Annotated in this window: 78 protein-coding genes, 1 tRNA gene and 1 pseudogene; 47 read left to right on the top strand and 33 right to left on the bottom strand. The window is 52.7% G+C overall.

Annotated features, from left to right (window positions below):
- Positions 1-226: 226 nt before the first annotated feature.
- The 4 genes from PJE062_RS26655 to speB are packed head-to-tail and all read left to right on the top strand — an operon-like array spanning position 227 to position 3,848.
- Positions 227-565 (top strand): hypothetical protein, encoded by a 339-nt coding sequence (locus tag PJE062_RS26655; protein ID WP_247643100.1) that lies wholly within the window; start codon positions 227-229, stop codon positions 563-565.
- A gap of 21 nt (positions 566-586) precedes the next feature.
- Positions 587-1,798 (top strand): saccharopine dehydrogenase family protein, encoded by a 1,212-nt coding sequence (locus PJE062_RS02990; protein WP_008546354.1) that lies wholly within the window; start codon positions 587-589, stop codon positions 1,796-1,798.
- Positions 1,799-1,802: 4 nt separating this feature from the next.
- Complete coding sequence (gene nspC / locus PJE062_RS02985; RefSeq protein ID WP_008546857.1) at positions 1,803-2,978, top strand: carboxynorspermidine decarboxylase; 1,176 nt, start codon at positions 1,803-1,805, stop codon at positions 2,976-2,978.
- Positions 2,979-2,987: 9 nt separating this feature from the next.
- The gene (gene speB, locus PJE062_RS02980; RefSeq protein ID WP_008547257.1) at positions 2,988-3,848 is read left to right on the top strand and encodes an agmatinase; all 861 of its coding nucleotides are present in this window, start codon (positions 2,988-2,990) and stop codon (positions 3,846-3,848) included.
- 96 nt (positions 3,849-3,944) lie between these two features.
- Here speB and PJE062_RS02975 read toward each other — a convergent pair whose 3' ends face one another.
- A complete protein-coding gene (locus tag PJE062_RS02975; RefSeq protein ID WP_008547089.1) occupies positions 3,945-4,274 on the bottom strand; it encodes a hypothetical protein in 330 nt (109 codons plus the stop codon).
- 233 nt (positions 4,275-4,507) lie between these two features.
- A tRNA-Ser gene (locus PJE062_RS02970) sits at positions 4,508-4,597 on the bottom strand.
- A 308-nt stretch (positions 4,598-4,905) separates the two neighbouring features.
- Between PJE062_RS02970 and PJE062_RS02965 the strand changes: the two genes are divergently transcribed.
- The 26 genes from PJE062_RS02965 to wecB all read left to right on the top strand — a co-directional run bounded on the left by PJE062_RS02965 (position 4,906) and on the right by wecB (position 35,401).
- Positions 4,906-6,048 carry a septal ring lytic transglycosylase RlpA family protein gene (locus tag PJE062_RS02965; protein WP_008546671.1) on the top strand — a complete coding sequence of 381 codons (1,143 nt, stop codon included), beginning with the start codon at positions 4,906-4,908 and terminating at the stop codon, positions 6,046-6,048.
- 109 nt (positions 6,049-6,157) lie between these two features.
- Positions 6,158-7,375, top strand: a complete 1,218-nt coding sequence (locus PJE062_RS02960) for a D-alanyl-D-alanine carboxypeptidase family protein (protein WP_208982113.1) — start codon at positions 6,158-6,160, stop codon at positions 7,373-7,375.
- A 52-nt stretch (positions 7,376-7,427) separates the two neighbouring features.
- Positions 7,428-8,111 (top strand): dTMP kinase, encoded by a 684-nt coding sequence (gene tmk / locus PJE062_RS02955; RefSeq protein WP_008546395.1) that lies wholly within the window; start codon positions 7,428-7,430, stop codon positions 8,109-8,111.
- A 2-nt stretch (positions 8,112-8,113) separates the two neighbouring features.
- Positions 8,114-9,175, top strand: coding sequence for a DNA polymerase III subunit delta' (locus tag PJE062_RS02950; RefSeq protein WP_008546969.1), 1,062 nt, complete (start codon positions 8,114-8,116; stop codon positions 9,173-9,175).
- Positions 9,176-9,253: 78 nt separating this feature from the next.
- Complete coding sequence (gene metG / locus PJE062_RS02945) at positions 9,254-10,807, top strand: methionine--tRNA ligase (protein WP_008547155.1); 1,554 nt, start codon at positions 9,254-9,256, stop codon at positions 10,805-10,807.
- 146 nt (positions 10,808-10,953) lie between these two features.
- Complete coding sequence (locus tag PJE062_RS02940) at positions 10,954-11,736, top strand: TatD family hydrolase (RefSeq protein WP_037035845.1); 783 nt, start codon at positions 10,954-10,956, stop codon at positions 11,734-11,736.
- Positions 11,737-11,785: 49 nt separating this feature from the next.
- Positions 11,786-12,604 carry an MBL fold metallo-hydrolase gene (locus PJE062_RS02935; protein WP_008546662.1) on the top strand — a complete coding sequence of 273 codons (819 nt, stop codon included), beginning with the start codon at positions 11,786-11,788 and terminating at the stop codon, positions 12,602-12,604.
- A gap of 294 nt (positions 12,605-12,898) precedes the next feature.
- Positions 12,899-15,196 (top strand): bifunctional salicylyl-CoA 5-hydroxylase/oxidoreductase, encoded by a 2,298-nt coding sequence (locus tag PJE062_RS02930; protein WP_008546280.1) that lies wholly within the window; start codon positions 12,899-12,901, stop codon positions 15,194-15,196.
- An 11-nt stretch (positions 15,197-15,207) separates the two neighbouring features.
- Positions 15,208-15,960 (top strand): SDR family NAD(P)-dependent oxidoreductase, encoded by a 753-nt coding sequence (locus PJE062_RS02925; protein WP_008547000.1) that lies wholly within the window; start codon positions 15,208-15,210, stop codon positions 15,958-15,960.
- Positions 15,957-16,439, top strand: a complete 483-nt coding sequence (locus PJE062_RS02920) for a MarR family winged helix-turn-helix transcriptional regulator (RefSeq protein ID WP_008546910.1) — start codon at positions 15,957-15,959, stop codon at positions 16,437-16,439. The genes PJE062_RS02925 and PJE062_RS02920 overlap by 4 nt, the downstream gene beginning before the upstream one ends.
- The gene (locus PJE062_RS02915) at positions 16,439-17,260 is read left to right on the top strand and encodes an enoyl-CoA hydratase family protein (RefSeq protein ID WP_083793200.1); all 822 of its coding nucleotides are present in this window, start codon (positions 16,439-16,441) and stop codon (positions 17,258-17,260) included. The genes PJE062_RS02920 and PJE062_RS02915 overlap by 1 nt, the downstream gene beginning before the upstream one ends.
- Entirely contained in the window at positions 17,261-18,475 is a 1,215-nt protein-coding gene (locus tag PJE062_RS02910; RefSeq protein WP_008546503.1) for an acyl-CoA dehydrogenase family protein, read from the top strand.
- The gene (locus PJE062_RS02905) at positions 18,417-20,063 is read left to right on the top strand and encodes an AMP-binding protein (RefSeq protein ID WP_198136812.1); all 1,647 of its coding nucleotides are present in this window, start codon (positions 18,417-18,419) and stop codon (positions 20,061-20,063) included. The genes PJE062_RS02910 and PJE062_RS02905 overlap by 59 nt, the downstream gene beginning before the upstream one ends.
- On the top strand, positions 20,060-21,199 hold the full coding sequence (locus tag PJE062_RS02900; protein ID WP_008547046.1) for an ABC transporter substrate-binding protein: 1,140 nt from the start codon (positions 20,060-20,062) through the stop codon (positions 21,197-21,199). The genes PJE062_RS02905 and PJE062_RS02900 overlap by 4 nt, the downstream gene beginning before the upstream one ends.
- A gap of 108 nt (positions 21,200-21,307) precedes the next feature.
- Positions 21,308-22,228 (top strand): branched-chain amino acid ABC transporter permease, encoded by a 921-nt coding sequence (locus PJE062_RS02895; RefSeq protein ID WP_008547183.1) that lies wholly within the window; start codon positions 21,308-21,310, stop codon positions 22,226-22,228.
- On the top strand, positions 22,215-23,240 hold the full coding sequence (locus PJE062_RS02890) for a branched-chain amino acid ABC transporter permease (protein WP_008546733.1): 1,026 nt from the start codon (positions 22,215-22,217) through the stop codon (positions 23,238-23,240). The genes PJE062_RS02895 and PJE062_RS02890 overlap by 14 nt, the downstream gene beginning before the upstream one ends.
- Positions 23,233-23,982: an ABC transporter ATP-binding protein gene (locus PJE062_RS02885; protein WP_008546950.1), complete on the top strand. Its 750-nt coding sequence runs from the start codon at positions 23,233-23,235 to the stop codon at positions 23,980-23,982. The genes PJE062_RS02890 and PJE062_RS02885 overlap by 8 nt, the downstream gene beginning before the upstream one ends.
- Entirely contained in the window at positions 23,982-24,665 is a 684-nt protein-coding gene (locus PJE062_RS02880) for an ABC transporter ATP-binding protein (protein WP_008546744.1), read from the top strand. Before PJE062_RS02885 ends, PJE062_RS02880 begins: the two co-directional genes overlap by 1 nt.
- Positions 24,655-25,077, top strand: a complete 423-nt coding sequence (locus tag PJE062_RS02875; protein ID WP_008546346.1) for a thioesterase family protein — start codon at positions 24,655-24,657, stop codon at positions 25,075-25,077. Before PJE062_RS02880 ends, PJE062_RS02875 begins: the two co-directional genes overlap by 11 nt.
- Positions 25,074-25,493, top strand: coding sequence for a RidA family protein (locus PJE062_RS02870; RefSeq protein WP_008547140.1), 420 nt, complete (start codon positions 25,074-25,076; stop codon positions 25,491-25,493). Before PJE062_RS02875 ends, PJE062_RS02870 begins: the two co-directional genes overlap by 4 nt.
- Positions 25,494-25,497: 4 nt before the next feature.
- Positions 25,498-26,307: an alpha/beta hydrolase gene (locus PJE062_RS02865; protein WP_008546941.1), complete on the top strand. Its 810-nt coding sequence runs from the start codon at positions 25,498-25,500 to the stop codon at positions 26,305-26,307.
- Positions 26,308-26,713: 406 nt separating this feature from the next.
- Positions 26,714-27,853 carry a CaiB/BaiF CoA-transferase family protein gene (locus PJE062_RS02860; RefSeq protein ID WP_008546858.1) on the top strand — a complete coding sequence of 380 codons (1,140 nt, stop codon included), beginning with the start codon at positions 26,714-26,716 and terminating at the stop codon, positions 27,851-27,853.
- A 174-nt stretch (positions 27,854-28,027) separates the two neighbouring features.
- Complete coding sequence (locus tag PJE062_RS02855) at positions 28,028-29,494, top strand: glycosyltransferase (protein WP_037035842.1); 1,467 nt, start codon at positions 28,028-28,030, stop codon at positions 29,492-29,494.
- Positions 29,491-33,192: a tetratricopeptide repeat protein gene (locus PJE062_RS02850; protein ID WP_008546795.1), complete on the top strand. Its 3,702-nt coding sequence runs from the start codon at positions 29,491-29,493 to the stop codon at positions 33,190-33,192. The genes PJE062_RS02855 and PJE062_RS02850 overlap by 4 nt, the downstream gene beginning before the upstream one ends.
- Positions 33,143-34,237, top strand: a complete 1,095-nt coding sequence (locus PJE062_RS02845; RefSeq protein ID WP_371256216.1) for a DUF4434 domain-containing protein — start codon at positions 33,143-33,145, stop codon at positions 34,235-34,237. The genes PJE062_RS02850 and PJE062_RS02845 overlap by 50 nt, the downstream gene beginning before the upstream one ends.
- 18 nt (positions 34,238-34,255) lie before the next feature.
- On the top strand, positions 34,256-35,401 hold the full coding sequence (gene wecB / locus PJE062_RS02840; RefSeq protein ID WP_008546221.1) for a non-hydrolyzing UDP-N-acetylglucosamine 2-epimerase: 1,146 nt from the start codon (positions 34,256-34,258) through the stop codon (positions 35,399-35,401).
- 195 nt (positions 35,402-35,596) lie between these two features.
- Here wecB and adhP read toward each other — a convergent pair whose 3' ends face one another.
- Together adhP and PJE062_RS02830 are read right to left on the bottom strand one after the other, a co-directional pair.
- Complete coding sequence (gene adhP / locus PJE062_RS02835) at positions 35,597-36,613, bottom strand: alcohol dehydrogenase AdhP (RefSeq protein ID WP_008547091.1); 1,017 nt, start codon at positions 36,611-36,613, stop codon at positions 35,597-35,599.
- Between the two features lie 630 nt (positions 36,614-37,243).
- Positions 37,244-38,089, bottom strand: coding sequence for a CoA ester lyase (locus tag PJE062_RS02830; protein ID WP_208982112.1), 846 nt, complete (start codon positions 38,087-38,089; stop codon positions 37,244-37,246).
- 122 nt (positions 38,090-38,211) lie between these two features.
- Between PJE062_RS02830 and PJE062_RS02825 the strand changes: the two genes are divergently transcribed.
- Both PJE062_RS02825 and PJE062_RS02820 read left to right on the top strand, forming a co-directional pair.
- Entirely contained in the window at positions 38,212-39,564 is a 1,353-nt protein-coding gene (locus PJE062_RS02825) for an acetyl-CoA hydrolase/transferase family protein (RefSeq protein WP_008546411.1), read from the top strand.
- 17 nt (positions 39,565-39,581) lie between these two features.
- Entirely contained in the window at positions 39,582-40,625 is a 1,044-nt protein-coding gene (locus PJE062_RS02820; protein ID WP_008547092.1) for a MaoC family dehydratase, read from the top strand.
- An 89-nt stretch (positions 40,626-40,714) separates the two neighbouring features.
- Here the strand turns inward: PJE062_RS02820 and PJE062_RS02815 are convergent, their stop codons facing one another.
- Positions 40,715-44,593, bottom strand: coding sequence for a VCBS domain-containing protein (locus PJE062_RS02815; protein ID WP_008547216.1), 3,879 nt, complete (start codon positions 44,591-44,593; stop codon positions 40,715-40,717).
- A gap of 203 nt (positions 44,594-44,796) precedes the next feature.
- Between PJE062_RS02815 and PJE062_RS02810 the strand changes: the two genes are divergently transcribed.
- The 3 genes from PJE062_RS02810 to PJE062_RS02800 all read left to right on the top strand — a co-directional run bounded on the left by PJE062_RS02810 (position 44,797) and on the right by PJE062_RS02800 (position 47,101).
- On the top strand, positions 44,797-45,510 hold the full coding sequence (locus tag PJE062_RS02810) for a hypothetical protein (protein ID WP_157039026.1): 714 nt from the start codon (positions 44,797-44,799) through the stop codon (positions 45,508-45,510).
- 184 nt (positions 45,511-45,694) lie between these two features.
- Positions 45,695-46,318, top strand: coding sequence for a LysE family translocator (locus PJE062_RS02805; RefSeq protein WP_008546548.1), 624 nt, complete (start codon positions 45,695-45,697; stop codon positions 46,316-46,318).
- Positions 46,319-46,477: 159 nt separating this feature from the next.
- Positions 46,478-47,101 carry a LysE family translocator gene (locus tag PJE062_RS02800; protein ID WP_008547143.1) on the top strand — a complete coding sequence of 208 codons (624 nt, stop codon included), beginning with the start codon at positions 46,478-46,480 and terminating at the stop codon, positions 47,099-47,101.
- Positions 47,102-47,134: 33 nt separating this feature from the next.
- Here PJE062_RS02800 and PJE062_RS02795 read toward each other — a convergent pair whose 3' ends face one another.
- From PJE062_RS02795 to PJE062_RS02725, 15 genes are all read right to left on the bottom strand, one after another.
- On the bottom strand, positions 47,135-48,346 hold the full coding sequence (locus PJE062_RS02795; RefSeq protein WP_008546623.1) for an ArgE/DapE family deacylase: 1,212 nt from the start codon (positions 48,344-48,346) through the stop codon (positions 47,135-47,137).
- Between the two features lie 139 nt (positions 48,347-48,485).
- On the bottom strand, positions 48,486-49,022 hold the full coding sequence (gene uraD, locus PJE062_RS02790) for a 2-oxo-4-hydroxy-4-carboxy-5-ureidoimidazoline decarboxylase (protein ID WP_008547173.1): 537 nt from the start codon (positions 49,020-49,022) through the stop codon (positions 48,486-48,488).
- A 10-nt stretch (positions 49,023-49,032) separates the two neighbouring features.
- Positions 49,033-50,211 (bottom strand): urate hydroxylase PuuD, encoded by a 1,179-nt coding sequence (locus PJE062_RS02785; RefSeq protein WP_008546805.1) that lies wholly within the window; start codon positions 50,209-50,211, stop codon positions 49,033-49,035.
- Positions 50,212-50,332: 121 nt separating this feature from the next.
- Entirely contained in the window at positions 50,333-51,406 is a 1,074-nt protein-coding gene (locus PJE062_RS02780) for a BMP family ABC transporter substrate-binding protein (RefSeq protein WP_008547088.1), read from the bottom strand.
- 371 nt (positions 51,407-51,777) lie between these two features.
- A complete protein-coding gene (locus PJE062_RS02775) occupies positions 51,778-52,707 on the bottom strand; it encodes an ABC transporter permease (RefSeq protein WP_008546770.1) in 930 nt (309 codons plus the stop codon).
- The gene (locus tag PJE062_RS02770; RefSeq protein WP_008546556.1) at positions 52,700-53,788 is read right to left on the bottom strand and encodes an ABC transporter permease; all 1,089 of its coding nucleotides are present in this window, start codon (positions 53,786-53,788) and stop codon (positions 52,700-52,702) included. The genes PJE062_RS02775 and PJE062_RS02770 overlap by 8 nt, the downstream gene beginning before the upstream one ends.
- Positions 53,778-55,370 (bottom strand): ABC transporter ATP-binding protein, encoded by a 1,593-nt coding sequence (locus tag PJE062_RS02765; protein ID WP_208982111.1) that lies wholly within the window; start codon positions 55,368-55,370, stop codon positions 53,778-53,780. Before PJE062_RS02765 ends, PJE062_RS02770 begins: the two co-directional genes overlap by 11 nt.
- Before the next feature lie 53 nt (positions 55,371-55,423).
- Positions 55,424-56,407, bottom strand: a complete 984-nt coding sequence (gene xdhC / locus PJE062_RS02760; RefSeq protein WP_037035836.1) for a xanthine dehydrogenase accessory protein XdhC — start codon at positions 56,405-56,407, stop codon at positions 55,424-55,426.
- Positions 56,408-58,753 (bottom strand): xanthine dehydrogenase molybdopterin binding subunit, encoded by a 2,346-nt coding sequence (gene xdhB, locus PJE062_RS02755; protein WP_008547011.1) that lies wholly within the window; start codon positions 58,751-58,753, stop codon positions 56,408-56,410.
- Entirely contained in the window at positions 58,743-60,230 is a 1,488-nt protein-coding gene (gene xdhA / locus PJE062_RS02750) for a xanthine dehydrogenase small subunit (protein ID WP_008546184.1), read from the bottom strand. The genes xdhB and xdhA overlap by 11 nt, the downstream gene beginning before the upstream one ends.
- A 3-nt stretch (positions 60,231-60,233) precedes the next feature.
- Positions 60,234-60,587, bottom strand: coding sequence for a hydroxyisourate hydrolase (gene uraH, locus PJE062_RS02745; protein ID WP_008546607.1), 354 nt, complete (start codon positions 60,585-60,587; stop codon positions 60,234-60,236).
- Between the two features lie 116 nt (positions 60,588-60,703).
- On the bottom strand, positions 60,704-61,633 hold the full coding sequence (locus PJE062_RS02740; RefSeq protein ID WP_008546267.1) for a LysR family transcriptional regulator: 930 nt from the start codon (positions 61,631-61,633) through the stop codon (positions 60,704-60,706).
- Between the two features lie 22 nt (positions 61,634-61,655).
- Positions 61,656-62,633 (bottom strand): quinone oxidoreductase, encoded by a 978-nt coding sequence (locus tag PJE062_RS02735; protein ID WP_008547002.1) that lies wholly within the window; start codon positions 62,631-62,633, stop codon positions 61,656-61,658.
- A 162-nt stretch (positions 62,634-62,795) separates the two neighbouring features.
- Positions 62,796-63,491 carry a phosphatidylcholine/phosphatidylserine synthase gene (locus PJE062_RS02730; RefSeq protein ID WP_008547159.1) on the bottom strand — a complete coding sequence of 232 codons (696 nt, stop codon included), beginning with the start codon at positions 63,489-63,491 and terminating at the stop codon, positions 62,796-62,798.
- 38 nt (positions 63,492-63,529) lie between these two features.
- The gene (locus tag PJE062_RS02725) at positions 63,530-64,435 is read right to left on the bottom strand and encodes a DUF2182 domain-containing protein (RefSeq protein ID WP_050773820.1); all 906 of its coding nucleotides are present in this window, start codon (positions 64,433-64,435) and stop codon (positions 63,530-63,532) included.
- Positions 64,436-64,705: 270 nt separating this feature from the next.
- Here PJE062_RS02725 and PJE062_RS02720 point away from each other — a divergent pair, with 270 nt between their 5' ends.
- On the top strand, positions 64,706-65,968 hold the full coding sequence (locus PJE062_RS02720; RefSeq protein ID WP_008547029.1) for a UbiH/UbiF family hydroxylase: 1,263 nt from the start codon (positions 64,706-64,708) through the stop codon (positions 65,966-65,968).
- Here PJE062_RS02720 and PJE062_RS02715 read toward each other — a convergent pair.
- Positions 65,965-66,915 (bottom strand): AEC family transporter, encoded by a 951-nt coding sequence (locus tag PJE062_RS02715; protein WP_008546533.1) that lies wholly within the window; start codon positions 66,913-66,915, stop codon positions 65,965-65,967. The genes PJE062_RS02720 and PJE062_RS02715 overlap by 4 nt on opposite strands.
- A 201-nt stretch (positions 66,916-67,116) precedes the next feature.
- Between PJE062_RS02715 and PJE062_RS02710 the strand changes: the two genes are divergently transcribed.
- The 3 genes from PJE062_RS02710 to hspQ all read left to right on the top strand — a co-directional run bounded on the left by PJE062_RS02710 (position 67,117) and on the right by hspQ (position 69,769).
- The gene (locus tag PJE062_RS02710) at positions 67,117-68,010 is read left to right on the top strand and encodes a lysophospholipid acyltransferase family protein (RefSeq protein WP_008547291.1); all 894 of its coding nucleotides are present in this window, start codon (positions 67,117-67,119) and stop codon (positions 68,008-68,010) included.
- A gap of 176 nt (positions 68,011-68,186) precedes the next feature.
- A complete protein-coding gene (locus PJE062_RS02705) occupies positions 68,187-69,224 on the top strand; it encodes a CoA ester lyase (RefSeq protein WP_008546624.1) in 1,038 nt (345 codons plus the stop codon).
- 212 nt (positions 69,225-69,436) lie between these two features.
- A complete protein-coding gene (gene hspQ, locus PJE062_RS02700) occupies positions 69,437-69,769 on the top strand; it encodes a heat shock protein HspQ (protein ID WP_008546550.1) in 333 nt (110 codons plus the stop codon).
- Between the two features lie 116 nt (positions 69,770-69,885).
- On the opposite strand, the gene PJE062_RS02695 is transcribed toward hspQ, so the two are convergent.
- The gene (locus tag PJE062_RS02695) at positions 69,886-70,500 is read right to left on the bottom strand and encodes an invasion associated locus B family protein (protein ID WP_008546562.1); all 615 of its coding nucleotides are present in this window, start codon (positions 70,498-70,500) and stop codon (positions 69,886-69,888) included.
- Positions 70,501-70,801: 301 nt separating this feature from the next.
- On the opposite strand from PJE062_RS02695, the gene PJE062_RS02690 reads away from it, so the two are divergent.
- From PJE062_RS02690 to PJE062_RS02670, 5 genes are all read left to right on the top strand, one after another.
- Positions 70,802-72,664 (top strand): extracellular solute-binding protein, encoded by a 1,863-nt coding sequence (locus PJE062_RS02690; RefSeq protein ID WP_008546754.1) that lies wholly within the window; start codon positions 70,802-70,804, stop codon positions 72,662-72,664.
- A gap of 116 nt (positions 72,665-72,780) precedes the next feature.
- Positions 72,781-74,454, top strand: coding sequence for a class I adenylate-forming enzyme family protein (locus PJE062_RS02685; protein WP_008546524.1), 1,674 nt, complete (start codon positions 72,781-72,783; stop codon positions 74,452-74,454).
- Positions 74,455-74,462: 8 nt separating this feature from the next.
- Positions 74,463-75,704, top strand: coding sequence for a response regulator transcription factor (locus tag PJE062_RS02680; RefSeq protein WP_008546609.1), 1,242 nt, complete (start codon positions 74,463-74,465; stop codon positions 75,702-75,704).
- Between the two features lie 106 nt (positions 75,705-75,810).
- Positions 75,811-76,467, top strand: coding sequence for a DsbA family oxidoreductase (locus tag PJE062_RS02675; RefSeq protein ID WP_008546828.1), 657 nt, complete (start codon positions 75,811-75,813; stop codon positions 76,465-76,467).
- A 114-nt stretch (positions 76,468-76,581) separates the two neighbouring features.
- A complete protein-coding gene (locus PJE062_RS02670; protein WP_157039024.1) occupies positions 76,582-76,869 on the top strand; it encodes a hypothetical protein in 288 nt (95 codons plus the stop codon).
- Between the two features lie 77 nt (positions 76,870-76,946).
- Here the strand turns inward: PJE062_RS02670 and eno are convergent, their stop codons facing one another.
- The 7 genes from eno to cysQ all read right to left on the bottom strand — a co-directional run bounded on the left by eno (position 76,947) and on the right by cysQ (position 84,711).
- Positions 76,947-78,221 (bottom strand): phosphopyruvate hydratase, encoded by a 1,275-nt coding sequence (eno, locus tag PJE062_RS02665; protein WP_008547156.1) that lies wholly within the window; start codon positions 78,219-78,221, stop codon positions 76,947-76,949.
- Between the two features lie 190 nt (positions 78,222-78,411).
- Positions 78,412-79,260 (bottom strand): 3-deoxy-8-phosphooctulonate synthase, encoded by an 849-nt coding sequence (gene kdsA / locus PJE062_RS02660; protein ID WP_008547281.1) that lies wholly within the window; start codon positions 79,258-79,260, stop codon positions 78,412-78,414.
- Positions 79,261-79,431: 171 nt separating this feature from the next.
- Positions 79,432-80,082, bottom strand: a complete 651-nt coding sequence (locus PJE062_RS02655; RefSeq protein WP_157039023.1) for a hypothetical protein — start codon at positions 80,080-80,082, stop codon at positions 79,432-79,434.
- Positions 80,083-80,202: 120 nt separating this feature from the next.
- The gene (locus tag PJE062_RS02650) at positions 80,203-80,793 is read right to left on the bottom strand and encodes a hypothetical protein (protein WP_008547185.1); all 591 of its coding nucleotides are present in this window, start codon (positions 80,791-80,793) and stop codon (positions 80,203-80,205) included.
- A 203-nt stretch (positions 80,794-80,996) separates the two neighbouring features.
- Positions 80,997-82,922, bottom strand: coding sequence for a sulfate adenylyltransferase subunit CysN (gene cysN, locus PJE062_RS02645; RefSeq protein WP_008546487.1), 1,926 nt, complete (start codon positions 82,920-82,922; stop codon positions 80,997-80,999).
- The gene (gene cysD / locus PJE062_RS02640; protein ID WP_008546802.1) at positions 82,922-83,830 is read right to left on the bottom strand and encodes a sulfate adenylyltransferase subunit CysD; all 909 of its coding nucleotides are present in this window, start codon (positions 83,828-83,830) and stop codon (positions 82,922-82,924) included. Before cysD ends, cysN begins: the two co-directional genes overlap by 1 nt.
- Before the next feature lie 71 nt (positions 83,831-83,901).
- Entirely contained in the window at positions 83,902-84,711 is an 810-nt protein-coding gene (gene cysQ / locus PJE062_RS02635) for a 3'(2'),5'-bisphosphate nucleotidase CysQ (protein WP_008547241.1), read from the bottom strand.
- A gap of 261 nt (positions 84,712-84,972) precedes the next feature.
- Between cysQ and galU the strand changes: the two genes are divergently transcribed.
- Genes galU through PJE062_RS02620 form a run of 3 tightly spaced genes read left to right on the top strand, consistent with a single transcriptional unit; the run spans position 84,973 to position 88,193 of the window.
- Entirely contained in the window at positions 84,973-85,857 is an 885-nt protein-coding gene (gene galU, locus PJE062_RS02630; RefSeq protein WP_008547269.1) for a UTP--glucose-1-phosphate uridylyltransferase GalU, read from the top strand.
- A 17-nt stretch (positions 85,858-85,874) separates the two neighbouring features.
- The gene (locus tag PJE062_RS02625) at positions 85,875-86,885 is read left to right on the top strand and encodes an NAD-dependent epimerase (RefSeq protein ID WP_008546327.1); all 1,011 of its coding nucleotides are present in this window, start codon (positions 85,875-85,877) and stop codon (positions 86,883-86,885) included.
- 21 nt (positions 86,886-86,906) lie between these two features.
- Entirely contained in the window at positions 86,907-88,193 is a 1,287-nt protein-coding gene (locus PJE062_RS02620) for a nucleotide sugar dehydrogenase (RefSeq protein WP_008546719.1), read from the top strand.
- A 56-nt stretch (positions 88,194-88,249) separates the two neighbouring features.
- Here the strand turns inward: PJE062_RS02620 and tgt are convergent, their stop codons facing one another.
- From tgt to PJE062_RS02600, 4 genes and pseudogenes are all read right to left on the bottom strand, one after another.
- Positions 88,250-89,431 (bottom strand): tRNA guanosine(34) transglycosylase Tgt, encoded by a 1,182-nt coding sequence (tgt, locus tag PJE062_RS02615; protein WP_008546286.1) that lies wholly within the window; start codon positions 89,429-89,431, stop codon positions 88,250-88,252.
- Positions 89,428-90,513: a tRNA preQ1(34) S-adenosylmethionine ribosyltransferase-isomerase QueA gene (queA, locus tag PJE062_RS02610; protein WP_037035827.1), complete on the bottom strand. Its 1,086-nt coding sequence runs from the start codon at positions 90,511-90,513 to the stop codon at positions 89,428-89,430. The genes tgt and queA overlap by 4 nt, the downstream gene beginning before the upstream one ends.
- 271 nt (positions 90,514-90,784) lie before the next feature.
- Positions 90,785-91,246 carry a peptidylprolyl isomerase gene (locus PJE062_RS02605; RefSeq protein WP_086003620.1) on the bottom strand — a complete coding sequence of 154 codons (462 nt, stop codon included), beginning with the start codon at positions 91,244-91,246 and terminating at the stop codon, positions 90,785-90,787.
- Positions 91,247-91,301: 55 nt separating this feature from the next.
- Positions 91,302-91,496, bottom strand: a pseudogene (locus PJE062_RS02600) (peptidylprolyl isomerase); the annotation flags it as partial.

Here is a 91,496-nt window from a genome sequence, read left to right as displayed (position 1 = left end):
GATTGATGAGCAGCTGGAAAAAGTCGCTGATATCTATCACTGCAACTTCTCTCTCTTCCAATCTCTGCCCAGATGTTTGGGCAATTGATCAGCTGCATCCGATTGTTCCGTTGCAGCGCTGAACGAAGTTCCTGATCGCCGCGCAGTACTCTCAGACATCACCTGCGACAGTGACGGTAAAGTAGACAAGTTCATCCTCGCAGATGGTATCTCACCATCTTTGCCGGTGCATACGCTTGAAGAAGGTAAGCCATACTATCTTGGTGTCTTCTTTGTAGGTGCCTATCAGGAAACTTTAGGCGATCTGCACAACCTGTTCGGCGACACCAATGTCGCAACCATTGACCTGAGAGCAGATGGCGGATTTGATCTGCTTCAGGAAGTTGAAGGCGATACAATCTCGCAGGTTCTCTCGTATGTAGAGTATGATCCTCGCGATTGCGTAGACGCTTTCCGCAAACTCATTGATGAGGCGGTCTCCGCCGGCACACTCAAGAATGCTGACCGACGCACGTTGGTTGCTGCCTATCGTGACAGCATCAACGGCTACACTTATTACGAATAATCCAAGGACCGGGGAATAGACATGGGTAAAACTCTGGTAATCGGCGCTGGTGGTGTTTCCTCCGCTGCCGTACATAAAATGGCAATGAACTCGGATATCTTCTCCGAAATCACGCTGGCATCCCGTCGCAAGTTTAAGTGTGACGACATCGCAAAAAGCGTAAAAGAGAAGACCGGCGTAGAGATCAAGACCGCTGAAGTTGACGCAATGGACGTCGCAGCAGTTGTAGCGCTCATAAAAGAAAGTGGTGCTGAGCTGCTGGTGAACCTGGCGCTGCCGTATCAGGATCTCAAGCTGATGGACGCATGTCTGGAAGCTGGCATCAACTATCTGGACACCGCAAACTACGAGCCAGAAGACGAAGCAAAATTCGAGTACCATTGGCAGTGGGCGTATCAGGAGCGCTTCAAAGAAGCTGGCCTGACTGCAATTCTCGGCTCTGGCTTCGATCCGGGCGTAACCTCCGTATTCGCAACTTGGCTGAAGAAGCACAAGCTCGAAAACATCCGTCAGATTGACATCCTTGACTGTAACGGTGGCGACAACGGTAAAGCATTTGCGACCAACTTCAACCCGGAAATCAACATCCGTGAAGTAACTGCAGACGCACGTCACTGGGAAAAAGGCGACTGGGTAACCTCCCCAGCGATGACCCACAAAGTGGCATTCGATTTCCCGGGCGTGGGCGAGAAAAACATGTACCTCATGTACCATGAGGAACTGGAAAGCCTGAAAACCCACTTCACCGAGATTGAGCGTGCGCGTTTCTGGATGACCTTCGGCGATGCTTACATCAACCACGTCCGCGTGCTTGAAGGCATCGGCATGACCTCTATCGAGCCAGTCATGCACGAAGGCCACGAAATCATTCCGCTGCAGTTCCTCAAGTCCGTACTGCCAGACCCAAGCGGTCTGGGTGAGCTGACTAAAGGTAAGACCTGTATCGGTGACATCGCAACTGGTCAGGCAAAAGACAGCTCCGGCGAGAAAACCTACTACATCTATAACATCTGCGACCACGAAGAGTGCTACGCAGAAGTAGGCTCTCAGGCGGTTTCCTACACCACTGGCGTACCTGCAATGATCGGCGCAGCACAGATCCTGAAGGGGAACTGGAAAGAGCCGGGCGTGTGGAACATGGAACAGTTGGATCCAGACAACTTCATGGACATGCTGAACGAGCACGGCCTGCCATGGCAGGTTAAAGAACTCGACGGTCCGGTTCAGTTCTAAGCTGATGGCTGAGTTTATGCAGACACAGGCTGGTGATGCGGGAGCGTTCAAATCTTTTGATCTCTCCCGAGTGCCAAGTCCCTGTTTTGTCGTTGATGAGGTTGCGGTTCGCCGCAACCTCTCTATGCTTAAGGACGTTGCTGACCGTTCCGGCGCGCATGTTCTTGCTGCCCTAAAAGCCTTCTCCATGTTCGCATTAGCCCCAGTGGTACGCGAATATCTTGAAGGAACCTGTGCCTCTGGCTTGTATGAAGCACGCTTGGGTCGTGAGAAGTATGGCGGCGAAGTTGCAACATTCTGCGCAGGCTACAAAGCTAGCGAGATTGATGAGATCATCGGTTACACCGACCACATGATCTTCAACTCTCCAGCACAAAAAGACCGTTTCCTGCCAAACGTGCGAGCCGCGAAACACAATGTGGATGTAGGCCTTCGTGTCAACCCGGAGCATTCCGAAGGCGAAGTGGAAAAATACGATCCCTGCGCTCCATGCTCACGGCTCGGATTTCCGGTTTCCCAGCTGAGTGCAGAAGTTCTGACAGGCGTTGACGGCATCCATATGCACACGCTCTGTGAGCAGGAGTTCGAACCTCTCCAGCGCACATGGAACGCGGTTAAGGATAAGCTTGCACCGTATTTCGGCCAGCTGAAGTGGATCAACTTCGGCGGTGGTCATCATATCACCCGCGAAGATTATGACCGCGAAGCCCTTATCGCCTTCATCAAAGATGTGCGCGCAGAAACGGGCCTGGAAGTCTATCTGGAACCGGGTGAAGCTGTTGCTCTGGATGCAGGCATCCTGATTGGCGAAGTTTTGGATCTGCCAAAGAACGGCATGGATCTGGCGATCGTAGATATTTCCGCAACCTGTCATATGCCGGACGTCATCGAGGCACCATATCGTCCAGCCATGCTGGATGAATCGGAAGAGGGGCATACATACCGCCTCGGCGGTCCATCTTGTCTCGCAGGCGATGTTATCGGGGATTACACCCGGGCAGAGCCACTCCAAATTGGCGATCGTTTCGCGTTTCTTGACCAGGCGCACTACTCGATGGTGAAAACCAACACCTTCAACGGTGTTCCTCTACCAACCATCGCCCTTTGGAATTCTGAGAGCGACGAACTCAAGATTATCCGAGAGTTCTCGTACAACGACTTCCTGAACCGTCTTTCCTAAAGGTGCAAAATGTCTGTTTTTCTCGACAGTGAGCTGACTGAAGCAGAACGCAAGGCAGAAGACGCGCTCTTCACCATCATTCCGGTGCCTCTGGAGCGCACTGTTTCTTATGGCTCTGGCACCGAAAAAGGGCCAGAAGCCATCATCGAAGCGAGTAACGAACTTGAGCGCGGCAGCAATGGCGTTGAGCCATGCGCTTCCGGCATCTCCACACAAGAGCCAGTAGCGTGCGATGGTCCTCTGCCAGAGGTGATGGAACGTCTAGCACAGCGCACTGAAGCTGCCGTGAAAGCTGGTAAAATCCCAGTCACGCTCGGCGGCGAACACTCTCTATCTTACGGCGCTGTGTCCGGTGTAGCACGCGCACTTGGTAAGCCGGTAGGGATCGTACAAGTGGATGCGCATGCAGACCTACGCATTGCCTATCAGGGTGAAAAGCATTCCCACGCCTCTGTTATGAACCTTCTGGTGGAAGAGGGGAGTTCCCTCGCACAGTTCGGCGTGCGTGCACTTTGTCAGCAGGAAATGGATAGCAGAACAGAAAACAAGGTGTTCTTTGTAGATGCGGAAGAGCTAGTGACCAAAGGCTTGCACGCTGTTGATCTGCCGGAGGATTTCCCAGAGGACATCTATGTTTCTTTTGATGTCGACGGTCTTGATCCATCCCAGATGCCAGCCACAGGCACACCGGTTCCAGGAGGCCTTGGCTACTATCAGGCCATCCATCTGGTGGAACATGCCCTTAAAGGCCGCAAGTGCGTCGGTCTCGATGTGGTTGAGCTCGCCCCCGACGGAAATGCCGCGTGGGACTTCACCGCCGCTCAGATCACATACCGCCTCATGGCTGCAGCGCTGAGCTCACAAGGCTGACGGCTATACCAATCAACCGAAACAGAGAGCTGCGATCATACGATTGCAGCTCTTTTCATTTCTACGCACTGATCGCCACAACCCCGCACCCTCAGCTTACTTGCTCAGTAAATTGAGTTCTTTTGCTCGCTCACGGATCTGAATGCACACGACACCACTTGCATCTTCATGGGCATCTTCCAGCGTATGTTGAACCTCTCCCGCCAAACTTATACTTTGCTGGACAAGGATGATGTAGCTGGGCGTAGTTTTGAGTTTGTTTTCTCTGATGTAATCCAGTGTCCGCTCGTGCACGATGCCGAGCTCACAGAAATTATCCATAGTGTCGATTAGAAAAATCTCTTTGATCATATCTTTAGGCGCCTGTGCCAAAGCGGGCGCAGCAAGCGAGCAGGAGAGGCCAGCAGCCAAAACTAAGCGTTTCATAGAAAATCCCCGTGAAGAAAGTGCCAGTGTGACTACGCCGTTTCCGACTGTCTATCTTGCAATTTTCTCAAAGGTATTCTGACGGACTAGCGCTATTTCCTGAAACAGCGCCCCAGATAGCCGGGAACACTCTCACTATTTTTCTGAGAACTCAGGTCATATTGCACTAGTCCAGAAAGCAAAAAACCCACCGTAAAGATGGGTTTTTTTGCTCTATCTATCAATAAGATAGATGGCGGAGAGGGTGGGATTCGAACCCACGAGACGCTTCCACGCCCGCCGGTTTTCAAGACCGGTGCATTCAACCACTCTGCCACCTCTCCGGCGCTGTGTGGTGTGGGCTCTATTTCGTTCATGCGGCCCTCAAAGTCAAGCGGGCGTAAAACTTGTTCCACAGCATGAATTTATTTTTTTCACAGTGAAATCAATCAGTCCTATCAAAACCGCCATTTCCCCTAAGGAAGTTAGCTTAGGCAAAAATCTCTCTTTCTTGTGGAGACATTTTGATCGGATTCAGTTAAGGTTTATCGGCTATCTTTTTAATATTGGTTCAGTTTGTAGTGAGCTCGGGTATTTTTGCTCAACCAATCTGAAATCCGTCAGTGCCGAACATGTAGTGAGTAACAACGGTATGACTTCTTTACTGAATTGGGGCTATTCGGTGAAAGCACCAGCTCCCGAAACGATCAAACGCGTAGCGACCAGCATATCTGTGGTTGCCCTGTGCGCAGGCATTGCAGCCTGCGGTGGCGGCACGGATAAAGTGAAGTTCAGTGAAAAGAAATACGGCGTAGCTGCAAGTCCTCGTGTGGTGAAAGGCTCGAAGCCGGTTCCCAAAGGAGGAGGGCGCGCTGTTGTTGGCAAACCGTATAAAGTGGCCGGTAAGTGGTACTATCCCAAGAGGGACGATAACTACAAGAAAACCGGCAAGGCATCATGGTATGGCCCAACCTTCCATGGCCGCAAAACCGCTAACGGAGAAATCTTCGATCGTAACGCACTGACCGCCGCCCACCCAACAATGCCGCTACCAAGCTATGCCAAGGTGACAAACCTTCAAAACGGCAAGTCCATGGTTGTGCGCGTGAATGACCGTGGCCCGTTCCATGACAATCGTATCATCGACTTGTCAGAACGCGTTGCTGGCATGCTCGGCACCAAATCCAGCGGTGTTGCAAAAGTTCGTGTGGAGTATGTTGGTCGTGCGCCGCTCCATGGGCGGGATGAGAAAAAGCTTCTGGCTTCTTATTCCGGCAATGGTGGCAACTGGAATGGCGGCAGCTCTGCACCGCGCACCATGCTCGCCTTTGCAAATCCTGTGAACCGTATCTCTGGCCCGGCACCAATGCCAAAAAGCAGGCCATACGACACACCTATTCTGGCAGCACAGAACGTTCTGGCGTTCAATGCCAACCAGCTTGATCCAGCAGTGGTTTACGAGCGTAACCTGAGCACAACACAGGTTGCGTCCATCAGCAGTTTCAGAAACCGGATCAATAGCGCATTGTCCACCAGCGCAAATCCAAACGCTCCGAAACCAGCCATTGCAGCACAGCCTGTTTCGACCTCCTTTGGAACATCTCTGCTGCCACCACCAAGCTCTGGTGTATATAAAACACCTACCAGCACTGCGCCAACCTTCCAGACTGGTAATGCAATTTCATCTTATGCATCTGAGCACAGACTCAACAGTGCGCATGATGCATTCAAGTCTGTTTCTGGTGGTTCAGGCCTGAAAGAGCTACTGCTATCTCGTACTGGTCAAAATCACTAAGTCATTTAGTTCTAAACGGCTTTACCCAGTCAGCACACCTGCGTTAGTGTTTGTTTTAAGGGATGGGGCGTATCATAGCCCCACCAAAATCAATCAGGGAGACGCAGGCGTGCAAGTTGGGTGGCAGAAGTGCAAACAGCATAAATCTCAAGACAACTGCAGGTACTGGACATCTCCTAAAAACTGGAGAGCGTCAGCTATCGCTGCATTGGCATTCTGCAGCATACTCGCAGCCTCTCCAGCTCAGGCTGTCGAAATCAAAGCCAAAGCCGCAACGCTCTACGACTTCACAAATAAGTCGCTCGTCTTCTCCAAAAACTCTCAGGTTCTGATGGCTCCGGCCAACCTGACAAAACTGATGACTGCCGTCACTGTGCAGCAGGCCATCCATGCTGGTGACATCACGCCACAAACCATGTTCAAAGTCAGTGAACATGCATGGCGCACCGGTGGAGCACCAGCACGCGTCACAACAATGTTTGCGCGCCTGAACTCATCTGTGTCTGTCAATGATCTGATGTATGGCCTGATCGTACACAGCGCAAACGATGCCGCAATCATTTTGGCTGAAGGGCTTGCTGGTAGCGAAGAAAACTTTGCCCAGGAAATGAACAAGCTGGCTAAGTCCATTGGTATGGAGAACTCAAACTTCACCAATCCAACTGGCTTTCCCGATGAGAACCATAAGACCACACTCGAAGATCTAACAGTTCTCGCAGCCTACGTTCTGGAGCATGAGCCCGAGCTACATTCTGTCTATGCTATGGACCGCTTCACTTGGAACAAGATCACGCAGCGCAACAAAAACCCGCTCATACGTGATATTCAAGGCCTTGATGGATTTGGTGCCGGGTTCTCTGAGAGAGAGGGCTTCGCGGCGCTCGGAACGCTGGATAGCAACGGTCACCGCTATGTTGCAGCAATTGCAGCCTCTCCAACGCTTCAAGATCGCGTTCAGGACATGAAAACCCTGCTGCTGCCCACGTTTTCCGGCCTGAAGCTGCAGCAGCTCTTTCGCAAAGGCGAACTTATTAGTGATGCGCAAGTCTATGGCGGCAAGAAAACGACCGTATCTTTAAAGACAAATGATGCTGTCGCAACACTCATCAACCCGAATGAGAAAGACAAGTATAAGCTCCGTGTCGTCTACAATGGCCCCATTCCAGCACCTATTGAAAAAGGAATGGAAGTGGGAGAACTGCAAGTTCTTTCCAAAAATGACGTGATTTATCGAGCAACACTGGTTACAGGAGAGGATGTAGCCATTGGAGACCTTCAAGGCCGCGCATGGGATGCCCTTGGAGAGTTCTTCTACCAGTTGTTTTAGCACCGGGTTTCAGCACTATTGAATTCCGAAGGTCTTGGAGGCCTGTTCGACGTTGTCGGGTATTTTTATCAGTTTTGAAGGCGGTGAAGGCGCCGGTAAGTCGACTCAAATCCAGCGCTTACGCGACAAACTCGCGGCCAAAGGAATTGAAGCTGTCACCACACGCGAACCCGGCGGCTCACAAGGCGCTGAGTTGGTTCGCGAAGTTCTCCTGTCAGGCGCAGCAAAAGACTACGGTGTCACTGCCGAAGCCGTTCTGTTTGCAGCAGCCCGTGCTGACCATATTGATACACTTATCAAGCCTGCACTTGAGAATGGCAAATGGGTGCTGTGCGATCGCTTTGCGGATTCGTCCCGCGTTTATCAGGGCGAATCTGGTGTACCCACACCAACCGTAGAAGCTCTGCAGCAAGTCGCAATCGCAGGTCATAACCCGAATATGACACTGCTCATCAACGTGACACCTGAAGTTGGCTTGGCCCGCGTTTCAAAGCGCACAGCACCCGTTGAGTTTGATGGCCCGGATCGGTTTGAAACAGATACACTGGAAACGCACCGCCGCAGGCAAGAACTTTTTCTGGAAATGGCTCGCAATGAGCCAGATCGCATCGTGGTGATTGACGGCGACCAGCCTCAGGATAAGGTAACCGAAGACATCTGGCGGGCGGTACAGGACCGCTTTGCTGAGCAGATCCAGCAGGAAACAGGCGAACCTGACGCAAACAGGGAAGGGTGAGTATGGCCAAGGCTCCCATAATCGAAGAAGTCCCTGAGTTTGATGAGGTCGACGGCCTGCCGCTCCCACGCGAGCAAACACGTCTTTACGGCCATGAACTGGCTGAGACAGAACTGCTTGACGCCTATAGATCGCAGCGGTTTCATCATGCCTGGATTCTCGGTGGCCCCAAAGGCATCGGCAAAGCCACGCTCGCGTTTCGCTTCGCCCGCTTTATCCTTGAACATCCTGATCGCTTTTCAACGCCTGTTATGGCAGCCAACAGCTTGTACGTCCCACCGGAAAGCCATAGCGCACAAATGGTTGCTGCAGGCTCCCATGCAGACCTTCTGCACTTGCGCCGCCCGTGGGATCTGAAAGGCAAACGATTCAAGCGAGATCTTCCGGTCGATGAAGTGCGCAGGACAACAGGTTTCTTCGGCTCCACGGCAGCTGGTGGTAACTGGCGCATCTGTATTGTTGATTCTGCCGATGATATGAACCAGTCCGCAGCCAACGCACTTCTCAAAATCCTTGAAGAACCGCCAAAACAGTCCTTGTTCATCTTGCTCTCCCACAATCCGGGTCGGTTGCTGCCAACAATCCGTTCCAGATGCCGCAAACTCACCATGCGCAAACTGGAAGAGCCGATGATTGAGCATGCCCTCACAGAAATGGGATGTGGCCCATCCGGCAACACAGAAGCCCTTCACACGCTTGCCGATGGGAGCCTGCGACAGGCAGCACTGGCCGCAAACGGCGGTGCGCTAGATATCGCGCAGGAGTTCACCGGGCTGGTTGAAACCATCACAAATCTGGACATGATCCGTGCGCATGGCTTTGCAGATAAGATTGCGGCACGCGGTGCAGAGGATGCCTGGAACACATTTTTGGAGCTTGCGCGCACATTCTTGAGCAATCAACTGCGTAAAGATGCAAGCACAAAGCCGGATGCGCTTGTCAGGTGGGCTGACTTGTGGGAAAAGGTTGGCCGCGCTGCTTCAACGGCAGATGCTTTAAACCTCGATCGGAAGCAAGTTGTGTTGACTTTCCTCGTTGACCTGCGGAAAGCAAGCTCTGGCTGACGTACGACTGTTATCTTTGAGCTAACACTCAAAGAACTTTCCAGATTTAGATCCCGGATCAAGAGATCACCTTAGGATATGACAGAAAAATCGCCTTTCTATATTACAACGGCAATTTCCTACCCAAATGGTGAGCCGCATATCGGCCACGCCTATGAGGCAATTGCAACTGACGTGCTGGCCCGTTTCCAGAGACTGGATGGCCGTGAAGTACACTTCCTGACTGGTACTGACGTACACGGCCAGAAGATGCTTCAGACCGCCGTCAAGGAAGGCATGTCACCATCAGATCTTGCTGACAAGAACTCCAAGCTCTTCCGCGAAATGGTTGAGATGCTTGGCTGCTCCAACGACGATTTCATTCAGACCAACGAAGAGCGTCATTACAAATCCTGTCAGGCAATCTGGCAGAAAATGGCTGACGCTGGCGACATCTACAAAGACAGCTACGCCGGTTGGTACTCCGTTCGCGATGAAGCCTACTATCAGGAAGGCGAGACCGAAGTTCGTGAAGACGGTGTTCGCTACGGCCCTCAGGGCACACCTGTTGAATGGGTAGAAGAAGAAAGCTATTTCTTCCGTCTCTCAGCTTACGAAGACAAGCTGATTGAGCTTTATGAGAAGAACCCTGACTTTATCGGTCCAAACGCACGCCGCAACGAAGTGATGAGCTTCGTAAAAGGTGGCCTGAAAGACCTCTCCATCTCCCGCACCACCTTCGACTGGGGCATCCCGGTTCCAGGTGATGAAAAGCACGTCATGTACGTTTGGGTCGATGCGTTGACCAATTACATCACCGCGCTTGGCTATCCGGATATGGACGGCGATATGGCCAAGTTCTGGCCTGCAAACGCTCATATCATCGGTAAGGATATCATCCGTTTCCACGCAGTGTACTGGCCAGCATTCCTGATGTCTGCTGGTGTTCCGTTGCCTGAGCGCGTGTTTGCGCACGGTTTCCTCTTCAACTCCGGTGAGAAGATGTCCAAGTCTCTGGGCAACGTGATTGCACCGCGTGATCTGGTGGAAACCTACGGTCTGGATCAGATCAGATACTTCTTCCTGCGTGAAGTTCCATTCGGTCAGGATGGCAACTACAACCACGAAGCAATGGTGAACCGCATCAATGCTGACCTCGCCAATGACATTGGCAACCTGGCTCAGCGTTCGCTCTCCATGATCTTCAAGAACTGTGAAGGCAAATTGCCGGTTCCTGGCGAGTTCTCCGCGGACGACAAGGCTATCCTGCAGCAGGCTGATGAGATGCTTGAAAAGTGCCGTGGCTTCATGGCAAAGCAGGAAATCCATCACGCTCTGGCGTGTATCTGGTCAACTGTTGGCGAAGCAAACCGTTACTTCGCGTCTCAGGAGCCATGGGCGCTGAAGAAGACTGAACCGGAACGTATGGGCACAGTGCTTTACACCACTGCAGAGATCATCCGTCAGGTTGGTATTCTGGCGCAGCCAGTCATGCCGACTTCGGCAGGTAAACTACTGGATCTGCTGGTGCTTTCTGACGATGAGCGGTCTTTTGCGGAGCTGGGTGAAGCTGGTCGTCTGCAAGGCGGTCGTGAACTGCCGAAGCCACAGGGCGTGTTCCCACGCTATGTTGAACCGGAAACTGCAGAATAAAACGCCAATCTATCTAGCTTGAAGGGGAGGCGCATGAGCCTCCCTTTTTTATGAGGGAGATGCACTGGCATTTTCCGCGACGGATATCACAAGAGGTCGGTAAGGCCTATTGACAGAATCGCGCTGGAGGCGCTCTTGCTGTGACCATGTTAGTTGATAGTCATTGTCATCTGGATTTTCCGGATTTCGCAGAAGAACGCGACCAGATCATCGAGCGCGCCCACGAAGCAGGCGTCAAGCTGATGGTCACCATCTGTACCCGCGTCCGCAAGTTTGAGCAGATCAAAGAGATCGCTGAAGCCTACGACAGCGTTTATTGCTCCGTTGGAACTCACCCACATCAGGCAGGGGAAGAGACCGACGTGACTGCAGAAGAACTGATCGAACTTTCCAAACACCCCAAAGTGGTCGCAATCGGTGAAGCTGGTCTGGACTATTTCTATGACAACGCATCTCCAGAAGATCAGGAAAAGGTTCTGCGCACTCACATCAAAGCCGCGCGTGAAACCCAGTTGCCGTTGGTAATCCATAGCCGCGATGCTGACGACGATATGATGCGTATCTTGGAAGAAGAAATGAAAGTAGGAGCCTTTCCAGCACTGCTTCACTGCTTCTCCTCTGGCAAAGAACTAGCAATGAAGGGCCTCGAGCTTGGCCTTTACGTGTCCTTCTCCGGCATTCTCACATTCAAGCGTTCCACAGAGCTGCGTGAGATCGCAGCGGAACTGCCAATAGATCGCCTTCTTGTTGAAACAGATGCACCGTATCTTGCCCCACAACCATGGCGCGGCAAGCGCAATGAGCCAGCTTATGTGGCACATACCAACAAGGTACTGGCGGAAGCTCTCGGCGTTTCAGAAGAAGAGATGGCAGACGCCACAACACAAAACTTCCTGCGCCTGTTTTCCAAGGTGCCACAGCCAGCGTGATTGGCTAGACTGACGCGGATCATATTGCCACTATTCTTTGAGAGGACCAATGACCAGCAATTTTAAGGTCACTATTCTGGGCTGCGGCTCATCGACCGGCGTGCCACGGATTGGCGGAGATTGGGGTGTTTGCGATCCCGATGAGCCCAAAAACCGTCGCCGTAGATGTGCCCTGCTGGTCCAGAGGTTCTCCGAGAACGGCACCACCACCATTGTCGTTGATACCGGCCCCGACCTGCGTGAGCAAATGTTGGCTGCTGGTGTCACGCATGTTGACGCTGTGCTGTACACCCATGCTCATGCGGACCACTTGCACGGCATCGACGATCTGCGCTTTTTTGCGCTCATGCAACGCGCCAAAGTGCCTGTTTACATGGATGAGTTCACGTCAAAGCGCGTTCGCTCAGCCTTTGACTATTGCTTCGTCACACCACCAGGCTCCGGCTACCCGCCAATCTTGAGTGAGAACCGGCTGACCGACGGAACACCGGTTACCATTAACGGAGCAGGGGGACCGATCACAGCTCTGCCATTTCTCGTTCATCATGGTGATATTGACGCCCTTGGCTTCCGCTTTCAGGATCTGGCTTACACGCCGGATGTCAATGACATACCGGAAAGCAGCTTTCATGCATTGAAGGGGTTGGACACGTGGATCATCGATGCACTGCGTGAGAAACCGCACCAAAGCCACTTCTGCGTTAATGATGCGCTGGAGTGGATTGAGCGGATGAAACCGGCAAACAGCATCCTCACCAACTTGCACTGTGATCTGGATTATCAGCGATTGAAATCACAGCTGCCTGAGAACGTATCGCCCGCGTTTGATGGCCGGGCAGTCGAATTTCCAGCACATGCGACGGTTTAAAGCCGTCGCATTTTTTATGATACCTACACAGAATCATTGCTTGCCACGGCTCCGCTTTTTGTGCTGATATAGATATATCAGCGACGCGTGCGTGATAAATATATTTTCCAAGTCGGTTTAATCGGCTCACTCAACATCAGGCATAATTCTATATAATACAATAAGTTACAGTTACTTTCTGTAGCATCGCATATATTTTATGCTTAGATATTTTATGTTTGAAATAATTCAAAAAACCTGTCACGCTTGTCCCAAGTTGAAATTTGGCGCTTGCAGCCTGAGGGGGAGAGAGCAATGAAAGTCGCATGTCTTGGAGGCGGCCCGGCAGGTCTTTATTTCGCAATCAGCATGAAACTTCGTGATCCTCAGCATGAGGTAACGGTCATTGAGCGGAATAAGTTTGACGACACCTTTGGATGGGGTGTTGTTCTTTCAGATGAGACGCTGGACAACTTCAAGGCCAACGACGAAAAGAGCGCGGAAGCCATCCGCGCTCACTTTGCCTATTGGGATGATATCACAGTCCATTACAGAGACACCTGCCATGTCTCCAGTGGTCACGGATTCTGCGGCATTGGCCGCAAACAGCTGCTACTTCTCCTTCAGGACCGGGCGCGCGAACTTGGCGTAAACATGGAGTTTGAGCGCAACTACACCAGCGCCAAAGAGTTCATGGGCGACTACGATCTCGTTGTTGCAGCAGATGGTCTGAACTCCACCAGCCGCACCGAGTTTGCAGAACACTTCAAACCAGACATCGACACCCGCAAATGTAAGTTCGTCTGGCTCGGCACGCACCAGAAGTTCGACGATGCCTTCACCTTTATCTTTGAAGAAACAGAGCACGGCTGGATCTGGGCACATGCCTATCAGTTTGACGATGATACCGCGACCTTCATCGTAGAGTGTACCGAAGAGACTTACGAAGCATTCGGCTTCGCAGACATGAGCCAGGCAGAATCCTGCCGGACTTGCGAAAAGATCTTCGAAAAGCATCTCGGCGGCAATGAGTTGATGACCAACGCGAACCACATCCGCGGTTCCGCATGGATCAACTTCCCACGTGTTCTTTGCGAAAAGTGGTCTCACGAGAACCTCGTTCTGATGGGCGACGCTGCTGCAACCGCGCACTTCTCCATCGGTTCTGGCTCAAAGCTTGCCATGGAAAGTGCAATCGCACTGGCAGACTACCTGCACAGTGAAAAGTCCGTTCAGGATGCTTTCCAGAAATACGAGGATGAGCGTCGTCTGGAAGTGCTGAAGCTTCAGTCCGCAGCGCGTAACTCCCTCGAATGGTTTGAGAACGTTGAACGCTATCTGCATCTGGACCCGGTCCAGTTCAACTACTCACTTCTGACCCGCTCTCAGCGCATCTCCCACGAGAACTTGCGCGAGCGTGACGCGGAGTGGTTGGGCACGGCTGAAGGCTGGTTCCAAAATCAGGCTGGTGTGTCTGACACTGACAATGCACCACGCCCACCAATGTTTGCACCGTTCAAACTGCGTGAGATGGAGCTGAACAACCGCGTGGTTGTTTCTCCAATGGCGCAGTATAAAGCGGAAAACGGAACTGTTTCTGATTGGCATCTGGCTCACTACGGCGAACGCGCCAAAGGCGGTGCTGGTATGGTGGTCGTAGAAATGACCTGTGTGAGCGCTGATGGCCGCATTACACCGGGATGTCCGGGCCTTTATGCACCGGAACATGAGAAGGCGTGGAAACGCATCACAAGTTTTGTCCATGAGCACAGCCACGCAAAAATCTGCTGCCAGCTCGGCCATGCGGGACCAAAGGGGTCCACTCAGCTCGGCTGGGAAGAGATGGATGCACCTTTGAAAGACGGCAACTGGCCTCTGCTCGCAGCTTCTCCAATTGCTTGGTCTGAACGCAACCAGACACCAAAGCAGATGGACCGTGCGGACATGGACCGCGTAAAAGAAGAGTTCGTGAACGCTGCCAAAATGGCTAACGCTTCGGGTTTCGACATGATCGAAGTCCACTGCGCTCACGGATATCTGCTGTCATCCTTCATCTCACCGCTCACCAACAAGCGTGAGGATGAGTATGGCGGCTCTCTCGAAAACCGTATGAGATACCCGCTGGAAGTCATCAGGGCCGTGCGTGAAGCATGGCCACAGGACAAGCCAATGTCTGTGCGTATCTCCGCAACAGACTGGGTCGAGGACGAAGGTCTCACTCCGGAAGAAGCCGTTGAGATCGCTCGCCTGCTCGACGCAGCCGACGTTGATATCTGTGACGTATCCGCAGGTCAGACCAGCACACGTGCACAGCCAGTGTATGGCCGCATGTTCCAAGTGCCGTTCTCAGACCGCATCCGCAATGATGCCGGCATGAAGACTATGGCCGTAGGCAACATCTACGAGCCGGACCACGTGAACTCGATCCTGATGGCAGGGCGCGCAGATCTTGTCTGTCTGGCACGTCCACACCTGTCAGATCCGTACTGGACCCTGCACGCTGCGGCAGAGCTGGGCGACAAAGGCGTTTACTGGCCAGAACCATATCATGCAGGTCGTGACCAGTTGTACCGTCTGGCAGAACGCGCCGAGACCATGAAAGTTCGCGTGTAAGGAAGAGCAGTTTGGAAAAGCATGCAGTCATAACAGGTGGTGGGACAGGCGTTGGGGCCGAAATTGCCCGCCACCTCGCGGGGGCCGGAGTAAAGGTCACCGTTGCAGGACGCAGACGCGAGCCGCTTGATCTGGTCGCAAGCGCTAACAGCCGCATTAAGGCAGTGACAGCAGACATCACAGATGAGGTGTCCGTTGCCCAAATTTTCGAAAAGGCTGTTGAGGCAAACGGACCGGTCAATATCGTGATTGCCAATGCCGGCGCAGCTGAATCTGCACCATTTGGCAAGATTGATCGGGACGGCTTCCAACGCATGCTCGACATCAACCTGACTGGTACATTTTTGACCTTCCAGAAGGGTCTGGAGCACCTGAAAGGGCAGGAATACGGACGCTTGATCGCAATCGCCTCGACGGCAGGTCTACGTGGCTACTCCTACGTCTCTCATTATGCCGCTGCCAAGCATGGGGTTGTCGGCATGGTCAGATCACTTGCTCTTGAACTTGCCAGCAAGCCTTTTACGGTCAATGCTGTGTGTCCTGGATTCACAGAGACCCCAATGTTGCAACGCTCAATTGAAAACATCATGCAGAAAACCGGAATGAATGAAGAGCAGGCCGGCGCTGCGCTCCATAAGGACAACCCACAGCAGCGTTTTATCCAGCCGGATGAAGTCGCCGCAACGGTTGCTTGGCTCATCAGCGACGGCGCCCGTTCAGTCACCGGACAATCCATTTCGGTATCAGGAGGCGAGACCCAATGACAGCCTCTCAGGAGATGCTCAAAGCCAACAACGCTACCGATGACAAATCCCGTGTTCGCCTCTGGCTGAGACTGCTTCGTGCCTCTCGCGCAATTGAAAGCGAACTGCGGGAACGGCTGCGCACCACATATAACGTAACTCTGCCGCGCTTTGATGTGATGGCAGCATTGTACCGGGAGCCAGAGGGCATGCTCATGTCCCAGCTCTCAAAATACCTGATGGTATCCAACGGCAACGTCACTGGCCTCATTGATCGCCTGACCACGGACGGTCTGGTCCAGCGCACATTGAGAGACGGCGACCGCAGAACCTCTGTTGTTCTGCTCACCAAAGCTGGTAGAGAAAATTTCGAGCAAATGGCCGCCAGTCACCGTGAGTGGATCAACGAGCTTCTCTCGCACTTTTCTCCGGAAGAAGCCGAAACACTTGCCGAGACCCTGAAGGTATTCGCCAGCGATTGGGAGGGGGAGGCCCGATAATGCTAACAACCTACAAAATGGCGGATCTGCAGCCAAAGCATTTCCTCTGGCGCATGGAAGACGACGTCGCAGTCATTCAGCTTGACCGACCGGACCGCAAAAACCCGCTGACTTTTGAGAGCTATGCCGAGCTGCGCGATACATTCCGCGATCTGGTTTATGCCGATGACGTCAACGCAGTAGTAATCGCGTCCAATGAGGGCAATTACTGCTCGGGTGGCGATGTCCATGATATCATCGGCCCTCTTGTCTCCATGGACATGAAGGATCTGCTGAAGTTCACCCGCATGACCGGTGATCTGGTCAAAGCAATGATCAACTGCACCAAGCCAATCATTTCAGCAGTAGACGGCATCAGCGTGGGCGCAGGCGCGATCATGGCAATGGCATCCGATCTGCGCATTGGTACACCTGACGCCAAAACCGCCTTCCTGTTCACCCGCGTTGGCCTAGCAGGCTGTGATATGGGCGCATGCGCCATTCTTCCACGCATCATCGGGCAGGGCCGCGCAGCCGAGCTTCTTTACACAGGCCGCTCCATGAGCGCTGAAGAGGGCTACACCTGGGGTTACTTCAACTCCATGTCCACCTCTGAAGCCTTGGAGGCCGATGCCATTCGCATGGCACAGCGCATCACGGCAGGCCCCAATTTTGCCCACGGCATCACCAAGACCCAGCTCAATCAGGAATGGAACATGGGGCTGGATCAGGCCATTGAGGCTGAAGCGCAGGCACAAGCCATCTGCATGCAGACCAAAGATTTTGAAACTGCCTACAAGGCTTTCGTAGCAAAAGAAAAGCCGGTTTTTGAGGGAGCGTAAATGGCTGACACCACCTTCCTCACATGGCCGTTTTTTGAAGAAAAACACCGAGAGCTGGCCGAAGCTATTGAAACCTGGTGCTGCGAGAACCTTCCCGCAGACCACTCTGACACGGATGCTGCCTGTATCAAGCTCGTAAATGATCTTGGTACCGCTGGCTTCCTCAAGCTCACTGCCGTTGATCCAGCAGATCCCAAACCGCTGGATGTCCGCAGCCTCTGCATCATGCGCGAAACACTGGCCCGTCACGACGGACTGGGAGACTTCGCCTTTGCCATGCAGGGCCTTGGAACAGGCGCCATCAGCCTGTTTGGCACCCCGGAGCAGCAGCAGCAGTGGCTCAACAAGACCAGAGCAGGTCAGACACTTTCTGCATTTGCACTGACAGAACCAGATTCTGGCTCTGACGTTGCAAACATTGAGCTATCAGCCATCCGCGATGGCGATGATTATGTGCTGAACGGGGAAAAGACCTGGATTTCCAACGGTGGCATTGCTGGCCTTTACGTTGTCTTCGCAAGGACGGGCGAAGCACCGGGCGCCAAAGGTATCAGCGCCTTCATCGTGCCAGCAGATACGCCGGGCCTGACCATTGAAGAACGGCTCGATGTCATGGCGCCACATCCACTGGCACGGTTGGGCTTTAAGCAACTGCGCATTCCTGCTGCAAACCGCATTGGAGGAGCTGGAGAGGGCTTCAAAATTTCTATGTCGGTTCTGGATGTCTTCCGCTGCACTGTTGGCGCTGCCGCTTTGGGCTTTGCCCGCCGTGCATTGGAAGAAGCTGTTGCCCGCGCCACAACCCGCAAACTGGGGGACGGCGTTCTGGCAGACATGCAGATGGTACAGGGTCATCTGGCCGAGATGGCCATCGATATTGATGCCTCTGCACTCCTGATCTACCGCGCAGCCTGGACGAAAGACATGGGCGCTGCACGGGTTTCCCGCGAAGCAGCTATGGCAAAGCAGTTCGCAACAGATCAGGCACAACAAATTATTGATAAGGCAGTGCAAATCCACGGGGGCGAGGGCGTCCGTTCAGGCAATACTGTCGAAAAACTTTATCGCGAAATCAGAGCCCTTCGCATTTACGAAGGCGCATCCGATGTTCAAAAAATAATAGTAGCAAGGCAATTGCTTTCTCAGGAGGGGAGAAATGCTGGGACCAAGCGCGCACAAGGACACCTTCACAAGGGACAGGCTGCCACCAGTTGATCAGCAGCCAGTTTTTCAGCTGGAGGGGTTTGAGTACCCAGACTACATCAACGCCGCAGTAGAGCTGACCGACAAAATGGTCGAGCGCGGATTTGGTGACAACATTGCTCTCATCGGCAATGGCAGGAAACGCACCTACAAAGAGCTTGCGGACTGGACGAACCGCATCGCCCGCGCCCTGCAGGAAGATTACGGCGTCGAACCAGGCAACCGCGTTCTGATCCGGTCAGCCAACAACCCGGCCATGGTCGCCTGTTGGCTTGCTGCCACAAAAGCAGGCGCAGTGGTGGTCAACACCATGCCCATGCTGCGTACTGGCGAACTGAGCCAGATCGTTGACAAGGCCGAAATCAAACTCGCCATGTGCGATCTGCGCCTCATGGAAGAGATGGAGCTCTGCCTTAAGCAGAACGACCACCTGACCAAAATCGTCAGCTTTGATGGCACTGCCAACTTTGCTGGAGAGCTGGACAAGGTCGCCCTGTCAAAACCGGTGCAGTTTGATGCAGTTAAAACGGGCAGGGACGATGTCTGCCTCTTGGGCTTTACATCCGGCACTACCGGCCAGCCCAAGGCAACCATGCACTTCCACCGCGATCTGTTGATCATTGCAGATGCCTACGCCAAGGAAGTGCTGGACGTGCAGCCAACAGACGTCTTCGTCGGCAGTCCGCCACTGGCCTTTACGTTCGGCCTCGGTGGGTTGGCGATTTTCCCGCTGCGCTTTGGTGCAACTGCAACCCTGCTGGAAACGGCAGGTCCTAAACAGCTCATTGAAATCATTGAGACCTACAAGGCGACCATTTCATTCACGGCTCCAACGGCTTACCGCGCCATGATGGCTGCCATGGAGGAGGGTGCAGACCTGTCCTCTCTACGCATCGCGGTTTCAGCGGGAGAAACACTGCCTGCCCCTGTTTTCGAGCAGTGGAAGTCTAAAACTGGCATTCCGATGCTGGACGGAATTGGCGCAACGGAAATGTTGCACATCTTTATTTCCAATCACTTGGAAGACGCCAAGCCGGCCACCACAGGCCGCGTAATCAAAGGCTACTCTGCAAAGGTGGTAGATGAGGAGATGAAGGAGGTTCCACGCGGCACAGTTGGCAAACTGGCTGTAAGAGGACCAACAGGCTGCCGGTACATGCAGGATAACCGACAGCAGAAGTATGTGCGTGACGGCTGGAATTTGACAGGAGATGCCTTTTATCAGGACGAAAAAGGCTACTTCCACTTCGCAGCCCGCGCAGACGATATGATCATCACGTCCGGTTACAACGTTGCCGGACCTGAGGTCGAGGCTGCTTTGCTAAGCAGCCCGGAAGTGTCCGAGTGTGCAGTTATAGGCGTGCCTGATGAGGACCGAGGACAGATTGTCGAAGCACATGTGGTGTTGGTGGAGGACCACCCACAAGATGCAGAGGTCATCAAACGTCTTCAGGACTATGTAAAATCTACTATAGCGCCTTATAAATACCCTCGTTCACTTAAACTGGTAGATTCGCTACCAAAAACCGCGACTGGGAAAATTCAAAGATTCCGCCTGAAGGAACAACCGGTCGAGGATAAATCAGGGGAACTTATATGAAAAAACTCGTTTCAGCCGGAGTAGCCGCCCTTCTGTGTTGTACAGCTGGCGTGGCGCAAGCCGAAGTCAAAATCGGCATGATCACCACCTTGTCAGGCGGTGGCTCCACACTCGGTATCGACGTCCGCGATGGCTTTGAGCTCGCTCTCAAACAGGCAGGCGCTTCCGATGTTAAGCTGCTGGTGGAAGATGACGCCCGCAAGCCGGACGTTGCCAAAAAACTGGCAGACAAGTTCATTCAAAAAGACAAGGTTGATATTCTGACCGGCATTATCTGGTCCAACCTTGCCATGGCAGTTGTTCCATCAGCCACCCGCAAAGGCACTCTTTACGTCAGCCCGAATGCAGGCCCATCTGCACTGGCGGGTAAAGCATGCCACGAGAACTACTTCAACGTGGCTTGGCAGAACGACAATCTCCACGAGGCAATGGGGTCGCACGCCAACAAAGCTGGCTACAAGAAGACCTTCATTCTGGCACCAAACTACCCAGCTGGTACGGACGCTCTGAAAGGCTTCAAGCGTATGTACAAGGGTGAGCTGGCAGGTGAGCTCTTCACCAAGCTTGGTCAGGACGATTATGCTGCCGAAATCGCACAGATCCGCGCGTCCGGTGCCGACAGTGTGTTCTTCTTCCTGCCAGGTGGCATGGGCATCGCGTTCATGAAGCAGTACGCCCAGTCCGGCGTTGATGTGCCCGTCATGGGGCCAGCCTTCTCCTTCTCGCAGGACATTCTGCCTGCGATCGGCGATGCAGCTCTTGGCGTAGCCAACTCCTCACAGTGGAGTAAGGACATCGAGAGCGAAGTAAACGCAAAGTTCGTCAAGGGCTTCAAGGAAGCTTATGGCCGCTTGCCTTCACTTTACGCTTCTCAGGGCTACGACGCTGCAAACCTGATCCTCTCCGCAATGGCGAAAGCTGATGTGAGCGACAAGGACGAGTTCCGCGCAGCACTGAAAGAGGCAGATTTTGCTTCCGTACGCGGTGACTTCAAATTCGGCAACAACAACCACCCAATTCAGGACATTTACGTCCGTGAGGTGATTAAAGAAGACGGCCAGATCACCAACAAAATCGTTGGTGTCGCAATCAAAGGCCATCAGGATGCTTACGCATCCAAGTGCCGCATGAAGTAAGTCAACTTATTGAACTAACAATATTAATCAGCGGGGAATCCCAGTTCTTCTCCGCTGATCCCCTCATACTGATCTGATAATGAAAAAGAAGCCTCGGGAATATCATAAATGACGGCAGCTTTGATTTTTGAGCAGATATTGAACGGGCTGCAATTCGGTCTCACTTTGTTTCTGATGGCAGCTGGCCTCACGCTGGTGTTCGGCGTGATGGGTCTGATCAACCTTGCTCATGGCTCGCTTTATATGATCGGTGCCTTTTGTTGCGCTTGGATCACTCAGCAGACCGGCTCTTTCTGGCTGGGTCTGGGCGGTGGTGTCCTTGGAGCAGCAGCAGCGGGCGCTCTCATCGAAATGCTTGTCATCCGCAGGCTTTACGACCGCGATCACCTGGATCAGGTGCTGGCAACCTTCGCGCTCATTCTCATTTTCTCCGAAGGCACCCGTATGGTGTTCGGCTCCATGCCGCTTTACCTCAACATCCCTGAGGCACTGAGCGGAACCGTAGCCTTGCCGGGCGTGGAAGCCTATCCAGTCTACCGCCTGTTTATCATTCTGGCAGCACTGGCCGTTGCTGTGCTCCTTTACATGCTCATTTCCAAAACACGCCTTGGCATGCGGATCCGCGCCGGTGAAAGCGACCGCGAGATGATCGCAGCCCTCGGTGTTGATATCAAAACGCTTTACACCATTGTCTTCGCTCTGGGTGCTGCGATCGCTGGCCTGTCCGGAACGCTCGTCGGCGCACTACGCTCTGTTCAGGTTGGCATGGGCGAGCCTGTTCTCATTCTGGCTTTCGTGGTCATCGTCATTGGCGGCATTGGCTCCATCAAAGGCGCCTTGATCGGCTCTATCCTGATTGGTCTGGTCGACACGCTTGGCCGCATTTTCCTGCCGGTTATTCTGAAGTTCTTCATGGAAAACGCCAGCGCGAACAGCGTTGGAGCAGCTCTGTCGTCTATGCTCATCTACCTGATGATGGCTGGCATTCTGGCAGTAAAACCAAAGGGGCTCTTCAATGCAGCAAACTGATACAGCTCCGCAATCTGTCACCATGCCTAAGTTCAACCGTGAAACCATCGTCAACATCGCCGTTATGGCAATCCTGCTGGCGCTGCCTCTGTGGGCGTCGTCCATTGGCGAGGACTACTACGTCAATCTGGCAAGCCTGATCACCATCTTCGCCATCGCTGGCGTAGGCCTCAACTTTGCCATCGGGCAGGGCGGCATGGTCAGCTTCGGCCACGCAGCGTTCTTCGGCATTGGCGGTTACACCACTGGTATCGCGGCCTTTCACAGCTTTGAAGAAACGCTCTTCATGGCCATGCCATTTGCCATTTCTGGCACCAATCAGATGCTCATTATCTGGATTGTCGCTATGGTGCTCTGCGGCCTTGCTGCACTTGCCATCGGCGCGATTTCCCTGCGTACCGAAGGCGTTTACTTCATCATGATCACCCTGGCATTTGCTCAGATGATCTACTATTTCGCCATCTCCTGGCCGACCTATGGCGGTGAAGACGGCCTGTCCATCTACCTACGCAACGAACTACCAATGGTAGATGCAGAAAGCGCTCTGACCTTCTTCCTCATCTGCTTCATACTACTGCTTGGCGCGATCTTTGTCTCCGCCCGCCTGTCCGGCTCCCGCTTCGGCGCAGCTCTCGGCACGGCGCGTATGAACGAGACCCGACTGGCGACGTCTGGCATCGATCCATTCCCAATCAAACTCACCGGCTTTGTCATCTCAGCGATGATCACCGGCCTTGCTGGCGCGCTATTTGCCGAGCTGAACGGCTTTGTAGGCCCTTCAATGCTCTCCTGGCACCGTTCTGGCGAGATCATGGTGTTTGTCATCCTCGGCGGCGTAGGGCGTCTCTATGGCCCTGTAATCGGCGCTGCGCTATTCGTGCTGCTGGAAACTTATATCGGCGAATGGACAGAACACTGGCAGCTGCTGCTCGGCTTCGCCTTGCTCGGTGTCGTTCTCTTCGCCCGAGGCGGTGTGATGGGCTTGATCGCAGGGAGGGCGCGCCATGACTAAACCAGTTCTTGAAGTCAAAGGCCTGCACAAAAACTTTGGCGCTCTTCAGGCCTCAAAAAACGTCAATCTGGACCTGAAACCCAATGAGATTCATGCTCTTATCGGTCCAAATGGAGCAGGTAAGTCGACACTCATCGGGCAGATTGCTGGTTGGATCACACCAGACGCTGGCAGCATCTATCTGGATGGAGAAGACGTAACTACTGAGACAGTTGCCAGCCGCTCCCGTAAGGGGTTGGGACGCAGCTTTCAGGTCTCTTCACTGGCAATGGAAGTGAGTGCACGCCGCAATGTGATGCTTTCTGTACAGGCCAGTCAGGGTTCCAGCTTCCGCTTCTGGAAGCAGACCAAATCCGATCAGGAGTTGCGCGAAACCGCCGGAAACTGGCTGAAAAAGGTCGGCCTTGGCGGGCGTGAGGATATCGCGGTCTCTGAACTGTCTCACGGTGAACGCCGTCAGGTGGAAGTGGCTTGCGCTCTAGCCCTGAAACCAAAGGCGCTGCTGCTGGACGAGCCTATGGCAGGTCTCGGCCCGACTGGCTCAGTACAGCTCACTGAATTCCTTGAGGAAATCCGCCCGGAGATCCCGATCCTGCTCATTGAGCACGACATGGATGCAGTGTTCCGTCTGGCTGACCGCATCACGGTACTGGTCGGCGGTGCGGCCATCCTGTCAGGATCCGTCGACGAGATCCGTGCCAGTGCGTTGGTTAGAGAAGCCTATCTCGGGGAGGAAGCCTGATGCTGTTAGAAGTCAAAGGCTTAGAAGCTCATTACGGCGCAGCACAAGCGTTGTTTGGCGTCAACCTTACCGTCAACGAAGGTGAGATGGTGGCCATGCTCGGCCGAAACGGCATGGGCAAATCAACCACAATCAGCTCGATTTGTCAGATGGTTACACCAACCAGAGGCACCATCGAGTTCCGCGGCCAAAGCCTGAACCGCATGTCCAGCCATAAAGCTGCACGATTGGGGCTGGGACTGGTGCCAGAAGGGCGCCGCTGCTTCCCAAACCTGTCCGTTCTGGAAAACCTCACTGCCGCTGCGCGTAAAGGCGAGTGGACGCTGGACCGCGTTTACGACCTGTTTCCGCGGCTCAAAGAGAGGAAAAACCAGAGCGCCAACACGCTTTCGGGCGGTGAGCAGCAGATGCTCGCTATCTCCAGAGCCCTGATGACAAACCCGAAATTGCTGATCCTTGATGAAGCAACAGAAGGCCTAGCGCCAGTCGTGCGCGGGGAAATCTGGCAGGCCATCGCCAAGTTGAAGAAGGAAGGACTGTCCATCCTCATCGTTGATAAGACCTTGAAGGAACTCCTGCCATTGGCGGATCAGGCCGTCATTTTGGAAAAAGGCGAGTCCGTCTGGGCGGGACGTCCGGACACGCTCACCGAGGAAATGAAGGACAGATACCTTGGTCTTTGAACGCACGATAAAAGTGGCATTCCAGCACTGCGATCCAGCTGGAATTGTCTTCTATCCCCGCTACTACGAGATGATCAATCAGGTCACCGAGGAGTGGTTCGAGCAATCGCTCGGGACGTCGTTCGTAGACATTCATATAAATCAAGGGGATGCAGTCCCCACCGCAAAGATCGAAACAGAGTTCAAAAAGCCGAGCAAGCTTGGCGACACACTCTTATTCACGCTTCAGGTGACAAAGCTGGGCCGTTCCAGCGTCCACCTGGAGTTCACGGTGACATGCGAGGACGAGCTTCGTCTCACCAGCCGCTCGGTCATTGTCTACGTCAAAGGCGAGGACAAGAAGCCAGTGAGTTGGCCGCAAACCATTAGAAAACAAATGGAATTTTTCCTGAAGGAAGAGGGACCTTCATGACAACACAACAAGCACTGTTCAAACATCTCCAGCCAGAAGGTTGGAAGCCAGCCTCCGGCTATGCCAATGGCATCATGGCGGAAGGCACTCCGATCTTTCTGGGCGGACAAATCGGCTGGAACGCACAGCAAGTATTCGAGAGCGACGACCTCGTCGACCAGATCAAGCAAACGCTTGAGAACATTCGCGAAATCCTCGCAGTCGCAGGGGCGAAACCCGAGCATGTAGTGCGCCTGACTTGGTATGTGGTTGACAAGAAGGACTACACCGCACGTCTGCGCGAAGTGGGTGAGGCTTATCGCTCTGTATTTGGACGTCATTTCCCGTCCATGACCATGATCCAGGTGGCTGATCTGGTGGAAGATCAGGCCAAGGTGGAAATTGAAGCAACAGCAGTGCTGCCAAAAGCGGGATAACATAATGCGGGATTGGGACGCGGCCTACCATAACTCCGGCGTAGTGCCGAACGCGCAAGAGCTGTTTGATCAATGGGTTGAGCGCTCCAAAGCGTTTCGCGAGACCTCAAACAACCAGCTGGATATCGCCTATGGAAGCGGAGAGAGAGAAAAGCTCGACCTCTTCTTCCCCAAAGCTCCCGAGGCATCCAAAGGGCTCGTCATGATCGTCCATGGCGGGTACTGGAAGGCCTTCGACAAGTCCGCATTCAGCCATCTGGCAAAGGGGGCAACGGAGATGGGTTACACCGTTGCGGTGCCATCCTATGACCTTTGCCCAGATACGAAAATAACTAATATTACCAAGCAGATGCAACGAGCTCTTGAAGTTGCAGCTGAACAAGTTAAAGGACCGATTCATCTGACCGGTCACTCCGCTGGTGGTCACTTGGTAGCGCGGCTTGGCTGTAAGAACGCAGTGATACCAGATAGTATCACTGGCAGGATCAAGCATATCCTCGGCATCAGTGGCGTCTACGATCTGCGTCCGATCCGCAGGACGGCGATGAACGAGACGTTGCATATCGACGAGGCGGAGGCGCTGGCGGAAAGTCCTGTGCTTCACGAACCTCTTGATAACCTGCGCTTTACCGGCTGGGTTGGAGCAGAAGAGCTTGCCGAGTTCCGCCGTCAGAATGCAGCTCACTGTGCCATGTGGGGCGGTTTTGAAACGCAGGTCACTGCCTATGAGGACCCGGGCAAAAACCATTTTACCGTGGTAGAGGCACTGGAACAGGCAGATAGCCTTCTCCTCACAACTATGTTGAATACATAGTTGTATCATACTGTAATATATAGATCTTTCTAAACCGCGCCATTTTGCGTTCTTATGTGCGTTCATTTGCGTGGTTTAAGAGATTCATGCGTTACTTTAAGTTGCGATGCTGCCCGCCAGATGAACGCGTTTCATCATCAAGCCTCATCGGGCAGTACCCCTTCAAACTCCCAGCCCCCACAATCCCTCTTAACCTAATGGATAAGCTATTCACCAAATGGAGAGTTGTGGAGCCACCCTCAGCCACTTTAAGGTTGATCCAAGAAAGCGAGCCGGAGTTATCCGCCCAGCGCAGAAGTCAGGTAGACTGAATACTCAAATCTGCACTGAGGCAAATCTGCTCCGGCAATGAGCGCTCACTAAGGGCACTCATGCACGCAGAACTTGGCTGACTGGGGAGGCATACGTGACAGCAGCAAAAGCAGGACCACTTTCAGGACTTCAGGTGGTGGAGATGGCAGGCCTTGGCCCAGCGCCCATGGCTGGACAATTGCTTGCCGATCTTGGGGCTGATGTCATCGTGATAGACAGGCGCACCGGCGAGCGCATCGACAAGGATGTGAACCGCCGCGGCAAGAAATCCATCGCGCTCAACATGAAGAGCGAAGGCGCCGTCAACGTATTCTTCTCCCTGATTGAAAAAGCCGACATCCTGATCGAAGGCTTCCGCCCAGGTGTGATGGAGCGTCTCGGTCTGGGCCCGGACGAATGCCTCGCCAGGAACCCCGGCCTGATTTATGGCCGCATGACCGGTTGGGGGCAGGACGGCCCACTGGCCCATGCTGCAGGCCACGATCTCAACTACCTCGCCATGACAGGCATGCTCCACGCCATTGGCGAGGAAGGCCGCCCACCTGTGCCACCTCTCAATATGGCAGCAGACTATGGCGGCGGCTCCATGTTCCTCCTGCTGGGTGTGCTCTCAGCCTTGTTTGAGCGTTCCAGAAGCGGCAAAGGGCAGGTGATCGACGCGGCCATGGTCGATGGCGTTCCAGCCATGATGGGCCTGATCTACTCCCTGATGGGTCGTGGCCTGTGGCAGGACAAGCGTCAGACCAACCTGCTGGATGGCGGCGCCCCGTTCTACCGCTGCTATGAAACCTCCGATGGCCGCTACCTGTCAGTGGGCTCTCTGGAACCTCAGTTCTTCGCATTACTGCTGAAAGGGCTGGACCTGCCGCCAGAGCTCTCCAAGATCCAGATGAACATGAAGGAATGGCCGAAGCTGGAAGAACAGATCGGCGCGGCCATCAAAGCCAATACGCTGGATCACTGGACCGGTGTCTTTGCCGGAACAGATGCCTGCGTTGCTCCGGTGCTTTCCATTGAAGAGGCCAACGCAGCATCTCTCAACACAGAACGCGCCAACCGCATCCGTCTGGGCGGCGTCACACAAGCAGCACCAGCACCGCGCTTCAGCCGGACTGTTCCGCAAACGCCTGAACCAGCAGGAAGAACCGGAGACCATACTTCACAGGTTTTACAGGAGCTTGGTTTTTCTGAAAGCGACATCGATGAGATGCAGCAGAGCAAAACTTTGGCCTGAATCTGCGGTAATTAACGATGCGAAACAAACGGAGAAAGGAGGGGGCCTCAGCACTCCCTCCCACGTTATAACTGCCTCCGCCCAATCCTCTGAGAACATCCCATGACTGAGGGCATTCTCCCGAATCTCCTAGGGTAACTTTGATCAGTTACTGCGAAAGAGGTCTACCGGAGAATGCTGGTAACAGATGCTTTTGTCTTGTTGTTTCTTGTTACCCAGGGCCTCTTCCTCGTCGCCTCTTACGTCTTTGCGGTGTCGGGCGCGGATGACCTGTTTGTTGACACGCTCTACTATTTCTTCGTCGCCTGGTATCGCGGTCCGCTTGTAGGGCGCACAGAAGAGCGCCTGTTTGACGAAACCGGCCATGTGCCACCAAGGCCGCTCGCTATCATGTTGCCTGCGTGGGATGAAGCAGCCATCCTTTATCCCGCCGTCACCGGCATCATGCGAAAGATGGATTATCCATCCTATTGGATCTTCATCGGCGTCTATCCCAATGACGAGGCCACCCAGAAGGCTGCAAACCGGATCGCAGCAGAGCATGAAAACCTGCGGGTCGTTGTCACCAATAATCCCGGCCCAACCTGCAAGGCCGATTGCGTCAACACCATTATCGCGGAAATAGAAAAGTTCGAACAGGAGCAGAACATCTCCTTTGCAGGCATCGTCATGCAGGATGCCGAAGACATCCTCAACCCAAACGCCCTGCACATCTTCAACGCCAGTCTGGAACTGGCCGATGTAGTCCAGCTGCCCGTTCTGTCCCTGCCACGCCGCCGCCGGGATCTTACAGCAGGCCACTATATGGACGAGTTCGCCGAGTTCCATTCCAAGGAAGTGCTCGTCAGAGGCTTTCTGACCGGAACCGTCCCCGGCGCAGGCGTTGGCACCTGTTATTCCAAGAAAACAATTGAGACCGCCAAGTCCATATCCGGAACAGATGACAACGGTATACCGGAGGTCTTCAACACCGGCTCACTCACAGAAGATTATGATCTGGCTATGCGGCTTACAGGGAAAGGGCTCACTCACCGCCTGCTCTGGGTCCATCCATCCCAAAAGAGCGATCACACGGACTTCGCAGTCACGCAGGAACTGTTTCCCTCTGGCTTCTGGCAAAGCGTGCGTCAGAAAACCCGCTGGACCATCGGCATAGCCTTTCAGGGTTGGGCGCAGCTGGGGTGGAAAGGAGGGCTCGCCGATAAGTACTTTTATTGGCGCGACAGGAAGATGGTGTTCTTCAGCCACGCCATCATCATCGGGTATATCTCACTAATCTTCTACTGGTGCCTGCGCCTTTATGAGCACCTCGCACCAGACGCCTACCACTTGCCTCCGTTACTGCCGGAAAACAGCCCGTTTTGGTATGTGATCTGGTTCAACGTGCTTCTGCTGGCCCACCGTCTCATCCAACGCCATATCTGGACCGGCTATCACTACGGTCTGCGCGCTTTGGCGCCTGTCACACTGCGCTATTTCGTTTCCATCATCATCAATTACATCGCCATGATGCGCGCCATCAAAACGTGGATCCGGCATCTGGGCACAGGCGAGGTGATCGGATGGGATAAAACAGCCCACGACTACCCGGATGACGACAGCCTCCATAACATCCCGGCAAAACAGGAAGCACCTACATGACCCGCTTCCGCTCATCCCACAACGCACGAAAGGAGGCGAACCGGAACTCAGCATTCCATCTGCTGTGGGTCATCATGTTTGCTCTGGGTCTGTCCATTCCAACCCAGTCCCAGAACCCGGCCCCTCAGCCGGAACCGAGTGCAATTGTTGGCAATATGCCCTACACCAACGCGCAAAAGGATGCCTACTACATCAGCCTGCTGAAGGACCGTCAGGACAGTCAGTCACTCTTGCAAAGCAAATGGCGGGACTATCGCTCGTACCCCTTGCTGGATCTGGCTTACCGATTACTGGCAGAAGGCAGAACAGAAGCCGCTCTGCGCGAATTGGATGAGCTGCTCAAGCAGGATCCCGATCATCTGGTCGCCCGCTGGCAAAAGGTCCAGCTCCTGATTGGCCTCAACCGTCCATTGGCAGCCATCGACCAACTGGAAACTCTGCAAACCCTCGCACCCGCTTTCAGTCGCGGCTATCTCTCCCTCGGCCACCTGCAAATGCTCACGGCGGAATATGCTGAGGCTTTCGATGATTTCCGCCTCGCCATCGAAACCGGCAAACTGCTGCCGAGTGATCGGGAAGAAGCCCTGGCCGGTGCTGCAGAAGCTGCCATCAGGCTCGGCAAAACAAAGGAAGCGCTCCACGCCCTCAACATCCTGCGGGAGCTGGGTGCTGCCACCCCAAGACAGCGCCTCATCCGCGCTGATCTCTTGCGCAACTTCAATCAGCTGGAAGAAGCTCGCAGTGAATGGGATGAACTCTCCAAACTGGACAATGCGCCCAGAACACAGCGCACAGCAATCCTCAATGAAGCCTTCCTTCTTTTGGAGCAAGGCAAGGACGAAGACGCTTATCGGTTACTGCTCCGGGGTGAAATGAATGGTCTCTTCACAGGGCGCCAGTCCTCCGCACTGGAACAACGCACCTTTGCAAGAGCCCTGTCAGCCGCCGCACTCAACTCAGGTCACCTGGATGAGTTGCTGGCCTTCCTACTCCCCGGTCGCATTGACCTTCTGGGATTATCGACACGGGTACAGCTCGCCTATGCCTTGGTGAAAAAGGGCTCTAGCGCTGAAGCGGAAATGGCGTTGCTGACCGCAGATGGCAGAATTCTGGACACCAAGGCCTCAGGACCGGAAGAAGCCGCCAACTACTATCTGGCACTGGCAGACATCGCCATCCGCGCCGGAGATGACGCCAGAGCCGTCACCGCAGGCCGGTTGCTGATCAAACTCACCCGCAGCCCGGAATACGGCCTCCAGCTCAGCAAGGTCGCGCTCGCCAACGGCTGGGAAACGCAGGCCATCAACGCACTTGTGGAACTACGAGCCATCACCCAGTTCACAGACCGGCAAAAATCACCGGAAGCATGGGTGGAACTGCTGCAAACTCTCTCGGATCTGGCGCGAAGAGCAGGGGATCTGGATCTCGCCAACGAAGTGCTGAAGGAAGCGGAAGCCTTGATGCCCAACTGGCGCATCACGGCAAAGCGCGGGCAGGTCGCCCTTCTATCCAACAAACACCGCATCGCCTCCGCCGTGCTTCAGGATGCTCTGGCCCGCGCCAAACGAGCACGTGCTGCCGGTGCCTTTAATGAGAACGACAAGAAAGCCTACGCACGGCTTCTGTTTGATCTGGCAGCCGTTTCCGCCACCAACGAGGACTGGACAAGCACGCTGGACTATCTGATCGCGGACTGGAAGCTTCAGCCCGATCCTACGCTCGTCCTGCCAGCCTACCTCATGCTCAAGGAAAGCACGGCCAAGGACGTCACAGCCAACATGTGGCTCAACTACGTTTTCGCCTACACCAACACGGCGAACCTGACTATTGAGAGCAAAGAGATGTACGCCGCGTCTTTCCTCTCGCTGGCACGTCTCCTGAAAACAGAAGACCAGCCGGAAGAAGCGCAAAGGATGTACCGCCAGTCTCTGAGGCTAAACCCGGCAGTCGAAACACGGCTGGAAGCAGCTTATCTGGCCTTACAGCTCAATCACCCCAGACGCGCGCTCATGCTGGTCCAGAAGCTCGACCAGACCAAGAACATCGACGCCATCATGGCCATCAAGTGCGAGGCCTATCGCTCCTTGGGTCGCAATCTGGAAGCGCTGGCCTGTGCCCGGGAAGAAGCACTGGCCCAGCCTGCTAGCGCTGACAAGCACCTGACACTGGCAAGCCTCTATTTGCGTCTGGGAGACAGAGACAAGGCCCGTCAGGAGCTTCAGCAAGCCTACGAGCTGAGCCCGAGCCTCGCCACAGCCAATCAGCTGGGGTTCCTTTATCAGCAACTGGGCGAAATCGAAGAGGCTGAAGAATGGTTTGAGGAGAGCTTTGAAGAACACGACGACCAGACCGCTGGCATGGCACTACTCTTCATCAACCTGCGCCAGATGGATTACGCGCAAGCAGAAAAGCTTCTGAGTGAGCTCGACCCCACGAAGCTCTCACAGGAGCAAATGGCAGGCTTCTACGCCGCCAGAGCCCAGCTCACCCTCCACAAAGGCGATCAATCCTACGAGGCGCTGGAAAGCGCTCTGGACGACTTCCGCAGAGCACGTGCCATATCCTCAACGCCTGACAACCGCTTCTCCGTGGTTCAGGTTCTGTTCCAGTTGGATCAATTGCAGGAAGCTGAGGCCGAATATGAGCAGTTGCCGCCCTCAGACAAAAACAACCCAGCCACTCTGGCCCTCGGCGGCTATCTGGCGCGGGCACAAGGCGATTACGACCTCGCCATCACGCGCTTTGAGCATTCGCTGCATGAAAAGCCGGATCAGGCCAATCTGGAGGAAGACCTCGCGTACACCTATCTGGCAGCCTATGAGAACAAGAAGGCTGCTGAAATGTTTCGCAAGCGAATCCATGCCCTGAACCAGCAGCATCTCGACATCTACGAGCAAGACAAACTGGAGCGTTTCCAACGCCAGCTCCGCATCCTTGAAATCCCGATCAGCTTCCTGTTCTTCGACGGTGCCAGCCCATCTCGGCAGGACGAAGAGGACTTCGCAGGCGCCATCCTCGGCATTCCCTCAAGCAGCCCGTTTGGCTCCCTGGAAGTGGCGTGGCGACCACCGGTGATCGGCTATCAGAATGGCCGCGTCTTCGAGATCATCGCCCGCGCCCAATGGCTCAACGAGCGCTACAGCTTCCGTCCCAATCCGGACACCTATCAAACCATCGTCGGCCTGCGCTTCAAGCCCTTCATGACCCAGAACCTCAAGATCGGTCTGGAGCGTTTCTTCAAGGGCGGCAGCATCACCGAAGACAACTGGCTGGGGAGGGTGCTTTGGTCCTTCACCACCGGAAACGACTTCCTGCCTCTTTACGATATGTACTCCGGTGAGCCCATCGACAAAGAGCCCTACGTCAGCCTCTATCTGGAAGGAGGCCGTTTCTTCGAAAATGAAAAAACCATTCTGTTCTATGGAGATGGCCGACTTGGTTACACTTTTAGGCTCGATCCTAACCTGATTTTGTCGCCCTTTGCGTATTCCATAGGCAGCGGAAACTGGAACTCCCAAACCAGCGCTGTCGCCATAGAAGCAGGGCTGGGAGCATCTTTGAAGTGGAGAGGGTGGTACACCGAAACCTACGGTGACCTGCTTCAGCTGGAAGTGTTCGGGCGAGTAGGACATGAAGTACTGAACACCGATGACAGCCAAACCAGCCGGGTTCTTCTCGGCCTACAAGCAAACTTTTAAGCACTTGATTTTTGGGCTGTTCTGCCTCTCTTTCCTCACATTCATAGCACCACATAAAACCTTCGCCCGACAAGATTCGGGTGCCCCGGAATGTTTTCCTATCCGCATGAGTTTCATTCAGCCATGGGGTGATGAATATTTTCCTAACCCTAGATTATGGCGCAGTGAACTCCTTTCACATCAAAGACTTGGCATAAATGAAGTGGTCTTGCAGTGGACCTTGTGGGACACGGATGTCAGCCAACCAGTCAAACTTCCCATGTGGGTGGAAGCAGCGATCCGAGGGGCAGATGAATCTGGCACCAAGATCTGGTTCGGCCTGCGTTACGATCCGTCCTTCATCGAAAAGCTGAAACAGAACGGCAGCACCTATCTACATCAGCGTCTTCAGGAAACCAGCAAGCTCGCAAAGGCACTGAAATCACAGATCCTCTATGTCTCATCCGAGCCCAATAAGATTTTCGCGGGCTGGTATATCTCAGATGAAATCGACGGCGAACTGCTGTTGGATAGCAACCTCAGAAAGCTCGTCACCAGGTACACCACCCAGACCAGAGCAATCCTGAAAAGCATATTGCCGGGCCCGGTGGCCATATCTGGATATACCGATTTGAAAAGCAAACCAAAGAAACTGGCCGGTCACTGGGATAAGCTGATGAGCAACTCCTCCATGGACATCTTGCTTTTGCAAGATGGGCTAGGGGCCAAGCTTATGGAACCTTACTCCAGCCGCAGCCTGCACAATGCGGTCAGCACAGCGTTTCGCCAGCAAAAACATACAGTTATTCCAGTGGTAGAGATCTTCGAGATTGACCCGCGCACCGCTGATTTCAAGACAATCCCAACCACCGTTGGCACCATGAAAAGCCGTCTGAAAAACGTACGCTTTACCTCAGAAAATCCGGTGGCTTTGTTCTCGTTATCCAGTCACGTGCTCAAGTTCGATAACAAGCACAGCCGGGACATTGAGACGTTTTTGAAGCAAAACGCCAAGGTTTGCAATGGCATAGAGCTGGAAACCGCCGACACTTCAACGCCGCAATAAAGGACAGAAGCACATAGGATGAAGGAACCAGAGATCATCGGATCGGGCGCGGCGAAAGTCCTGTGCGTCATCGGCACACGCCCGGAAGCTATCAAGATGGCGCCGGTCATCTCTGCCATCGCAAACTGCCCAGACCTGCATGCCCATGTTCTCATGACAGGCCAGCATCGTGAAATTGCATCAGAAGCTCTAAAGTCCTTTGATATCACCCAAATCAACTGGCTCGATGTGTCCAGCACCAGCCATAAACTGGCCGATCAGGCCGGTGAGCTGCTCAAAGGCATCAACGCCTACATGGCCGTGCATCATCCCAAATACGCTCTGGTCCATGGTGACACCACAACAGGCTTCGTTGGTGCGCTTGCCAGCTTTTACAGCGCCGTGCCAGTTGGCCATGTGGAAGCCGGTTTGCGCAGCGGCGAGCTGACGGACCCGTTTCCCGAAGAAGCCAACCGGCGGCTGGCGGATCAACTGTGTCACAGACTGTTCGCGCCAACATCCATCGCCAAAGACAACTTGCTGCGCGAAGGCCTGAGCGAAGACAAAATCCTCACCACCGGAAACACCGTGGTGGATGCCGTGCGCCATCTGGCTCAGAAGATCAAACCAGCACGAGATCTTGAGGAGCTCAAGAACGTATTGGGGCCTGAAAAGAGATTGGCACTGGTCACCACACACCGGCGTGAAAATTGGGGCGATCCCATGCGCCGCATTTGCCAGGCCATAAAACACATGGTCGACACCCACGAAGATCTCCAAGTGGTTTTGCCGGTGCATCCGAATCCAGTGGTCAGAGACGTTGTTGAGGATGTGCTGAAAAACGTCAGGCGCGTTCATCTGGTCAAGCCGCTGTCTTATGAGGCGCTCGTGGCACTGGAACGGGATGCAGATCTGATCCTGACAGACAGCGGCGGCATACAGGAAGAAGCACCGGAGTTCGGAACGCCACTGCTAATCCTGCGCAAGACAACCGAACGACCAGAAGCTCTGGCCAGCGGACTTGCAAAACTGGTCGGCACATGCGAGCAAACAATCGCAGACGAAGCTGCACATATTCTGAAATGTGAGCGGACAAAGATCGACCGCAAAAACCCGTTTGGCGACGGCCACGCATCACAGCGCATCGCAGCTGCCGTCGAAAACCATATAAAGTCAGTCCACTAACCAGAATCTGACCTTTTATCATTTAGTTCCATAATCTACCTTATGCGTATTAGTGATATAGACGCCCCATAGCACGGTTTGTGGTGCTGGCAAGCTCGGAACTGGCTTCAAACGCGTTCCATCAAACCAGCTACAGACAAGCCAATGCCGCAAACACGCATGTGTCTGCGGCATCACAATACTCAAATCAGGCTTTTACATATCCATCACGATACGGCCATCAATCTTGCCGTTACGCATGCGATCGAAGATGTCGTTGATGTTGTCCAGCGGCTCTGTGGTGTAATGCGCAGCAACCTGGCCATCGCCAGCAAACTCCAATGACTCGCGCAGATCATTTCGCGTGCCCACAATGGAACCACGCAGTGTTTTCCGGTTCAGCACCATATCAAAAATGTTCAGCGGGAAATCTTCTGGTGGCAGCCCCACAAGGCTCATCGTGCCACCACGGGCCAGCATGCCAACGCCTTGCTGGAAGCTCTTGCCAGCCACCGCTGTCACCAACACGCCCTCAGCACCGCCGCCGGCTTGCACTTCTGCCACCGGATCACACTTGAAGGCATTAAGCGTCATGTCAGCGCCCAAAGACTTTGCAAGCTCCAGTTTGTCTTCCGCAATGTCAACCGCAATCACATGCAAACCCATGGCTTTAGCATACTGAACAGCCAGATGCCCCAGACCACCGATGCCGGAAATCACCACGGTTTGCCCCGGTTTTGTCTCGGTTTCCTTCAAGCCCTTGTAAACTGTCACACCCGCACACAGGATTGGCGCCGCTGGCGCAAACTCAAGCTCTTTGGGCAAATGAGCCACGAAATTCGGGTCTGCCACAGCATATTCTGCAAAGCTGCCATTGACGCTGTAACCTGAATTCTGCTGGTTTTCGCAAAGGGTTTCCCAGCCATCTACGCAGTGCCTGCAGCACCGACAAGCCGTGTGGAGCCAGGGAATTCCGACACGATCCCCCTCCTTCACCGAGGTCACATTGCGGCCTTTCTCAACCACAATCCCAACGCCTTCATGGCCCGGAATAAAGGCTGGCGTCGGCTTGACCGGCCAATCACCTTCAGCAGCATGAAGGTCCGTATGGCACACGCCTGTGGCTTCAATCTTCACCACAACTGTGTCGTCAGTTACTGTAGGTTTTTCAACTTCACACACGTCCAGCGGCGCACCAAATTCGCGAACAACCGCTGCTCTCATCATAGACATGACGGGCTCCTAAACCTGTTCGGGCCAGAGCGGCCCCAAAGCATACAGGGACAGCTAAATTTTCCAAATGCGAGCACAAAATACCTGCATTTACAGCAAGCCTAACAAACCTTCTGGTAAGTATAAAAGAGATGATATTTCAAGGATACTTCTGCGGTTAACAGCGTTTCAGCAGGGTCATTCAAAGTTAAAAAAGCTTGTTCTTTCAAACCCAAATCACATCCCTAAAAATCATGTATTCAAGGACATACATTTCCGTAAAGTGAAATGAATTCAGTATCTTAGTCTTTCTACGTAAAAGAAAATACGAGGATACGCGGAACGCCTGAGTCTCTCTCAGTTGCCAGTCCACTCTTCGGAAAACACCCCTCATCTAGACCACTGACCGAAAGCAAAATCAAACCCACAAACCAACTTATACTTAAAATGATCCCTTCCCTCGTGAATTATCGCCAAATATGCATAAGGTAGATTATGGAATTACTCATAATTATGCGCCAATTTATTATACTATACTATAACTATACATAAATCAACATTTATCCAGACAAGCAAACACATGGCGGCGCAGAGATAGACATTTGCTTGAAAGAACAGAGAGTGCAGGACTGCACGTAACCTCTCAAAACCTCATGGATGAGCATCACTATCCGTCAATCCCAGCACACGGCGGGCGCGTAAGATGACCGGCGCATCCACCATTTTGCCATCGACCACAAAGGCCCCCTGACCCGCAAAGTTTTTCTGCTGCTCAAGCACATTGAGCGCCCACTGAACCTCTTCATCGCTTGGCTCAAAGCAGGTGTTGATCACACTGACCTGAGAGGGATGAATGGCGAATTTTCCATTGTATCCCATGTCACGCGCGTTCTGTGCCTCATCCTCAAGCCCTTCAGGATCGTTGAAGTCCAGAAACACACCGTCAATCGCCCAAAGATGGTTCTGAACCGCAGCATTCAGCAACTGCCCACGTGGCCACACAAGGCTGTTCCACCCCATGGTGCCGCCCGTCTCCGCCGTATAGTCCGCATATCCAAAAGCCAAGGCGTGCAGCGGTGCATGGGTAGATGCAATCGCCTCCGCATTGGAAAGCCCGGCAGGCGTTTCCAGCAGCGCACAGATCCGCGTCATTTCTTTACTGGGATGCGCCTGCAACAAATGGTCCAGCTGCTCCAGATCCCGCGGACTTTCGCATTTAGGCAGGAACACCCAATCCGGCAGATGAGTCAGCTCTTGAAGCCGCAGCATATCTTGCAAGCCATCCGGTGTGCCCAGTGAGGAGATGCGGATACCGATCTCACACCCCTCCTGCTCCCGTATCTGGTCCTGCAAACCACGCAGAAGGTCTCGTGCGGCAGGTTTCTGCGTTTCAGCAACCCCATCCTCCAGATCAAGCACCACGCACCCTGCTCCCGATGCTGTTGCCTTTGAGAAAAGATGGGCTTTGTCTGCAGGTAAGAATAACAGGCTCTTCACACCGGAACTCCAACTTAATCCATTGATGCCGCTAAGGCAGAAAGTAGCTCAGTAACAATTAATTTCCTGAGAATAGATAGGATCAAGCTGGTCCAAATCTAGCAAATCCCGGAAAGAGCCTCATGCCAGCCGCCAACTATGATCAGCTGTATCATCAGAAACTGACGAGCCCCGATGAGGCCATCAAAACACTGGCACGGGACACAAACCTGATCACCTTTGGCTGCTACTGCGGCACCCCTCCACGCCTCACCCGCGCGTTCTGTGAAGCTGCCGCCGCTGACTATTTCACCGGCACACCGGATGTCTACCTGCTGCGCTCAGGTAAAGAGGTCGTCGATCAATACATCAACGTGGACGTCCTCAAGCGCATCCGCCTGCTCTGCCCGTTTCTGGGCGGCAGTGTGCGCCAGTTGGCTGACCGGGCGCAGGAAATGAGCGAGAGCCATCCGGACCTGATCATCCCGCATTATCTGCCGGAGCACTTTAGCCTCTACGCCAGAGGCGTGCTGGCCCGCCGTGGCAAGCCGGACGTGCATCTCTTTCAGGTCTCACCCATGGACGAGCATGGCTACTTCAGCTTTGGGGTGGATGGCAGCATGTCCATTCCGCTCGCCTTTGCGGCAGAAAAGCTCATCATAGAAGTCAATCCCAACATGCCCCGCACCTTTGGGCCCGGCGTCATCCACGTCTCACAGGTCTCCACAATCATCGAGCACACCAGTGATCTCACCATTGTTCCTGAAAAGGCCGAGAGCCCGGAAGACAGCAAAATCGCCGATTTCGTAGCAGAACTGGTACCGGACCATGCCTGCGTGCAGTTGGGTATCGGCGCCGTACCCAATGAGGTTGGCAAACGCCTGAAACACAAGAATGATCTGGGCGTGCACACCGAGGTGCTCGGCGACACCATGATAGAGCTGATACAGGCCGGTAACGTCTCCAACCGCTACAAGCAGCTGGATGTAGGCCACTCCGTCTTCAACGTCGCCCTGTTCTCCAACCGCGACTACTACGACTTCATGGACAACAACCCCACCATGGCGTGCCATCCGGCCCACTACGTCAACAACCCGCACATCATCGCGCAGAACGACCGCATGGTCTCCGTCAACTCCTTCGTCGAGATCGACCTCTTTGGGCAGGTCGCCTCAGAATCCGTCAACTGGCGCCAGATTTCCGGCAGTGGTGGCCAGCTGGACTTCGTGCGCGGCGCCTTCCGCTCCAAAGAAGGGATAGCCGTGCTGGCAGCCCATGCAACGGCGAAAAACGGCACGGTTTCCAAGATCGTCCCGCGCCTGCAAAACATCGTCACCACCCCGCGCAACGACGTCAGCTTCGTTGTTACAGAATACGGCTGCACCAACCTGTTCGGCATGTCCACCTCAGAGCGCGCCCACGCCCTCATCGAACTCGCCGCCCCGCAGTTCCGCGATGAGCTGCGCGAAGAAGCCAGGAAGCTGACCATCTACTAGGCTGAAAGGAGCCCGCCATGTACTCAGCCTACGCACAAATCTCCGAAACACGGTTTCTGGAGATCTATGGCCTGAATTTCGAAGAGTTTGCAGAAGGCCAGGTGTTTCATCATCGCCCCGGTATGACGGTTTCTCAGCAGGAAAATGCAGAGGAAGCGTTTGACACCTTCAACTGCGCAATGCTGCATTATGACGAGCACTACGCCGCCCAGACCGAGTTTAAAAAGCCGCTGGTCGTCTCCACGCTCACCTTGCAAAAGATCTTCGGCATGAGCTGGAAGACCTTCGCTCGCAAGGACCGCATAACGGCATTTGAGAATATCTCCATGACGGGCCCCATCTTCGGCGGTGACACGCTCTACTGCACCAGCCAGATCATAAAGACCGACAACACCAGCGGTAAAACGGGCGACGTCACCGTAAAAGCCTCCTGCACCAACCAGAATGGCGTCGAGGTTGCCAACCTCACCTACACGGTCAACATCTTCAAAAAAGGCCAGCATCCGGTCTGGGGTAATCAGCCCAACACCTGCAGTAATCCGTGGTTTTTAGCCTATCACCAGCGTGAGGATGGCTCCCTGCAGGAAGCAACCGGCATCTTCTTTGAAGGCTTTGCCAAGGGCCAGATCTTCGAGCACAGCCCGGAAATCACCCTGCACCCGTCCTCCATGCTCCGCCATGCCGTCCAGACCATGCAGTGGCACCCTTTGTACAACGACAGAGAGTTCGCCCGGGACATTTACGGCAGAGACCGCCTGCCTGCCTCAGAGCTCCACGTGCTCTCCCTCATCACCGCTGCCACCACCTCTACCTTCGGTCGTGTGGTTGCCAATTTGGGCTGGACCGATACAAAGCTGTCTCGCCACTTTTACGCAGAAGACCGCTTCAAAGTCACAAGCGAAGTCCTGGCGACGCGCGAAAGCCGCTCCAGACCAGATCAGGGCATTTTGACCGTAAAGACCGTCGCGCAAGACCAAACCGCCCAGGAAGCCCTCTCCTACATCCGAACCCTCCTCATCTACCGAGAAGGCAAAGGCCCCTATGCGGCGGCTGGATATTGATAGGATAGCAAAAGAAAACCCCGCTCATATTAAGCGGGGTTCATTTTCTTTGAGAAGGTTCTTGGTGCCTTCAACTCCAATGAGATCACTTAGACAAACGTGAAGTCATCCTGATGGAGATCAGCAACATTGACGCCCTTTAAGGTGATAGAGGTATCTTCATCAATCGTGATGACCGCGTCGGAACCACTGTCTTCAACAAAAGCCATAACAGCATCAAAATCAGCAAAGACCGAGCTTTCAAACTCAATCACATCAAGAGACCCTGCTCCCGCTTCGAAGTCAGTGATCACATCATGCCCGCTCTCACCTGAAGCGAACTTGAAGGTATCATTTCCTTCTCCACCAGAGAGTTGATCATCACCAGATCCACCGGAAATAACGTCATCTCCGTCATTCCCATTGATGATATCCGCATCCACTCCACCTTTCAGAACTTCAGCATTCTCACTGCCGTTGATTGTAATTGGAGTGCTATCAAAAGTTTCGATCACCGGAGGCGTATCAGATAGCTCATAAACGGTACCATCAGGACCAACATAGTTGCCATCTTCATTGGGTACGAAGACGTACGTAGCTCCTGCACCGTCTGCATTACCTAGAGCACCCAAGGCACCTACAGTTACAACACCATCATTATTTATTGAAACAGATCTACCAAACTGCCCATCACTCGGCGCATCAAATGCAGTTAACTCATACTTTGAGTAACCGCCTGAGGCATCCGGTACGTATACATTTACCCGACTACTATCTCCCCGAACAATTACCCCATTTGAGTTAATGTCAAAGGAATTGCTAACCAGAGGATTAAGGTCGTTATCAAATTTAGATAATGCGTAGTTACCATTCCCATCAGGCTTATAAATAAAGGTTGCTTCATATGAACCAACAACTACCGTACCATCTTGTTGAACAGCAACTTGAGATCCGAAGAAGTTGTCGGCAACTGGAGGTTTTAACTGCGTCTCTGTGTAATTTCCATCACCATCTGGCACATAAATAAACACAACACCCTGACCACCTACTGAAATCACTCCATCATTATTGATAGCCAAACCTCTATTGTGGGCATAGAAGTCTTCTGAAAGCGCTAATTGCGTTTCTGTGTAGTTTCCATCACCATCTGGCGTAAATACATAAACTCTATCTGAGCTATTCCCGAACGCCCCAGCTAAAATTACTCCACTATCATTAATATCTAATCGTTGTCCCAAAGTGTCTTTTCGCAGACCATCTGAGGCTGTCAGTTTCACTTCTGAATAGCTACCACCCTCAGTTGGAGTAAAAACATAAATAGAACCTGAGTTTTCACCCATGTCATCATCATTAAAACTGCTTGCAACAATTACTCCTGCATTGTTGATCGCAGTCGTATTTCCAAAGAAATCGACGTCATCACCGTCTGATGTCGTCAACTTCGTTTCCTCATAAAACCCATTATCAATTGGTGTGTAAACGTAGATAGAACCAGAAGCAGAGCCGTTATCGTCATCAGCATAAGCTCCAACAACAACAACTCCGTTGTCATTCACACTAACACTGTTACCAAAACGATCATCAGTCGCACCATCCGGAGCTACGAGCTTTGCAGCTAAAGCATCACCTGTTACCTCGTGATACTCATTGTAGGAGATAATGTTAACATGCGTATCAGATAGCTCATAAACGGTACCATCAGGACCAACATAGTTGCCATCTTCATTGGGTACGAAGACGTACGTAGCTCCTGCACCGTCTGCATTACCTAGAGCACCCAAGGCACCTACAGTTACAACACCATCATTATTTATTGAAACAGATCTACCAAACTGCCCATCACTCGGCGCATCAAATGCAGTTAACTCATACTTTGAGTAACCGCCTGAGGCATCCGGTACGTATACATTTACCCGACTACTATCTCCCCGAACAATTACCCCATTTGAGTTAATGTCAAAGGAATTGCTAACCAGAGGATTAAGGTCGTTATCAAATTTAGATAATGCGTAGTTACCATTCCCATCAGGCTTATAAATAAAGGTTGCTTCATATGAACCAACAACTACCGTACCATCTTGTTGAACAGCAACTTGAGATCCGAAGAAGTTGTCGGCAACTGGAGGTTTTAACTGCGTCTCTGTGTAATTTCCATCACCATCTGGCACATAAATAAACACAACACCCTGACCACCTACTGAAATCACTCCATCATTATTGATAGCCAAACCTCTATTGTGGGCATAGAAGTCTTCTGAAAGCGCTAATTGCGTTTCTGTGTAGTTTCCATCACCATCTGGCGTAAATACATAAACTCTATCTGAGCTATTCCCGAACGCCCCAGCTAAAATTACTCCACTATCATTAATATCTAATCGTTGTCCCAAAGTGTCTTTTCGCAGACCATCTGAGGCTGTCAGTTTCACTTCTGAATAGCTACCACCCTCAGTTGGAGTAAAAACATAAATAGAACCTGAGTTTTCACCCATGTCATCATCATTAAAACTGCTTGCAACAATTACTCCTGCATTGTTGATCGCAGTCGTATTTCCAAAGAAATCGACGTCATCACCGTCTGATGTCGTCAACTTCGTTTCCTCATAAAACCCATTATCAATTGGTGTGTAAACGTAGATAGAACCAGAAGCAGAGCCGTTATCGTCATCAGCATAAGCTCCAACAACAACAACTCCGTTGTCATTCACACTAACACTGTTACCAAAACGATCATCAGTCGCACCATCTGAAGCTACGAGCTTTGCTGGGCTAATCGCAAACTCACTCTCTCCATTCACAGTTACAGTAACCGTCTCAGTCGAACTCTCACCTGAACTATCAGTTACTGTGTAGCTGAACGTGTCCGTGGCGACTTCTCCATTATTTAGGCTGTCGAACTGACCATTTGGGTCATATGTAAACGTGCCATCATCATTGATAATGACTGTTCCGGACGTACTGCTGGTTTCAACAGTGAAGCTGTGAGTATCATTGGCATCTGGATCAAGGAACACAGGAGAGACGACTACAGAACTGCTTTCTGTGGTACTCACATTTACCGCAGAAGCTACTGGCGCATCATTCTCACCGATGATTGTTAATGTCACGGTTGAAGTATGACTACCACCATGATTGTCAGTTACAGTGTAAGTGAACGTATCAGTACCAGTTTCTCCATCCGACAGATAATCGAATGCTGGGTATGGAGTATACTCGAACACGCCGTCACCAGTTTCAGATAAGATGCCGCCCAGTTCATTTGTATTTACAGAGTAAGTGTGTGTATCTCCAAGATCTGGATCTTGGTAAATAATGCGAAAAACAATCCTACCATCTTCATGTGCAGTCATTGCAACTGGGTATGTAGTTGGCGGAGTATTCTGACCTTGCCCTTGACCATGCACTGTTATCGTAACAGTTTCAGTTGAACTCTCACCTGCTGCATCAGTCACCGTATATGTGAATGTATCGGTCGCTGTTTCACCAGCATCAAGATTATCGAACTTCCCATTAGGGTTATAGGAGAAGGTCCCATCTTCGTTGATTGTAACAGCGCCTAAGGTGTCAGATGTGTCAACTGAGTGGGTGTGGCTATCAGAACTATCAGAATCTGAAAATTCAGGTGAAACCACTATCGCTGTGTTTTCATCTGTCTGCTTCGCAATTGCGACAGCGACCGGCCCGTCATTTTGTCCAGTAAGTGTAATCGTTACAGTAGATGTAGAGCTCTCTCCCGCCGCATCTGTAACTGAATAAGAAAATGTATCTGTAGCTGTTTCACCGACTGCAAGATAATCGAACTCAGTTCCAGGGTCATAATGGAAGGTGTCTTCACTAACAACTGCTGCAGTACCAATCATTTCATCGGCATTAAGAACAAGGCTATGGGTATCTGAAAGGTCTAAATCCTGAAAAAATACACGAACAGCAATAATACCGTTCTCGGACGATGTAATCTGAACGGGATAAGAAAATGGTGCAGTGTTAGGCATTGAACTCACTCCAATATGTTATGTACACATATTGCGAGTATTTTCCTTGTGCGAAACTTATAGTTGTAATTTGGTCGTGAAATTCAATACCTAACTCTCCATCTCATGGCTATCCAAAATGAAAGTCACAGCTATCGAACCGACAGTGATCTAGTTATGATGCCCCTTCCAATCAGCTAGGTGAGCCACAGCACGTGCAAACAATGACCGATGAAACGACACGGCAGCAGGAGGCTGCTGAGAACAATGCGGATCTTTACAGGCATATGTTTGGGGCGCATGGGGTTTCGTTTGAGTGGTCTTCAGAGCTGTTCCACACGTCAGAGCAACCCTTGCCGTTCTATTCAAGCATTGTGACATTGAAGCCTGCGGTATCACTTCAAACCATCAACGAACTCATTGCAAACGCATCCTTTTCCGTTTTCATCAAGGATAGCTTCGCGGATCTGCCTCTGGAGGTGCTGGGGTTCAGCACACTTTTTGAAGCCAGTTGGTTTTATCTGGATACACCTGTTCAGGCAGATACCTCGGGCTGGCAGCAGACGTCCACTCCAGAGCAATTGCAGAGTTGGGAGGCCAGCTGGAAGAAGGCGAGGAACCAGACGGATTGTGCGATGTTCCCACCAAAACTGCTGGACAATCCCGTTTTTGCATTCTGGGGTTATTTTGAAGGATCAGAGATCACCAAAGGCTTCATCGGCAATCATTCCGGCACCTCGGTAGGCCTGTCAAACTTCTTTGCAGAAGACCTTTCACCTCACACCTTCAGGCAAATGGCCGCGCTGTTGCAAAGGTGGAAGCCGGAAAAGCCCGTGACTGGTTATGCCCGGGGGGATGCATTATTGAACGCCCAAGCCGCAGGGTTTGAAACATCCGGCAAGCTGAAGGTCTGGCACAAACCATATTCTGGCAGCTAAACGCGTTTTTCACGCAACAGCAATGAACCGCTCAAAATCTCATCAAACATGGGCAGAAACTGAAACAATATGTGAGGCGTAAACTATTGTTTCCAGTGTTGTATTTCGTCATATCCTAAACAGAAATTTGGTCACATTTCACGCCTATTTCTCCCGGTCTCAACAGTGTTTCAGGAGAAACGTCATGGCCGTCGAGGTTTGGCTGACTTACGTGATCGCCTGTATCATCCTGCTTATCATCCCCGGTCCAACCGTCCTCATGGTCTCCAGCTATGGCATCAGTCAGGGCCTGCGAGCCGTCATTGCCTCCGCACTTGGAGTGAGCTTGGGAAGCATCCTTCTTATCTCTGTCGCTCTGGCCGGTCTGGGGGCCGTTATTTCCACCTCAGCCCTGCTCTATGATCTGCTCCAATATGCAGGGGCCACCTATCTTATCTATCTGGGCATCAGCATGTGGCGCAGGAAGTCCGTCGTCAAAGGCCAGCTCGAAATCACCGCGACGTCCCGCTTTCATATCTTCAGAGACACGTTCCTCGTCTCTGCCTTCAATCCCAAAGACATGCTGTTCTTCGTCGCCTTTCTCCCCCAGTTCGTGGATGACACCGTCCCCGTCATCCCTCAGTTTGTGCTGCTGGGTGTGACCTTCGTCGTTCTGGGCGGCATCAACACCATGTTCTGGACGTCCATGGCCGGCAGTTGCAGAACCATGCTCATGGGCGGAAAAAGCGCAAGACGGCTCAACAGAATTGGCGGCACCGGTTTGCTCAGTGCCGGCCTGTTCATCGCTCTGTCCGGCAAGTTCCCATGAAAGAGCAAGTGCTGTTAGCTCAAACTCACTCCAGATTTTCTCAAAACAACCCCACTACCCAAACGCGCTCTCCGTGGGTAAGCTCATAATCAATACGATGAGTGAGTATCGCTCAAAGCATCTCTTTCAGTCCTGATCTGGACTTTCCGGAGTTTCCTTATGGCATTTGAAACTTGGCTCGCGTTTGCTGCCGCCAGCATGCTGCTGCTGATCATTCCCGGCCCAACTGTATTAATGGTCATCAGTTACAGCCTCAGTCAGGGCAAGCGCGCGGCAGTGGCCTCAGTCACCGGTGTGATGCTGGGCGATATGTTCGCCATCACCGCTGCATTGGCTGGCCTTGGCGCGGTTCTGGCAACCTCTGCCATGCTCTTTCAGATCATGAAATACATTGGCGCGGCTTACCTCATCTACATCGGCATCAAGATGTGGCGCACCAACTCTGGCGTGGCCGCACAGGTGGAAATGCCCGTAGTTCCGGCCAAGCGCATCTTCCGCGATACGCTGCTGGTCACCACCTTCAACCCCAAAGGCATGCTGTTCTTCGTAGCATTCCTGCCTCAGTTCGTGGATCAAACCCAGCCAGTACTGACCCAGTTCTTCATTCTGGGTCTGACATTCGTCACCCTCGGCGGCATCAACACCCTGTTCTGGGTCTCCATGGCCGGTGGTTTGCGCAAAGTGGTCAATGGCCCAAGCACATTGAAGCGCCTGAACAAGGTTGGCGGCACTGGCCTTCTGGGAGCTGGGATTTTCACGGCCCTATCTGGCCGCGTCAGCTAACAGAAAAGCCCGGATCATCCGGGCTTTTCTCATTTATCGAAGAAGTGTCTTCAAGGCATCCGCCACAATAATCGTAGCGGCCTTCAGGTCCGATAATTGCAGATGTTCATCCGCCCCATGGGCGTTTGCCTCCACAATCGTGCGTGGCCCGGCACCATAAAGCACAGTTGGAATGCCAGCCTCTGCATAGTGGCGAGCGTCCGTATAGAGCGGTGCACCTGTGGCTTTCAGTTCAATGCCTAAAATCTCTTTGGCTGGCCATTTCAACGCTTCAATCAGCTTCTTGGCACCCGGTAGTTCGCGCAATGGCTCGGCAATCATGATTCGCCGACATTCCACTTCAACCCCGCAGTCTTCCGGCACAACAGACTCGATCAGCTCAATCAGTTGCTCTTCCACCTGCTCACCGTTTTCCTCAGGGATCAAACGCCGGTCCAAACGCAGAGAAACCCGATCCGGCACCACATTGGTGTTGATGCCACCGGAAATGAGGCCGACGGTGATCTGAGGGGATCCAATGCCGTCCTGCCCGCTTTCAATGGACTTCAGGCGCTCGCGCTCAGCATAGATCGCAGCAAGAACCGGTGTCGCTGCCTGCAACGCATCTGCGCCAGTTTCGGGCATGGCCGCATGGGCCTGACGACCGCGGAAGATCACTTCCATATGCAAACAGCCGTTATGCGCAGTCGTTGCGGCATAGGAAAAGCCTGCGGAGATGGCATAATCCGGCTGGGTCAGCTCTTGCTCCAGCAGCCATTTCGGGCCAACAAACCCACCAGCTTCCTCGTCATAGGTCAAGTGCAGCTCAACGGAGCCTTCCAGCTCATCGGCATACTCACGCAGTGCCAGAAGCGCAAAGGCGTAAGTGGCAAAGTCTCCCTTGGAAACAGCTGCCCCGCGCCCATAAAGCGCATCATCCTCAATCTCAGCTCCATAGGGCTCTTTGGACCAGCCTTCACCCGGAGGCACCACATCGCCATGAGCGTTAAGCGCGATCACAGGGCCAAGACCACTGCCAAATTTTTCCCGCACAATCAGGTTGGTGACAGACACCATGCCGTTCTGGCGCACAAATGGTTCTGGGACAGGGTGTTTTTCAACGGTAAAGCCAAGGCCTTCAAGCAGCTCAGCAGTCCGCATGGCGTGGCGCTCCGTATCCCCCGGCGGGTTATCACTTGGCACCTTGACCAATTCGCGCAGGAACTCAACCTGCTCCGCAAACCGGCTTTCTACTGCGGCCTTCATGAACGCTCCCCTTGAATTTCATAGTCTCGCTAATCCAAAGGATAACGATGATGGTTGCAAGCCTCTTGTTTTGCGCACCCTCATGTTCCAGTGGATTACTGCCCATTACGTAACTGTAGGAAAGGCAGGTTTAATCGGATCAGGAGCTGACGGCTCTCTGCTCATCTGAAACCAGATCCTCCAGACGGAACCGGAAAATACGGCAAATCTGGTGCAGAGCCTCCACAAACTCATCTTCCGCAGAGTTTTGCAGGCGCAACTCAAAAGCCTCCAGAATCTGGTGCTTTGTCGCGCCTTTCACTGCAAAAATGAAGGGAAAGCCATAACTGGATTTGTAGGCATCGTTAAGCTGGGTGAACTGCTCATACTCAGCGTCTGTCAACTGATCCAGACCGGCTCCGGACTGTTCGTTCACGGAGGCCTCAGCCATTTCTCCAGCACGCGCAGCTTTACCCGCCAAATCCGGATGGGCGCGGATCAGAGCCAGCTGCGCATCTTCCTCAGCTCCTTGCAAGGAACTGGCAAACGCTTCAATCAGAGCCTCACGAGACCCATATGGCGCCTCCCGGTGCGCAACTACGGCAACCCAGGGAGAATGCTCAGCCACATTGCCAAACACCTCGGTAAAGGTGTCCAGCGCAAACTGGTTCACCTCCTCCAGAGAATATGTCGTCATCCCCACCACCTCAGCGCGCTTGCAGCCAGGCACCAAGCAACTCACGCTCGTGCTTGGTCATGCCAGTCTCATTGCCCAATGGCATGGCATTAGAGCGAACCGCCTGTGCCATGATCAAGGTGTCATAGCGGCGCAAATCAGCAACGCTATCCAGCTCAATGTTCTTTGGCGCTTCGGTAAAGGCCTCGTTGGTCGGCGCCGCACTATGACAGCTTGCACAGTGAGCCTGCGCAATTTGCAGTGCCTGCGTATCTGAGACAGCAACATCACCACCCAGTTTGGCCGGTGTTGTCACAATCACCGCCGCAATCAGACTGACAGCTGCTGCAGGCAGCGCCCACCAGAAGTTGGCGAAGTTGTCATGAGCATCATGACGGTTGATGAAGTGGCGTACCATACCACCCATCACAAGGATCAGCGCCACCACCAGCACCGGCTGGCTGTGCCCTGTCAGCAATGGATAGTGGTTGGAAACCATCATCAGAAGCACAGGCAAGGTCAGGTAGTTGTTGTGAACCGAGCGCTGCTTGCCAATCAGGCCAAGCGCTGCATCAGGTTCGCGCCCCGCCAGCAAATCTGCTGTAATCTTCTTCTGGTTCGGGATGATCACCATGAACACGTTGAAGGCCATAAACGTGCCGATCAACGCACCAACATGAATGAGAACTCCGCGGCCAGAAAAGACCTGAGAATAACCGTAGGTCGCGCCCAGAATGATCACCAGCAGGCACGCAGCCAGCAGTGGTGTGTTCTTTCCAATGGGTGACCGGCACAGGCGGTCATACACCATCCAGCCAAATGCCAGAGACGCGATGGAGATTGCAACAGCCTCAGATGGCAGAAGTTTCATGACTTCCGGATCAATAAGGTAAACCGTTGCGTTGAAATAATATTGAACCGTTAGAAGAGCAAAACCTGACACCCAGGTCAGATAGGCATCCCATTTGTACCAGATCAGGTCTTTGGGCAGTTCTTTTGGCGCAACCATGTATTTCTCAACATGGTAGAACCCGCCGCCATGGACTTCCCATGCGCTGCCAAAGATGCCCTGTGCCTGCCCTTCCCGTTTGCGCAAGGAAAGGTCGAGAGCGATGAAGTAAAACGATGTCCCAATCCAGGCTACGCCCACTATCAAGTGAAACCAGCGGAAAAGCAGATTGAGCCATTCACTAAGGAACGTGGCTGTCATTGTCTTGTTCTTTTAAGTTCAATTGAAATGCGTAGGCAGTGGGAGCTTGCCCCCACTGCGAAAATCGTAGGAGAGCACCATGAAAAAAGTGCGGCGCTCTCCGAATATTTAAGCGCTGGGCTTACTTAGGCAGCTGGTCGTCGATGCCCTTCACGTAGAAGTTCATGGAAAGCAGAGCGCCATCATCAGCGGTTTCACCAGCTTTCAGGAACTCAGAACCATCCTGCTTGGTGATTGGGCCGGTAAATGGCTTCAGCTCACCAGACTTGATAGCTGCAAGAGTTTTAGCTGCTTCATCTGCAACATCCTGCGGGATGTTGGTGAACGGAGCCATGTGAACCATGTCTGCATCCAGACCACCCCAGGTGTCCTGACCTTTCCAGTTACCATCCATAACCGCCTGAACGCGGGAGATGTAGTAAGCGGACCAGTCGTCGATGATCGCAGTTGCCTGAGCCTTAGGCGCAAACTTGATCATGTCGGAAGCCTGACCAAAACCCATGATGCCACGCTCTTCAGCAACCTGCAGAGGTGCTGGGGAGTCAGTGTGCTGAACCATGATGTCAACGCCCTGGTCGATCAGTGCTTTGGCAGCATCTGCTTCACGGCCCGGATCGTACCAGGAGTTCACCCAGATGGTTTTGATCTTGAAGTCTGGATTAACAGACTGCGCACCCAGCATGAAGGAGTTGATGCCGCGCACAACTTCAGGGATAGGGAAGGAACCGATGTAACCAGCAGTGCCGGACTTGGAGATCTTCGCAGCGATCTGACCCAGAACATAACGGCCTTCATAGAAACGAGCGCCGTAAGAAGAAACGTTCTTCGCCTGCTTGTAGCCAGTTGCGTGCTCAAACTTCACTTTTGGGAACTTACGCGCAACCTTAAGGGTTGGGTTCATGTAACCAAAGGACGTGGTGAAGATCAGCTCGTGACCGGAGCGAGCCAGACGCTCAATCGCGCGCTCAGCATCCGCACCTTCTGGCACGCTCTCAATGTAGGTGGTTTCAACTTTGTCGCCAAAGTGCTTTTCAATCGCCTGACGACCCTGATCGTGCTGGTAAGACCAGCCGTGATCAGAAACAGGACCAACGTAAATGAAGCCCACTTTCAGTGGATCAGCAGCATTTGAAGCCCCAGCGGAAAGACCAAGTGCAACTGCAGCTGTCGCTGCCAGTTTGAAGATACTGCGCATTGTGCGCTCCCCTTTATAGGTTAACCTGCATTCCAGCCACGCAACACCCTAATAAGCGCGGTGAAATGCACCAGAGAACTATGTGAACGACGGCGCCAAGCAAACACGATAGGAACAAACCCGAAGGTCGTTCTGCGCATTTGTGCGCTATCAAGTTGTTTCCTGCTTTGTTGTATCTCGCATGTAAATGCGATCTTTTATTCGAGTGCGGGCAGGTTTCCGCGATCTGTGCAACGGTGAGCCGTGTTATTTGCACTCAGAGATCAAGGTCTCTGTTATCTTCGTTCTCTCGCCCTCATGTATACGAAGGTCGAAATATTGGCAATTTGACCAATGTCTACTATGAGCACATTGGTCAAATCAGGTTTTTCTTAGCGATCAGGCACAAAAGGCTTTCCAAGACATGCAGGTGTATTAACCTTGGCAAGTGTCTTGTTACGCGAAATCATGATCAGCACGATGATGGTCGCCAGATACGGCAGCGCAGACATGAACTGCGTCGGCAACCCGATGCCAGCCGCCTGCGCATGGAACTGCAAAATGGAAACCGCACCAAACAGGTAAGCCCCCACCAACACTCGCGCCGGACGCCAGCTTGCAAACACCACCAGAGCCAGCGCGATCCAGCCACGACCAGCGGTCATGCCCTCAACCCACTGCGGGGTATAGATCAGCGACAGGTAAGCCCCAGCAAGACCGGAACACGCCCCACCAAACATCACCGCCAGATAACGCACCTTGATCACGGAGTAACCGAGAGAGTGCGCTGAGCCGTGGTTGTCGCCAACAGCACGGATGATCAGACCCGTACGGGACTTGAACAGCACAAAGTAAACCGCAATCACCAGACCATAAGAAGCGTAAACCAGAATATCCTGATTAAACAGCAGCGGCCCGATGAACGGAATGGCGGAAAGGCCCGGAATAGCAATCGGCTTCAGGCTGATGCCCGGTTGGCCGATAAACGCTTCCCCGATCATACCCGAAAGCCCGAGGCCCAGAATGGTCAGAGCAAGGCCTGTCGCCACTTGGTTTGTCATCAGGTTCAGCGTCAGGAAGCCGAACAGAACGCTCATGGCAACGCCGGAGATCATCGCAGCGATGATACCGATGTAAGGAGAGCCGGTCGCCTGCGTGGCTGCAAAGCCCATCACAGCACCAACGATCATCATGCCTTCAACGCCAAGGTTCAGCACACCGGAGCGCTCCACCACCAACTCACCAATCGCAGCAAGCAGCAGCGGTGTGGAGGCAGTGATGATTGTCAGAAGAACAGCTTCAATCATGGAAAGATCAGACATTGGCTGCCTCCTTCACGCCCTTTGCGTTGGAAACAAACTTGAATTTGTAAAGAATGAGCGTGTCACACGCGAGCACGAAGAACAGCAACATACCCTGGAACACGCGGGTCACTTTATCAGTCAGACCCAGGCTCACCTGCGCAGACTCGCCGCCGATATAGGAAAGCCCCAGCAGCAAACCAGCAAACAGAATGCCGATCGGGTTCAGACGTCCAAGAAACGCCACGATAATCGCCGTAAAGCCATAGCCGGGAGAGATAACAGGTGTGAGCTGCTCAATGGAGCCGGAAACTTCCGCCATACCCGCAAGACCAGCCAGACCACCGGAAACGAGGAACCCGAACCACACAACGCCATTACCAGAAAAGCCAGCAAAACGACCGGCGCGTGGGGTTTCACCCATCACCTTTATCTCAAAGCCCTTCAGCGTGCGGGAAAGCATCCACCAGACAACAAGAACAGCAACAACGGCAAAGATCATACCGATGTGCAAACGCCCCTCACCGATCTTCGGCAACACATGTGCAGCATCAAAGATGCGGCTTTCCGGGAAGTTGAAGCCCTCAGGATCACGCCATGGACCACGCACAAGGAAGTCAAGAATGTACTGCGCGATATACACCAGCATTAGGCTGGTGAGGATCTCGTTGGTGCCAAAGCGAACCTTCAGGAATGCCGGAATAGACGCCCAGGCCATACCGCCCACAATGCCCATCAGCACCATCAGCGGCAGTGCCAGCGGACTGGTGAAGTCGTAAAACAGCACCGGAATGATGGACCCAGCCAGCGCACCCATGGTGAACTGGCCTTCTGCACCAATGTTCCAGGAGTTGGACAGGAAGCAGACGGACAAGCCAACCGCGATCAGAACCAATGGTCCTGCTTTTACCAGCAGCTCTTCAATGGACCAGCTGGTTGTCAGCGGCTCAATGAAATATGCGTAAAGCGCTTCAACCGGATTGTAGCCCATGCTGACGAACAGGATGGAACCACACACAAGCGTAAGACCAATCGCAATCAGCGGCGAAACTACGGTCATCAGCTGAGAGTGTTCAGCGCGTTTTTCAAGCTCAATGCGCATGGGTTTCTCCCGCTTTTTCCAGGGAAGAAGAAGGCTTTCCTTCACCCATACCAGCCATCAGAAGACCGATTTTCTCACGTGTCATCTCGACAGAAGGCTCTGCCGGAGAAAGTTCACCACGGGAAATAACAGCAATGCGATCCGCAACCTCATAGATCTCATCCAGATCCTGAGAGATCACCAGAACAGCAGAACCACCACGCGCCAGATCAATGATTGCCTGACGGATTAGCGCTGCAGCACCCGCATCAACACCCCAGGTCGGCTGGTTGATCACCAGCACTTTCGGCACCCGGTCCAGCTCACGGCCAACTACAAACTTCTGCAGGTTACCGCCAGAGAGCGACCGCGCCTCAGGATTGTCATGGGACATGCGCACATCGTAGGAAACCGTGATGCGCTTTTCCATTTCCCCTGCAAGCTTCTGATTGAGCATGCCATGCTTGATGAGCTCAGGATCAGACTTGTAGCGGGTCAGCAGAATGTTGTCGGAAAGAACAAAGCCCGGCACCGCACCATGTCCCAAACGCTCTTCAGGAACAAATGCAGAGCCCAGCAGGCGGCGATCGTTGATCTTGCGCTTACCAACCGGCACACCGCAGATTTCAACGGCATAAGCGTCTTTCACCTGCGTCTCACCGGAGATCGCATCAAACAGCTCACTCTGTCCGTTCGCCGCAATACCGGCAATGGCAACAATCTCACCACCGCGCAGCTCCATATTGATGTTCTTCAGCTCAATGCCAAATGCACCGTCCGATGGAATAGACAGATTGCGCAGTTTGAGCATCACATCACCCGGCTGAGCTTCGGTGGCCCCTGCAGTGATATCGTGCACGTCACCACCCACCATCATGCGAGCAAGGCTGGCTGGCGTCTCGACAGCAGGATCACATCCACCCACTACACGGCCATGACGCATGATCGTGGCGTTGTGACAGATCTTCTTCACCTCTTCCAAACGGTGAGAGATGTAAAGGATCGCACAACCTTCAGAGGCTAGACGCTGGAGTGTAATGAAAAGCTGATCCGCTTCTTGCGGCGTCAGAACGGATGTCGGCTCATCCATGATAATGAGGCTGGGGTTCTGCAAAAGGCAACGTACAATTTCAATACGCTGACGGATGCCAACCGGCAGATCTGCAACCAGTGCTGCAGGATCAAGAGGCAGGCCATACTTTTGGGAAACCTCAGTGATACGCTTGGAAAGGGCCTCGATTTTCTCGCCTTTAGGCAAGGCCAGCGCGATATTCTCAACCACACTCAGCGCTTCAAACAGCGAGAAGTGCTGGAACACCATACCAACACCCAGTTTGCGGGCAGCAGCAGGATTTGAGATTGAAACGCGTTTCCCCTTCCAGAGGATCTCTCCCGCACCCGGTTCAAGGGCGCCGTAGAGTATTTTCACGAGCGTGGACTTGCCCGCTCCGTTTTCGCCAAGCAACGCATGGATTTCACCTTGCTTGATGACGAGATCGACATTGTCGTTCGCTAGAATATCACCAAATCGCTTAGTAATACCCTTGGCTTCTATGAGATCCTCGCCCCCTGTCACCGGGCCGGACCTCTGCTCATTTTCCATCGTGTTACCCGTTCCCCCAACATAAAAATCAGATCAAGACGTTCTCCTTGAACCTAAGAAGCAAAACGATAACCTCCCTGAGCATTGCTGGCTTGTTCTTCCTTTACCACTAGGAGTTGAGCGGCAATGGAAATTGCAATATCAGACGGCTTTTTGCTTTTAATCTCAGTAATTCCGACCGGACAAACAAGCTGTTTGCTGTGCGCCTCCGATATTCCGGAGTCTTTGAACCGTTTAAGTGTTCGCGCGCGCTTAGTTGCACTGCCTATCAATCCAATAAATGCCAGATCGGTTCTACGAACAGCGGCATCTACTATAGCATGATCACGCTTGTGATCATGGGTCATTACGATGACATAGTTTCCCGGCTCAAGGTTCTTTACGATGACTTGAGGCTCATTTAGATGAATGCAGCGAATATTGGAAGGCACATATTTGGGAAAAATTTCGCGCCGTTCATCGATCCAGGTGATCTTGAAGCCCAAAGGTGCCATCGCAAGCACCAAAGCCTTACCCACATGGCCAGCTCCAAACAGATACAGATGTGGTCTATCCTCCCCGAACCTCTCCGTCAATTTGCCTTGATTTAAAACAATTTCAGCGGAATTCGGGTCATCCATTGCAGGGGGTAATACGTGCCTTTCAAGGGGGGCAGAACTGCAAGTATTTGCAGTCGTTGAAAAAATTCCCACTCCTTCTTGTGTGGAAAAATCTTGTGCACGACCACGATAATTGAGATCAAATTGCTCAAATGCGATTTCAACCCGCCCGCCACAGCACTGCCCAAGGTCGGGACCGAGAGCATAAGATCGTGTCTGGAAGGACTGGCCACCATTCTTCATCAATGAAACTGCTTCATGCAAAACATCGTATTCAAGACGACCACCACCAATGGTGCCTTTGAACGACATATCCGGACGCACAACCATGCGTGCACCGGCTTCACGGGGAGATGACCCGGCAACTTTGATGATGCTCACCAGCACACATTGACCAGCGGCATCCAGAGCAGACAGAACTTCACCCCAGACCAGCATTTAGCCCTCCTCTCCGGCCTTGATCGCTTTGACAGCTTTCAAGATCGCTTCAGGCGTTGCAGGGGCGTCCAGTTGAGGCAAAACACCCTTGTTCAGGCTTGCAATGGCATCATTGATTGCGCAGAAAACCGAGATCGGCAGCATCAAAGGCGGCTCACCAACAGCCTTGGATCGATAAATCGTCGGCTCCGGATTTCCCTCACTCTCATAAAGAGAAACGTTGAACTCCTCCGGCACATCAGAAGCCGTAGGAATTTTGTAGGTGGACGGCGCATGGGTCCGAAGGCGTCCGGCGTCATCAAACCACAGCTCTTCCGTGGTCAGCCAACCCATGCCCTGCACAAACCCGCCTTCAATTTGGCCGATATCTAGCGCTGGGTTGAGCGACTTGCCAACATCATGCAGCACATCAACACGCTCAACTTTCATTTCACCGGTCAGCGTATCAATCACCACTTCAGAGCAAGAGGCACCATAGGCAAAGTACAGGAACGGACGCCCCTTTACACGCTCACGGTCCCAGATGATCTTCGGCGTTTTATAAAAGCCGGAGGACGACAGATGGATACGATGCTCATAAGCCAACTGCGCCAGTTGCTTGATGGAAAGCTTCGGCTTGCAGTTGATCAGCATCTGATCATCAACCAGCTCCACATCTTCCTCTGAAACCTCAAAGTGCTGCGCTACAAAGGTTTTCAGCCGCCCAACAATCTCCCGGCACGCAATCGCCGCGGCCATGCCATTTAAGTCCGTACCCGAAGAAGCCGCCGTCGGAGAGGTATTGGCCACTTTGGAGGTGTTAGTGGCGGTAATCTTCACTTTTTCAAGGCTCACGCCCATCTCAGTGGCCGCAATCTGGGCAACCTTCTGATAAAGACCCTGCCCCATCTCGGTGCCGCCGTGGTTCAGATGCACGGAGCCATCCCGATAAAGATGCACCAACGCACCCGCCTGATTGAGATGGGTCAGCGTGAACGAAATACCGAATTTCACCGGCGTCAGCGCGATCCCTTTTTTCAGGATCGTACTCTTGGCATTGAACACCTCTACCACTTTTCGGCGTGCGCGATACTCCGAGCTTTCCTCCAGCTGATCCACCAGTTTGGCCAGCACATCATGCTCATCGACGGATTGCCCGTAAGGCGTGGTGTTCTGACCATCGCGGTAGAAATTCGCCTTGCGCACATCAAGCGGGTCCTGCCCCATCTTGATCGCAATCGCATCCATCAACCGTTCAGCTGCAAACATCCCCTGCGGGCCACCGAAACCACGGAACGCTGTGTTGGAAACCGTGTTTGTTTTCAGCCGCTTGGAGCCAATTCGAACTTCAGGATAGAAGTAGCTGTTATCCGCATGGAACATGGCGCGGTCGTTGATGCCAAGAGACAAGTCCGCTGAGTGTCCGCAGCGGGAGTTCAAAGAAATCTCAACCGCTTCAATCTTACCCGAAGCATCACACCCGGCAGCCACATCCACCAGAAAGTCGTGACGCTTACCCGTCAGGATCATATCATCATCACGATCCAACCGGCACTTACATGGACGCCCTGTGGCATTGGCCGCCAAAGCCGCAAGAGCTGCCCATTGGTTGGCCTGAGACTCCTTGCCGCCAAACGCACCGCCCATGCGGCGCACTTCAATGGTCACCGCAGCTTCATCCACACCCAGCACCTTGGCAACAGTGTGCTGAACCTCAGTTGGATGCTGGGTAGACGAGTAAACCGTCATATCCCCATCTTCGCCGGGGAAGGCAAAGGCAACCTGACCTTCCAGATAAAAATGCTCCTGCCCGCCAAGCGCAAAGCTACTCTTCACCTGCTGCGCAGATTGCTCCATCGTCTGTTCAGGCGTTCCACGGCGGAACTCATAGTCCGGCAGAACTGTCTGATCTGCTTTTAGCGCATCAGCAACACTCACCAGTGGCGTATCTGCCTCAACATCAATCTCAGCCAGCTTCACCGCCTTGCGGGCTTGCAAGCGCGTCTCAGCCACAACGAGGAACACCAGCTGCCCATGGAACACGATCTTATCTGCCACCAGCACCGGATCATCACCCATGGCTGGCGAGCAGTCATTCACACCGGGAATATCCGCCGCTTCCAAAACAGCAACAACACCCGGAGCAGCCCGAACGGCGCTCAGGTCGACCTTCGCAATCCGGCCACACGTTGCACCCGGCGCATAGCCCGGCGCCACATAAAGCGTGCCGCGCGGCTCGATCATATCATCGATATACGTCGCCTTACCCGCCACATGCTTCAGCGCACTGTCATGTTTGTATGACTTTCCAACCGCCTGCGATTGAGAGGCTTGGCTCTTTGTTTTCACCAGAAGATCAGTTGACATGAGCACCTCCCGCAGCAAGTTCACGCTGCCCGCGGACCCGTGTTTGATGGGAAGATGCCTCCGAAATCTCCAATAGAGCCTTTTCCAACAGCCCCCGCGCCACATCACGCCGGTAAGAACTGGAGGCTCGCATATCGCTCATTGGGATAAAATCACTCTCAATGGCATCCAACGCATCTTGCCAGGAGCTTGGATCAGCCAGCGAAGCACCAAGCAGAGCAGCTTCCGCACCACTCGCACGCTTCGGAATACCAGCCATACCACCAAAGGCCATCCGTGTAGCTTCAATGACACCATCTGTCACCGTCAGACAAAACGCAGCCATAACCGCAGAAATGTCCTGATCAAACCTCTTGGAAATCTTATAGGCTCTGAACTGCTGCTCCTCACTCAATCGGGGCACGCTGATGGATGTCAGCACTTCGTTCTCAGCAATGTCTTGCTTGCCGTAGTCGATAAAGAAGCTTTCCAGAGGCAACGTCCGTCGGCCACGATTGCTCTGCAGTTCAATCTCGGCGCCAAGAGCAATCAACATCGGCGGCATGTCACCAATCGGTGAGCCATTCGCGATATTGCCCCCAACTGTACCAGAGGCCCGCACCTGCTTTGATCCGACCCGGCTGATCACCACTTCTAGGTCAGGATCAATCAGCGTCAGAAACTGCTCAGCAACCGCATAGGAGGCTCCGGCACCAAGCCGAATGCCTTGCTCATCCTCATAACAAGTGCTCAGACCGTTCACGCGGCCCAGATAAATCACCTTCGGCAAATCTCGCAGATGCTTGGTGACCCACAGCCCCACATCCGTAGAACCAGAAACCAGCGTCGCATCAGGGTGCTCTCCATAGGTCTCCAGAAGGCTCTGAAAGCTGCTTGGGGCAAAGAAAAACTGTTCCCCATCGCCAACACGCACATCCTGACCATCCTGAAGCGCAGCCAGTTTGCTTTCTGTCTCTGCAGCACGATCTGCAAACGCATCGTTCAGACCATGGCGACACGCCTCCAGCGCAGCATCCACGATAGGACGATATCCGGTGCATCGGCACAAGTTACCAGCAATCCAGGTGTTCACATCCTGACGGGTCAGGCCCGGTGTGTTGGTGTGGTAGAGCGTAAACAGGTTCATCACGAACCCGGGCGTACAGAACCCGCACTGCGAACCGTGAAGATCAACCAGCGCCTGTTGGACAGGGTGTAATCCATCAGGCCCTTCCAGATCTTCCACGGTCACAAGCTCACAGCCATCAATCTGCCCAAGCAGCAAAATGCAACTGTTCACGGGTTCATACACCAGCTTGCCATCGCGCAAACGTCCAAGCGCGATGGTACAGGCACCGCAATCCCCTTCACCGCAGCCTTCTTTGGTGCCGGTCGCATGTTCACTCAGGCGCAGATAATCAAGAAGAGTGGTCGTCGGCTCAAAACGATCCAACTCAACAACCTGACCTTTTCGTAGGAAGCGGATTGCCGTGCGCATCACTCAGCTCCCTCTGTAGGTGGTGTAACCAAACGGAGAAAGCAGCAGCGGCACGTGATAATGGCTGCTGACATCCGCTATACCAAAGCGGATCGGAACAACATCAAGGAAAGCTGGTTCTGGAAGCGCAATACCTTCCCCGCGCAGGTAATCACCCGCATGGAACTGCAGCTCATATGTCCCTGCAGTCAGGCTCTCACCTTCCAGCAAAGGCCCATCAACACGTCCGTCACTGTTGGTGGAAAATTCTCCAAGTTTGGAAAAGCTGTCCCCATCAACACGAACAAGCTCAACCCGCAGCCCCGCCGCGGGTTTCCCCTGAGCACTGTCCAGAACGTGGGTGGTCAATCGCCCCATAGTTTCCTCGTCTATCAAATGGCATCTGCAATAGATGTCAGATTCTAAGTGAAACTACAGAGTGCACCCATTCCCATGATAACAAAAGATCAAAAAAGAGCGCTTATTGATGCCATTTAGGCATCAGATGACGGAAGCATCTTTTCCAATCTTGCAACAGCCTGCTCCAGAAAGATTGCTGGAGCCAGAGCAAGACCGCGTAAAGACGAGGTAATGATGCAGAAATGCCCGCGTGTCAGCTGCTCATCGGCAAGTGGCTTGAACAACAAACGTTCATTGGCAAGCTCCTCTTCAAGCCCAACCACAGTCTGAAACGCCACCATCTCGCCTGACCGCACCAGATGCTTCATGAAGCGCAGCGAATTCGCCTCCACACTGCTTTGCCCATCAGCGGAGCTATGAGACAGCGCCACATCCAAACGAGCCCGTATGGAAATGCCCGGAGCAGGCATGGCAACCGGATACTCAAAGCACCGTGCCAGGCTCAACTGCTCTTCGCTCGCCAATGGATGCGAAGGAGCAACAATAGCCCCAATCTCCAGTGCCTTTTTGTAGGTGATCTTGAGCGCGTCTGTATCAGGCGGTTCAAACGTGAACCCGACATCCACCTCAGCCTTCTCAACGGCCTCAGCAACCCGCTCAGCTCCCATCACCTGCACGTCCACGTGAATGCCGCTGTAATCCTTGTGAAACTTGGCAATCACCTCAGGCAACAAAGCTTCTGTAACACTCTCAACCGTTGCAATTGAAACCACACCACGGCGCAGCCCTTTGAGCGCATCCAGTTCTGCACCGGTTGCCTCTAGGTCGGAAAGTGTACGCCGGATATGAGCAAGCAGGATTTCACCTGCCGAAGAAAGGCGGATCGTGCGCCCCACCCGTTCAAACAACTCCATCCCGAGCTGTTTTTCCAGCGTCAGAATTTGCCGGTTCACGGCGGATGAAGCCACATTGAGTTTGCGTGCTGCTGCTCGAATAGAGCTTTCCTCTGCCGCCGCCGCAAAGTAGCGCAGCGCTGGGCCGTAAAGATACCGCGATCGATCCATCAACGTCCTGATCCCCCAGCCATCAAGGGATGATCACAGTGGCACCAGTGGTCTTGCGCCCTTCCAGATCAGAATGTGCCTGCGCAATGTCTTTTAGGCTGTAACGCTGGTTGATCTGAATATTGATGGTGCCATCCGCCACAGCAGCAAACAAATCACCCGCCGTTTCTTCCAGCTCCCACCGCTCAGCAATGTAGTTGAACAGCGTCGGACGTGTTGCGAACAGCGAGCCTTTTTGCGAGAGGATCGCCATATTGAACTCAGGCAGCGGACCAGAAGACTGGCCAAACGAACACCAAAGCCCACGAGGCCGCAAACAGTCCAATGAGGCCGGAAATGTATCCTTGCCCACACTGTCATAAACCACATCACAACCGCGCCCATCGGTGATCTGTCGCACGCGGGAAACCCAGTCCTCGGTCTTGTAGTTGATCACGTACTCATAGCCATTATCAGACGCCAATCGCGCCTTCTCTTCAGAACTCACAGTACCGATTACAGTCGCCCCAAGCGCAGACGCCCATTGGCCAACGATAAGACCAACCCCACCAGCCGCCGCGTGGTAAAGCAGCGTCGTATCTGCATCCACCTTGAAGGTTTCGCGCAGCAGATAGCGTGCAGTCATGCCTTTCAGCATCAGCGCAGCCGCCTGCTCATCACTCACACCTTCCGGGATTTTCACAAGAACACTGGCCGGAATGTTCCGCTCTTCCGCATAAGCCCCCAGCGGACCGGCATAGGCAACACGATCTCCCAGCGCAAAATCCGTCACGCCTTCTCCAAGCGCGACAACAATGCCCGCTCCTTCGTTGCCGGGTACAAACGGCAAACCGTTGGGAGCCGGATAGAGGCCAGAACGGAAATATGTATCGATAAAGTTGAGCCCAATGGCCGTATGGCGGATCCTGACTTCACCAACCCCCAGCTCTGGCAGGTCCACATCCACGTGTGTAAGAACGGATGGATCACCAGTTTTTTCAACGCGAACAGCATAGACCATATGGAATTCCCCTTATAAACGGCTGGATGCGGAGTTTGGACAGATTGCCATTAAGTTGCAAGCGTCTTTGGTGAAACACTATTCCACAGAGGAAAACCTGATCAGCAAAACAAAAAAGCCCGACCAAATGGCCGGGCTTTCAAAACTCATCAAGATCGAGAATCACATCTTGCGAAACACCTGGTGCAAAGCACCTACGCAGAAGAGGTAAAGGCTCGTCGCTGTAATCAGCGCAAACAGCCAGGTCTCAATTACGAAATCCTGATAAAGCGCCATGGCAAGTGCCGCGCTCCAGACCATGAGAATGCTCAGGGTCAGCGGGCGCCATTTCACGGTACGTACAGGATGAACAAATTCAACCGGTGCAAAGGTCAGCACAGAACACAGAACCACCATGCCAATGATGATCCATGGCGGAGACTGCAGCGCAACCAGCACGACAATCACCATGTTCCAGACACCAGGGAAACCCAGGAAGCCGCCGCTTTCAGTCTTCATGTTGCCGTCAGCGAAGTAGATCGCGCCGGTAAACACAATGATCGCACCAGATAGAAGACCCCAGAACTCTGAGAGAAGCCCGCTCTGATAAAGCGCAAAAGCTGGCAGGAAAACGTAAGTCGCGTAATCAATAACCAGATCCAGAATAACGCCGCTCCAGCGTGGCAAGCGATTCTGAATGTCATATTTACGTGCTAAAGGACCATCCAGCCCGTCGACAACAAGTGCGACCCAGAGCCAGAAAAACATCATAGGCAGGTTGCCGTTCGCTCCTGCGACAAGCGCAAGCAACGCAATGGGCGCACCCAATGCGGTAAGAAGGTGAATGAGGAACAGCCGGGAGTTGGTCTGACCGGTCAACTTGGGGTCCTTTGTTATTCTTTAAGTGCAGGTACCACTTAGAACAATCTATCACCCAAAGCTTCAAAAAGAGGTAAGTCCGCCCGAGCGAAATAGATGTTTGCACCGCCCCATAGCAGAAGCGCGATACCTATTCCATAGCTTGTAAACGGTGTTTTGCTCTTTTTTTCAAGTGTCATTATGAGACCAAGCAGCGCGATCCAGATAATATTCATGATTCCCACTGCAAACATGAGCACCATGAGTGCCCAACAGCATCCCAGACAGTACAAACCTTGTTCGATTCCAAACTGGAAGGCGTTCTGCTTTTGCTCGCCGGAATGCACGGCCAAAGCAACATTTGGCGTCCGGCACCGGTCCAGACAGGCTTGCTTGGCAGGCGTAAACTGATAAATCGCCGCTGCTATCACAGTCGTGATGGTCAAGCTGGAAAACACAGGCATCATCATTGGGCTCATTACGCCCAGCTCATGAAGCAACCCCTGCGCCACAGTTGCGACAATGGAAAACGCAGTCCAGACGGCCAGATAACCACCTGCAACAACATAGATCGCCTTGCCGCCCCGCGCTTCATGGTAGGTCTGCAGCATTGGCATGGCTGTGGGCAACATCATGGCAAGCACCATCATGAACCACATCACAAACAGCAGAAAATAGTCATAGAGGCCCATATTGATGAGGCCCGGCATACCAAAAGCTTCCTGCGCCAACGGCAGGCACAGTGAGGCGAGCTGTACGCGTACATGCTCTGGCAGGCCCTTGAACATGTTGAACTGATTGAACAGTTCCATGCCGGGCCCCATTTCGCCCATGTCCATGCGGCTGATCATATCGATAACCATTGCCGCCAGATAAACCCAGCCCAGCACCACAGCTCCGCCCAGCACAATGTAAGGGAGCCGATAGGACAACTGAAAATCTGTCTTCGGACTGGTAAGCGACATAACCGACCTCGAAATCATTCAGGACATCCAAAACCCATTGGTTTCGGAACCAGCGCAATGTATGCAGCTTCTCTAATAGACCAGTAATAGTCCCAATGCGACATTGATTTAGTTCAAATCTAAACTAGGCCCTGCGACATGGTGAAGCTGGCGCAACGATAGTTACCCTCTTTTCATTAGGGGACTATACGCCTGCGCTACCTTGAAACCGATAGGTTTTATCCCCTAGATACTCAAGGATAGAACGCAAACAAAATGCGGAATGAAAAAATGGCAGCCAATCTTGCATCTGACAACACCAAAGGCCAAAGCAAAAACAACACGCCTTCGCAGGAAAAGAGCTATGATTGCGCTGTTATAGGCACAGGCCCTGCAGGTATGATTGCCGCACTGGCACTGGCCAGCAACGGCCTTGAAACTGTTCTCATTGGCCCGCCAGTCAATCTGAATGATGCCCGTACCACAGCTCTCATGGATGCTTCCCGTCAGTTTCTGGATAACATCGGCATCTGGAAAGACCTGCGTGCGTCCTTCACGCCGCTGGAAAAGATGCGCCTGATTGATGGCACAGATCGTCTTATTCGCGCACCGGAAACAACATTTGCAGCCTCTGAGCTGGATCTGCCTGCATTCGGCTACAACATCCTCAACAAGGATCTGAATCGCGTTCTGTTTGATCTGGTCAATGCAAACGAGCTCATCGAGCTCGTGGAAGATACCATCAAAAACGTGAGCAGCAACGACCACAAGGCAACCATTGAGCTGAACAACACACAGGACCTGACGTGTCAGGTGGTGATTGGCGCCGATGGCAGAAACTCAGTGGTTCGCCGCGCTGCAGGCATTGAGACGAAGAACTGGAAGTACCCACAAGCGGCGCTCGTTCTCAACCTCAAACACGACCTACCGCACTACAACATTTCAACCGAGTTCCACCGCAACACCGGCCCATTCACCATGGTGCCGCTGCCGGGCAAGTCTTCCTCACTTGTCTATGTGGAGACACCGGAACGCGCTGAAGAGCTGAACAACTACAAAGACGAAGCGCTAGAGGCAGAACTGGAAAAGCTCAGCAAGTTCGTCCTCGGCTCTTTGAAACTGGCAAGCCCGCGTCAGGTCTACCCACTCTCTGGCCTGACCGCCGTTCACATGAGTGGAAACCGCTCTTTGCTGATGGGTGAAGCCGCCCACGCCTTCCCACCAATCGGCGCACAAGGTCTCAACCTGTCTTTGCGCGATGTGGCCGTTGCAACCGAACTGCTTGCAAACGCCAAGCACACCAAGGCTGATATGGGCTCGACAGAATTGCTGCAGAAGTACGATCGCAGCCGTAAAGCAGATGTCATCAGCCGCACAACAGCAGTAGACCTGCTTAACAGATCCTTGCTGACAGATGCCCTGCCCGTGCAAATGTTGCGGTCCATGGGGCTTTACACAGCCTCCAGAATCCCACTCGTCCGCCGCCTGCTCATGCGCGAAGGCATCGCTCCGTCCTGGAGCCTGCCAACACTGATGCGTGCGCAGAACAATTAAGGCACGAGTATTCCGGACTGAATGAGATAGATGAGCGTTGGCAGCGTGAGTACCGAGGCCAGCGTTCCATAAAGAACGGCAGTCGACGCCCGCTCCACATAAGCAGAATAATGCTGCGCCAGCACATAAACATTAGCTGCTGGCGGCAGCGCTGCCATCAAAACAGCCGTTGAAATCCAAAGGCTGTCAAAGCCTCCAATCCACTCCAGCAGAACAAACACAAGAACCGGATGCACGACCAGCTTGATTAGCAACAGGATCGGTAGTTCCTTTGCTGTCCTGCGGCTTGGTTGCAAAGCGATGGTCACACCCATAGCAAACAACGCACAGGGCGCTGCTGCCTGTCGCAGGAACGATATCGTCTGATCAATCGCCACCGGTGGTTTGAACTCAACCGCCGCTGCCAAAATACCGGCAAACACCGCCAGAATGAACGGATGCGTGACGATCTTCTTGAAAATCTCAAAGGCCAGCGGACCCACTTTGATGTTCTGAGACCCACCAATGGACATCATCATCGGCACCAGAATGAACAGCAGGATCGTATCAAAACACAGGATCAAAGCCGTCGGCACAGCTGCACCAGCACCGAGCACAGCCAGCGTCACGCCGGGTCCCATGTAACCGATATTGGAGTAAGACCCAACCAGCGCCTGAACAGTCGCTTCTCCAATACTTCCCCGCAGGATAAACCGCGCAAAAGAGTAAGCCACAGCGAACATGGCAAAGGTTGAAAATGTGGTTGCAGCTACAAAATCAAAGGTGGCCAGCTCTTCCAGCGGAGTTTCGGAAAGCAGCTGAAAAAACAAGGCAGGTAGCGCCAGATAAACCACAAAAAAGTTCATCCACGCCAAGCCATCGCGCGAAAGCTTCGCACCACGACCAGAAACGAACCCTAAGAAGATGAGAAGGAAAAATGGCATCGCCAAATTCACAACATTGAGCATCTAAACCATTTCCCCATGCAATTCTTTGGTGTTCTCCGCTGCCGACTGGAGAATGAGTTGCTTTTGAAAGACTGATTGGCTAATCACCATGACCAAGTTGAGCGTATATAGCCATTCTACAGAGGTTGGCATACCGGCAACTACGACACTATAGTATGCGAGTAAACGGAACTGGAAAGCTCCATCCGCCCAAAGGCCAATATGAAAGCTAAAAAATCCCGTCGCCCCCTTACACGTCGTGAGAAGCTCAGCTACCGAGCTGAATGGCTGGCGCTTAGATTTATCGGCGGAATTCTGCGCTCTCTGCCACTGGATTGGTCCTCCGCATTCATGGGAAATGTCTGGCGCATCGTCGCGCCAATGACCCATAGGCATGCCCGCGCCAAAGCCCACATCATGGCCGCCTACCCGGAAATGACGCTCAACGAAGCAGACAAAATTATCCGGGATATGTGGGAAAATCTGGGTCGCGTCTCCGCTGAGACCGTTTTGCTCTCCAAAATCCACAAGGATAAGAGCCGCGTTACCTATGCAAATCCAGAGGTCTTTGCACCGTCCGTCGGCGAAGGCGCCGTTCTGGTCACCATGCACTCCGGCAACTGGGAAGTGGTTTCAGACAAGGCTGAGGAACTGGGCTTGCCGCTCGCAGGTGTCTACCAGAAGCTCAAGAACCCCTACTCCGAATCCTATCTGATTGAGCGACGTAACTTTCTTTATAAGCTCGGCCTGTACTGCAAAGGCCACGACACCGGCGCAAAAATCATTTCAATCCTGCGCAAAAAGGGTTCAGTAGCCTTTGTTGCAGATGTTCGGGATCGCCGCGGTGTGAAGATCGACTTCTTCAAGCAGCCATCTGCCGCGACGCACATCCCTGCTGCGCTGGCCCGCACCATGAACAAGCGCCTCATCGCTGTGGTTGCCCGCCGCAAAAAAGGTGCCCGCTTCGAGATTCTCGCCAAAGAAATCCCGGTGGCCCGCACCAAAGATCGCGTTCAGGACGCCATCACCACAACGCAGGCAATGCACGACCAGTTCGAAGAATGGATCCGCGAAGAACCATCCCAGTGGATGTGGATCATGAAGAAGTGGATTTAATCAGGCCATTTTAACGCTAAGTGCGAGATGACGAGCAGTCGCCTAAGCTGCTCAAACCACTCTACCTAAATGCAAATGTCTTCAGGACTTAGCCCAAAGAGCTGATTTTGCACCGCACAATTATCTGTATACTCTCTCCCTGAATTTCCATTTCGGCTTGGGAGGGAGCTAGCCAGATGAAAACCTATCGTTCCTTTTATAAACCTCTGGCCATTGGTGCTCCGACACCGTTTGCTGAGCCACCTGTCGCGCTGGAACGCATGATCCACTTCGTGCCTCCGCACATCGAGAAGATGCGTGCAAAGATCCCGCAGATGATCTCTCAGGTGGACGTTATTCTCGGCAATCTGGAAGATGCCATTCCAGCGGATGAAAAACTGAATGCCCGCGAAGGCTTCATCCAGATGGCCAACGAAAACGACTTTGGCTCAACCAAACTCTGGACACGCATCAACTCGCTGGAAAGCCCGTGGGTTCTGGACGACATCACCGAAATCGTCACTCGTTGCGGCAACAAGCTGGACGTGATTATGTTGCCAAAAGTCAACGGCCCATGGGACATCCATTATCTGGATCAGCTGCTCGCACAACTGGAAGCCAAGGCTGGCGTTATCAAACCAATCCAGATCCACGCTATTCTGGAGACGGCAGAAGGCGTCAACAACGTGGAAGCCATCGCAGCAGCCAGCCCGCGAATGCACGGTATGAGCCTTGGTCCGGCAGATCTTGCAGCTTCCCGCGGTATGAAAACAACCCGCGTCGGTGGCGGCCATCCGGATTATCAGGTTCTGGCCGACGCCGATGGCGATGCACCACGCACCCGCTATCAGCAGGATCTCTGGCACTACACCGTTGCTAAGATGGTAGACGCATGTCTCGCCGCAGGCATCAAACCATTCTACGGTCCATTCGGCGACTTCAGCGACCCAGCCGCCTGTGAAGCACAGTTCCGCAACTCCTTCCTCATGGGTTGCCTGGGCACATGGACCTTGCACCCAAGCCAGATCGGCATTGCGAAATCCGTCTTCTCTCCGGAACCGGAAGAGGTAAAATTCGCTCGCAGAATTCTGGAGGCAATGCCAGACGGAACCGGTGCCGTCATGCTGGACGGGAAAATGCAGGACGACGCCACCTGGAAACAGGCAAAAGTGATTTGTGACCTCGCTGATCTAGTGATCTCAAAAGATCCGGATTTGGCAGAAGCCTACACATAATCAATCCTGAAGAGTGGTCAACACCACTCTTCAACCCTCCGGATGTGCATATCAATGAAATGTGAGGAGCTATTCATCCCCAAACGTCACATTTTGATCGGTTTGTGCTGCCTCTCGCCTCTTTGCTGCGCTATATAACTTGACAATAAGCGCGCAACATGACCTTTAAGGCGCCCTGACAAGATACAGTATCTTCGAAAGCTTGGTGGATTATGGAGACAATTAGAACCGCGAAATTCAGAATTGGACAGGTCGTTCGTCACCGCCTGTACCCGTTCCGTGGCATAGTCTTCGACGTGGACCCAACATTCGACAACACTGAAGAATGGTGGGAGTCAATTCCCGAAGAAGCACGTCCAAGCAAGGACCAGCCTTTTTATCACCTTCTTGCTGAAAACGCAGAAAGTGAATACATCGCCTACGTCTCGGAACAGAATCTGGAAAAAGACGACAGTGGCGAACCTGTGCGACATCCGCAGGTCGAAGAATTTTTTGATGAAACAACCGATGGCGACTACATCGTCAAGGATGTAGAGATCCATTAAGGCCTATTGCTGAACGCCGCTCATGGAAACAGCAGCTCATCGTGATCATAAGATCAATAAAAAACCCGAAGGAAATCTCCTTCGGGTTTTTTGATGCCTAAAGCACGGAAACCAGATTACTGGTTTGCCTGACGCTGCTGCTCAATCAGCTTCTGACGAGCGGCTTCAGCGCGCTTCTGAAGTTCAGACTGCAGGCGCTCCTGCTTTGCCTGGAGTTCTTCAGGCTTGATCGCTTCACCATCATAAATACGGGTGAACCCTTTCAAGGTCAGGTCGAATGGACGAGCCTTACCCTGCTGATTCAAAGTGGTGATGATCAGCTTGCCACCCTTTTTCAGGCTACCGATAAAGGTGTCATCAATAACCATTTCGGCAATACAAGCGTTTGGAAAACAAATTGTATATTTCGCTTCAGACTGTTTGCCACCATCTACCTGAACGCGCAGACCCGGCTGGATCAGCATTCCAGGAGGAACAGCAAGGTGCAGCAGTTTGCGGCTTTCGCCGGTCACTTCACGCACAACAGCCTGTGCAAGGAACTGGCCAGTGTCCGTGCGCAGTTCTTGTGTAATAAGGCAAAATTCCTTCTTGGATTTTGGATCAGTATTACACACTTTCACCCAAGCATCTTCTGCTTGTGCATTCTGTGCAACACTGGTGCCAGCAAAGCCAACTGCGGCCATTGCTGCAATAATCCCACCAGTCAGAACGCCCTTGAAATTAACGGCCATCCCAAATTTCCTCAAAGTTTGATCCGGTGCAAAAAGATGCCTCCGGCAATTACGCAGCAACCAATTTCTAGGTTCAACAGTGTTTTGACTGCTTGTTCGGCGCCAAGCATACTCAGAACAGAGCTGAAAAAAAGGCAACGCACCTGTTAAATGCTACTTATGTACTTCTTTAAACACCTCGAAGCCATTTTTCCACCTATAGATTGGGGTGGTTACTGTCCTTTTCCAAAGCCTCGTAGGCTGAATTTTCCTCAGAATCGTATTATTGCTAGTTTCTGCGGACGCCCTAGGAGAAATTCGAATGTCTCATTTCCGATCCTATGTGAATGGAATAAATAAATTTGCGAAGGGTCTTGTTGTCCTTTCCGGTGTGGCAACATTAGCTTACTCAACCGCCCTTGCTCAGGATATGGTGCCATGGAGCCATGGTATTGCAATGCATGGCAATCCTGCTCTGCCAGCAGATTACACACACCTGCCCTATGCCAATCCTGATGCTCCCAAAGGCGGTCGTCTCTCTCTTGGCGTTCAAGGTACTTTTGATAGTCTGAATTCCTTTGCCCTCAAAGGGGCGTGGACCTCTGCGCGCGGCATGAAAGAGCGCCAGATGGGCAACTACATTCTGGAAAGCCTGCTTCTGCGCAGCAACGATGAAGCATTCACATTGTATGCACACCTTGCCGAAGCCGTGCGCATGCCGGAAGAGCGCAACTGGATCGAGTTTCGCTTAAATCCAAATGCAAAATTCTCCAACGGAGATCCATTAACCGTTGAAGATATTATCTTTTCTCTGGAAACCATCCGTGATCATGGCCGCCCGCCATATGCGCGTTGGTACGGAAAAGTCGTCAACTTCGAAAAAACCGGGGAGCGCTCCGTAAAGCTGCACTTTAAAGATGGCAGTGACCGTGAGCTGCCACTCCTCATCGCACTGGCTCCGATTTTCAACAGTCGGACAACTGACCCAAAGACCTTTGGCAACACCACGCTGACACCACCAGTCGGCACTGGTCCTTATATTTTCTCTGAGATCAATCCGGGCCGTCGTACAACCTACACGCGCCGTGACGATTACTGGGCCAAAGATCTGCCGCAGAAAATCGGTTTCGATAACTTCAACGAAGTCACCGTCGACTACTTCCGCGATTACAACGCCTTGCAGGAAGCCTTCCGCAAAGGTGACACTGAAGCTCTGATCTACGCGAACCCAAGCCTTTGGGAGAGCGCGGGCAACTTCCCTGCGTTTGAAGAAGGCAAGGTCGTAAAAGACGTATTTGAACGCGGCACGCCTCCAGCCATGACTGGGATCGCGTTCAACACCCGCCGCGCGCAATTTGCAGATAAGCGTGTGCGTCAGGCTCTCGGAATGCTGCTCGACTTCAAGTGGATCAACAGAACCCTGTTCAACGGTTTGTACCAGCGTACGGACGGTTACTGGGACAACTCAGAGCTTTCCTCCATCGGTCGCCCTGCGAGCGAGATGGAAAAGAAACTGCTCGAGCCATTCCCAAATATTGTGACTGATGATGTCCTCGCTGGCACATGGCGTCCATCAGAAGCTGATGGCTCCGGACGCGACCGAAAGGTGCTCCGGGATGCATTGAACCTGTTCAAACAAGCAGGTTACAAACTGGATCAGGGCAAACTGGTGAACGCTGAAACCGGCGAGCCGTTTGCATTCGAAATCCTCGTACGAGTTCAGGACGAAGAGAAAGTCGCTCTGGCCGTGCAACGAACTGCGAAGCTTCTGGGCATCGATCTTGAAGTGCGCATGGTAGATGCAGCACAGTTTGAAGAACGTCGCGCCTCTTTCGAATTCGACGCCCTCTTCAACACCTGGTTCGCTTCACTGTCTCCGGGCGGCGAGCAGTACGCCCGTTGGTCATCGCAGGCAGCTGATACCAAAAGCTCCAGAAACATCGTTGGCGCAAAAGAACCTGCCATTGATGCTTTGATTGATGCCATGGTCGCCGCTCGCAGCCGCGAAGAATTCGTTGCCACAGTGCGCGCGTTCGACCGTGTTCTGATCTCCGGTTTCTATGCAATCCCGCTCTATCACGCCCCGGCTGAATGGGTCGCGCGCTGGACCACAGTGGAGCATCCGGAGAAGGCACCGCTATACGGCATGCAGTACGACAACTGGTGGGATGCACCTAAAGAGTAGATAAACACATAAAAATTGGGCTGCGTTCTTGATGAAGGCAGCCTACTCAACAAAAGTGTCTATTAACCAACTTGCCGAATCTCGAATTTCTCAGTCGCTTAGCGGACTTACCTTAAATGATACTGTCAAATACCGATGCCATTGCAAACCACAGCACAACAGGAGTTTGGGGCAACATCACCCTTGATATGCTGTTCAGACGTGCGGCGCAAAAACATCCAAACCGCTTGGCACTGGTAGATGCACCCGACAGAGAAAAATGGACAGGCGGCAAACCGCGCCATCTGACCTACGCCGAGGCGGAACAGGAAATCAGCCGGATTGCTGGCTTCTTCGCTGCTGTTGGCATGGAGCCAGACCATATTCTTGGCCTGCAATCCCCGAACACAGTCGACAATGTCCTCTGTATTCTCGGTGCGTTACGCGCAGGCCTGATCGTATCCCCCTTCCCGCTGCACTGGCGCCATTCTGAGATCCTACGCGCACTCAGCACGGTAGACGCCAAAGCGTTGATCACCGCAGATCGCGTTGAAACACGCATGCTTGGCGAAGAGGCACGGGATGCAGCAGCCGACTTCTTCTCTCTGCGTTTCGTGTTCGGCCTCGGCAGTGACATTCCTGATGGCCTCATTGATATGGCGCCGATGCTGGCCGAAAACGGAGATTCCTTCGCCGAACCAATCATTGAGCGCGAAGGCGCACCAGCCAATCACGTGGCAACACTCACCTGGGTTCACTCAGGTGCAGAAATCAGTCCCATCCCGCGCAGTCATAACCACTGGGTCTCCACAGGCTTGATGCCGTTCCTGGAGACAAGATTGGAGCCCGGTGCACGCATTCTGCTGCCATACATTCTCTGCGGAATTACAGGGATTGGAGCAGGTTTGGTGCCATGGCTGCTGAGCGAAGGAACACTCCATCTCCACCATCCACACGCTTTATCCACATTGACGGATCATGCTCGCTCCATCGAGGCAAATTATATTTTGACCCCTGGACCGCTTGCATCCCACATCGATGGAGCGCTGGAAGGCTGGAGCACAAACACCGTTGCCACATGGTCCATCACCTCACCAAAGCCTGCAAAATACCAGGCAAAAGGTGTCGTGACAGATCTCCATGTGCTCGACGAATATGCAATGGTGGCACATCTGCGGGGAACCTCGGATCAACCTGTGCCATTGATCCCGGGCAATCAATTTGCCCCAAGCACATCCACCCATGGACCGTGCCTAATTAATATTGATCCAATTGAAATTAATGAGGAATTCTCACAGGAATCCGCAAAGGCGGAAACCGGATATCACCTCAAACTCAAGGGCGCGATGGTCCCGGATGCAGACTGGCCATCAAATGACTCGCACCTCACTTTCTTCAGTAACGAACAGGGTGAGCACGGCTTGATTACCGAAATCCCTGTTGGCGTACATGAAGTTACAGGAGCCATTCACGGCTTCGGCGCACCTGGTCAAAGAGCCCCCGGATTGCTCGAGCTGGAACGTCTCGACGAGATATACAGTGAATTCTCGGGGGTAAAAGAAGCGGCTGCTTTTCTGGTAGAAGATGAATTAATGGGTGCACGCCTAATGGTCGCGGTGGTACCGTCAGAAGGTCTTCTCGTTGATGTAGAAGCCTTTTACGCCTACCTCGACGCATCACGCGTGAGCCTGACAATGATGCCACACAGAATTCTGTCGCTGCGCGCACTGCCAATGACAGAAGATGGCCGCGTAGACAGACAGAAATTGACCAGACGCTCCCAGCCCAAACCGGTGGAAGCGGTTGCCTGAGAGGATGAATGGCCGAGCATAGCCAACCATTAGAGACTGAAACGCACGATTCCAGCTGGGGTAAAATCCTGCTGATAGCTCCAGTGCACAATCATGTCTTTGATATGTTGGAGCCTTTGACCGTTCTATCTGATCGCCTCGTTGCGATCAGAACAAGCCAGCAGCTTATGGAAGAGCTGGAAGGCGCGAGCGTTCTCCCAATCTGCATTCTCTTGCCATGGCAAGAGCAAAATCCGCCAGAGCTGGATGAACTCACTCAAACCATTAAGCGTTTCCGAAAAGGCCCAGGCGTTGAAGTCCCATTGCTAGTCATCACCAATTGCAACGCTCCTGTCCCTCTTGAGCTCAAACCTAGCGCAACTGTCAGTGACGCTATTCCACCGGACGTCCTTCTGCCGCGCATTGCAGGCCTGAGGCGTCTTGCGAACAGGGCAGAAGAAGCCCGCTTGCGCCGCGGCCTGTTCGGACCTCTCCCGGAATACAAAACAGAGTTTGGTCCGCTGAAGTCCGCAGGATTGCTCGTCGCAGGTTTTGGCAAGCATTTTGGCCGCACACAAGCTCTTCTGGATATGCCCGTTGAGATCGTTGGCGGCTTCACCTCTGACATGACAGAGGACTACCTCACCGCTCGCCGGTTTGAGGCCGTGCTGATCGATATGCCAGCATGGCAGGCCTGTGAGGAGATCGAACGGCTTCGCGCAGACCCACGCTACTTCAACCTACCGATCCTCGCCCACAGTGTGGATGAAGAATCCGCTCACCTGCTCTATTCTGCAGGCGCAACGGATGTTCTCCTGGGTGACGTGACAGATAAGGCTCTCACAGGCCACATCATCAGCGCGTTGCGCGGAGGCCGCCGCCAGCGCCTCACTGATGCGATCCTCACGGTCTCCAGTCAATGGCTCGCCCGGCAGGACGATGAGGATTACCTGTCAGAGCAAACCTACCGCAGCTATCTGACGCTTCTGGAAGAATCCACCAAGCGCCGCGGCGAATCCATCTACGAGCTCAACCTGCTGGAACTCATAGAACGTTTCACAGGCAGCAACCCACAGGCCTTCGCCCAGCATCAGATGTATTGGAGCGGCACCGTTCTCTCTATCGCCATGGCTGTCTGCCGTGATGAGGATTTTGTCGCCAACATCGAAGGCCGTGGCCCGGTTGCTGTTCTGCGCAGTAAAAAAGGGATGGAGCAACTCTCCAACCGTGTTCTGGTGATGGTACGCACCACAGGTTTAGGCAACGGATAAGTCCTTCTGCGAGCTCACGAAACTGTGAGAGATTTCCAGAGCAACCATCGGATTTTCCTGATAGGCTACAGAGCACACGCGATTACACCCATAACTGAGAATTCAGATGTCTACTAATGCCCCGATTGTCATTGATGTGATCTCCGATGTCATGTGCCCATGGTGCTTCATCGGCAAACGCCGACTAGAAAAAGCCCTCATGATGTTGCCGGAAAGCACCGTCAAGGTTCAATGGCACCCCTATCAGTTGGATGCGACCCTCCCGAAAGAAGGTAAGGACCGCAAAAAGTATCTGGAAGACAAGTTCGGTGGGCCTGAGCGAGCAGAGCAGGCCTACTCCCACGTACGCAATGCTGGCGTAGCAGAAGATATCGACTTCCAGTTCGAAGCCATTAAGAAATCACCCAACACCATCGACAGCCACCGCCTGATCCGTTGGGCACGCTCAGAAGGCATGCAAGATGCGATGGTTGAAGAGCTGTTCAAACTCTATTTCACCGAAGGCGCAGATCTGACAGATAAACAAGTTCTTGTCGACGCTGCAGAACGGGCTGGTCTCAACAGTAAACTCGTCTCAGATCTTCTGGACACTGATCAGGATGTCAAGGAAGTGGAAGCCGACGTATTCCGTGCCCATGAAATCGGTGTCACCGGCGTCCCATTCTTCGTCATCGACGGCCGCTTTGCAGTTGCAGGCGCTGAAAACCCGGAAACACTGGCCGCAGCCATCCGCCACGCAGAAGAGACGAAAACTGGCGAATAGCCCTTGCTCTGAAAATATTCAATACTCTTGAAATCACATGAGCTGAATGAGTCCGGTTGACTGAAAACTGCCGCACTCTTTACGTCAGCGCCAATGGTTCAAGGGGCACTTGCAATGAGCAAACGCAGAGTACTTCTCCTCCTGTTTTCTTCACCGCTTATCTTCTGGATCTTTTCAGTAGTTGTGGTGCTTATAGCAGGAGAGATAGCAGGCTGCGAAGTTCACGAGGGCTTTGCTAATCCGTGCTCTATGACAGGGTATGATATCAGCGAGTTACTCTACTCACTCGGCCTGTTTGCCGCTTGGGGGCTTTTGCTTGTTCCCATCTTGTGGAGTTACATGATTGTTGGCTGGGGCGCTTATGAAATTGTGGCCTATGCATATCGCCGACTTAAGAAGTAATCTCATTGCAGTGAAGCAACAAAAAAGCCGGCCCAAAAGGACCGGCTTTCTTAAATTCAAGCAGATGCTGAAAGGTCTTATCCGCGCAGGATAGAACGACCAGCAAACACGCCCTGAACACCCAGCTCTTCTTCGATACGGATAAGCTGGTTGTACTTAGCCATGCGGTCAGAACGAGACAGGGAACCAGTTTTGATCTGGCCACAGTTGAATGCAACTGCCAGGTCAGCAATGGTGTTGTCTTCAGTTTCACCGGACCGGTGAGACATAACAGAGGTGTAGTTTGCACGGTGTGCCATGTCGACAGCTTCCATGGTCTCGGTCAGGGAACCGATCTGGTTCACTTTAACGAGGATGGAGTTTGCAGTGTCGTTTTTGATGCCGCGAGCAAGACGCTCAGAGTTGGTCACGAACAGGTCGTCACCTACCAGCTGACACTTGTTGCCGATTGCCTGTGTCAGGGACTTCCAGCCATCCCAGTCTTCTTCAGCCATACCGTCTTCGATGGAGAACACTGGGTACTTGGAAACCAAGTCTTCAAGGTAGCGAACCATCTCATCAGAACCAAGGATCTTGCCTTCGCCCTTCAGGTTGTACTTGCCGTCCTTGTAGAACTCAGTAGAAGCAGCATCAAATGCAAGCATCACGTCGTCGCCAGGAGTGTAACCAGCTTTTTCGATAGCGTTCAGAACGAAGCCGATAGCTTCATCAGTAGAACCGATTCCAGGCGCAAAACCACCTTCATCACCAACGTTGGTGTTGTGGCCAGCAGAGGAAAGGCCCTTCTTCAGGGTATGGAAAATTTCCGCGCCCATGCGAACAGATTCACGCAGAGAGCTTGCGCCCACTGGCATGATCATGAACTCCTGGAAGTCGATTGGGTTGTCAGCGTGTTCACCACCGTTGATGATGTTCATCATCGGAACTGGCAGAGTGCGTGCACCGAAACCGCCAACGTAGCGGTAAAGCGGCATTGCAGCAGCTTCTGCAGCAGCTTTAGCAACAGCAAGAGAAACGCCCAGGATAGCGTTTGCACCAAGACGGCCTTTGTTGTCGGTGCCGTCAAGTTCAATCATTGCACGGTCAATTTTGATCTGATCTTCAGCGTCCATGCCGCCGATTGCATCAAAGATCTCACCGTTTACAGCTTCAACAGCGTCCTCAACACCTTTGCCGAGGTAACGCTCACCGCCATCGCGGCGTTCAACAGCTTCAAACGCGCCAGTGGAGGCGCCGGACGGAACAGCAGCCCGACCGAAGGAGCCGTCTTCCAAAAGCACATCAACTTCAACAGTTGGGTTGCCGCGGCTGTCAAGAATTTCGCGACCGATAATGTCGATGATAGCAGTCATCTAAGAGTACTCCAATGTACTTGTAGAGTGTGGAATTTTGGCTCTAAGAGCTTTTACCTGAGGCGCTGCCCCCAAGGAAGAGAAGAGACCGTACTCCTCTGTAAATCCTTGGGAATAAACGAATGTATTTTGTCGCACCTCTACGTAAAAACGCAGTATTTTGTCACTTACCTTAGGTGCCGTGAAATATCTAAAGCGTAAAACTTCCGTTTTTCGCGATCCGGTCAAACTCCTGCAGCCACTTCAGCAGGTCTTTGAGTCGGTTCAGTGGGATCATATTCGGGCCATCAGATGACGTTGTGTTGTCAGGATCGTCATGTGTCTCCACAAACAGCCCTGCAATGCCCACTGCGATAGCAGCGCGGGCAAGCGTTGCAACAAACTCACGCTGACCACCAGAAGATCCACCAAGGCCACCTGGCTGCTGTACAGAATGCGTTGCATCAAACACAACAGGTGCGCCCATCTCAGCCATGATTGGCAGTGCACGCATATCTGAAACAAGAGTGTTGTATCCAAATGTTGCGCCACGCTCGCACAACATCACGTTGGAGTTGCCGCTCTCAACGACCTTGGTCATGACGTTTTTCATGTCCCAAGGCGCGAGAAACTGTCCCTTCTTCACATTCAGTGCTCTGCCGGTTTTCGCAGCAGCAACAAGAAGGTCAGTTTGGCGACACAGATAAGCTGGAATCTGCAACACGTCGCAAACTTCACCAACTGGAGCACAATGGCTTGGTTCGTGCACGTCAGTAATAACTGGCAGGCCATAAGTCTCTTTGATTTCCGCAAAGACCTCAAGACCACCCTTCATGCCCATGCCACGGCTGGCAGAAAGGCTTGTCCGGTTTGCTTTGTCATAGCTCGCCTTGAAAACCAAACCAATGTTCAACTCTTCTGCAATTTCCTTGACTGCATGTGCCATTTCCAAGGCATGCGCCCGGCTCTCCATCTGGCACGGGCCAGCGATCAGAGAGAACGGTTTATCATTTGAAAAGACAGCGTTTCCGACGGAAACTTCTGAGTTCGGTTGAGACACGAAGAGATCTCCTTAAAGGCGTGAATATAATCCAAAAGTTGATTAGGCGCTTTGGCACCAAATTACAAGAGCGTGAACGCCCTGTTGTGCGTCTGAAGAGGGTTTTCGGATGCCATCACCTTCGGAAGGTCAAAGCTCACTTTGCAGACTTGCAAGTTATCACCCTTCCCTTCATCTGCGTTGATTTAGAAGTTTTTGCTTCAAGGCGAGCGCTCTCAGCGACCTCTCCTGCTTCGGGACTGGATCCGGATTTTTGTAGCTCTTTTTCCTGCGCACATTCTCATTACAAGGAATGACGGAGCATACATTCCCGCCGACTCGTATAACAAGGCACTCATCTGTTCTTGTAACGCTGACCTGCAACGGCTCTAAAGTTCGTCTTTTCTGTTTCCTTAGGCGCTGCCTGCTTTGGCTGATCTCCTGCCCTTGGATTTTCAATGCCTGCAGTTTTTCCTCCAACAACTCGCATTGTCTGGCAGTTACTTCATATTCACTCTGCAAAGCTTGATATCTAGCAGTTTCAGCACCGTTGTTGTTCTTCTCGAGCCGCATCAGTTTCTTTGAGAGGTGTCGACACACATCTTCAGCAGCAGCGAGTTCTTGATCAACCTCTGCCGCCTCCATCTCTCCCAGTTCCATCAGATCGCTGAGTTCATAGTCTCCATCTTGGAAGTGACGCCAAGGCCTCAAAGCATCCGGATCGGCAAGGATGGACTTATAATGAGCAAGAGCCTCCTTACTCAGATCCCAATCTCCGACAACCCGTGCTCCCCACTTTTGGAAATGATTAACGCTCTTAAAATGTCGTGTAACTGTGATCATGGTGAGCTCTATCACATGAAGAACATCATAATTCTGGAAGCGAAGCCTCAGGCCAGCTCCGCTTCAACATGAAAGTTTGCCAGAAAAAGCACTCTCACTTTCTGCTATGCATCAACTAGCTTATCCGATGATCATCGAGTATTCCGCACTCTTTCCCATAAGCACGATCAGGCTTTTTGCATCGGTCGTGAGAGTGACCCCATAACTCTTTGCGATCTTGTCTTTCTCTTTGTCGTAGACATCCAAAAGCTGCTCAAATTGCTTTTGAAGAGCCGCTCTTTGAGCAATCTTCTTTTCCGCGGCGGCATAACTCTTGTTCGCAGCATCCAGGTGTTGACGAAGCTGCTGGTACTTATCATTCCCCAGAAGCTGTTTTGTGTCTCCCCTGACAGAATTTTCCAAGGTTTTCATACCTTTGTTGATTTGCTCAACTGTATTATGCGCTTTGATGTACTCATCCTGTGCCTTTGACAGGCTTTTGACGGCTTTTTCTGCTCTATCAATGTCACTGGAGATTTTCTTCAGCTTGGGATCTTCTTCAACAAGCGACATATACTTCTTTTCGATGCCTGCCTTGTCGCTTGTCAGCTTGCCGTACTTATCAATGTCCTTGGCTGGCAGTTTATGCTTCTTTTCCATTTCCTTTTTGAAGGCAGGCACACCGCTAAGGAACTCTTTGACATTCTTATATTTTTTAAGCGCTTTCGGCATCTGATCCTCCCATAGCCTTAAAATGAGATCAGTTGAGTTAGGCCGAAACCTAGCGGAACTCGCTTCCTCAAAAAATTACGGGGTGTTTGTTTGGTAAAAAAACATCTCAGAAAATGCGCAGACTTATCTCTGTTCCAATGTGAGCGGACACAAAAAAGCCGGGAACTTTCGCCCCCGGCTTTGAATAGAAGTTTCGTTTCGGTTTAGATGACCCAGGTGTTGTCCGAGCCAATAAAGCCATCAGCAAGCAGCCGATCTACAATCTCATCAGCAAGAGACTCAACGGTCCGGCCTTGCGTCTTCAGATGTAATTCCGCTGCTTCCGGCGCTTCATAAGCACTGTCGATACCGGTGAAGTTGGTGATCTCTCCTTTACGCGCTTTCGCATAAAGGCCTTTGGGATCACGCGCTTCGCAATCCTCAAGCGAGGTATCAACGAAGATCTCGTAGAACTCGTCATTCTCCAGAAGATCACGGGCTAGCTGACGTTCCGCCTTGAATGGCGAAATAAACGAGACCAGCGTGATCAGACCTGCGTCAACGAACAGTTTGGATGTCTCAGCAACGCGGCGGATGTTCTCCACCCGGTCAGCGTCAGTGAACCCAAGATCCTTGTTCAGGCCATGGCGAATATTGTCACCATCAAGCAAATAGGTATGGCGACCCAAGCTCAGCAGTTTCTGCTCAACCGCATTTGCAATGGTTGATTTGCCAGAACCAGACAGACCTGTGAACCAGAGAACCGCAGGCTTTTGCCCTTTCAGACCACCACGTGCCTTCTTGTTTACATCCAGGGCCTGACGATGAACGTTTGTTGCACGGCGCAGACCAAACCAGATCAAACCAGCCGCAACCGTCTCATTAGTCATGCGATCAATCAGGATGAAACTGCCGGTGTCACGGTTTGCTTCATAGGGATCAAAAGCAATCGCCTCAGACAGCGCCAGATTACAGAACGCAATCTCGTTGAGATAGAGTTCCTTGGCCGCATGATGGTCGAACGTGTTCACATCAACCTTGTGCTTAATCTCCGTCACGCTCGCACCAACAGTCTTGGTACCGCATTTCAGAAGATATGGTCGCCCAGGAAGCATGGCATTTTCAGACATCCAGATCAGATGCGCTGCAAACTGGTCGCTCACATCAGGACGAGAATGCACCGGAGCCAAAACATCACCACGGGAAATGTCGATCTCATCAGTCAGGGTCAGAGTAACCGACTGACCATCGTCAGCACGTACCTGATCCCCATCCATGGTGACAATCTTCTCAACACGGCTGGTTTTGCCAGACTGTGCGACAACAACTTCATCACCAACACTGACAGAACCACCACGAACCGTACCGCTATAGCCGCGGAAATCCAGATTTGGACGGTTCACCCACTGCACTGGAAAACGGAACGCAGCCTCACTGTGTTCATGGCCCAGCTCAACATTCTCAAGATGCTCAAGCAGGGTTGGGCCAGTGAACCAGCTCAATTTGTCGCTGCTGGTGGTAACATTATCCCCAAAGCGCGCTGAAAGCGGGATAACTTCGCAGCTGTCAAAATCAAAACCAGATGAGAAGCTCTCAAACTCAGCCTTGATTTCATTAAAACGTGTCTGGTCATAATCAACCAGGTCGATCTTGTTGACGGCCAACACCACATGACGCACACCAAGCAGCGAAGCGATAAACGCATGGCGACGTGTCTGCGTCAGCAGACCATTGCGTGCATCAACCAGCAAGATAGCCAGATCTGCTGTAGAAGCGCCTGTCGCCATGTTACGGGTGTACTGCTCGTGACCTGGTGTATCGGCAACGATAAACTTGCGCTTTTCGGTAGAGAAGAAACGATAGGCCACATCAATCGTGATGCCCTGCTCACGTTCGGCTTCCAGACCATCTACCAGCAAAGCCAGATCGATATCATCCGCAACAGTCCCGTGTTTACGGCTGTCTTTTTCAAGCGCTGCCAGCTGATCCTCGAAAATCAGCTTGGTGTCATAAAGCAAACGTCCGATCAGCGTGGACTTACCATCATCCACGCTACCACAGGTCAGAAAACGCAGGAAACTCTTGGATTCCTGGGAGTTGATGTAGTTGGACAGATCAAAAGCTTCTGCCACTGGCGTGATCTTATTCATTAGAAATACCCCTCACGCTTCTTCTTCTCCATGGAACCAGAGCTGTCGTGATCAATCAGGCGGCCACTGCGCTCGGAAGTCCGCGCAATCAGCATTTCACTCACAATGTCTTCAAGAGTGTCTGCGGTGGATTCAACTGCACCGGTCAGCGGATAACAGCCAAGAGTTCTGAAGCGAACATCACGATGCTCAACCTTCTCACCCGGCTCCAACCGGAAGCGATCATCATCCAGCATCAACAACGTACCGTCCCGCTCAACAACCGGACGTTTCGCAGAAAAGTAGAGCGGCACGATATCAATGCCTTCAGCGAGGATGTATTGCCAGATATCCAGCTCAGTCCAGTTGGAAAGCGGGAACGCACGAATGGATTCACCCTTGGCAATACGGCCATTATAAAGAGACCATAGTTCTGGTCGCTGGTTTTTCGGATCCCAACCGTGGCTCGCAGAACGGAACGAAAAAACGCGTTCTTTTGCGCGAGATTTTTCTTCATCACGTCGTGCCCCGCCAAAAGCTGCATCAAACTTGTATTTCGTCAGCGCTTCTTTGAGCGCTTCCGTCTTCATGATGTGCGTGTAGTTGGAGCTGCCGTGATCAAACGGATTGATGTTGTTTTTCACGCCCTCTTCGTTCGTATGAACGATGAGATCCAACCCGTACTTCTCAACCGTGTGGTCACGAAAGGAAATCATCTCCTTGAACTTCCAGGTGGTATCCACGTGCAGAAGCGGGAACGGCGGCTTGGAAGGATAGAAGGCCTTAAGAGCAAGGTGCAGCATCACTGCGCTGTCTTTACCAATGGAGTAAAGCATCACAGGGTTATCAAACTCTGCTGCCACCTCGCGAATAATATGAATGCTCTCGTTTTCTAGTCGTCGCAGATGCGACTGGCTATCAATGCCCATCACGGTCTCCAAAGGACGTGTCGTTAAGTCTTGAGCCAGAGTTTAACGGTTGAGCATTGCTGAGCCGAAGCTTACCAACCCGACCTTAAGCCATAATGGGAAATAATTTTTTCGTCCGCGACCGCTAAAAAGCACGGATTTGCGAAGGGCTTGTCCTGAGGCGTTTTCAGCTTACCATATTCAAGTGGTCCGCCACCTTCCACAACAACAGAGCCACCAGCCGCACAAAGAATCGCCTGACCAGCAGCCGTGTCCCACTCCATTGTCGGTTCCATACGCGGATAAAAGTCAGCTTTTCCCTCAGCCAAACGACAGAATTTCAAAGAGGAGCCCGCAGCTACGATGGAAGAGTTGTCCAGTTTCTCAAGCATGGCATTGGTGCGTTCGCTGCGATGAGACCGGCTGGCAAGCACACGTAACTCTTCAGAAAACGCAGAGCAGCTCATCTGCGCCACCTCACCAAGCTCAAGCCCATTGGCCTCTGCGCGATACGCACCTTGCCCGACTTCCGCCCAAAACAGCTCTCCCGTCACCGGAGCATAAATGACGCCTTTGGTTGGCGTTCCATCTTCAATTAGAGCAATATTGACTGTGAACTCGCCATTGCGGCTGATGAACTCGCGCGTTCCATCCAATGGATCAACAAGAATAAAGCGAGATCCGATTTCTGGCATGATGCCCGCAGCCATGGCTTCTTCCGCAATCACGGGCACGTCCGGACAAAATGTGGAGAGGTGATTGAGGATAATTTCTTCCGCTTGCTGGTCAGCAATCGTGACAGGAGATCCATCACCTTTTGTCTCAGACTGAAAACCTTCCTCATAAATCCCCAGAATTCGTTGCCCCGCTTCTAACGCCGCAAGCTTAAAACCTTCAATCACAACTATACCCCTGATAGCTTTCTGTTCATCTGGGAGTAACTTTTAAAGCAGCATGTTCTGGAGAAACAAGAGAGCTTCACAATTTCGCGATAATTGACTGCGAATGAACATCACTGAAGAATGAGTAATTCAAATTTCGGGCAATCGAAGCATTATGTCCTAGGACAAATTCATTTGATACCATTGACGAGCCTAATACGCTGCCGATAAGTGCTTTCAAAATGACTGTTTCGATCTCCTTGACCTAAGGAATTCAAATATATGACACGTGCAATACGAAAAGCTGTTCTCCCGGTTGCTGGTCTGGGCACCCGCTTCCTGCCTGCCACAAAAGCCGTTCCAAAAGAGATGCTCACTATTCTGGATCGTCCTATCATCCAATACGTGGTTGATGAAGCACGGGCTGCCGGGATCGAGCACATCGTATTTGTTACCGGCCGAAACAAGCAAGTAATCGAAGATCATTTCGACATTGCATACGAGCTCGAAGAAACGCTGCGCCGCAGAAACAAAGAGCACGCGCTGGAGCTGCTTGAAAAAATCCGCCCTTCCGCAGGTACAACAAGCTTTACCCGCCAGCAAGAACCGCTGGGCCTTGGTCACGCAATCTGGTGTGCTCGCGACATCATCGGCAACGAACCATTCGCAATTCTGCTACCAGACATGCTGATGAAAGCGCCAAAAGGCTGTCTCTCTCAGATGGTCGAAGCCTATGAAAGTCATGGCGGCAATATTATCTCTGTTGAGGAAGTGCCGTGGGATCAGACCCATAAGTACGGCATTATTGAACGTAACGCCCCTCGCTCTGACGAAACTTTCGCCATTACAGGTATGGTCGAGAAACCAGAGCCAGGCACAGCCCCTTCCAACCTTTACATCAATGGCCGTTATATCCTTCAGCCGGAAATCTTTGGACTACTGGAAAAACAGAGCACGGGTGCTGGTGGAGAAATTCAGCTCACTGATGCAATGCTCACTCTCATGGGGCAACAGGACTTCCACGGCGTTGAATTCCGTGGAGAAACTTACGACTGTGGTTCTCGCTCAGGGTTCTTGTCCGCAAATGTCGCTTACGCATTGGATGATTCGGAGCTTGCAGCTCAGCTGCGTCCGATGCTGGACAAACTACTTGTAAAAACCAGCTGAGTATCGGGAAACGTGAAATGGAAAAAGTACTTGTAACAGGCACTGCCGGCTTCATCGGCAATGCTGTGGCCCTCCGTCTGTTGCAAGATGGTTATCATGTCATCGGACTTGATTGCGTCACCGACTACTATGATGTGACACTCAAAGAAGAGCGACTGAAACGCCTCACTTCCTCAAACCATTTCACTGAAGAACGGATCAGGCTTGAAGATGCAGAAGCCGTTATGCGCATCTTCAAGCAGCACGCGCCATCAAAAGTCATTCACCTCGCCGCTCAGGCAGGTGTGCGCTACTCCTTAGAAAGTCCTCAGTCGTATGTAGACGCGAACGTCACAGGCTTCCTATCCATTCTGGAAGGTGCGCGCGCCCACTCTGTAAAGCATCTGGTTTATGCGTCCACCAGCTCCGTTTATGGTCTGGACGAAACAATGCCGCTCTCGACCCATCGTGGTGGCAACCACCCGGTTTCCTTCTATGCGGCCACCAAAAAAGCCAATGAAGCGATGGCGCATTCCTATGCGCACCTCTTTGACATCCCTTGTACTGGCCTACGGTTCTTCACCGTCTACGGCCCTTGGGGGCGCCCAGACATGGCCCTCTTCAAGTTCACCAAGGCCATCCTTGAAGGTGAGCCTGTTCCGCTCTTCAACCACGGCAATATGATCCGCGACTTCACTTATGTAGATGACATCGTCGAGGGCATTGTTCGCATTGCAGATCTTCCACCACAGCGCTCAGATGACTGGGATGGCAAAAACGCTGATCCTGCAACATCCAGCGCGCCATATCAGGTCTTCAACATCGGCAACAGCGATCCTGTTCAGCTGATGGATTACCTTGCAGCGATCGAAGAAGCACTAGGCATGGAAGCGAAGAAAGAGTTTCTTCCGTTTCAGGCCGGAGACGTGGCGGCAACCTTCGCAGATGTAACAGATCTGATTGAGACAACAGGATTCAAACCGCAAACCTCCGTAAAGGCAGGGGTTGCAAACTTCGTCAAATGGTATCGGGATTACTACAATGTCTAGGACGTCCCAAGGTGCCATTTTATGGAAGAAATCGTCTCAGTTGTCGGGCTTGGCTACGTAGGTCTGCCCGTTGCTTGTGCACTGGCTCATGCTGGTATCAAAACAATTGGTTACGACATCGATCGTCACCGGGTTCAGGAACTCCTTGAAGGGAAAGATCGAACCTCATCCGTCACCAAGACGGCTCTTTCTTCCAAAAAACTGACACTGACTTATTCTGCGCCTGATATCAGACAGGCGCGGATCCACATTGTGGCAGTTCCCACCCCTATCAACATCTCCAAACGCCCCGATCTCGGCCCGATCAAAAAGGCTTCCAAGATTGTTGGCGCGTTCATGAAACCCAACGACATCGTTGTCTTTGAGTCCACAGTCTACCCAGGCGCCACAGAAGAAATCGCAGTGCCACTTCTCCAACGAGAATCCGGCCTGAGGTTTCCCAGAGATTTCCAGATTGGTTACTCGCCCGAACGGATCAATCCCGGTGACAAGAAACACACGCTCTCCAACCTCCTCAAAATCGTTTCAGCAAGTTCCGACGAAGCCTTGGAAACGCTGGCGGAGCTTTACGGCAAGATCGTCAAAGCTGGCATCTATAAGGCCTCATCCATAAAGGTGGCAGAAGCAGCAAAGGTCATCGAAAACACCCAGCGCGACCTCAATATCGCACTCATGAACGAACTTTCCATGTTGTTCCATGCCATGGATATCGACACACGGGATGTGCTGGAAGGCGCTTCAACAAAGTGGAACTTTCTACCATTTCATCCCGGCTTGGTCGGAGGTCACTGCATCGGTGTCGACCCTTACTACTTGACCGATAAAGCACACCAGTTGGGATTTTCTCCGCAAGTGATCCTCGCCGGACGGGGCACCAATGAAAGCATGAGCCGTTTCATTGCAACGGAAGTCATACAAGGCTGCGTTAAACTCGCTCGCCCTATGCCCCCTCGGATCGCGGTCTTAGGCATAACCTATAAAGCCGATGTGCCGGATACCCGAAACTCCAAAGTGATTGATTTGATCCGGGAACTGGAACGCTTCGGCGCACATATCTTTGCCGTCGATCCATTGGCAGATCCGCAGCACACCAAAGACAACTTTGACATTGAACTTTACGAAGACTCTCCTCCCGGAGATTGCGATGCTGTTATCCTCGCAGTTCCACATCACTCTTTCTTCGAAAACGAAGAACCATGGCATGTCATGGAACGTTACTTAAGCGCTGAAAAAGTGTTCGTGGCCGACCTACATGGCCTGCTGGAACGAGAAAAAACGCCAGAGCACGTCAAATTGTGGCGCCTATAAAAAAGGCTTGGATGCACTCACACCCAAGCCTTCTTGTTGTTCAATGAGATACAGTCTTATGACCAAACATAAGGCTCAATATCACCACGAGCCCAGTCTTCCTTGGTCTTCTGACGGAACTCTTCGAAGCGGCCTTCATCGATTGCATCACGAACGCCCTGCATGAGGTACTGGTAGTATGCAAGGTTGTTCCAGGTCAGGAGCATCGCTGCAAGACCTTCGTTCACGCGCACCAGATGATGCAAATAAGCGCGGGAGTACTTGGAAGTTGCTTCACAGTTGGACAGCTCATCCAATGGACGTGGATCTTCTGCGTGACGTGCGTTCTTCAGATTCACCTTGCCAAAGCGAGTGTAAGCCAGACCGTGGCGGCCAGCGCGAGTTGGCATGACGCAGTCAAACTGATCGATACCGCGCGCAACACTTTCCAGAATATCTTCAGGCGTACCAACGCCCATCAGGTAGCGCGGCTTGTCTTTTGGCATCGCTGGCGTGGTGATTTCCAGCATCTTCAGCATCACAGCCTGAGGCTCACCGACCGCCAATCCACCAACTGAGTACCCTTCCATAGGAAGTTCACCGAGACGCTGAGCAGATTCAATGCGCAGGTCCGGAACATCACCACCCTGAACAATACCGTAGAGGCCCTGCCCCTTTTGCGGTCCACCCATTTTTTCAAACTGAGCACGAGAACGCTCAGCCCAACGCAGAGACAGCTGCATAGCGCGTTCAACTTCATCACGCTCAGCAGGAAGTGCAATACACTCATCCAGCTGCATCTGAATATCGGAACCGAGCAGGCCCTGAATTTCAACGGAACGTTCCGGACTCATGAAGTGTTTGGAGCCGTCGTGATGTGAGGAGAAGGTCACGCCTTCTTCTGTCATCTTGCGCAGGCCAGACAAAGACATCACCTGAAATCCGCCAGAATCTGTCAGGATCGTATGATCCCAGCCCATGAACTTGTGCAGGCCGCCCAGCTTGGCGATACGCTCAGCCGTTGGACGCAGCATCAAATGGTAGGTGTTACCCAGAACAACATCAGCGCCCAGATCACGCACCTGTTGTGGGTACATGGCTTTTACGGTCGCTTGCGTGCCAACTGGCATAAACGCTGGCGTGCGCACCTTGCCGTGTGGGGTTGTGATTTCACCACGGCGAGCCATGCCATCGGTCTTCAGCAGCTTGAAGGAAAACGGCTTGGCGTCCTGCTGTGTATCGATAGTCGTTTCGGTCATTTTGAAGCCTTCTTGAACAGCAGCGAGCTGTCTCCATAACTGTAAAAACGGTAGCCAGAGCTGATGGCATGTTCATACGCGCCACGCATTTCTTCCATTCCGCTCAGCGCACTTACCAGCATGAACAGCGTGGAGCGCGGCAGGTGAAAGTTGGTCATCAGCGCATCGATGGCTTTGAACTGGTAGCCCGGCGTAATAAAGATGTCGGTGCTTTGGGAGATCGGGTTGATAACCCCATCTTCTGTAACTGAGCTTTCAAGAATGCGCAGTGAGGTTGTGCCGACAGAAACGATCTTGTTACCACGGGCACGTACAGCGTTTAGCGCAGCAGCAGTCTCTTCGCTGATTTCACCATACTCAAAGTGCATCTTGTGATCTTCGGTCTTGTCAGCTTTCACTGGCAAAAACGTACCTGCACCAACATGAAGCGTCACAAAGTGCTTTTCTATGCCTCGCTCTTCCAAAGCTGCAAACAGACGGTCTGTGAAATGCAGGCCAGCAGTTGGTGCTGCAACAGCGCCTTCATGCTTGGCATAGATGGTCTGATAGTCTTTACGGTCCTGATCATCTTCCGCACGCTTGGCCGCGATGTACGGCGGCAGCGGGATGTGACCGACTTGCGCAATTGCTGCGTCCAGATCACCTGCGGAACGATCAAACTCAAACAGGATATCTCCTGCTTCAGACTTTTCCGTCACGACAGCAGAAAGCTCAGCTGCATCTTTGCCTTCTTCATCAAAGGCAAAGCGAACCGTATCGCCAACCTTGAGTTTCTTGGCAGGACGTACAAAGGCGCGCCACTCTTTCGCGCTTGCACGCTGGTGTAGCGTCACACCAACTTTTGCAGTCACGCCATCACGCGTGCGAAAGCCGAGGAGCTGTGCAGGAATTACTTTTGTATCATTGAAGACCAGTGCATCACCTGGCTCCAGCAAATCAGGCAGAGACAGCACCTGATCATCCGTCAGCAGTTGCTCCCCATCAGGGCGCACCACCAACAAGCGTGAACTGTCACGCGGCACTGCCGGACGAAGCGCAATGTTTTCCGGCGGCAGATCAAAATCAAAATCATCAACCAGCATAGGGTATCCAGCTTTACAAAACAGCATCTCAGCGCCGCACAAAATGTGGTCGCCTTTTATCCGCTGTCTTATTGGAATTACGGCTCAAACGCCGGTCACCTGCAGGCCTTACTGTCACCTATCCCACAGCCAAACGCTTGAAGCCACTGGGGGATACCCTTTAGTGTGATTAAGGTCAACCTGTTTAGACTTGCCGCGTCCATTTGCATGCAGGCAAAGAAAAGGCCCGGCAAATTGCCGAGCCTTTTCAAAAAACGCAATGCGCTCAAAATTAAGCGTCTGCTGCAACCTTCAAAGAAACGATCTTGTCTGGGTCTACAACTGGCTCACCGCGCTTGATCTTGTCGATGTTGTCCATGCCTTCAACAACCTGACCCCAAACAGTGTACTGGCCGTCGAGCCAGTTTGCTTCGCCGAAGCAGATGAAGAACTGGCTGTCACCGGAGTTCGGGTCCATGGAGCGAGCCATGGAGCAAGTGCCGCGAACGTGTTTCGCATCGTTGAACTCAGCTTTCAGCTTCTTGCCAGAACCGCCGGTACCTGTACCCTGTGGGCAGCCGGTCTGAGCCATAAAGCCGTCAATCACACGGTGGAACACGATGCCGTTGTAAAAGCCTTCACGTACCAGCTCTTTAATGCGAGCAACGTGGTTAGGTGCTAGGTCAGGACGCAGTTCAATAACAACGTTACCCTGAGTGGTTTCCAGCAGCAGTGTGTTTTCTGGATCTTTGATATCAGCCACGGGACTGTCCTTTATCTTAGAATAAGTCTGAGTGCAGACATAGCCTTTACTTGGCGTCTGCCGCAACCTGCATTTTGATGATCTTATCAGGGTTACGAACAGGTTCGCCGCGTTTGATCTTGTCTACAGCGTCCATTCCGGAAACCACTTCACCAAATACGTGTATTGACCGTTCAGCCAGGACCCTTCATTGAACATAATGAAGAACTGGGAGTTCGCGCTGTGCGGGCTGCGAGAACGA

Source organism: Pseudovibrio sp. JE062 (assembly GCF_000156235.1).
GTDB lineage: Bacteria > Pseudomonadota > Alphaproteobacteria > Rhizobiales > Stappiaceae > Pseudovibrio.
The sequence above is the reverse complement of the archived record's forward strand: the minus strand, read 5'-3'. Positions and strand labels throughout refer to the sequence as shown.

Coding starts and splice junctions, on each gene's coding strand:
- PJE062_RS02680 (WP_008546609.1), top strand. CDS start 74,463: ATGGCCGAGCATAGCCAACCATTAGAGACTGAAACGCACGATTCCAGC.
- PJE062_RS02915 (WP_083793200.1), top strand. CDS start 16,439: ATGCTAACAACCTACAAAATGGCGGATCTGCAGCCAAAGCATTTCCTC.
- PJE062_RS02800 (WP_008547143.1), top strand. CDS start 46,478: ATGGCATTTGAAACTTGGCTCGCGTTTGCTGCCGCCAGCATGCTGCTG.
- PJE062_RS02770 (WP_008546556.1), bottom strand. CDS start 53,788: ATGCGCATTGAGCTTGAAAAACGCGCTGAACACTCTCAGCTGATGACC.
- PJE062_RS02720 (WP_008547029.1), top strand. CDS start 64,706: ATGGCAGCCAATCTTGCATCTGACAACACCAAAGGCCAAAGCAAAAAC.
- PJE062_RS02865 (WP_008546941.1), top strand. CDS start 25,498: ATGCGGGATTGGGACGCGGCCTACCATAACTCCGGCGTAGTGCCGAAC.
- PJE062_RS02795 (WP_008546623.1), bottom strand. CDS start 48,346: ATGAAGGCCGCAGTAGAAAGCCGGTTTGCGGAGCAGGTTGAGTTCCTG.
- PJE062_RS02920 (WP_008546910.1), top strand. CDS start 15,957: ATGACAGCCTCTCAGGAGATGCTCAAAGCCAACAACGCTACCGATGAC.
- PJE062_RS02735 (WP_008547002.1), bottom strand. CDS start 62,633: ATGGTCTATGCTGTTCGCGTTGAAAAAACTGGTGATCCATCCGTTCTT.
- PJE062_RS02905 (WP_198136812.1), top strand. CDS start 18,417: ATGCTGGGACCAAGCGCGCACAAGGACACCTTCACAAGGGACAGGCTG.
- hspQ (WP_008546550.1), top strand. CDS start 69,437: ATGGAGACAATTAGAACCGCGAAATTCAGAATTGGACAGGTCGTTCGT.
- metG (WP_008547155.1), top strand. CDS start 9,254: ATGACAGAAAAATCGCCTTTCTATATTACAACGGCAATTTCCTACCCA.
- PJE062_RS02765 (WP_208982111.1), bottom strand. CDS start 55,370: ATGGAAAATGAGCAGAGGTCCGGCCCGGTGACAGGGGGCGAGGATCTC.
- PJE062_RS02965 (WP_008546671.1), top strand. CDS start 4,906: ATGACTTCTTTACTGAATTGGGGCTATTCGGTGAAAGCACCAGCTCCC.
- cysN (WP_008546487.1), bottom strand. CDS start 82,922: ATGAATAAGATCACGCCAGTGGCAGAAGCTTTTGATCTGTCCAACTAC.
- PJE062_RS02870 (WP_008547140.1), top strand. CDS start 25,074: ATGACAACACAACAAGCACTGTTCAAACATCTCCAGCCAGAAGGTTGG.
- PJE062_RS02620 (WP_008546719.1), top strand. CDS start 86,907: ATGGAAGAAATCGTCTCAGTTGTCGGGCTTGGCTACGTAGGTCTGCCC.
- PJE062_RS02935 (WP_008546662.1), top strand. CDS start 11,786: ATGACCAGCAATTTTAAGGTCACTATTCTGGGCTGCGGCTCATCGACC.
- uraH (WP_008546607.1), bottom strand. CDS start 60,587: ATGGGGCGATTGACCACCCACGTTCTGGACAGTGCTCAGGGGAAACCC.
- PJE062_RS02895 (WP_008547183.1), top strand. CDS start 21,308: ATGACGGCAGCTTTGATTTTTGAGCAGATATTGAACGGGCTGCAATTC.
- PJE062_RS02805 (WP_008546548.1), top strand. CDS start 45,695: ATGGCCGTCGAGGTTTGGCTGACTTACGTGATCGCCTGTATCATCCTG.
- PJE062_RS02625 (WP_008546327.1), top strand. CDS start 85,875: ATGGAAAAAGTACTTGTAACAGGCACTGCCGGCTTCATCGGCAATGCT.
- PJE062_RS02990 (WP_008546354.1), top strand. CDS start 587: ATGGGTAAAACTCTGGTAATCGGCGCTGGTGGTGTTTCCTCCGCTGCC.
- PJE062_RS02690 (WP_008546754.1), top strand. CDS start 70,802: ATGTCTCATTTCCGATCCTATGTGAATGGAATAAATAAATTTGCGAAG.
- speB (WP_008547257.1), top strand. CDS start 2,988: ATGTCTGTTTTTCTCGACAGTGAGCTGACTGAAGCAGAACGCAAGGCA.
- PJE062_RS02810 (WP_157039026.1), top strand. CDS start 44,797: ATGACCGATGAAACGACACGGCAGCAGGAGGCTGCTGAGAACAATGCG.
- PJE062_RS02940 (WP_037035845.1), top strand. CDS start 10,954: ATGTTAGTTGATAGTCATTGTCATCTGGATTTTCCGGATTTCGCAGAA.
- PJE062_RS02890 (WP_008546733.1), top strand. CDS start 22,215: ATGCAGCAAACTGATACAGCTCCGCAATCTGTCACCATGCCTAAGTTC.
- PJE062_RS02900 (WP_008547046.1), top strand. CDS start 20,060: ATGAAAAAACTCGTTTCAGCCGGAGTAGCCGCCCTTCTGTGTTGTACA.
- PJE062_RS02695 (WP_008546562.1), bottom strand. CDS start 70,500: ATGGCCGTTAATTTCAAGGGCGTTCTGACTGGTGGGATTATTGCAGCA.
- PJE062_RS02880 (WP_008546744.1), top strand. CDS start 23,982: ATGCTGTTAGAAGTCAAAGGCTTAGAAGCTCATTACGGCGCAGCACAA.
- eno (WP_008547156.1), bottom strand. CDS start 78,221: ATGACTGCTATCATCGACATTATCGGTCGCGAAATTCTTGACAGCCGC.
- PJE062_RS02675 (WP_008546828.1), top strand. CDS start 75,811: ATGTCTACTAATGCCCCGATTGTCATTGATGTGATCTCCGATGTCATG.
- PJE062_RS02740 (WP_008546267.1), bottom strand. CDS start 61,633: ATGGATCGATCGCGGTATCTTTACGGCCCAGCGCTGCGCTACTTTGCG.
- PJE062_RS02670 (WP_157039024.1), top strand. CDS start 76,582: ATGAGCAAACGCAGAGTACTTCTCCTCCTGTTTTCTTCACCGCTTATC.
- queA (WP_037035827.1), bottom strand. CDS start 90,513: ATGCTGGTTGATGATTTTGATTTTGATCTGCCGCCGGAAAACATTGCG.
- PJE062_RS02820 (WP_008547092.1), top strand. CDS start 39,582: ATGTACTCAGCCTACGCACAAATCTCCGAAACACGGTTTCTGGAGATC.
- PJE062_RS02775 (WP_008546770.1), bottom strand. CDS start 52,707: ATGTCTGATCTTTCCATGATTGAAGCTGTTCTTCTGACAATCATCACT.
- PJE062_RS02650 (WP_008547185.1), bottom strand. CDS start 80,793: ATGCCGAAAGCGCTTAAAAAATATAAGAATGTCAAAGAGTTCCTTAGC.
- PJE062_RS02975 (WP_008547089.1), bottom strand. CDS start 4,274: ATGAAACGCTTAGTTTTGGCTGCTGGCCTCTCCTGCTCGCTTGCTGCG.
- PJE062_RS02825 (WP_008546411.1), top strand. CDS start 38,212: ATGCCAGCCGCCAACTATGATCAGCTGTATCATCAGAAACTGACGAGC.
- cysD (WP_008546802.1), bottom strand. CDS start 83,830: ATGGGCATTGATAGCCAGTCGCATCTGCGACGACTAGAAAACGAGAGC.
- PJE062_RS02785 (WP_008546805.1), bottom strand. CDS start 50,211: ATGACAGCCACGTTCCTTAGTGAATGGCTCAATCTGCTTTTCCGCTGG.
- PJE062_RS02885 (WP_008546950.1), top strand. CDS start 23,233: ATGACTAAACCAGTTCTTGAAGTCAAAGGCCTGCACAAAAACTTTGGC.
- wecB (WP_008546221.1), top strand. CDS start 34,256: ATGAAGGAACCAGAGATCATCGGATCGGGCGCGGCGAAAGTCCTGTGC.
- PJE062_RS02930 (WP_008546280.1), top strand. CDS start 12,899: ATGAAAGTCGCATGTCTTGGAGGCGGCCCGGCAGGTCTTTATTTCGCA.
- PJE062_RS02780 (WP_008547088.1), bottom strand. CDS start 51,406: ATGCGCAGTATCTTCAAACTGGCAGCGACAGCTGCAGTTGCACTTGGT.
- PJE062_RS02910 (WP_008546503.1), top strand. CDS start 17,261: ATGGCTGACACCACCTTCCTCACATGGCCGTTTTTTGAAGAAAAACAC.
- PJE062_RS02655 (WP_157039023.1), bottom strand. CDS start 80,082: ATGATCACAGTTACACGACATTTTAAGAGCGTTAATCATTTCCAAAAG.
- PJE062_RS02850 (WP_008546795.1), top strand. CDS start 29,491: ATGACCCGCTTCCGCTCATCCCACAACGCACGAAAGGAGGCGAACCGG.
- tgt (WP_008546286.1), bottom strand. CDS start 89,431: ATGACCGAAACGACTATCGATACACAGCAGGACGCCAAGCCGTTTTCC.
- PJE062_RS02950 (WP_008546969.1), top strand. CDS start 8,114: ATGGCCAAGGCTCCCATAATCGAAGAAGTCCCTGAGTTTGATGAGGTC.
- PJE062_RS02855 (WP_037035842.1), top strand. CDS start 28,028: ATGCTGGTAACAGATGCTTTTGTCTTGTTGTTTCTTGTTACCCAGGGC.
- PJE062_RS02845 (WP_371256216.1), top strand. CDS start 33,143: ATGACAGCCAAACCAGCCGGGTTCTTCTCGGCCTACAAGCAAACTTTT.
- PJE062_RS02685 (WP_008546524.1), top strand. CDS start 72,781: ATGATACTGTCAAATACCGATGCCATTGCAAACCACAGCACAACAGGA.
- PJE062_RS02705 (WP_008546624.1), top strand. CDS start 68,187: ATGAAAACCTATCGTTCCTTTTATAAACCTCTGGCCATTGGTGCTCCG.
- PJE062_RS02710 (WP_008547291.1), top strand. CDS start 67,117: ATGAAAGCTAAAAAATCCCGTCGCCCCCTTACACGTCGTGAGAAGCTC.
- PJE062_RS02815 (WP_008547216.1), bottom strand. CDS start 44,593: ATGCCTAACACTGCACCATTTTCTTATCCCGTTCAGATTACATCGTCC.
- galU (WP_008547269.1), top strand. CDS start 84,973: ATGACACGTGCAATACGAAAAGCTGTTCTCCCGGTTGCTGGTCTGGGC.
- uraD (WP_008547173.1), bottom strand. CDS start 49,022: ATGACGACATATTCTCTGGAGGAGGTGAACCAGTTTGCGCTGGACACC.
- PJE062_RS02725 (WP_050773820.1), bottom strand. CDS start 64,435: ATGTCGCTTACCAGTCCGAAGACAGATTTTCAGTTGTCCTATCGGCTC.
- xdhC (WP_037035836.1), bottom strand. CDS start 56,407: ATGCTGGTCTGGGGTGAAGTTCTGTCTGCTCTGGATGCCGCTGGTCAA.
- nspC (WP_008546857.1), top strand. CDS start 1,803: ATGGCTGAGTTTATGCAGACACAGGCTGGTGATGCGGGAGCGTTCAAA.
- xdhA (WP_008546184.1), bottom strand. CDS start 60,230: ATGCGCACGGCAATCCGCTTCCTACGAAAAGGTCAGGTTGTTGAGTTG.
- PJE062_RS02715 (WP_008546533.1), bottom strand. CDS start 66,915: ATGCTCAATGTTGTGAATTTGGCGATGCCATTTTTCCTTCTCATCTTC.
- xdhB (WP_008547011.1), bottom strand. CDS start 58,753: ATGTCAACTGATCTTCTGGTGAAAACAAAGAGCCAAGCCTCTCAATCG.
- adhP (WP_008547091.1), bottom strand. CDS start 36,613: ATGTCTATGATGAGAGCAGCGGTTGTTCGCGAATTTGGTGCGCCGCTG.